Annotated in this window: 93 protein-coding genes, 1 tRNA gene and 4 pseudogenes (1 of these 98 running past the window's edge); 62 read left to right on the forward strand and 36 right to left on the reverse strand. The window is 72.9% G+C overall.

Features of this window, described 5'->3' with window-relative positions; genetic code table 11:
- The 6 genes from topA to ACFYOV_RS07240 all read left to right on the forward strand — a co-directional run.
- Positions 1 to 1,505 carry the 3' portion of a type I DNA topoisomerase gene (topA, locus tag ACFYOV_RS07215; RefSeq protein WP_389083813.1) on the forward strand. It extends 1,342 nt beyond the left edge of the window, so only the last 1,505 of its 2,847 coding nucleotides appear in the window; its start codon lies off the left edge, out of view; its stop codon occupies positions 1,503 to 1,505.
- A 188-nt stretch (positions 1,506 to 1,693) separates the two neighbouring features.
- Positions 1,694 to 5,005: a dTMP kinase gene (tmk, locus tag ACFYOV_RS07220; RefSeq protein ID WP_389083816.1), complete on the forward strand. Its 3,312-nt coding sequence runs from the start codon at positions 1,694 to 1,696 to the stop codon at positions 5,003 to 5,005.
- A gap of 158 nt (positions 5,006 to 5,163) precedes the next feature.
- Positions 5,164 to 6,369: a DNA polymerase III subunit delta' gene (locus ACFYOV_RS07225; protein ID WP_389083818.1), complete on the forward strand. Its 1,206-nt coding sequence runs from the start codon at positions 5,164 to 5,166 to the stop codon at positions 6,367 to 6,369.
- A 279-nt stretch (positions 6,370 to 6,648) separates the two neighbouring features.
- On the forward strand, positions 6,649 to 8,229 hold the full coding sequence (locus tag ACFYOV_RS07230) for an alpha/beta hydrolase (RefSeq protein ID WP_389083821.1): 1,581 nt from the start codon (positions 6,649 to 6,651) through the stop codon (positions 8,227 to 8,229).
- A 118-nt stretch (positions 8,230 to 8,347) separates the two neighbouring features.
- Positions 8,348 to 8,424, forward strand: a tRNA-Thr gene (locus ACFYOV_RS07235).
- Positions 8,425 to 8,952: 528 nt separating this feature from the next.
- Positions 8,953 to 12,198: a BTAD domain-containing putative transcriptional regulator gene (locus ACFYOV_RS07240; RefSeq protein ID WP_389083823.1), complete on the forward strand. Its 3,246-nt coding sequence runs from the start codon at positions 8,953 to 8,955 to the stop codon at positions 12,196 to 12,198.
- A gap of 70 nt (positions 12,199 to 12,268) precedes the next feature.
- Here ACFYOV_RS07240 and ACFYOV_RS07245 read toward each other — a convergent pair whose 3' ends face one another.
- Positions 12,269 to 13,957, reverse strand: a complete 1,689-nt coding sequence (locus ACFYOV_RS07245; RefSeq protein ID WP_389083825.1) for a bifunctional 3'-5' exonuclease/DNA polymerase — start codon at positions 13,955 to 13,957, stop codon at positions 12,269 to 12,271.
- Positions 13,958 to 14,191: 234 nt separating this feature from the next.
- A complete protein-coding gene (locus ACFYOV_RS07250) occupies positions 14,192 to 14,938 on the reverse strand; it encodes a Clp protease N-terminal domain-containing protein (RefSeq protein WP_389083827.1) in 747 nt (248 codons plus the stop codon).
- 98 nt (positions 14,939 to 15,036) lie between these two features.
- On the opposite strand from ACFYOV_RS07250, the gene ACFYOV_RS07255 reads away from it, so the two are divergent.
- A complete protein-coding gene (locus tag ACFYOV_RS07255) occupies positions 15,037 to 16,185 on the forward strand; it encodes a DUF2786 domain-containing protein (RefSeq protein ID WP_389083829.1) in 1,149 nt (382 codons plus the stop codon).
- A gap of 47 nt (positions 16,186 to 16,232) precedes the next feature.
- Here the strand turns inward: ACFYOV_RS07255 and ACFYOV_RS07260 are convergent, their stop codons facing one another.
- The 4 genes from ACFYOV_RS07260 to rpmB form a co-directional block, all read right to left on the reverse strand.
- On the reverse strand, positions 16,233 to 16,757 hold the full coding sequence (locus tag ACFYOV_RS07260; RefSeq protein WP_389083832.1) for a DUF4232 domain-containing protein: 525 nt from the start codon (positions 16,755 to 16,757) through the stop codon (positions 16,233 to 16,235).
- A 91-nt stretch (positions 16,758 to 16,848) separates the two neighbouring features.
- Entirely contained in the window at positions 16,849 to 17,388 is a 540-nt protein-coding gene (locus ACFYOV_RS07265) for a hypothetical protein (protein ID WP_389083834.1), read from the reverse strand.
- A gap of 1,124 nt (positions 17,389 to 18,512) precedes the next feature.
- Positions 18,513 to 18,818, reverse strand: a complete 306-nt coding sequence (gene rpsN, locus ACFYOV_RS07270) for a 30S ribosomal protein S14 (RefSeq protein WP_389083837.1) — start codon at positions 18,816 to 18,818, stop codon at positions 18,513 to 18,515.
- 47 nt (positions 18,819 to 18,865) lie between these two features.
- Positions 18,866 to 19,102 (reverse strand): 50S ribosomal protein L28, encoded by a 237-nt coding sequence (gene rpmB / locus ACFYOV_RS07275; RefSeq protein ID WP_389083839.1) that lies wholly within the window; start codon positions 19,100 to 19,102, stop codon positions 18,866 to 18,868.
- Between the two features lie 62 nt (positions 19,103 to 19,164).
- Here rpmB and rpmG point away from each other — a divergent pair, with 62 nt between their 5' ends.
- The 5 genes from rpmG (at position 19,165) to ACFYOV_RS07300 (ending at position 21,544) form a co-directional block, all read left to right on the forward strand.
- Positions 19,165 to 19,329, forward strand: a complete 165-nt coding sequence (gene rpmG, locus ACFYOV_RS07280; protein ID WP_044382365.1) for a 50S ribosomal protein L33 — start codon at positions 19,165 to 19,167, stop codon at positions 19,327 to 19,329.
- A gap of 8 nt (positions 19,330 to 19,337) precedes the next feature.
- Entirely contained in the window at positions 19,338 to 19,592 is a 255-nt protein-coding gene (locus ACFYOV_RS07285; RefSeq protein ID WP_389083842.1) for a type B 50S ribosomal protein L31, read from the forward strand.
- Positions 19,589 to 20,737, forward strand: coding sequence for a GTP-binding protein (locus ACFYOV_RS07290; RefSeq protein WP_389083845.1), 1,149 nt, complete (start codon positions 19,589 to 19,591; stop codon positions 20,735 to 20,737). The genes ACFYOV_RS07285 and ACFYOV_RS07290 overlap by 4 nt, the downstream gene beginning before the upstream one ends.
- A 5-nt stretch (positions 20,738 to 20,742) precedes the next feature.
- A complete protein-coding gene (gene rpsR, locus ACFYOV_RS07295) occupies positions 20,743 to 20,976 on the forward strand; it encodes a 30S ribosomal protein S18 (protein ID WP_389083846.1) in 234 nt (77 codons plus the stop codon).
- Between the two features lie 283 nt (positions 20,977 to 21,259).
- Positions 21,260 to 21,544: a DUF397 domain-containing protein gene (locus tag ACFYOV_RS07300; RefSeq protein ID WP_389083849.1), complete on the forward strand. Its 285-nt coding sequence runs from the start codon at positions 21,260 to 21,262 to the stop codon at positions 21,542 to 21,544.
- Positions 21,545 to 21,636: 92 nt separating this feature from the next.
- Here the strand turns inward: ACFYOV_RS07300 and ACFYOV_RS07305 are convergent, their stop codons facing one another.
- Complete coding sequence (locus ACFYOV_RS07305; protein WP_389083851.1) at positions 21,637 to 22,152, reverse strand: ATP-binding protein; 516 nt, start codon at positions 22,150 to 22,152, stop codon at positions 21,637 to 21,639.
- A gap of 364 nt (positions 22,153 to 22,516) precedes the next feature.
- On the opposite strand from ACFYOV_RS07305, the gene ACFYOV_RS07310 reads away from it, so the two are divergent.
- From ACFYOV_RS07310 to ACFYOV_RS07335, 6 genes and pseudogenes are all read left to right on the forward strand, one after another.
- A complete protein-coding gene (locus ACFYOV_RS07310) occupies positions 22,517 to 23,341 on the forward strand; it encodes a helix-turn-helix domain-containing protein (RefSeq protein WP_389083854.1) in 825 nt (274 codons plus the stop codon).
- A 79-nt stretch (positions 23,342 to 23,420) separates the two neighbouring features.
- A complete protein-coding gene (locus ACFYOV_RS07315) occupies positions 23,421 to 24,881 on the forward strand; it encodes an aldehyde dehydrogenase family protein (RefSeq protein ID WP_389083856.1) in 1,461 nt (486 codons plus the stop codon).
- Positions 24,882 to 25,016: 135 nt separating this feature from the next.
- Positions 25,017 to 25,562, forward strand: a pseudogene (locus tag ACFYOV_RS07320) (DinB family protein); the annotation flags it as partial.
- A 29-nt stretch (positions 25,563 to 25,591) separates the two neighbouring features.
- Entirely contained in the window at positions 25,592 to 26,233 is a 642-nt protein-coding gene (locus tag ACFYOV_RS07325) for a PadR family transcriptional regulator (protein ID WP_389083858.1), read from the forward strand.
- Between the two features lie 74 nt (positions 26,234 to 26,307).
- Positions 26,308 to 27,285 carry an ATP-binding cassette domain-containing protein gene (locus ACFYOV_RS07330; RefSeq protein WP_389083861.1) on the forward strand — a complete coding sequence of 326 codons (978 nt, stop codon included), beginning with the start codon at positions 26,308 to 26,310 and terminating at the stop codon, positions 27,283 to 27,285.
- A gap of 35 nt (positions 27,286 to 27,320) precedes the next feature.
- Positions 27,321 to 28,046, forward strand: a complete 726-nt coding sequence (locus tag ACFYOV_RS07335) for an ABC transporter permease (RefSeq protein WP_389084125.1) — start codon at positions 27,321 to 27,323, stop codon at positions 28,044 to 28,046.
- 64 nt (positions 28,047 to 28,110) lie between these two features.
- Here the strand turns inward: ACFYOV_RS07335 and ACFYOV_RS07340 are convergent, their stop codons facing one another.
- Positions 28,111 to 28,437: a hypothetical protein gene (locus ACFYOV_RS07340; protein WP_389083863.1), complete on the reverse strand. Its 327-nt coding sequence runs from the start codon at positions 28,435 to 28,437 to the stop codon at positions 28,111 to 28,113.
- 445 nt (positions 28,438 to 28,882) lie between these two features.
- On the opposite strand from ACFYOV_RS07340, the pseudogene ACFYOV_RS07345 reads away from it, so the two are divergent.
- From ACFYOV_RS07345 to ACFYOV_RS07355, 3 genes and pseudogenes are all read left to right on the forward strand, one after another.
- Positions 28,883 to 29,677, forward strand: a pseudogene (locus tag ACFYOV_RS07345) (Scr1 family TA system antitoxin-like transcriptional regulator).
- Positions 29,670 to 29,891: a DUF397 domain-containing protein gene (locus tag ACFYOV_RS07350; RefSeq protein WP_389083866.1), complete on the forward strand. Its 222-nt coding sequence runs from the start codon at positions 29,670 to 29,672 to the stop codon at positions 29,889 to 29,891. The pseudogene ACFYOV_RS07345 and the gene ACFYOV_RS07350 overlap by 8 nt, the downstream one beginning before the upstream one ends.
- 82 nt (positions 29,892 to 29,973) lie before the next feature.
- Positions 29,974 to 30,195, forward strand: coding sequence for a DUF397 domain-containing protein (locus ACFYOV_RS07355; RefSeq protein ID WP_389083868.1), 222 nt, complete (start codon positions 29,974 to 29,976; stop codon positions 30,193 to 30,195).
- 19 nt (positions 30,196 to 30,214) lie between these two features.
- Here the strand turns inward: ACFYOV_RS07355 and ACFYOV_RS07360 are convergent, their stop codons facing one another.
- Entirely contained in the window at positions 30,215 to 31,624 is a 1,410-nt protein-coding gene (locus tag ACFYOV_RS07360; RefSeq protein WP_389083871.1) for a glutamate decarboxylase, read from the reverse strand.
- 192 nt (positions 31,625 to 31,816) lie between these two features.
- On the opposite strand from ACFYOV_RS07360, the gene ACFYOV_RS07365 reads away from it, so the two are divergent.
- Positions 31,817 to 32,578, forward strand: coding sequence for a MerR family transcriptional regulator (locus ACFYOV_RS07365; protein WP_389083873.1), 762 nt, complete (start codon positions 31,817 to 31,819; stop codon positions 32,576 to 32,578).
- Positions 32,579 to 32,593: 15 nt separating this feature from the next.
- Here ACFYOV_RS07365 and ACFYOV_RS07370 read toward each other — a convergent pair whose 3' ends face one another.
- Positions 32,594 to 32,959 carry a YbjQ family protein gene (locus tag ACFYOV_RS07370; RefSeq protein WP_389083876.1) on the reverse strand — a complete coding sequence of 122 codons (366 nt, stop codon included), beginning with the start codon at positions 32,957 to 32,959 and terminating at the stop codon, positions 32,594 to 32,596.
- 133 nt (positions 32,960 to 33,092) lie between these two features.
- Between ACFYOV_RS07370 and ACFYOV_RS07375 the strand changes: the two genes are divergently transcribed.
- Complete coding sequence (locus tag ACFYOV_RS07375; RefSeq protein ID WP_389083879.1) at positions 33,093 to 33,977, forward strand: DedA family protein; 885 nt, start codon at positions 33,093 to 33,095, stop codon at positions 33,975 to 33,977.
- 32 nt (positions 33,978 to 34,009) lie between these two features.
- On the opposite strand, the gene ACFYOV_RS07380 is transcribed toward ACFYOV_RS07375, so the two are convergent.
- Together ACFYOV_RS07380 and ACFYOV_RS07385 are read right to left on the reverse strand one after the other, a co-directional pair.
- Positions 34,010 to 35,707, reverse strand: coding sequence for a threonine/serine exporter ThrE family protein (locus ACFYOV_RS07380; RefSeq protein ID WP_389083881.1), 1,698 nt, complete (start codon positions 35,705 to 35,707; stop codon positions 34,010 to 34,012).
- 127 nt (positions 35,708 to 35,834) lie between these two features.
- Positions 35,835 to 36,326 carry an inorganic diphosphatase gene (locus ACFYOV_RS07385; RefSeq protein ID WP_030236029.1) on the reverse strand — a complete coding sequence of 164 codons (492 nt, stop codon included), beginning with the start codon at positions 36,324 to 36,326 and terminating at the stop codon, positions 35,835 to 35,837.
- Positions 36,327 to 36,405: 79 nt separating this feature from the next.
- On the opposite strand from ACFYOV_RS07385, the gene dacB reads away from it, so the two are divergent.
- From dacB to folE, 6 genes are all read left to right on the forward strand, one after another.
- A complete protein-coding gene (dacB, locus tag ACFYOV_RS07390) occupies positions 36,406 to 38,034 on the forward strand; it encodes a D-alanyl-D-alanine carboxypeptidase/D-alanyl-D-alanine-endopeptidase (protein WP_389083884.1) in 1,629 nt (542 codons plus the stop codon).
- 58 nt (positions 38,035 to 38,092) lie between these two features.
- Positions 38,093 to 39,226 (forward strand): zinc-dependent metalloprotease, encoded by a 1,134-nt coding sequence (locus tag ACFYOV_RS07395; protein ID WP_389083886.1) that lies wholly within the window; start codon positions 38,093 to 38,095, stop codon positions 39,224 to 39,226.
- 192 nt (positions 39,227 to 39,418) lie between these two features.
- The gene (tilS, locus tag ACFYOV_RS07400; protein ID WP_389083889.1) at positions 39,419 to 40,468 is read left to right on the forward strand and encodes a tRNA lysidine(34) synthetase TilS; all 1,050 of its coding nucleotides are present in this window, start codon (positions 39,419 to 39,421) and stop codon (positions 40,466 to 40,468) included.
- Between the two features lie 61 nt (positions 40,469 to 40,529).
- On the forward strand, positions 40,530 to 41,090 hold the full coding sequence (hpt, locus tag ACFYOV_RS07405; RefSeq protein WP_389084128.1) for a hypoxanthine phosphoribosyltransferase: 561 nt from the start codon (positions 40,530 to 40,532) through the stop codon (positions 41,088 to 41,090).
- 187 nt (positions 41,091 to 41,277) lie between these two features.
- Complete coding sequence (gene ftsH, locus ACFYOV_RS07410; RefSeq protein ID WP_389084130.1) at positions 41,278 to 43,332, forward strand: ATP-dependent zinc metalloprotease FtsH; 2,055 nt, start codon at positions 41,278 to 41,280, stop codon at positions 43,330 to 43,332.
- A gap of 143 nt (positions 43,333 to 43,475) precedes the next feature.
- Entirely contained in the window at positions 43,476 to 44,081 is a 606-nt protein-coding gene (gene folE, locus ACFYOV_RS07415; protein WP_389083890.1) for a GTP cyclohydrolase I FolE, read from the forward strand.
- Positions 44,082 to 44,090: 9 nt separating this feature from the next.
- Here the strand turns inward: folE and ACFYOV_RS07420 are convergent, their stop codons facing one another.
- The 6 genes from ACFYOV_RS07420 to ACFYOV_RS07445 form a co-directional block, all read right to left on the reverse strand.
- The gene (locus ACFYOV_RS07420) at positions 44,091 to 44,579 is read right to left on the reverse strand and encodes a DUF3180 domain-containing protein (RefSeq protein ID WP_389083893.1); all 489 of its coding nucleotides are present in this window, start codon (positions 44,577 to 44,579) and stop codon (positions 44,091 to 44,093) included.
- A 55-nt stretch (positions 44,580 to 44,634) separates the two neighbouring features.
- Positions 44,635 to 45,246 (reverse strand): 2-amino-4-hydroxy-6-hydroxymethyldihydropteridine diphosphokinase, encoded by a 612-nt coding sequence (folK, locus tag ACFYOV_RS07425; protein ID WP_389083895.1) that lies wholly within the window; start codon positions 45,244 to 45,246, stop codon positions 44,635 to 44,637.
- On the reverse strand, positions 45,243 to 45,602 hold the full coding sequence (gene folB / locus ACFYOV_RS07430) for a dihydroneopterin aldolase (protein WP_389083898.1): 360 nt from the start codon (positions 45,600 to 45,602) through the stop codon (positions 45,243 to 45,245). The genes folK and folB overlap by 4 nt, the downstream gene beginning before the upstream one ends.
- Positions 45,603 to 45,859: 257 nt before the next feature.
- Positions 45,860 to 46,363 carry a nuclear transport factor 2 family protein gene (locus ACFYOV_RS07435; protein WP_389083900.1) on the reverse strand — a complete coding sequence of 168 codons (504 nt, stop codon included), beginning with the start codon at positions 46,361 to 46,363 and terminating at the stop codon, positions 45,860 to 45,862.
- Positions 46,360 to 47,274: a dihydropteroate synthase gene (gene folP, locus ACFYOV_RS07440; protein WP_389083903.1), complete on the reverse strand. Its 915-nt coding sequence runs from the start codon at positions 47,272 to 47,274 to the stop codon at positions 46,360 to 46,362. The genes ACFYOV_RS07435 and folP overlap by 4 nt, the downstream gene beginning before the upstream one ends.
- A gap of 687 nt (positions 47,275 to 47,961) precedes the next feature.
- Positions 47,962 to 49,842 carry a phosphatidylglycerol lysyltransferase domain-containing protein gene (locus ACFYOV_RS07445; protein WP_389083905.1) on the reverse strand — a complete coding sequence of 627 codons (1,881 nt, stop codon included), beginning with the start codon at positions 49,840 to 49,842 and terminating at the stop codon, positions 47,962 to 47,964.
- 220 nt (positions 49,843 to 50,062) lie between these two features.
- Between ACFYOV_RS07445 and ACFYOV_RS07450 the strand changes: the two genes are divergently transcribed.
- Positions 50,063 to 51,199, forward strand: a complete 1,137-nt coding sequence (locus ACFYOV_RS07450) for an alpha/beta hydrolase (protein WP_389083908.1) — start codon at positions 50,063 to 50,065, stop codon at positions 51,197 to 51,199.
- Between the two features lie 136 nt (positions 51,200 to 51,335).
- The gene (locus ACFYOV_RS07455) at positions 51,336 to 52,778 is read left to right on the forward strand and encodes a hypothetical protein (protein WP_389083910.1); all 1,443 of its coding nucleotides are present in this window, start codon (positions 51,336 to 51,338) and stop codon (positions 52,776 to 52,778) included.
- 327 nt (positions 52,779 to 53,105) lie between these two features.
- Here the strand turns inward: ACFYOV_RS07455 and ACFYOV_RS07460 are convergent, their stop codons facing one another.
- Together ACFYOV_RS07460 and ACFYOV_RS07465 are read right to left on the reverse strand one after the other, a co-directional pair.
- Positions 53,106 to 54,482: a PH domain-containing protein gene (locus ACFYOV_RS07460; protein WP_389084133.1), complete on the reverse strand. Its 1,377-nt coding sequence runs from the start codon at positions 54,480 to 54,482 to the stop codon at positions 53,106 to 53,108.
- Between the two features lie 35 nt (positions 54,483 to 54,517).
- Complete coding sequence (locus tag ACFYOV_RS07465; RefSeq protein WP_389083913.1) at positions 54,518 to 55,087, reverse strand: PH domain-containing protein; 570 nt, start codon at positions 55,085 to 55,087, stop codon at positions 54,518 to 54,520.
- A gap of 31 nt (positions 55,088 to 55,118) precedes the next feature.
- Between ACFYOV_RS07465 and ACFYOV_RS07470 the strand changes: the two genes are divergently transcribed.
- Entirely contained in the window at positions 55,119 to 56,270 is a 1,152-nt protein-coding gene (locus tag ACFYOV_RS07470) for an NADH-quinone oxidoreductase subunit D (protein ID WP_389083915.1), read from the forward strand.
- A gap of 42 nt (positions 56,271 to 56,312) precedes the next feature.
- Here the strand turns inward: ACFYOV_RS07470 and ACFYOV_RS07475 are convergent, their stop codons facing one another.
- Positions 56,313 to 57,569, reverse strand: a complete 1,257-nt coding sequence (locus ACFYOV_RS07475; protein WP_389083918.1) for an SAM-dependent methyltransferase — start codon at positions 57,567 to 57,569, stop codon at positions 56,313 to 56,315.
- 118 nt (positions 57,570 to 57,687) lie between these two features.
- Here ACFYOV_RS07475 and ACFYOV_RS07480 point away from each other — a divergent pair, with 118 nt between their 5' ends.
- The 3 genes from ACFYOV_RS07480 to ACFYOV_RS07490 all read left to right on the forward strand — a co-directional run bounded on the left by ACFYOV_RS07480 (position 57,688) and on the right by ACFYOV_RS07490 (position 60,409).
- Entirely contained in the window at positions 57,688 to 58,890 is a 1,203-nt protein-coding gene (locus ACFYOV_RS07480) for a sensor histidine kinase (RefSeq protein WP_389083921.1), read from the forward strand.
- Between the two features lie 49 nt (positions 58,891 to 58,939).
- Complete coding sequence (locus tag ACFYOV_RS07485; RefSeq protein ID WP_389083923.1) at positions 58,940 to 59,611, forward strand: response regulator; 672 nt, start codon at positions 58,940 to 58,942, stop codon at positions 59,609 to 59,611.
- Between the two features lie 162 nt (positions 59,612 to 59,773).
- Positions 59,774 to 60,409: an AAA family ATPase gene (locus tag ACFYOV_RS07490; protein WP_389083926.1), complete on the forward strand. Its 636-nt coding sequence runs from the start codon at positions 59,774 to 59,776 to the stop codon at positions 60,407 to 60,409.
- 51 nt (positions 60,410 to 60,460) lie between these two features.
- Here ACFYOV_RS07490 and ACFYOV_RS07495 read toward each other — a convergent pair whose 3' ends face one another.
- Together ACFYOV_RS07495 and ACFYOV_RS07500 are read right to left on the reverse strand one after the other, a co-directional pair.
- Entirely contained in the window at positions 60,461 to 61,567 is a 1,107-nt protein-coding gene (locus ACFYOV_RS07495) for a DUF5937 family protein (protein WP_389083928.1), read from the reverse strand.
- 85 nt (positions 61,568 to 61,652) lie between these two features.
- Positions 61,653 to 62,849: a threonine aldolase family protein gene (locus ACFYOV_RS07500; protein WP_389083930.1), complete on the reverse strand. Its 1,197-nt coding sequence runs from the start codon at positions 62,847 to 62,849 to the stop codon at positions 61,653 to 61,655.
- A gap of 184 nt (positions 62,850 to 63,033) precedes the next feature.
- On the opposite strand from ACFYOV_RS07500, the gene ACFYOV_RS07505 reads away from it, so the two are divergent.
- From ACFYOV_RS07505 to ACFYOV_RS07550, 10 genes are all read left to right on the forward strand, one after another.
- Positions 63,034 to 63,966, forward strand: a complete 933-nt coding sequence (locus tag ACFYOV_RS07505) for a Rossmann-like and DUF2520 domain-containing protein (RefSeq protein WP_389083932.1) — start codon at positions 63,034 to 63,036, stop codon at positions 63,964 to 63,966.
- Complete coding sequence (gene panC, locus ACFYOV_RS07510) at positions 63,963 to 64,979, forward strand: pantoate--beta-alanine ligase (protein ID WP_389083934.1); 1,017 nt, start codon at positions 63,963 to 63,965, stop codon at positions 64,977 to 64,979. The genes ACFYOV_RS07505 and panC overlap by 4 nt, the downstream gene beginning before the upstream one ends.
- Positions 64,976 to 66,685, forward strand: coding sequence for an L-aspartate oxidase (locus ACFYOV_RS07515; protein WP_389083937.1), 1,710 nt, complete (start codon positions 64,976 to 64,978; stop codon positions 66,683 to 66,685). Before panC ends, ACFYOV_RS07515 begins: the two co-directional genes overlap by 4 nt.
- A 5-nt stretch (positions 66,686 to 66,690) precedes the next feature.
- Positions 66,691 to 67,668 (forward strand): carboxylating nicotinate-nucleotide diphosphorylase, encoded by a 978-nt coding sequence (gene nadC / locus ACFYOV_RS07520; RefSeq protein WP_389083939.1) that lies wholly within the window; start codon positions 66,691 to 66,693, stop codon positions 67,666 to 67,668.
- 4 nt (positions 67,669 to 67,672) lie between these two features.
- The gene (locus ACFYOV_RS07525) at positions 67,673 to 68,470 is read left to right on the forward strand and encodes a type III pantothenate kinase (protein ID WP_389083941.1); all 798 of its coding nucleotides are present in this window, start codon (positions 67,673 to 67,675) and stop codon (positions 68,468 to 68,470) included.
- A 501-nt stretch (positions 68,471 to 68,971) separates the two neighbouring features.
- Positions 68,972 to 69,589 (forward strand): hypothetical protein, encoded by a 618-nt coding sequence (locus ACFYOV_RS07530; protein WP_389084135.1) that lies wholly within the window; start codon positions 68,972 to 68,974, stop codon positions 69,587 to 69,589.
- Between the two features lie 46 nt (positions 69,590 to 69,635).
- Positions 69,636 to 69,791: a hypothetical protein gene (locus ACFYOV_RS07535; RefSeq protein ID WP_389083943.1), complete on the forward strand. Its 156-nt coding sequence runs from the start codon at positions 69,636 to 69,638 to the stop codon at positions 69,789 to 69,791.
- Between the two features lie 194 nt (positions 69,792 to 69,985).
- The gene (locus ACFYOV_RS07540; protein WP_389084138.1) at positions 69,986 to 70,450 is read left to right on the forward strand and encodes a BlaI/MecI/CopY family transcriptional regulator; all 465 of its coding nucleotides are present in this window, start codon (positions 69,986 to 69,988) and stop codon (positions 70,448 to 70,450) included.
- 9 nt (positions 70,451 to 70,459) lie between these two features.
- A complete protein-coding gene (locus ACFYOV_RS07545) occupies positions 70,460 to 70,993 on the forward strand; it encodes an amino-acid N-acetyltransferase (RefSeq protein ID WP_389083945.1) in 534 nt (177 codons plus the stop codon).
- 242 nt (positions 70,994 to 71,235) lie between these two features.
- The gene (locus ACFYOV_RS07550) at positions 71,236 to 71,571 is read left to right on the forward strand and encodes an Lsr2 family protein (RefSeq protein WP_389083948.1); all 336 of its coding nucleotides are present in this window, start codon (positions 71,236 to 71,238) and stop codon (positions 71,569 to 71,571) included.
- Positions 71,572 to 71,699: 128 nt separating this feature from the next.
- On the opposite strand, the gene ACFYOV_RS07555 is transcribed toward ACFYOV_RS07550, so the two are convergent.
- Positions 71,700 to 72,407, reverse strand: a complete 708-nt coding sequence (locus ACFYOV_RS07555) for an SCO3374 family protein (protein WP_389084139.1) — start codon at positions 72,405 to 72,407, stop codon at positions 71,700 to 71,702.
- A 430-nt stretch (positions 72,408 to 72,837) separates the two neighbouring features.
- Here ACFYOV_RS07555 and ACFYOV_RS07560 point away from each other — a divergent pair, with 430 nt between their 5' ends.
- Positions 72,838 to 75,363 carry an ATP-dependent Clp protease ATP-binding subunit gene (locus tag ACFYOV_RS07560; RefSeq protein ID WP_389083951.1) on the forward strand — a complete coding sequence of 842 codons (2,526 nt, stop codon included), beginning with the start codon at positions 72,838 to 72,840 and terminating at the stop codon, positions 75,361 to 75,363.
- A 166-nt stretch (positions 75,364 to 75,529) separates the two neighbouring features.
- Here the strand turns inward: ACFYOV_RS07560 and ACFYOV_RS07565 are convergent, their stop codons facing one another.
- Positions 75,530 to 76,183, reverse strand: coding sequence for an HAD family acid phosphatase (locus ACFYOV_RS07565; protein WP_389083953.1), 654 nt, complete (start codon positions 76,181 to 76,183; stop codon positions 75,530 to 75,532).
- A gap of 442 nt (positions 76,184 to 76,625) precedes the next feature.
- Here ACFYOV_RS07565 and ACFYOV_RS07570 point away from each other — a divergent pair, with 442 nt between their 5' ends.
- The 3 genes from ACFYOV_RS07570 (at position 76,626) to ACFYOV_RS07580 (ending at position 78,666) form a co-directional block, all read left to right on the forward strand.
- Positions 76,626 to 77,354, forward strand: coding sequence for a M23 family metallopeptidase (locus ACFYOV_RS07570; RefSeq protein ID WP_389083956.1), 729 nt, complete (start codon positions 76,626 to 76,628; stop codon positions 77,352 to 77,354).
- 366 nt (positions 77,355 to 77,720) lie between these two features.
- Entirely contained in the window at positions 77,721 to 78,173 is a 453-nt protein-coding gene (locus tag ACFYOV_RS07575) for a helix-turn-helix transcriptional regulator (protein ID WP_389083959.1), read from the forward strand.
- Between the two features lie 49 nt (positions 78,174 to 78,222).
- Entirely contained in the window at positions 78,223 to 78,666 is a 444-nt protein-coding gene (locus tag ACFYOV_RS07580) for a VOC family protein (RefSeq protein ID WP_389083961.1), read from the forward strand.
- Between the two features lie 13 nt (positions 78,667 to 78,679).
- Here the strand turns inward: ACFYOV_RS07580 and cseC are convergent, their stop codons facing one another.
- From cseC to ACFYOV_RS07605, 5 genes are all read right to left on the reverse strand, one after another.
- Positions 78,680 to 80,026, reverse strand: coding sequence for a two-component system sensor histidine kinase CseC (cseC, locus tag ACFYOV_RS07585; protein WP_389083964.1), 1,347 nt, complete (start codon positions 80,024 to 80,026; stop codon positions 78,680 to 78,682).
- A 7-nt stretch (positions 80,027 to 80,033) separates the two neighbouring features.
- Positions 80,034 to 80,729 (reverse strand): two-component system response regulator CseB, encoded by a 696-nt coding sequence (gene cseB / locus ACFYOV_RS07590; RefSeq protein WP_389083967.1) that lies wholly within the window; start codon positions 80,727 to 80,729, stop codon positions 80,034 to 80,036.
- A 200-nt stretch (positions 80,730 to 80,929) separates the two neighbouring features.
- Entirely contained in the window at positions 80,930 to 81,583 is a 654-nt protein-coding gene (locus ACFYOV_RS07595) for a hypothetical protein (protein WP_389083969.1), read from the reverse strand.
- A complete protein-coding gene (locus tag ACFYOV_RS07600; protein WP_389083972.1) occupies positions 81,571 to 82,110 on the reverse strand; it encodes a SigE family RNA polymerase sigma factor in 540 nt (179 codons plus the stop codon). Before ACFYOV_RS07600 ends, ACFYOV_RS07595 begins: the two co-directional genes overlap by 13 nt.
- Before the next feature lie 303 nt (positions 82,111 to 82,413).
- Positions 82,414 to 83,349, reverse strand: coding sequence for an A/G-specific adenine glycosylase (locus ACFYOV_RS07605; protein WP_389083974.1), 936 nt, complete (start codon positions 83,347 to 83,349; stop codon positions 82,414 to 82,416).
- Here ACFYOV_RS07605 and ACFYOV_RS07610 point away from each other — a divergent pair.
- Together ACFYOV_RS07610 and ACFYOV_RS07615 are read left to right on the forward strand one after the other, a co-directional pair.
- On the forward strand, positions 83,323 to 84,984 hold the full coding sequence (locus ACFYOV_RS07610; protein WP_389083979.1) for a sensor histidine kinase: 1,662 nt from the start codon (positions 83,323 to 83,325) through the stop codon (positions 84,982 to 84,984). The two genes, ACFYOV_RS07605 and ACFYOV_RS07610, sit on opposite strands and share 27 nt — an antisense overlap.
- Before the next feature lie 70 nt (positions 84,985 to 85,054).
- Positions 85,055 to 85,720, forward strand: a pseudogene (locus ACFYOV_RS07615) (response regulator).
- 3 nt (positions 85,721 to 85,723) lie between these two features.
- Here the strand turns inward: ACFYOV_RS07615 and ACFYOV_RS07620 are convergent.
- A pseudogene (locus tag ACFYOV_RS07620) lies at positions 85,724 to 86,362 on the reverse strand (phosphatase PAP2 family protein).
- 174 nt (positions 86,363 to 86,536) lie between these two features.
- On the opposite strand from ACFYOV_RS07620, the gene ACFYOV_RS07625 reads away from it, so the two are divergent.
- Positions 86,537 to 87,385, forward strand: coding sequence for a hypothetical protein (locus tag ACFYOV_RS07625; protein WP_389083981.1), 849 nt, complete (start codon positions 86,537 to 86,539; stop codon positions 87,383 to 87,385).
- 198 nt (positions 87,386 to 87,583) lie between these two features.
- Here the strand turns inward: ACFYOV_RS07625 and disA are convergent, their stop codons facing one another.
- Together disA and radA are read right to left on the reverse strand one after the other, a co-directional pair.
- Positions 87,584 to 88,708, reverse strand: coding sequence for a DNA integrity scanning diadenylate cyclase DisA (gene disA / locus ACFYOV_RS07630; protein WP_389083984.1), 1,125 nt, complete (start codon positions 88,706 to 88,708; stop codon positions 87,584 to 87,586).
- 80 nt (positions 88,709 to 88,788) lie between these two features.
- The gene (radA, locus tag ACFYOV_RS07635; RefSeq protein ID WP_389083987.1) at positions 88,789 to 90,198 is read right to left on the reverse strand and encodes a DNA repair protein RadA; all 1,410 of its coding nucleotides are present in this window, start codon (positions 90,196 to 90,198) and stop codon (positions 88,789 to 88,791) included.
- Between the two features lie 539 nt (positions 90,199 to 90,737).
- Between radA and ACFYOV_RS07640 the strand changes: the two genes are divergently transcribed.
- On the forward strand, positions 90,738 to 92,579 hold the full coding sequence (locus ACFYOV_RS07640) for a hypothetical protein (protein ID WP_389083990.1): 1,842 nt from the start codon (positions 90,738 to 90,740) through the stop codon (positions 92,577 to 92,579).
- Positions 92,580 to 92,652: 73 nt separating this feature from the next.
- Here ACFYOV_RS07640 and ACFYOV_RS07645 read toward each other — a convergent pair whose 3' ends face one another.
- Positions 92,653 to 93,537 (reverse strand): hypothetical protein, encoded by an 885-nt coding sequence (locus tag ACFYOV_RS07645; protein WP_389083994.1) that lies wholly within the window; start codon positions 93,535 to 93,537, stop codon positions 92,653 to 92,655.
- 95 nt (positions 93,538 to 93,632) lie between these two features.
- Here ACFYOV_RS07645 and ACFYOV_RS07650 point away from each other — a divergent pair, with 95 nt between their 5' ends.
- The 4 genes from ACFYOV_RS07650 to ilvD all read left to right on the forward strand — a co-directional run bounded on the left by ACFYOV_RS07650 (position 93,633) and on the right by ilvD (position 98,325).
- Positions 93,633 to 94,565 (forward strand): Ppx/GppA family phosphatase, encoded by a 933-nt coding sequence (locus tag ACFYOV_RS07650; RefSeq protein WP_389083997.1) that lies wholly within the window; start codon positions 93,633 to 93,635, stop codon positions 94,563 to 94,565.
- 232 nt (positions 94,566 to 94,797) lie between these two features.
- On the forward strand, positions 94,798 to 95,640 hold the full coding sequence (locus ACFYOV_RS07655) for a sugar phosphate isomerase/epimerase family protein (protein WP_389083999.1): 843 nt from the start codon (positions 94,798 to 94,800) through the stop codon (positions 95,638 to 95,640).
- A complete protein-coding gene (locus ACFYOV_RS07660) occupies positions 95,637 to 96,338 on the forward strand; it encodes a TetR family transcriptional regulator (RefSeq protein ID WP_389084002.1) in 702 nt (233 codons plus the stop codon). The genes ACFYOV_RS07655 and ACFYOV_RS07660 overlap by 4 nt, the downstream gene beginning before the upstream one ends.
- 133 nt (positions 96,339 to 96,471) lie before the next feature.
- On the forward strand, positions 96,472 to 98,325 hold the full coding sequence (gene ilvD, locus ACFYOV_RS07665; protein ID WP_389084004.1) for a dihydroxy-acid dehydratase: 1,854 nt from the start codon (positions 96,472 to 96,474) through the stop codon (positions 98,323 to 98,325).
- A gap of 117 nt (positions 98,326 to 98,442) precedes the next feature.
- Here ilvD and ACFYOV_RS07670 read toward each other — a convergent pair whose 3' ends face one another.
- Positions 98,443 to 100,674 carry a PQQ-binding-like beta-propeller repeat protein gene (locus tag ACFYOV_RS07670; RefSeq protein ID WP_389084007.1) on the reverse strand — a complete coding sequence of 744 codons (2,232 nt, stop codon included), beginning with the start codon at positions 100,672 to 100,674 and terminating at the stop codon, positions 98,443 to 98,445.
- 183 nt (positions 100,675 to 100,857) lie between these two features.
- On the opposite strand from ACFYOV_RS07670, the gene ACFYOV_RS07675 reads away from it, so the two are divergent.
- The 5 genes from ACFYOV_RS07675 (at position 100,858) to proC (ending at position 104,662) form a co-directional block, all read left to right on the forward strand.
- Positions 100,858 to 101,172: an SH3 domain-containing protein gene (locus ACFYOV_RS07675; protein WP_389084009.1), complete on the forward strand. Its 315-nt coding sequence runs from the start codon at positions 100,858 to 100,860 to the stop codon at positions 101,170 to 101,172.
- Between the two features lie 43 nt (positions 101,173 to 101,215).
- Complete coding sequence (locus ACFYOV_RS07680) at positions 101,216 to 101,725, forward strand: EamA/RhaT family transporter (RefSeq protein WP_389084012.1); 510 nt, start codon at positions 101,216 to 101,218, stop codon at positions 101,723 to 101,725.
- A 283-nt stretch (positions 101,726 to 102,008) separates the two neighbouring features.
- Positions 102,009 to 102,866: an ABC transporter ATP-binding protein gene (locus tag ACFYOV_RS07685; protein WP_389084014.1), complete on the forward strand. Its 858-nt coding sequence runs from the start codon at positions 102,009 to 102,011 to the stop codon at positions 102,864 to 102,866.
- Positions 102,863 to 103,648 (forward strand): ABC transporter permease, encoded by a 786-nt coding sequence (locus ACFYOV_RS07690; protein WP_389084017.1) that lies wholly within the window; start codon positions 102,863 to 102,865, stop codon positions 103,646 to 103,648. Before ACFYOV_RS07685 ends, ACFYOV_RS07690 begins: the two co-directional genes overlap by 4 nt.
- A gap of 201 nt (positions 103,649 to 103,849) precedes the next feature.
- Positions 103,850 to 104,662: a pyrroline-5-carboxylate reductase gene (proC, locus tag ACFYOV_RS07695; protein ID WP_389084019.1), complete on the forward strand. Its 813-nt coding sequence runs from the start codon at positions 103,850 to 103,852 to the stop codon at positions 104,660 to 104,662.
- A gap of 34 nt (positions 104,663 to 104,696) precedes the next feature.
- Here the strand turns inward: proC and trpS are convergent, their stop codons facing one another.
- Entirely contained in the window at positions 104,697 to 105,707 is a 1,011-nt protein-coding gene (trpS, locus tag ACFYOV_RS07700) for a tryptophan--tRNA ligase (RefSeq protein WP_389084022.1), read from the reverse strand.
- Between the last annotated feature and the right edge of the window lie 813 nt (positions 105,708 to 106,520).

Genomic DNA, 106,520 nt, shown 5'->3' on the forward strand with positions numbered 1-106,520 from the left:
GCGCGTCCGGCAAGACGATCACCTTCCACGGCTTCCTCAAGGCGTACGTCGAGGGCGCCGACGACCCGAACGCGGAGCTGGACGACCGTGAGCGGCGGCTCCCGCAGGTCGCCGAGGGCGACGCGCTGACGGCCGAGGAGATCACGGTCGACGGGCACGCCACCAAGCCCCCGGCCCGCTACACCGAGGCGTCGCTGGTCAAGGAGCTGGAAGAGCGGGAGATCGGCCGCCCGTCGACGTACGCGTCGATCATCGGCACGATCCTCGACCGCGGCTACGTGTTCAAGAAGGGCACGGCCCTCGTGCCGTCCTTCCTGTCCTTCGCCGTGGTCAACCTGCTGGAGAAGCACTTCGGCCGGCTCGTCGACTACGACTTCACGGCCAAGATGGAGGACGACCTCGACCGCATCGCGCGCGGTGAGGCCCAGGCCGTGCCGTGGCTCAAGCGCTTCTACTTCGGCGAGGGCACGGGCCACGGCGGCGCGGCCGAGGCCGGCAACGGCGACGGGGACCACCTCGGCGGCCTCAAGGAGCTGGTGACCGACCTGGGCGCGATCGACGCACGCGAGGTGTCGTCGTTCCCGGTGGGCAACGACATCGTGCTGCGGGTCGGGCGCTACGGCCCGTACATCGAGCGCGGGGAGAAGGACGCCGAGAACCACCAGCGCGCCGACATCCCCGAGGACCTGGCGCCCGACGAGCTGACCGTGGAACTCGCGGAGGAACTGCTCGCCAAGCCGAGCGGCGACTTCGAGCTGGGCACCGATCCGGCGACCGGGCACACGATCGTCGCCAAGGACGGCCGCTACGGCCCGTACGTCACGGAGATCCTTCCCGAGGGCACCCCGAAGACCGGCAAGAACGCGGTCAAGCCGCGCACGGCCTCGCTGTTCAAGTCCATGTCCCTGGACACGGTGACCCTCGAGGACGCGCTGCGACTCATGTCGCTGCCGCGAGTCGTCGGCACCGACCCCGAGGGCCAGGAGATCACCGCGCAGAACGGCCGCTACGGCCCGTACCTGAAGAAGGGCACCGACTCGCGGTCGCTGCAGTCCGAGGACCAGATCTTCACGACCACGCTGGAGGAGGCGCTGGCGATCTACGCCCAGCCCAAGCAGCGTGGCCGGGCGGCCGCCAAGCCGCCGCTGAAGGAGCTGGGCGAGGACCCGGTCAGCGGCAAGCCGGTCGTGGTGAAGGACGGCCGCTTCGGCCCGTACGTCACCGACGGGGAGACCAACGCGACCCTGCGCTCCGGCGACAGCGTCGAGACGATCACTCCGGAGCGCGGCTTCGAGCTGCTCGCCGAGAAGCGCGCCAAGGGACCCGTCAAGAAGACCGCGAAGAAGGCTCCCGCCAAGAAGACGGCCGTCAAGAAGGCCCCGGCGAAGAAGGCGACCGCCGCCAAGAAGACCGCGGCGAAGAAGACCACGACCGCGAAGAAGACGGCGACGGCCAAGAAGACCGCCGCGAAGAAGGCGACCGTCTCCAACGCGCCGGAGGACTGAGAGCCGGTTTCCGGGGTAAGGACCGGGTCCATGAGATCTCGGAACCGGTCCCGGCGGGCGTTCGTCCCGGCCGTGGATCTTCGCCACGGGTTCGGACTGCGAACACCCCGGCAACACTTCGATGTCGAGGCGTGCGCATGTCAGGATGGGCGCCCCGGACTGCCGGTGCGGGCCGATAGGCTGACCGCATGACGCGAGCCGAGCAGCCAACGGCCCCTCAACCGGCCCCCGACGACGCGCTGGTCGCGGACTCCCGCGAGCGTGCCGTCCGCGCCCTGCTGCGCCGGCCGCAGCTGAAACGGCTGTGGAGCGCGCACCTCGTGGGCGGTGTCGGCGACACCCTTGCCCTTCTCGTCCTGGTTCTCCTCGCCCTCCAGGCCGCGATCGCCGCGGGCTCCTTCGGCGGCGGCTACCGCGGTGCCGCGTTCGCAGTGGCGACCGTTTTCGGCGTGCGCATCCTGGCGACGCTGCTGTTCGGCGCCGTCCTGCTGGGGCCGGTCACCGCGCTCACCTCGCCGGACGGCCCGCTGGACCGCCGCTGGACCATGATCGGCGCGGACGGGCTGCGCGCCGCGCTGCTGATCGTGGCGCCCCTGTGGATCGACTGGACGCCCGGCAACGCCCTGGCACTCCTGCTCGTCACCGTGTTCCTCGCCGGTGTCGCCGAGCGGTTCTGGACCGTGTGCCGGGAGAGCGCCGCCCCCGCGCTGCTGCCCGCCCCGCCCCCGGAGGGCGCGACGATACGGCCGCTGCCGGACCACATGGACGCGCTGCGCCGCCTGTCGCTGCGCACGGGCTTCGTGGCGATCCCCCTCGCGGCCGTCACCCTGGTCGTCGCGTCCCTGTTCAACAACCTGCTGGGCACCGGCATCGCCTGGTTCGGCGAACACCAGGCGGCCCTCGGCTCGTACGTCGCGGCCGGACTGTTCGCCGCGTCGCTGTCCGTGCTGACCTTCCTGGAGCTCCCCGAGACGCGCACCCCCCGCGCGCGGTCGCCACTGGAGGGGCTTCGCCGCCCGAAGAGCCCCGGCGGGGCCGACAAGGGCCGCACCGGCGCGATGCCGCTGCTGGTCCTGGCGTCCGCGTCCGTGGCCGCCGCGGTGTCGGCCGCGGTCGCCGTGGCGGTGCTGCACGCCAAGGACCTGGGCGGCGGCCCCGTGCTCTACGGCCTGCTGGTGGGCGCGCTCACCGGCGGTGTCGTCGTCGGCATCCGCACCGCGCCCGGACTGGTGCCGTCGCTGTCCCGGCGCCGTCTGCTCGCCCTGGCGCTGGCCCTCACCGGTGTCGCCCTGCTGGCCGCGGGACTGGTGCCGGACGTCACCAGCGTGCTGCTGATCGCCCTGCTGGCCGGCGCCGGCGCGGGCATCGCCGCCAACATCGGGCACACCCTGCTCGACCAGGAGACCGAGGAGCAGCGCCGGGCCCGTACGACGGAGCACCTGCACGCGGTGGTCCGGGTCTTCGTGGCACTCGGCGCGGTGATCGCCCCCGTGGTGGCCGCGGGCATCGGCCCGCACCGGCTGGAGAGCGGCCGGTTCGTCTTCGGCCACGGCGGCGCCGCCTTCACGCTGATGCTGGTCGGCGCGCTGCTGCTGCCGGTGGCCGCGCTCGTGCTGGCCAAGGCCGACGACCGGTCCGGCGTGCCACTGCGGCAGGACCTGCGCGACGCGCTGTTGCGCGGTGACGACCCCGAGCAGGCGCCCGCCGCGTCCGGTTTCTTCATCGCCCTGGAGGGCGGTGACGGCGCCGGGAAGTCCACCCAGGCCGATGCGCTCGCGGAGTGGATCCGGAGCAAGGGCCACGAGGTCGTGCTCACCCGGGAGCCCGGTGCGACACCGGTCGGCAAGCGGCTGCGGTCCATCCTCCTGGACGTCTCCAGCGCCGGACTGTCGCACCGCGCGGAGGCGCTGCTGTACGCCGCCGACCGGGCGGAGCACGTCGACACCGTCGTGCGGCCCGCCCTGGAGCGCGGCGCTGTGGTCATCTCCGACCGGTACATCGACTCCTCGGTGGCCTACCAGGGCGCGGGGCGGGACCTGTCGCCGACCGAGATCGCCCGGATCAACCGCTGGGCGACCGACGGCCTGGTCCCGCACCTGACGGTGCTGCTCGACGTGGCACCGGAGGCCGCACGCGAGCGGTTCACCGAGGCGCCGGACCGGCTGGAGTCGGAGCCCGCCGAGTTCCACGCGCGCGTGCGGGCCGGTTTCCTCACGCTGGCGGCGGCCGACCCCGGCCGGTACCTGGTGGTCGACGCCGGCCAGGAGCCGGAGGCGGTGACCACCGTGATCCGGCACCGGCTCGACCAGGTGCTGCCGCTGTCCCAGGCCGAGATCGAGGCCCGCGAGGAGGCACGCCGCAAGGCCGAGGAGGAGGCCCGCCGCAGGGCCGAGGAGGAGGCGCGGCGCAAGGCCGAGGAGGAGCGCCTGGAGCGCGAGCGCCAGGAGCAGCTCGCGCGGCTGCGTGCCGAGGAGGAGGAGCGCAAGCGGCGCGAGCTGGAGGAGGCGCAGCGCCGCGAGGCCGAACGGCAGGCGGAGGAGGCCCGGCAGCGTGCCGAGGAGGCGCACCGGCGTGCCGAGGAGGAGCGTCGGCGGCTCCTCGAGGAGGAGAAGGCACGCGCCGAGGAGGAGGCCCGCCGCAGGGCCGAGGAGGAACGCCTCCGCGCGGAGGCCGAGGCGCGGCGCCTGGAGAAGCAGCGCATGGCCGAGGAGGCCCTGCTGCGTGCCGAGCAGGCCCGGCGGCTCGCGGAGCAGGCGGCCGCCGCGGCGGAGGCGGGACCGAAGCCGGTTCCGGGGCCGCAGGACGCGGGTTCTGCGCCAGGCACCCGCCGCCCGACGGCGCAGCAGGACGCCGCGACCGTGCCGACGCCGGTGGCGACCCCGACGAATGCGTCCGGCGGGCCCGTGGACGAGACCGCGGTGCTGCCTCGGGTGCGGGAGAAGGACGCCGGCGCGGGCGGCCGTGCGGAGCGGGGCTCCGCGAAGGAGGCGGGCGGGTCCGGTTCCTCCGGCGCCCCGGCCTCCCGAGCCCCGGAGGTCCCGGAGGTCTCGGAGGCCGAGGTGACCGCCCAGCTGCCGAAGCCGCCGGTCCCGCCGGGGGCGGCGGAGGAGACGGCCGTGCTGCCTCCCGTGCCGCCCGGGGCGGCCGACGAGACGGCGGTGCTGCCACCGGTGGGCGCGGGGCCCGCGGGTGACCCGCGCGACTCCGAGGAGACGACCGTGCTGCCGCCGGTGCGCGAGGAAGGACCCGGGGACCGGGTCCCGCCGGGCTACTTCCGCGACGAGCGGCCGGCCGCGGCACCGGACGGCACCGAGGACCGTACGCGCGAGCTGCCCCAGGTCGACCCCGGGGCCGCCGCCCCGCGTCGGCGCCGGAAGCGCTCCGACTGGGCCGAGCAGACCCCGCTGGACGACCTGCCGACCCTGGCGGACGAGCTGCTGGGCCCCCGGGAGGACGACCACGGTGACGAGGGCGGCCGGGGACGCGGGGGGCGGCGCTGAGGCGGGCACCCGTCCGCCCCGCCGCACCCGTCCTCCGTGCCCGCCCCGCCGCACCCGTCCTCGGCGGTGCCCGCCCCGCCGCACCCGTCGTCCGCTGTCAGTGCCACCCCGCACAATGGAGGCCGCAAGCCGTACGTGAGCGAAAGGCGGTCTGACCCATGACCGTGTGGGACGACCTCGTCGGGCAGGAGCGGGTGAGCGAGCAGCTCGACGCCGCCGCCCGGGACGCCGACGCGCTCGTCACCGCCGCTGCGGCCGACGCCCCCCTGCCCGAGGCGTCGAAGATGACGCACGCCTGGCTGTTCACCGGGCCGCCCGGAGCCGGGCGCAACCAGGCCGCGCGGGCCTTCGCCGCCGCCCTGCAGTGCGTCGGCCCGGACCGCGCCCTCGGCGGCTCGCCCGGGTGCGGCTTCTGCGACGGCTGCCACACCGCCCTGGTCGGCACGCACGCCGACGTCACCACGGTCGCCGCGGTCGGCTCGGAGATCCTGGTGAAGGACATGCGCGACACCGTCCGCAAGTCGTTCACCGCGCCGGCGAACGGCCGCTGGCAGATCATCCTGGTCGAGGACGCCGAGCGGCTGAACGAGAAGTCGGCCAACGCCGTGCTCAAGGCCGTGGAGGAGCCCGCCCCCCGTACCGTCTGGCTGCTGTGTGCGCCCTCCCTCGAGGACGTGCTGCCGACCATCCGCTCCCGCTGCCGCCACCTGAACCTGAGCACGCCGTCCGTGGACGCCGTAGCCGACATGCTGGTCCGGCGCGAGGGCATCGAGCCGGACGTCGCCGCGGCGGTGGCCCGCGCCACCCAGGGCCACGTCGACCGGGCCCGCCGCCTGGCCACCGACCCCGCCGCGCGCGAGCGCCGGGCCGCCGTGCTGAAGCTGCCGCTGCGGGTCGCGGACGTCGGCGCCGCGCTCAGGGCCGCGCAGGAGCTCGTGGACGCCGCCGCCGAGGACGCCAAGCAGCTCGCCGAGGAGATGGACACCAGGGAGACCGATGAGCTCAAGGCCGCCCTCGGCGCCGCCCAGGGAGGGCGGCTGCCGCGCGGCACGGCGGGCGTGGTCAAGGAGCTGGAGGAGATGCAGAAGCGCCGCCGGACGCGTACGCAGCGCGACAGCCTCGACGTGGCCCTGACCGACCTGACGAGCTTCTACCGCGACGTCCTCGCTCTGCAGCTCGGCTCCCGCGTGGCCCTCGCCAACACGGACAACGAGGACGCGCTGGAGCGCCTGGCCCAGGGCAGCTCGCCCGAGTCCACGCTCCGCCGCATCGAGGCGGTCGCCGCCTGCCGCGACGCCCTCGACCGCAATGTGCCGCCGCTGCTGGCGGTGGAGGCGATGACGATGGCGCTGAGAGCCGGCTGAGTCCCCGGCGACCGTGTCCCACCGGGAGGCCGCCGACGGCTCCCGCGGACCGCGCGCCCGCGCGCCGACCGCGCGACCATCGGAGGGACGACGTAACCCGTCCGAGGCACGGCGTCCCGGGGGAGGGACGGCGTAACCCGTCCGAGGCACGGCGTCCCGGGGGAGGGACGGCGTAACCCGTCCGAGGCACGGCGTCCCAGAGGAGGGAGCGCGTAACTCGTCCGAGGCACGACGTGCGCGGAGCGCTCATGATCCGTCGCACAGAGTTACGCTCACTCAATGCACTCAAGGCGCTTCCTCCGCAGGACCCGTACCGGAGCCACCCTGCTGGCCGCGGCCGCTCTGCTGGTCTCCGGCTGCTCCACCCCCGCGAGCACGACGAGTACCGCCGGAGCGGCGGCGGAGGTGGCGCTGGCCGCGCTGCCCCGCTCCACGCCCGCGGCGCTCGCCCCGTACTACGCGCAGAAGCCGGCGTGGCGCGACTGCGGCGTGCCCGGATTCCAGTGCGCCACGCTGAAGGCTCCGCTCGACTACGCCGAGCCGTCCGCCGGTGACGTCCGCCTCGCCGTGGCCCGCAAGAAGGCCACGGGCCCGGGGAAGCGGCTGGGCTCCCTGCTGGTGAACCCGGGCGGTCCGGGCGGCTCCGCGATCGGTTATCTCCAGGCGTACGCCGGCGTCGGCTACCCGGCCGAGGTGCGGGCCCGCTACGACATGGTGGCCGTGGACCCGCGCGGCGTCGCCCGCAGCGAGCCCGTCGAATGCCTCGACGGACCCGGCATGGACGCCTACACGCGCACGGACGTGACGCCGGACGACGACAGGGAGACCGACGCGCTGGTCGCGGCGTACCGGAAGTTCGCCGAGGGCTGCGGGGCGGACGCGCCGAAGCTGCTGCGCCATGTGTCCACCGTGGAGGCGGCCCGGGACATGGACATCGTGCGGGCGGCCCTGGGCGACGAGAAGCTGAACTACGTCGGTGCCTCCTACGGGACGTTCCTGGGAGCGACGTACGCAGGCCTCTTCCCGAAGCGCAGCGGTCGGCTGGTGCTGGACGGGGCGATGGACCCGTCGCTGCCCGCCCGGCGGCTGAACCTGGAGCAGACGGAGGGCTTCGACACGGCGTTCACCTCCTTCGCGAAGGACTGCGTACGCCGCGCCGACTGCCCGCTGGGCGGCACGGGAACCGCCCCCGAGCGGGTCGGGGAGAACCTGAAGGAGTTCTTCGACAGGCTCGACGCCCGGCCGATCCCGACCGGTGACGCGGACGGCCGCACGCTCACCGAGTCGCTGGCGACCACCGGGGTGATCGCCGCCATGTACGACGAGGGCGCGTGGCCGCAACTGCGCCAGGCGCTGACGGCGGCCATGAGGCGGAACGACGGAGCGGGACTGCTCGGCCTGTCCGACAGTTACTACGAGCGTGACGCCGACGGCGGTTACAGCAACCTGATGTTCGCCAACGCGGCCGTGAACTGCCTGGACCTCCCGGCGGCGTTCGACACGCCGGACGAGGTGCGCGAGGAACTGCCCGCCTTCGAGAAGGCGTCTTCCGTGTTCGGCGAGGGTCTGGCGTGGGCGGCGCTGAACTGCGCTTACTGGCCGGTGCGGGCCACGGGGGAGCCGCAGCGCATCGAGGCGAGGGGCGCGGCGCCGATCGTCGTGGTCGGCACCACCCGTGACCCGGCGACCCCGTACCGCTGGGCCGAGGCCCTGGCCGGCCAGCTGTCCTCCGCGCGCCTCCTCACCTACGAGGGCGACGGCCACACCGCCTACGGCCGAGGCAGCGACTGCATCGACTCGGCGATCAACGCCTACCTCGTCCGAGGCACGCCGCCGATGGACGGAAAGCGCTGCTCATAGGGGCGTCGCGGCCTCCGGAGGCAGGCGTTCCGGTCTGCCTCCGGGGCAGGTACGAAGCACTCCCGGAAACTGTGTAGACTTACCGTCGTTGCTGATCGCACCATAGTGCGGACAGCGTGCCGCTTTAGCTCAGATGGCCAGAGCAACGCACTCGTAATGCGTAGGTCTCGGGTTCGAATCCCGAAAGCGGCTCCACCGGAACCCCAGGTCAGACACTTCTGATCTGGGGTTTCTGCGTGTGCGCCGATGGGTCGGCGAGAGCGTGACGCGCTGCGCGCCGACGCGGATGGATCTTCGAGGGGCGACCCGGCGGCGGCACGTGCCGTGGAGCGGGGCGGTTCGGGCGCTCGCGCGGCCGGGACGGGAGCCGGTGGTCCGGCCCACGGACGGGGAGCCGGTCGTCCGGCCCGGCCGTCGGCAAAGGCGAGGTGGGGACGAGGGTCCCGGTCGTGCACCTGTGTCGACCGGGGTTCCCTCGCGGCCGGATCGGGCCGCGGCAGCGACACTCCCCCGAGCTGCGCGTGTAACGCGCGCACCCCCGCGACGGATCCGGTGTAGTGATCACATCAGATCTTGCCAACGGATCGCTAACATATGGCCAATGGTTCCTTCGTCCGGCCTTCGGGGATCGGGAGTCATCCGGCGGCCGGTGCACGTCCGGAGCGGGGCCGGAGGGGTCCCGGCGCGCGTCCGGGCGGTGGGCGGGAAGGCAGTGGGGCGGCGATGGGGGTACAACCTCCCTGCTCGAACGAGGCCGGGAGCACCGGGGAGCGGCGCGGACAGCGGCGCGCCCTGCGGTTCGGGCTGCTGGGAGCCCCGGTCCTGTACGAGCGGGCCGAGGGGGACGGGCGCCGGTCGGGCGCCCCGGGGCACACCCCGGACCGTTCCGCATCTGGGGGGCCTGCCGGCCCATTCGGTTCCATCGGTTCCACCGGGTCCGTCGGCTCTCCTGGTTCCAAGGGTTCCACCGGCTCCCCCGGTTCCAGGGGTACCACCGGCTCCACGGGTTCCACCGGTCCCTCCGGGTACGTCGTCCGCCCGATCAGCAGCCCCAAACTGCGCACCCTGCTGGCGGCGTTGCTGCTCGACGCCGGGCACGCCGTGTCCGTCGAGGCGCTGAAGGACGTGCTGTGGGGCGGAATGCCGCCCGCCTCCGCGCACCCCTCGCTGCACAACCACGTGGCCCGGCTGCGCCGGATGCTCGACGACCCCGGGCGGCTGCGCACCGTACCGACCGGATACGTCCTGCGGGTGGCCGAGGGCGAGGTGGACGTCGACGTGTTCGACGCCCATGCCTCCGCCGCCCGGGCCGCGCACGCCGGGCGGGAGTGGGAACGGGTCGTGCGCGAATGCGCGGCGGCGCTCGCGCTCTGGCGCGGGACGCCGCTGGCCGGGCTGCCGCCCGAGGTGGGCGGGTTCGCCCTCGTGCAGCGGCTGCGGGAGGCACGGCTGCTGCTCCTGGAGTGGCGTCACGACGCCGAACTGGGCCTCGGCGGCGAGCGGGCGGCCCGGCTCGTACCGGAGCTGGCGGCACTGGCCGCCGAGCATCCGCTGCGGGAGGAGTTCCACCGCCAGCTCATGCTCGCCCTCCACCGCAGCGGCCGTCAGGCCGAGGCGCTGGCCGTTCACCGCGATCTGCGCGCCCGTCTGGTGGACGAACTCGGCGTCGAACCGGGGCCGGGCGTGCGGGAGGCCCACGTCGAGGTGTTGCGGGAGGCCCACGTGGAGGTGGTGCGGGGGGCCGGTGAGCCGGCCGCGCGGCGTGCGGCGCCACGGGAGGCGGGGGTCGGTGCCGGCTCCGTTCCTCCTCGCGGACCTGCCCAACTGCCCCCGGCTCCAGTGCACTTCGTCGGGCGGGCGGACGTGCGGGAGGAACTGCGCCGTCTGCTCGCCCCCGGCTCCGGACCCACCACCGCCGTCGTCACCGGTACCGCCGGCGTGGGCAAGAGCGCGCTCGCCCTGCATGTCGCGCATCAACTGACGGAACGTTTCACCGACGGTCAGCTCTACATCAATCTGCGCGGCGCCACCCCGGGCGTCGCTCCCCTCTCGCCCGCTCAGGCCCTCACCGCACTGCTTCGCGACCTCGGTGTGGAGGCGCGCGACATTCCCGAACACCCGGACGCGGCCGGCGCCCTGCTGCGGTCGCTGCTCGCCCCGACCCGCACCCTCCTCGTGCTGGACGACGCGGCGAACGCCGCACAGGTGCGGCCGCTGCTGCCCGCCGGGCCCGGCTGCGCGGTGCTCGTCACCAGCCGTTCGCCGCTCACCGCCCTCGACGGCGCGGCGCGCTTCCCGCTCGCCCCGCTGTCCGACGAGGACAGCGCCGCCCTGCTGCGCGCGGTCTCCGGCCGGGACGGTCCGGACGCGGCGCACCCACTCGTCGCGCTCACCGGTCGCCTCCCCCTGGCGCTGCGCGTCGTCGCCGCCCGGCTCGCCGCGCGCCGGGCCCTCACCCCCGACGTGCTGGCCGGGCAACTGGCCGCCGCCGACAGCCGGTTGTCGCACCTCGAGTACGACGACCTCAGCGTCCGCCGCTCCCTGGCGGTCGCGCACGACGCGCTCGCCGCCTCCGACCGGGAGGCCGACCGGGACGCGGCCCTCGCCCTGCGCCGCATCGGCGCCCTCGACCTGCCCGGCTACGGCGCGCCCCTGCTGGCGCGGCTCACGGGCACCGGCGAGCGCCGGGCCGAGGCCGCCCTCGACCGCCTAGTGGACGTGGCCCTGCTCGAGGAGACCACGTACGGGCGTTACGTCCCGCACGACCTGGTCCGCGACTTCGCCCGCGAACTCGCCGCCGCGGACGGCACGTCAGCGGCCACCGCCCGCACCGCCCTGCGCTGGTACGCCGCCGTCGCCGAACGTGCCCTCACCGCGATCGTCGGACCCGGGCTCGACCAGGACGACCGGCGCCACGCGACCCCCTCCCGGCCGCCCGGGCACGCGAACCGGGTCGGCACCGTCCCACCGTTCACGGGTGCCGAGGAGGCCTTCGCCTGGGGGGACCGGGAACTGGAGAACATCGTCGCCCTGGTCGAGCGGCACGCCGACGACCCGGTCACCGGCCGGGACAGCGCCCCCGCCCACATCTGCGTGCTGCTTCGGCTCCTCCATCCCTACCTCCTGCGCCGTGGCCGGGTCCGGGAGCTGGACCTGCTCGGGCGGACCGCCCTGCGGGTGGCTCGGCGGCTCGGCGACGAGGAGGCGGAGGCATACGCGCTGGGTGACCTGGCGGGTCCGCACTTCCTGGCCGGCCGGCTGGGCGAGGCCCTGGACCTCACGGACCGCGCGCTCGGGATCTGGCGGCGGCTCGGTGCCGTCTCCCGGATCCGGCGCTCCCTCAACAACCGCGGGCTGCTGCTCGAAGGGCTGGGCCGCCACGAGGAGTCGGGGGAGGCGCTCCGGGAGAGCCTCGGGTACTCACGGGAGCTCGACGACCTCTACGGCGAGGCCGTCACCTTGAGCCACCTCGGCAACCTCTACGAGCACACCGACCCGCGCGCGGCCATCGAGCAGCACCGGCGTTCGCTCGCCCTCGGGGACCGGATCGGCGCCGTCATCGTGCGGCACTCCGCGCACTGCAACATCGGCTACGCCCATCTGCGCCTGGGCGAACCCTCGGCCGCACTGCCGCACTTCGAGGAGAGCCTGCGCATCCTCGGCGAGCACGGCGACTGGCACGGCGAGTCCCAGACCCGGCTCGGACAGGTCCGCGCCCTGCGGCTGCTGGGCCACGGCGACCGGGCCGTCCGCGAGTGCGCCGAGCTGCTGCGCCGCGCCGACGCCCGCGCCGACCGCTACGCCGCCGCCCTCGCCCGTCACCAGTACGGGCTGCTGCTGCGCGAGCGGGGACGTGTCCGGGAGGCGTGCGAGCAGTGGCGGTGGGCTCTCGACGCACTGGACGGCACGGACGAGCACACGGTGCTCGACGATCTGCGGGAGCTGCTGACCGCCAACGGCTCCGGCTGACCGGGCGCGTCGGCCGCCCGCCCCCGGCCCGGGCCCGGGCCCGGGAGCGTGCCGATCCATCCGTCCGGGGTCACTTGGCCTCCGCATAGCACTCCACGACCGCCGTGGAGAACGGGAACCGCACCGGGGTCTCCCCGAAGGTCAGCCGGCCGGCCAGCTCCGCCGACGCGCGGATCGCCGCCACCACCGCCTCCGCCTCCTCCTCGGGGCAGTGCACGATCACCTCGTCGTGCTGGAAGAAGACCAGGTCCGCCGCCATCCGGGACAGCGCCTGCCGCAGCGCGGCGAGCAGCAGCAGGGCCCAGTCGGCGGCGCTGCCCTGGACGACGAAGTTGCGGGTGAAGCGGCCACGGGCGCGGGCGTTGGTGGACGCGTAACCCGGCACCCACGGGCCCCCTCCGTCGGTCTCCTCCTCCACCACCGGGATGCCCGCCTCCTCCGTCGCGTCGTCCGTCGTCCGGGCGGCCGGGGGACAGGTGCGGCCCAGCCAGGTCCGTACGAGCCGGCCCTCCTCGCCCGCGCGGGCGGCCTCGTCGACGTAGGCGACCGCCCTGGGGAAGCGGCGTCTGAGCGCGGCCAGGTTCTTCAGGCCGTCACCGGACGTCTGGCCGTAGACCGCGCCGAGCACGGCCAACTTGGCCTGGGCGCGGTCGCCGGAGAAGACCCGCTCGGACACGGCCTGGTAGAGGTCGGTCTCCCGGCCCGCCACCTCCATCAGCCCGGGATCGCGGGAGATCGCCGCCAGGACGCGCGGCTCCATCTGGGCGGCGTCGGCGACGACGAGCCGCCGGCCAGGGTCCGCGACCACCGCCCGGCGGATCACCCTGGGGATCTGGAGCCCGCCGCCGCCGTTGGTGACCCAGCGGCCGGTCACCGTCCCGCCGGCCTGGAACTCCGGCCGGAAGCGCCCGTCGTGCACCCAGTCCTGCAGCCAGGACCAGCCGTGGGCCACCCAGATGCGGTACAGCTTCTTGTACTCGATCAGGGGCTTCACCGCAGGGTGGTCGACGGACTCGAGCTCCCAGCGGCGGGTGGAGGAGATCTTGATCCCGGCCTGCGCGAACGCCTTGACCACGTCGGCCGCCAGGTCGGGCCGCACCCGGCGGCCGAAGGCGGCGGACACCTCGTCCGCGAGCTCGGCGAGCCGCCGCGGTTCGCCGCCGCCCGCGTAGCGCTCGCCGAGCAGGTCGTGGAGCACCGCGCGGTGGACGTCGGCCCGCCACGGCAGGCCCGCGCGGTTCATCTCGGCGGCCACCAGGGTCCCAGCCGACTCGGCCGCCACCAGCAGCCGCATCCGCTCCGGGTGCGTGCTCGCGTCGATCCGGCGCTGCTGCTCGGCGTAGACCGCGAGGAGGTCGGCCAGCGGTACGTGCGTGCCCTGGGGCTCGAACAGAGGCGACTGCGCGCCCGGTTCGGCCGCGCGCTGCGGCGGATCGGGCGGTACGGGGCTCCCGCGCAGCCGGGCCAGGGCGGCCGCGGCCGAACGGGGCTCCCCGTACCGCCCTTCGTGACCGAGCAGGAGCGTCTCGGCGTCCTCGATGTCATGACACCGCTCCACTCGCACCCCCGTGGCGAGCAGGCGCGGGTAGACCTCGGCGGTGGACCGCCACACCCACCGCGTGACGCCGGGACGGCTCCGCACGGCCTCGGCGGGAGACGCCTCCCGCCGCACCGGCCCGGCGGGCAGCCCGTCGGGGCCGAGGGGGGCGATGTCCACGCCACCGTCCTCGGTCGCCGCGAGAGCCCACCGGTCGGTCATGCCGCGAGTGTGACAGGGGGGTCTGACAATGGCCCCCGGTCAGGCGGGCTCCCGTTGCTGATCACCTGGATACCGGCCCGTGGCCGCAGTGCTCGGAGCCCGGTCACGGAAGCCCTGCGCCCGGCGGAAGCCCTGGGCCTGGTCAAGAGGGACGGTGACCGGTCAAGGGGGACGGTGACCGGTCAAGGCGGACGGCGCCGGGTCGCGGGGACGGCACGCCTCGTTCACGAGGGCTCAGCCCTCCTCCTGTTCGCCCCCCGCGGGCTGGATCCGGATCTGTGCCAGTACCTCGGCGATCCACTCCTCGGTCCTCGCCTTGGTGATGCCGAGGCCGCTGAGGACGCCCACGCCGTTCTCGTGCTCCAGGAGCGCGAGCAGGATGTGCTCGGTTCCGACGTAGTTGTGGCCGAGGCGCAGGGCCTCGCGGAAGGTGAGTTCCAGGACCTTCTTGGCCGCCGGGCCGTACGGCACCAGGTCGGGCGCCTCCTCGGCGGCCGGGGGGAGCGCGGCGGTCGCCGCCTCGCGGACGGCGTCGAGGGTGACGCCCTGGTCGGTGAGCGCCTTGGCGGCGAGGCCGTCCGCTTCGGCGAGCAGGCCGAGGACGAGGTGCTCGGGCAGGCCCTCGGCGTGGTGCGCGGCCTTGGCCTCGTTGTGTGCGGCCATCACCACGTTGCGGGCGCGCGGCGTGTAGCGGTTGAAGCCCTCGTTCGGGTCGAGCCCGGCCGGCTCCTTCGGCACGAAGCGCTTCTGCGCCGCCTGGCGGGTGACGCCCATGCTCCTGCCGATGTCGGTCCAGGAGGCGCCCGAACGCCGGGCCTGGTCCACGAAGTGGCCGATCAGGTGGTCGGCCACCTCGCCGAGGTGCTCGCCCGCGAGCACCGCGTCCTGGAGCTGTTCGAGGGGCTCTTCGTGGACCTTCTTGATGGCCGCGATGAGGTCGTCGAGACGCACGGATGACGTGACGTGGGGATTGGTCGTCATGTGTCAACCGTAAGTTGACAGTAGGGGGGTGTCAACCGCGAGTTGACACTCTCGGGTGGAACGAAGGCGTCCTGTGGCGGCATGGCACGATCGGCTCCGTGAGTACGTCCAGCACCGTCGACCGCGCCTTCCGGACCGCCCTGCACGACGCCGCCGACGCGGCCCTCGACACGGGAGCGTCCCTGCTCGCCTCCGATCCTGCGGCGGACGCCGAACTCGTAAGGCGGGGCGAGGAGTTCGTGGCGGCGGCCTGGCGGCGCGGCTGGCAGCCGGCCGATCTCGTCCGCATCGTCCGCCGCGAGCTGGACGATCTCCACGTCCACCTGGTCACGACCCTCGTCCGCGGGCAGGCACCGCGCGACGTCCCCCGTGGCCCTCGCTGGACGGCTCAGCTCGACGAGCTGACCGCCGGGCCCGCGCCGGGCGCCGACCGCGCCGACCCCGCGGACCGCTTCTCCCGCACGGACCGCTTCTCGCGCGCGACCGCGGTGCTGGAGCTGTACCGCCTGCTGGTGCGCCTGCCGGCCCTCGAGCCCCTCGACGACGCCGCCGCCCCGGACGAGCACGGCCGGCTCCCGGAGTCCCGCATGCTCGGCCGGATCCGCGCGCTGCTGGCCAAGGCCGAGGCGACCGGGTTCCCGGAGGAGGCGGAGGCGCTCAGCGCCAAGGCGCAGGAACTGATGGCGCGGCACAGCGTGGACGAGGCGCTGCTGGCGGCCCGTGTGCCCTCGGGCCGGACGCCGGACGCCTGCCGGATCGGGGTGGAACCGCCCTACGAGCAGACCAAGGCGGTGCTGCTGGACACGATCGCCACCGCGAACCACTGCCGCGCGGTGTGGAACGAACCCCTCGGCTTCTCCACCGTCGTCGGTTTCGCCTCCGACCTGGAGGCGGTCGAACTCCTCTACACCTCCCTGCTGGTGCAGGCCACGACCGCGATGACGAAGGCCGAGGCCGCCCAGCGGGCCGGCGGACGCAGGCGGACCAAGACCTTCCGGCAGTCCTTTCTCGCGGCCTACGCCCACCGCGTCGGCGCCCGGCTGGCGGCCACGGCCGAGGCCCAGGTGAGCGACGACCTGCTGCCGGTGCTCGCCTCCCGCGAGGCCGCGGTCACCGGCCGGCTGGACCGCATGTTCCCGGAGACGACCACCACACGGCTGCGCGGGGTGAGCGACGAGGCCGGCTGGGTGGAAGGCGCGCGGGCGGCGGACGACGCCCAGGTGGAAGGGCGCCGGCGGCTGCCCTGACGGGGCGGAGCCCGCGCGGCGCCGCCTGCTCGGGGTGCCGACCGGGGTCAGTCCCCCGCCTGCTGGAAGGCGCCCACCGAGGCGTCCGGGGTGGCCTTGTCCCCGCCCTTGCCCGCGACCGGCCCGTACGACCAGCGGAAGCTCTTGGTGGCCGCGTCACCGGGGAGCCCGATCTCCAGCGTCTCGGCGCCCAGGCTCTCGGCGCCCTCCGGCCCGCGGACGTAGGTGATCGTGAACGACGCGGAGTCGCCCTTGGCCAGGGTCAGCTTCTGCGCCTGGGCGCCCTCGGTGGGGGACAGGGCGACGGACTCGCCCCCCGCGACGAGGCGCACCTCGGGGAACGCGTCGAGGGTGCAGGCGGCGCCCTGGTTGGTGAGGCCGACCGGGACGTCACCGGTGTCACCGGCGGCCGGGGCGACACTCGCGGGGCCGACCTCGATGCCGACGTCGTCGAGGGTGCAGGCCGTGCTCTTCGGCTTGGTGTCGCTGTCCTGCCCCTCCTCTTCGGTGCAGGCGGTCAGCAGCACGAGAGCGGCGGCGAGGGCGGTGACGGTGATGGGCATGGCGCGCATGAGGTGTCCCCTGGGGTCGTGGAGGTGCCTGTCGATCATCACGCACGGCAGCCGCGTCACGCCGCCCGACCCCGCCGCGGGAACCGGGTCGTTACGAACCCAGGCCCTCCGTGGGCAGCCCGCTCGGCAGCTTGCCGCCCTCCGCCCTGGTGTACGTCTCGGTGCCGAGGCCGCTCTCCCAGGTGACCTTCAGGGTGGACCCGTTCACGGAGCCGACGGTGCCGCTCGCCCGGTCTCCGCTGCCGTCCGTGCACTTCAGCCGGATGGTGTGGGTCCCGCCCTCCTCCCGCGCGGTGCCGCTGCACACGGCGCCGCCCGTGGCGAAGAGACCGGCCTCCTCACCGGTGACCACGAGCGCCACGGCCTTGCCACCCGTGGTGGTGAGCCAACTGCCCTCCAGCTCACCGGCGGGGGCCGTGCTCGTGGCGGGACCGCCGGTGCCGCCCCCCGTGTCGGCGGTTGCCGTGGCCGGCGGCGTGGGCTTCGCCGAGTCGTCGCCGGACTCGCCGTCGCCGCACCCGGTCAGCGCGAGCGCGCCCGCCAGTCCCACCGCCGTGGCCGCGGCCCGCACGCTCCGGCGCGACACCGAGCGCCGGGAGCGCGAGGCACGCGAGAAGGTCACCGAAGTCACTGCAAGCCCCCAAGCTCTAGCGGGCCGGCTCTCGCGGAAGCGGCCGGCCCCGGAACGACGCGGCCAGCTAACAGGACCCACCCGGCCCTCCACCACCCCCAGTGACACACCTCGCACACCTCGCACCGCACATCGCAGGACATCGGGGTGGCCGCGCTCCAGGCACCGCCGCGCGGCCACACCCGCCGGGGAGCCACGCACCGCGCTCTGCGCCGGGACGTCGCGGTTGGCCTGGGCTGCCCGCCGCGCTACGGACGCCCGCCCGGTGCGACGCGCCCCGGGCCGGGAGGCGCATCGGTAGGGGTCCCGTGGAAGCGTCGGTGCGCGGCGGGGACGCCCGCCCGGTCGGCAAGCCACCTCACCGCGCAGGGCCGTCCCGGCCCTCCAGCGGCATACCCCTACGACTCGCTGAGCCCTCGCCCCGGCTCCGGCACGCCGCTCGCCGGTCGGTCAGGGCGCGGACCCGCGAGTCCGAGTTCGGCTGGGCGCTCGCCGTGTCGACGCAGGCGGGCGTGCACGTGGGCGCGTACGGCAGGGGCGGCTGCGCTCGATCGCGGGCAAGCTGGGGGGCCGTCAGCGCGTGGTCTCCGGCCCCGGGCGGCGCGAGGGCGTGCAAGAGCCCTATGGGCCCCCTATGGGCAAGGGGCCGGGCCTTCCAGGGCCTTCTGTGACATGCGCGCCGCGCGGTGACGCCGACCTCGGCTCAACACTCGCCGCCCACCGCGCGGGACCGGACCGCCCGCCGTCCAGCTGCCTCGCGGGCGGGCTGAACACCCGCCTTCGCTCAGCGCGCCGCGCGATACACACCCACCTCGGGCGGCACCCCGCCGCCCACCGTGCGCCGAAGCCCGCCCCGGCCCCCACGCCGCACTCGGCATCGGCGCGCCGAAGCCCGCCCCGGCCCCCACGCCGCACTCGGCATCGGCGCGCCGAAGCCCGCCCCCAGCCCCACGCCCCGCTCGGTATCGGCGGCCCCGCTCGGTATCCGTGCGCCGAAGCCCGCCCCGGCCCCCACGCCGCACTCGGCATCGGCGCGCCGAAGCCCGCCCCGGCCCCCACGCCCCGCTCGGTATCGGCGGCCCCGCTCGGTATCCGTGCGCCGAAGCCCGCCCCAGCCCCACCCCCTACCAGGAAGCCTTCCGCACCCCCGGCAGATACCCCGCGTGCGCCTGCCCCCGCAGGCTGACGCGGGAGAGGCCGAAGGCGCGGAAATAGCCCCGGGGCCGCCCGTCCACCTGGTCACGGTGGCGCACGCGCGTGGCGCTCGCGTCGCGCGGCTGCCGACGCAGCTCCCGCTGCGCGGCCAGCCGCTCCTCCTCCGTGGACGACGGCCGCCGGATGATCTCCTTGAGTTCGGCCCGCCGTGCGGCGTACCGCGCGACGACCTCCTGCCGCTTCTCGTTCTTCGCGATCTTGCTCTTCTTCGCCATGGTGCTCTCCAGCTCCTCGACTCGGTCCCGAACCCGCGGCGTCCCCGTCAGACCCTCACTCCCCGCGCCCGGATCCGAGCCACCGCCGCCTCGACGCCGATCGCGTCCACCGTCCTGATCGCCTTCACGCTCAACCGCAGTCGCACGTACCGCCCTTCGCTCGGCAGCCAGTAGCGCTTGGTCTGGATGTTCGGGTCGAAGCGGCGGGACGTGCGCCGGTGCGAGTGGGAGATCCGGTTGCCGAAGCCGGGCCGGGCGCCGGTCAGCATGCAGTGCGCGGACATCAGTGGTGCACCTCTCTCGGAGTCGATGTGTAAATGGGAATCATTTTCAGTAAGGTACCAGCATGGCACGCAACGAACTCCGGCCCGTCATCAAGCTCCGGTCCACCGCCGGGACCGGCTTCACCTATGTCACCCGCAAGAACCGCCGCAACGACCCGGACCGGCTGACCCTGCGCAAGTACGACCCGGTCGCCGGCCGCCACGTCGACTTCCGAGAGGAGCGCTGAGGCCCGCCATGCGCCAGGGAATCCACCCCGCCTACGGCCCCGTGGTCTTCCGCGACCGCGCCGCCGGGTACGCCTTCCTGACCCGTTCCACCCTGACGAGCGAGAAGACCGTCGTATGGGAGGACGGCAACACCTACCCCGTCGTGGACGTCGAGATCTCCCACGTCAGCCATCCCTTCTACACCGGCACCGCGCGCGTTCTCGACACCGCCGGCCGTGTGGAGCGCTTCGAGCGCAGGTACGGCAAGCGGGGTGCGGTGTGACTCTGCCGGTGGTCGTCGTCGGCGGCCTGCACGCCGACGCCCGCAGGGCCGCGGTCGAGCGCTTGCTCGCCGACGTGACGGGCAGCGTCGTCCTCCACCACGACCTGGAGACGGCCGCCGCCGGCACCGTCGTGCGCACCGTCCGGGACGCCGCCGGCGTCCGGTCGGCCGGCGAGGCGCCGCTCGTCAACGACTGCGCCTGCTGCGCCCTGCGCGAGGACCTCGTCCCCGAACTGCGACGGCTCGCCGAGGCCGGTGACACCCCGTTGGCGATCGTCGAACTGTGGGACTCCGTCGAGCCCAAGGCCATGGCCGAGGTGGTGACGGCCGGCGGGTTCACCGTCACCGGGGTCGTCACCGCCGTGGACCCGGCGCTGGTCCTGCCCTACCTGGGCAACGGCGACGACCTCGCCGAGGGCGGGCTCGCCGCCGCCGCGACCGACCAGCGCACCGTCGCGGACACCTTCGCACGGCAGCTGGAGTACGCCCCCGTCCTGGCCGTGGTCGACTCCCCGGAGGCCGACGAGCAGGACCACGAGCTGCTCGCCCAGCTGCACCCGACGGCCCGGCACGTGCGGGTCGGCCAGGACGCGCCGTCCGGCCGGCACTCGCTCCTCGCGGGCGCCGCGCTCGCCGGATTCGACGTCGAGGCCGCCGCCGCGGCCCAGCACCCGGCCTGCGCGCTGCTGCCCGCCGACGCCGACGACCACGGCGTCGGCACCCTGGTGTGGCGCCGGCACCGCCCGTTCCACCCGGAGCGGCTGTACGCCGCGCTGGAGGACCTGACCTGCGCCGCCGCCCGCAGCCGGGGCCGGTTCTGGCTCGCGGACAAGCCGGACACGCTGTTCCACTGGGACGCGGCCGGCGGTGCGCTGTGCGTGGAGGGCGCGGGGCCCTGGCTCGCCGCCCTGCCGGACGCGGCCTGGGAGATGGTGCCGCCGGTGCGCCGGGCCGCCGCCGCGCTGGACTGGCACCCCGAGCACGGGGACCGCTGCCAGCACCTGGTCTTCACGTCCCCCGCGCTCGACCGCGACGGACTCGAGGAGCTGCTGGAGTCCTGCCTGCTGACCGACGCCGAGTACGCCGCGGGGCCCGAGGCCTGGCAGCGGCTGCCGCACCCCTTCGACACCCTCCTGGAGGTCTGACCGCCATGCCCCGCAAGCCGGAGCGCAAGCCCGCCAAGTCCCGCCCCAATCCGCTGGACCAGGCCGGGATCACGTATGTCGACTACAAGGACACCGACCTGCTGCGGAGGTTCCTCTCCGACCGCGGCAAGATCCGCAGTCGCCGGATCACCCGCGTGAGCGCGCAGCAGCAGCGGCAACTGGCACGGGCGATCAAGAACGCCAGGGAGATGGCACTGCTGCCCTACGCCTCCCGCTAGCGGACGTCCGGGAGGGAGCGCCCGGCGGCCGCGGGTCGACCGGAAGGAGTGAGGAGGGCACACAAGGAAACACGAGGGAACAGAAAGTCCCCCGCATGCGTCTCATACAGGAGCGGGGGGCGGCTCGGCGTCCGACGTCGAGCGCGCGACGCTGTAACCGCAGGACCACCCCGCGTGCACGTGCATCTGCCTCTGCGTATGCACATGAACAGAGCTATGATCCGGGTCAGTTGACCAATGCATCAATGGCCACACCAGCCAGTGCACCACCGGGGAGCGACCTGTGGACCACGACGTGTACGACGGTGACGCGTACGAAGGTGCCGATGCGTCCGGCGTGTACAACGGCATGGCGGCCACCAGGCTGGACGGCGTGGCCTGGCAGAAGAGCCGGCACAGCAACTCGCAGGGTTCCTGCGTGGAGTTCGCGCGGCTGCCCGGCGGGGAGGTGGCGGTGCGCAACTCCCGCTTCCCCGACGGTCCCGCGCTCGTCTACACCCGTGCGGAGATCGAGGCCATGCTGCTGGGCGTCAAGGACGGCGAGTTCGACCACCTGGTCGCCGGCTGACGTGGTCGCCCATCGCTGCCACAGCACGGGACACTGAGACGACCGCGTGGTTTACGCGCGTAGAACGAGGGCGCGCAAAGCCACGCGGTCCGTCATCCGGCGGAGCAGGACGGGTCGGCGGGACAGGCCGGCCCGGCCGGGTGCCGGAGCCGGAACATGGCCCAGACCACCTTGCCCGGGAGCGTCCCCGCCATCGGGTGCCAGCCCCAGCCGTCGGCGAAGGAGTCGACCAGGAACAGCCCGCGGCCCGACTCGGCGGAGAAGTCGTCCGAGTCACGGGCGACCGGGCTGTCGTCGCTGGGGTCGCGCACCGCGCACACCAGGCGCTCGGTCCAGCGCAGCAGGTGCAGCCGCACCGGCGGTTCCCGCTCCATCAGCCGGGGGGTGTTCGCCGGCAGCGCGTGCCGCAGGGCGTTGGTGACCAGCTCGGAGACGACCAGGCACACATCGTCGAAACGGTCGCCCAGCTCCCACTGGTCCAGTGTTCTGCGGGTGAACTGCCGGGCGTCGCGCACCGCTTCGTAACGGGCGGGCAGGGCGCAGGAGGCGGCGTCGGACACGGCCGCGGGGTCCAGCGGCGGAAGGCCCTGCCGTAACGGCTCGAGCATGGTCGATCCATTCGTCCCCATGCGAGGCACTCCCGGGAATTCGCGGTCTAGCGAGGCGGCGGTGGTGCGGGGACCATGGTTTCGGATGCGTACAGCAGATGCAAGGGCAGATGCACGTGCAGCTGACCGAAATGCGCCTGCCCGTACCGCTTGTTGGTCAATTTTTCCGTCATCTTCGTGTCCCCTTCTCGCCGTCCCGTTGCCTCCTCCTTGCTCCTTCCTGAGCGAATTCCTCGTCCTGATTCCGTTTCCGTAACCGGGCGAGTACTGCTCGAAGTGTTTTGGTGGCAGACTGCGGTCCCTCAGGACGTTGGGGAGGCTGGCGAACGTGAGCGCGGGAGAGCCGGGATCGGTGGTGCGGCGCATGCTGCTCGGATCACAACTCAGGCGACTGCGTGAGGCACGGGGGATCACGCGTGAGGCGGCGGGCTACTCGATCCGCGCCTCCGAATCGAAGATCAGCCGGATGGAGCTGGGCCGGGTGAGCTTCAAGACCAGAGACGTGGAAGACCTGCTGACGCTGTACGGCATCACGGACGAACAGGAGCGCGCCTCGCTGCTCTCGCTCGCCAGGGAGGCCAACGTCGCGGGCTGGTGGCACAGTTACTCGGACGTGCTGCCGAGCTGGTTCCCCACCTACGTCGGCCTGGAGGGTGCGGCCTCTCTGATCCGCGCCTACGAGGTGCAGTTCGTGCACGGTCTGCTCCAGACCGAGGACTACGCCCGCGCGGTGGTCCGGCGGGGCATGAAGGGCGCCGGCGAGGAGGACGTCGAGCGGCGCGTGGCGCTGCGCCTGGAGCGGCAGAAGTACCTCGTCTCCGAGAACGCCCCCGAGTTCCACGTCGTCCTCGACGAGGCCGCCCTGCGCCGTCCCTACGGCGACCGCGCGGTGATGCGCGGCCAGCTCCAGCACCTGATCGACGTCTCGGAGCGGCCCAACGTCCGGCTCCAGGTCGTGCCGTTCAGCCTCGGCGGGCACGCCGGCGAGTCCGGCGCCTTCACCATCCTGAGCTTCCCCGAGTCCGACCTGTCGGACGTGGTGTACCTGGAGCAGCTCACCAGCGCCCTGTACCTCGACAAGGCCGAGGACGTCGCCCAGTACGAGAAGGCGCTCAAGGAGCTCCAGAGCGACAGCCCGGGTCCGTCGGAGAGCCGGGACCTTCTCCGGGGACTCCTCCAACTCTCTTGATACACAAGTACGATGACGTGTGATCAGACCACGAAGTCGATCTGGGCTCTGCTTCGGCAGCAAGGGATTGAGGGATCACATGTCGTCGTACTTCACCGACCTGGCTCAGCAGTACATCGACGGTGAGTGGCGCCCGGGCACCGGGTCCTGGGACATCATCGACTTCAACCCGTACGACGACGAGAAGCTCGCGTCGATCACCATAGCCACCGTCGACGAGGTCGATCAGGCGTACCGGGCCGCCGCCCGCGCCCAGAAGGAGTGGGCGGCGACCAATCCGTACGCCCGCCGCGCGGTCTTCGAGAAGGCGCTCCGACTGGTCGAGGAGCGCGAGGACGAGATATCCGAGGCGATCGTCGCCGAGCTCGGCGGCACCCGCCTCAAGGCCGCGTTCGAACTCCACCTCGCCAAGGAGTTCCTGCGCGAGGCGGTCCACCTGGCGCTGCGTCCCGAGGGCCGCATCATCCCCTCGCCGGTGGACGGCAAGGAGAACCGCGTCTACCGCGTGCCCGTCGGTGTCGTCGGCGTGATCAGTCCCTTCAACTTCCCCTTCCTGCTGTCGCTGAAGTCGGTCGCCCCCGCGCTCGCGCTCGGCAACGGCGTGGTCCTCAAGCCGCACCAGAACACCCCGATCGTCGGCGGCTCCCTGGTCGCGAAGATCTTCGAGGACGCGGGCCTGCCCGGCGGTCTGCTGAACGTCGTGATCACCGACATCGCGGAGATAGGCGACGCCTTCATCGAGCACCCGGTCCCCAAGCTCATCTCCTTCACCGGCTCCGACAAGGTCGGCCGCCACGTCGCCACGGTCTGCGCGGCCCACTTCAAGCGCTCGATCCTGGAACTGGGCGGCAACAGCGCCCTGGTGGTGCTCGACGACGCCGACATCGACTACGCCGTCGACGCGGCCGTCTTCAGCCGGTACGTCCACCAGGGCCAGGTCTGCATGGCCGCCAACCGCGTCCTGGTGGACCGCTCGGTCGCCGACGAGTTCACCGGGAAGTTCGTCGCCAAGGTGAAGTCCCTCCAGGTGGGCGACCCGCGCGACCCCGCCACGGTGATCGGCCCGGTGATCAACTCCCAGCAGGCGGACTCCGTCTCCGGCGTCGTCGACCAGGCGATCGCCGAGGGCGCGACCGCGTTGGTGCACGGCACCCGCACCGCCAACCTGGTCGAGCCGTCCGTGCTCACCGACGTCCCCGCGGACTCAGAGCTGCTGCGGCAGGAGGTCTTCGGCCCCGTCGTCTTCCTCGTGCCGTTCGACGGCGAGGAGGAGGCGGTCCGCATCGTCAACGACACGCCGTACGGCCTGAGCGGCGCCGTGCACACCGGGGACGTCGAGCGCGGTGTGCACTTCGCCAAGCAGATCGACACCGGCATGTTCCACGTGAACGACGGCACCGTGCACGACGAGCCGATCGTGCCCTTCGGCGGCGAGAAGCACTCGGGCGTCGGCCGCCTCAACGGCGACACCATGCTGGACGCGTTCACCACGGTGAAGTGGATCTCGGTCCAGCACGGCCGGAGCGGCTTCCCCTTCTAGGGCTGTTGCGGGACCGCTCCCGAGTTTCCCTCCCACGCCGGGTCATTGAGGACAGTATTTGTCCTCGATGACCCATAGCGTGACCGTTGTCAGGGCGAAGAGCCCTCGAAACGGCTTCGGCGAAAGGCGGCGGTCATGGTCACTCACGTTCCCGCGGAGGAGCAGGGCGACGAGCGGGGGGCGCTGCTGGCCTTCCTGGAGGAGCAGCGCGGCGGCATCCGGCGTGCGGTGCTGGGTCTCACTGAGGAGCAGGCGTCGAGCAGGCCCAGCGTGAGCGAGCTCAGCCTCGCCGGGCTGGTCAAGCATGTCGCCGAGGTGGAGCAGGGCTGGGTCGCGCGGGCCAGGGGCGAGGAGCCGGCCGTGCCGCGGGACGGGTCCACGTGGCAGGAGACCTTCCGGCTGACCGGTGAAGAGACGCTCCGGTCCCAGTTGGCGTACTGGGAGAAGGTCGCCGCCGAGACGGAGGCGTTCATCCGCTCGGTTCCCGGTCTCGACGACACCTTCGCCCTGCCGGACCAGCCCTGGTTCCCGCCGGAGGGGCGTGTGTCCATGCGCTGGCTGTGTCTGCACCTGATCCGCGAGACGGCGCGGCACGCCGGACACGCCGACATCATCCGCGAGTCCCTGGACGGCAAGACGGCCTTCGAACTGGTGGCGATGGAGCAGGGGGGGCTCCTGGGGCTGAGCCCCCGGGGCCCTACGCTGGGCCCATGTCAGCGATCCGTCTCCTCGTGCTGGGCGCCGTGCGCCAGCACGGGCGGGCCCACGGGTACCAGGTGCGCAACGACCTGGAGTACTGGGGCGCGCACGAGTGGTCCAACGCCAAGCCGGGCTCGATCTACCACGCCCTGAAACAGATGGCGAAGCAGGGACTGCTGCACGCGCACGAGATCGCCCCGTCCACGGCCGGCGGCCCGCCGCGCACCGAGTACGAGGTCACCGCGCGGGGGACCGAGGAGTACTTCCGCCTGCTGCGGGAGGCGCTCGTGGCACGCGAGCGCAGCGTCGACGTGCTCTCCGCGGCGATCGGCTTCATGGTCGACCTGGAACGCGCCGAGGTGCTGGAACTGCTCCGGCAACGGCTGCGCGGGCTGGCCGAGTGGCGGGACGCCGTCACGGAGCACTACGTACCCGAGGACGGCCCCGGGCAGCTCGGCCACATCGGCGAGATCATGAACATGTGGGTCCACGTGGCCGACGGCGAGGCCGCGTGGACCCGGGGCCTGATCGAGCGCGTCGAGGGCGGCGCCTACACCTTCGCCGGGGAGGGGGAGCCGTTCGTCGGCGTCCTGGCCGAGGGCGAGGAGAACCCGTACGCGACGGGGCAACGGCATCCGGAGGATGCGTACTAATCAAGTTTGACCAATCAAACTCCAGGGCATAGGCTCCGAGCAAGTAGTCAAGTTTGACTAAGTAGGGAGTCCCAGTGGCCGACGCGGCGATCACCGTCGAGGAAGCACGCAAGACCTACGGCGGAAAGAACGGCAGACCCGCCCTGGACGGGCTCGACCTCACGGTCGCCCGCGGCACCGTGCACGGGGTCCTCGGCCCGAACGGCGCCGGCAAGACCACCCTGGTCAGGATCCTGGCCACACTGCTGCGGCCCGACGCGGGACGGATCCAGGTCGCGGGGCACGACGTGGTGCGCGAGGCGTACGCCGTGCGCCTGCGCATCGGGCTGCTCGGCCAGCACGCGGCGCTCGACGAGGAACTCGGCGGCCGGCAGAACCTGGAGCTGTTCGGCCGCCTGCACCACTTGGGCGCACGGCGGGCACGCGCGCGTGCCGGCGAACTGCTGGAGCGGTTCGACCTCACCGACACCGGCCCCAAGCCGGTCCGCGCCTACAGCGGAGGCATGCGGCGCCGGCTCGACCTCGCCGCCTCCCTGATCACCGAGCCGGAGGTGCTCTTCCTGGACGAACCGACCACCGGCCTCGACCCCCGCGGCCGCGCCGAGGTGTGGGCATCGGTCCGCTCCCTGGTCGGCGGGGGCACCACGGTGCTGCTCACCACCCAGTACCTGGAGGAGGCCGACCAACTCGCCGACCGGATCTCCGTCGTGGACGCCGGCCGGGTCGTCGCCGACGGCACGGCGGACGAGCTCAAGGCGGCCACCGGCGGTGACCGCATCGACGTCGTCCTGCGCGACGCCGGACAGCTGGGCGCCGCCGTCGCCCTGCTGCCCGTGGCGAAGGACGAGGTCACCGTGGACGCCGACCGCCGGCTGCTGAGCGCCCCGGTCGCCGACCGCATGGCGGCCCTGGCCGGTGTCGTCCGCGCACTGGAGGAGGCCGGCATCCACGCCGAGGACGTCGCCCTGCGCAGGCCCACGCTCGACGAGGTGTTCCTGCGTCTGACCGGCCGCGACGACACAGCCGACGAGCGAGCGAAGGAGGTCGCGTGAGCACCCCCGCCTACGCACTGACCGACTCCTGGACCATGACCCGCCGCGAACTCGCCCGCTGGCGGCGCAACCCCGTCGGGGTGGTGGTCGGCCTGGTCTTCCCGGTGATGCTGCTGCTCATGTTCGGCTACCTGGTCGGCGGCGGAAGGGGGGTGTCCGGGAGCTACCTCGACTACCTGCTGCCCGGCATGCTCGCGCTCACCATGGCCTTCGGCCTGGAGGGCACGATGATCGCCGTCACCCGGGACCTCGACAAGGGCGTCATCGACCGCTTCCGTTCGATGCCCATGGCCGACGGCGCCGTCCTGGTCGGCCGTGCGGTCGCCGACATGCTCCAGTCGGTGCTCGGCCTGGCGGTCCTCCTGGCCGTCGCCGCGGCGCTGGGCTGGCGGGCCCACGGCGGCGCGGTCGGACTGCTGGGCGCCGTGGGACTGCTCCTGCTGCTCCGCTTCGCCATGCTGTGGATCGGCATCCACCTGGCGCTGGTCGCCGGGAAGCCCGAGATGGTGCAGGCCGTGCAGATCCTGGTCTGGCCGCTCGGCTTCCTGTCCAACGCCTTCGCCGCGCCCGAGTCCATGCCCGACTGGCTCGGCACGGCCGTCCAGTGGAACCCGATCTCCCAGACCGCCGCGGCCGCCCGCGACCTGCTCGGCCCCGCCGGCACCTCCGGTCACACCTGGGCCGCCGTCGCCTGGCCACTGGCCCTGCTCGCTGTGTTCTTCCCGCTCGCGGTGCGCAGGTTCGCGCGGATGAGCCGGTGAGGGCGGGGGCTTCAGCCGTCCGTGCGTGACGGAAGGACGGCTGAAGCCCCGGACCGGGAGGCGATCACGGTCCAGCGGCCGCCGCACCGGCTGTGACGTCGGTATCCACGCGCAGGCGGGCGCCCCTGCTCTCCGCGATGCGGCACACGTCGGTCAGGGCCTCGCTCGTGCGGGCGAGGAGGTAGCGCAGCTGGACGGCTGTCACCTGCTCGTCGTCGAGCATGTCGGCGAGGTGGGCGAGGAGGTCGCCGGCCATGCCGAGTTGGACGCTCTCGACGGTGTCGGCGACGCGGGAGAGGCGACCGCTGCCGTCGGTCAGGAGATAGCAGGGCTTGCCTTCGGGGCCGGCCCAGGGCAGGAGGCGGGCGGAGGTGAGGGCGTGGTGTGTCATGCGGTCAGCCCCAGGTGGTGCGTCGGGTGCGGGTGCGGAGGCACGTGGAGGTGGATGCCCTGGGGGGCGATCAGCAGGGACCGACGCCCGGCTTGCCGGCGTCGCTCCTGTGCACGGCGTTCGTGCGCGATGACGTAGGGGCGTACGAGGTCGTGGTCCTCGCTGCGGAGGGGGCGTGCGCCGAACTGGCGCGCGGGCGGTCCCTTCGGCGGGCGGGGGCGAGGAGCCGTCACAGCCGTCCCGTGCGTCGAGCCGACGTCGTCCGGTACCGGGGGCGACGAGGCATAGCAGGGGTTCGAAGAGGCGGGCGATGATTCCGAGCATGGGGTGACTCCATGATCAATGTCGCGTTCTGTAGCGATCGACGTACAGAGTGAAACGGCCCGTACTAGGCTCGCCAGGGGGTTCGAGGTGACAGATCATTTGTCACGGAGGAGTTGACCTCGTGGGCACCAACTACGGCGACTGGCTCAAGGAACAGCGCGAGGCGGCAGGGCTGACGCAACAGCAACTGGCCGAGGCGGCGGTGATGACTCGCACGCACATCGCGCACATCGAGGCGGGGCGCCGGGTGCCGTCGCGGGAGGACGCGCGGCGGCTGGACAACGCGCTGGGCTAGGGGAATGTGCTGAGCCGGTTTCTGCCGCAGGAGGATGTAGCGGTCGCCGACTACTTCGAGGCGGCCCGGCTGCTCGAACAGCAGGCGGTGATGATCCGGGAGTTCGCCCTGTCGTTCGTCCCGGGCATCCCGCAGACGGAAAGGTACGCACGTGCGGTGCTGAGCACGTCGTTCCCTCCGGTGAGTGAAGAGGAACGTGACAGGCTCGTTGTCACACGCCTTGAGCGGGCGAAGGTCCTGGACGATCCGGTCACGCCCGTGGTCTGGGCGCTGCTGGACGAGGCGGTTTTACGGCGGGTCGTGGGTGGCCGTGAAGTCATGGCGGAGCAGATCACACATCTGCTTCGGCTGGTCGAGCAGCGCCGTGTACGGGTGCATGTGGTCCCCTACGGGGTTGGTGCGTATCAGCTCCTACAGGGCTTGGTTACGCTGATGTCTTTTGAGGACCAACCGCCCTTGGCCTACTCGGAGGGCGTCCAGCTGGGCAAGGTGCACGACTCTCCGTCTGTGGTCACGCGCCTTGAGGGAGCCTACGATCTGGCACTGAGCGACGCGCTGTCGCTCAAGGAATCCGCAGCCATGATGCAGGGGATCGCGAAGGAGTACGGGCGTTGTGACTGATTCCCTCATAGCGGATGGTGCTCTGCTGAGCGGTTGGCGGAAGTCGTCGTACAGCGGCCCGGAGGGTGGCAGCTGCCTCGAAGTGCTGGATGGCCACTCTGCGGGCGTTCCCGTACGCGACTCGAAGAATCCCCACGGTCCGGCAGTGATCGTGCCCGCGTCCGCCTGGTCGGTGTTCGTCACGGCGGTCGGGAGTGGGGGCTTCCCCTCCTGACCGCCTGCTGACTCCGATCGCGTCCGGGTTCGGAAGGACTCCCTGGCTCTGCTCAGGGCGACAGCAAGGGACTGCGAACGCCATGACCGACCGAGTCATACCGAGCACGGCGGGGCTGGAGGGATGGCGTAAGTCCTCCTACAGCAACGACCAAGGCGGCAGCTGCCTCGAAGTCCTCGACGGCGACCGCCGGGGCGTTCCCGTACGCGACTCGAAGAATCCCCACGGTCCGGCAGTGATCGTGCCCGCGTCCGCCTGGTCGGTGTTCGTCATGGCCGTCAGAAGTGGGGGCTTCCCCGCCTGACCGCCTGGCAAGGCGGCCGTCAGTGGTGGAAGCCGGTGGCCGCGTTCCGGTCGTGGGTGAGGGGACGCGGCTGGCGGCGCAGGTCCGGCAGCAGCCGGGCCAGGTCCTCGGCGAACAGGTCGGCGAGGTCCGTCGAGAAGCCGTTGCGGCACACCACCCGCAGCACCGACAGGTCCTGCCGGTTGGCCGGGAAGGTGTACGCGGGCACCAGCCAGCCGTGCTCGCGCATCCGCCGCGACACGTCGAAGGCGTCGTACGCCGTCACCTCCGGCGTGGTCGTGAACGCGAACACCGGCAGCTGGTCGCCCCGGGTCAGCAGGCGGAAGTCACCGAGCTCCCCGATCCGGCCGGCGAGCCCCCGCGCCACGTCCCGCGCGGCCTGCTGCACGGCCCGGTAGCCCTCCCGGCCCAGCCGCAGGAACGTGTAGTACTGCGCCACGACCTGGGCGCCCGGCCGCGAGAAGTTCAGCGCGAACGTGGGCATCTCGCCACCCAGGTAGTTCACCCGGAACACCAGCTCCTCCGGCAGCGCGTCCCCGTCCCGCCACAGGGCCCAGCCGACGCCCGGGTACACCAGCCCGTACTTGTGCCCCGAGGTGTTGATCGACGCCACGCGCGGCAGGCGGAAGTCCCACACCAGGTCCTCGTCCAGGAACGGCGCGATCATCCCGCCGGACGCCGCGTCCACGTGCACCGGGATGTCCAGCCCCGTCCGCTCCTGGAGCGCGTCCAGTGCCGCGCATAGCTCGGCGACCGGCTCGTACGACCCGTCGAAGGTGGAGCCCAGGACACCGACGACCCCGATGGTGTTCTCGTCGCACAGCTCGGCCGCCGCCTGCGGATCCAGGTGGAACCGCTCGCCCTCCATGGGCACCTGACGGGCCTCCACCTCCCAGAAGGTGCAGAACTTCTCCCAGCACACCTGGACGTTGACCCCCATGACCAGGTTCGGCCGGACCTCGCGCGAGGGGTAGCGGCCGGGATTGCGCCGGGCCCAGCGCCGCTTGAGCGCCATCCCGGCGAGCATGCACGCCTCGCTCGACCCGGTCGTCGAACAGCCCACGGCCGTCGCGGGATCGGGCGCGTGCCACAGGTCGGCCAGCATCGCCACGCAACGCCGCTCCAGCTCGGCGGTGCGCGGGTACTCGTCCTTGTCGATCATGTTCTTGTCCCGGCACTCCGCCATCAGGACACCGGCCTGCGGCTCCATCCAGGTGGTGACGAAGGTGGCCAGGTTCAGCCGCGCGTTGCCGTCCAGCATCAACTCGTCGTGGACGATCTGATACGCCGTCGAGGGGGCCATCGGGCTGCCGGGCAGCCGGTGCCTGGGCGGGGCCTCGGTCATGTCGCCGACCGGGTTGGCGGCGCCCAGGAAGGGGTTGACCGACATGGGGCGCTCGTCGTGCTGCGGGCCTTCGTGGAGCGGCATGGCATGCCTTTCGGATCTCGGTGCGGAGACGGGAGGGACCACGGACAGCACGGCGAGCATAAGCGCGCAAACCGGGTCGAAGGTGGACGAAAACGCCCCCGGATGATGCCGCGCCCATGCACCCGGAAACGGGCTTGCACCTCACGCCGCGTGAGGGCTCAGGGTGGAGTGCGTACCGAGAAGGGAGCGGAAGTGAGCTACTCCGTGGGACAGGTCGCCGGATTCGCCGGGGTCACGGTGCGCACGCTGCACCACTACGACGACATCGGCCTGCTCGTGCCGAGCGAGCGCAGCCACGCGGGGCACCGGCGCTACAGCGACGCCGACCTCGACCGGCTGCAGCAGATCCTGTTCTACCGGGAGCTCGGCTTCCCGCTCGAGGAGGTCGCCGCCCTGCTGGACGACCCGGCCGCGGACCCGCGAGCGCATCTGCGCCGCCAGCACGAACTGCTGACCGACCGGATCGAGAAGCTCCAGAAGATGGCGGCGGCCGTGGAGCACGCCATGGAGGCACGCACGATGGGGATTCATCTCACGCCGGAGGAGAAGTTCGAGGTCTTCGGGGACTTCGACCCCGACCAGTACGAGGAGGAGGTCCGGGAACGCTGGGGCGACACCGACGCCTACCGCCAGTCGCAGCAGCGGGCGGCCTCCTACACCAAGGAGGACTGGCAGCGGATCCAGCGCGAGGCCGACGAGCTCACCCGGCGCTTCGTCGCCCTGATGGAGGCCGGTGAGCCGGCGGACTCCGAGGCGGCGATGGACGCCGCCGAGGAGCACCGCCGGGGCATCTCCCGCCACCACTACGACTGCGGACACGAGATGCACGCCTGCCTGGGCGAGATGTACGTCGACGACGAACGTTTCACGCGAAACATCGACAAGGCGAAGCCCGGTCTCGCCGCCTACATGCGCGACGCGATCGTCGCCAACGCCGCCCGGCACACCGCATGACCGCCTGGCCCGGGGTCACTCCCGGGCCAGGACCACCGCCGTGCCGTACGCGCACACCTCGGTGCCCACGTCCGCCGCGTCCGTCACATCGAAGCGGAACGCCAGCACCGCGTTGGCTCCCCGCGCGCGTGCCTGTTCCACGAGCCGCTCCATGGCCTGGTTGCGGGTCTGCACCAGCGTCTTGGTCAGCCCTTTCAGCTCGCCGCCGACCATCGACTTCAGGCCCGCGCCGATCTGGCTGCCAAGGTGCCGGGACCGCACGGTCAGCCCGAAGACCTCACCGATGACCTCCTGCACGCTATACCCGGGGACGTCGTTCGTGGTGACCACCAGAACGTCGGCCCGAGGCCCCTGTCCGCCGCCGTATTCTTCGATGCCCATGGCTCACAGCTTTGTCCGGGGCGGGCCGCAGTGCATCCTGGGTACCCCCATGGAACCTGGGCCATGACGGCTGCGTTGATATTTTGGGCAGCCAGCCCAGCCCCCGCCCCCAAGCAGCAGGAGCCACATCCCCGTGACCATGCTTGCGCTCGGCCCCGAGTGGCTGAGCCCGGACTACCTGATCGAGACCTTCAGCCTTCCCGGCATCCTGCTGATCGTCTTCGCCGAGTCCGGACTCTTCGCGTTCCTGCCCGGTGACTCCCTGCTGTTCACGGCGGGGCTGTTCGTGGCCGAGGGCAACTACATCAGCCAGCCGCTGTGGCTGGTGTGCACGCTGATCGTGCTGGCCGCCGTCATCGGCGACCAGGTGGGCTACACGATCGGCAAGTTCCTCGGCCCGCGCCTGTTCAACCGGCCCAACTCCCGGCTCTTCAAACAGGAGAACCTGGACAAGGCCCACGAATTCATGGAGAAGTACGGCCCCAAGGCGATCGTCCTGGCCCGCTTCGTCCCGATCGTGCGCACCTTCGCCCCGATCGTGGCCGGCGCCGGCACCATGAAGTACCGCACGTTCCTCACGTACAACGTCATCGGCGGCATCGCCTGGGGCACGGGTGTCACCGTCGCGGGCTATTGGCTGGGCCAGATCGACTTCATCAAGAAGAACGTCGAGGCGATCCTCATCCTGATCGTCTTCGTCTCCGTGGTCCCGATCCTCGTCGAGTACCTGCGCGAGCGCGGCAAGAAGAAGCGCGCCGCCGCCCAGCAGCCCCCGGCGGTCCCGCAGCACGCCCAGCACCCCCAGCCGCCCCTCATGGACGACGCGACGACCCAGCTGCGCCGCATCACCCCGACCCAGCAGCCGCCCTACCAGCAGGCCCAGCAGCCCCAGCCGCCCTACGGCACCCAGGGGCACCCCCAGCAGCCGTACGGCCCTCAGGGGCACCCCCGGCAGCCGTACGGCCACGACCAGAGCGGTTACCACGACCAGCAGCAGCCGTACAACCGCGGCTACTGACGCCGGCACCGAAGGGCGCGGGGGACCAGGGCCTAGAACCCCCGCGTCCGCTTGGCGGCCCTGCGCTTCTCCGCCGAGCCGATCCGCAGGAACATCCGGGAGATCTCCGACCCGAGATTCACCCCGATGGCGATGGCCATGGCCATCGCCACCGCCTGCGTGAGATGCACCAGCCCCGCGTCCACCTCGTTCTGGGCGATCGCCAGCAGACCGAAGTACGTCGCCGAACCCGGCAGCAGAGGCCCGATCGCCGCCGTGGTGTAGGGCAGCGCCGACGCGAACCGGTACCGGGACAGCAACTGCCCGAACAGGCCCACCACACCGGCCGCCACCGCCGTCGAGGCGACCGGCGAGATGCCGCCCGCGTAGTGCATCGCGCCGTACACCACCCAGGCGACCCCGCCGTTGAGCGTCACCATCAGCACGGTGTGCCGCTCCTGCTGGAGCAGCACCGCGAAGGTCAGCGACAGCAGCATCGACGCGCCGATCTGCCACAGCGGACGCTCGGTGAGGCCGAGCGCCGCGTCCGGGTTCAGCTCCGCGCCCAGCTGCACGCCGAAGTACAGCACCACCAGCACCCCGGCCACGATGCCCACGAAGAAGTACAGGACCTCCAGCAGCCGCGCCGAGGCGGTGATGTAGAAACCGGTCAGACCGTCCTGCACGCCCGCCACCAGCGCCCGCCCGGGCAGCAGCGCGAACAGCCCGCCGGTGATCACCGCGGACGCCTTCACGTCCACGTCCGCCAGCGTCAGCGCGACCCCTATCGCGGCCGGCGGCATCGCGGCCACCGTGAACTGGTAGAACTCCGGCAGCCCGCGCCCCGCGCACAACCACGCCAGCCGGTCGCCGAGCATCGCGCCGACCGCGGCGGCCACGAACACCAGGAAGCCGCCGCCCACCAGCACCGAGGCCGCCCCCGCGAGCAGTCCGCTCGCCCCGGTCAGCACCCAGCCGGGGTACGGGTGCCGGTTGCGGCGGATCTCCGCCAGCCTGCGGTACGCCTCCTCCAGGGACACCTGCGTCTCGTCGTCGCTGAGGTCGTCCACCAGCCGGTACACCGCCGACAGCCGGGTGTAGTCGGTGCCCCGGCGGCGCACCGTGCGCGACGCGCTCACCGGGTCGTCCACCAGGGAGGGCTGGTAGGAGATCGACAGCAGGGTGAAGGTGACGTTCGGCTCGCAGCGGTCCAGGCCGTAGGAGCGGCACACGGCGAACATCGCCGCCTCCACGTCCTCGGCACCCTCACCGCCCGCCAGCAACAGCTCCCCGATACGCAGCGTCAGGTCCAGCACACGCGGCACGGCCGGGCCCGCCTCGTCGTGCCGCTGCACCGGCTCGGGAGCCGGCCGCTCGGTCACCGGCATGCGCAGCATCGTGCGCATCCGGTCCTGCCAGGGCACGTCCTTGGTCAGGCTGACGACCGGAATCCCGTCCGGCGGGGTGAACGCCGGGAAGCCCTGCCTGGCGGTGCAGGTGCTGGGCGGGGTGAACGCCGACCCCTCCGCCTCGGCCGACTGCGGCGGCTGGACGTCCAGCCCCGTCGGCAGCGCGAACTCCGAGGTGGTCTCCGACTCCGTACCGGTCCTCGGCACGGCCAGCCCCTTCGGGACGGCGAACTCCGACGTCTGCGACGACTCGGGCTCCGCGGTCCCCGCGAGACCGGCGGGAGGGGTGAAGACACTCCTCGCCTCGTCCGACTGCGGCTTGCGGTCCTCCGCGTCCGTCACCTGTCCAGCGCTCCCTCCACGACACCGTCCGTAAGCCTGCCCCGCAGGGCCTCAGTATGCGCACGCACAGCACGACGGGCCGCACGCGTCTGCGTGCGGCCCGTCGTACGACGTGCGCGGCGGGGGATCAGTGACCGCCCTGCTCCTCGAAGCGCTTGTAGGACCGCTCGATCTCGGCCTCCGCGTCCGTGCGGCCCACCCAGTTGGCGCCCTCGACCGACTTGCCCGGCTCCAGGTCCTTGTAGACCTCGAAGAAGTGCTGGATCTCCAGGCGGTCGAACTCCGACACGTGGTGGATGTCCCGCAGGTGCTCCACGCGCGGGTCGTGCGCCGGGACGCACAGCAGCTTGTCGTCGCCGCCGGCCTCGTCCGTCATGCGGAACATGCCGATGGCGCGGCACTGGATCAGACAGCCGGGGAAGGTCGGCTCGTCCAGGATGACCAGGGCGTCCAGCGGGTCGCCGTCCTCGCCGAGGGTGTTCTCGACGAAGCCGTAGTCGGCCGGGTAGCTGGTCGAGGTGAAGAGTCGACGGTCCAGACGGATCCGACCCGTCTCGTGGTCCACCTCGTACTTGTTGCGCGAACCCTTCGGGATCTCGATCGTGACGTCGAACTCCACCGGTGGCTCCTCCATGATCAGCACATAGTTCTGGTGGTTAAGTGTCCCTCACGCAGGTGTGTGATCGCGAAAGGGGCTGGTGGTCGTGCCAGAGCTGAGGCCTTGGCGGACCGCGAGACCGCACGTCGTGCGGGTCGCGGACGCCGTACGACCGCGTCTCGCACGAGCCGCGGAGACCCTACGGCCCCGTCTGGCGCGCCTCGCCCCGGCCGCCCGGCCGCGGATCGCGCGGCCCGCTGGAACCGGGTCACCGCGGGTCCCGCGGGGGGCGCGGCCGAAGACCTGGCAGTTCACCGCCGGTGCCGCCACCGCCGGGCTGGCGCTGGCCGCCGGTGTGGTGACCGCCGCCGGTCCCTGGGACTCCACCGGTCAGCGTAAGGCCGAGCGGGACCGTGCCGTGACCCTGGAGGCCGCGCGTGGCACAGATCACGGCGGTGCGCGGGGAAACGCCGGCACACCGCCCCGCCCGCCCCGGATCGCGCCCAGCGCCGCCTCCGTGCTCACCGGGCTCGGCGGCAGCAGCACGGTCCGGCGGGCCCCGGACGCGAAGGTCCTCAAGGCCCTGCTCGGCCCGCTGCTGAAGGACCCGGCGCTCGGCCGCCGCTCCGCCGCGGTGGTCGACGTGGCCACCGGCACCCGGCTGTACGGCACCGGCGGCGCCGACGCGCTGACCCCCGCCTCCACCACGAAGATCGCCACCGCGGTCGCCGCGCTCTCCGCGCTGGGCCCGGACCACCGCCTCACCACCCGTGCCGCCTTCGAGCCCGACACCGGCGAGGTGGTCCTGGTCGGCGGCGGCGACCCCACGCTCACCGCCCGCGCCAAGGAGGCGGAGGCGGGCTGGGCGAGCCTGCGCGACCTCGCCGAGCGGACCGCCGCGGCCCTGGCGAAGCGCGGGGTGCGCGAGGTGACCCTGTCGTACGACACCACCCTGTACACCGGGCCCACCAGGCACCCCATCGGGGACAACCCGAACCTCGCCGAGGTCAGTCCCCTGATGGCCGACGCGGCCCGCACCGACGACTCCGTCAGCGGCCCCGCGCCCCGCGCCGCCGACCCGGCGGCCGAGGCGGCCCGCCGGTTCGGCGCGTTCCTCGAGGACCACGGCGTCAAGGCCACGCCGCCCGGCCCGTCCAAGTCCACCACCCGCGCGGACACCCTCGCCACGGTCTCCTCCCCGCCGCTGTCCACCCTGGTCGAGCGGATGCTGACGCACAGCGACAACGACATCGCCGAGGCCCTCGCCCGCCACACCGCCATCGCCTCAGGCGAGCGGGCCGACTTCGACGGCGCCGGCAAGGCGATCACCGGGCGGTTGAAGCGGCTCGGCGTCCCGGTCGAGGGAGCCCGCTTCGAGGACGGCAGCGGCCTGGACCGCGGCGACCGGCTGAGCGCCGACCTCCTCACCGCCCTGCTCGTCAAGGCAGCCGACCCCGCCCACCCCGGCCTGCGCCCCGTCCTCACCGGCCTGCCCGTCGCCGGCTTCACCGGCACCCTCACCGGCCGCTCCACCCACGCCTCCGCGGGCGTCGTCCGCGCCAAGACCGGCACCCTGACCGGTGTGAACGCCCTGGCCGGCACGGTCGTCGACACCGAGGGCCGCCTGCTGACCTTCGCCTTCCTGACGACGGACACCACCGATGCGACGGCCGCCCAGTCCACCCTGGACAAGGCGGCGACGGCGCTGGCCTCCTGCGGCTGCCGGTGACGGCCCCCGCCACATCGCCGCCCTGCCTCAACGCCGGGCACTCACGTACGGTTGACGCATGACGAGCATCGGTGGTGCTGCTTCTTCCGGGATGGTCGACTGGAATCTCGCGGTGGCGACCGCGACCCGGCTCATGCGGCCGGGCCCCGACGTGAGCCGCGAGGAGGCCCGGGCCGTGGTCGCGGAACTGCGCCGGCACGCGAAGTCCTCGGAGAAACACGTACGGGGCTTCACCCGTCTGGGCACCGAGGAGACCCACGACACCCCCGTCCTGGTCGTCGACCGTCCCGGCTGGGTCCGCGCCAACGTCGCCGGATTCCGCGAGATCCTCAAACCGCTGCTCGACAAGATGCAGCAGCGGCGCGGCAACGGCCCCGGCAACGCGGTCCTCGGCGCCGTCGGCGGCAAGGTCACCGGCGTCGAACTCGGCGTGCTGCTGTCCTTCCTGGCCTCCCGCGTCCTCGGCCAGTACGAGACCTTCGCCCCCGCCACGCGCGACCTCCCGGCCGGTGAGGACGGCGGCGGCCGGCTGCTGCTCGTCGCCCCCAACATCGTCCACGTCGAACGCGAACTCGACGTCGAGCCCCACGACTTCCGCCTCTGGGTGTGCCTGCACGAGGAGACCCACCGCACCCAGTTCACCGCCGTGCCCTGGCTGCGGGACCACCTGGAGGGTGAGATCCAGTCATTCCTGGGCGAGACCGACGTCGACCCCATGACCGTTCTCGAACGCCTCCGCGAGGCCGCCCAGTCCCTCGTCGGGGGCCGCCCCGAGGGCGAGGAGGACGACGGCGGACGCTCCCTCGTCGAGATCGTCCAGACCCCCGCCCAGCGCGAGATCCTCGGCCGGCTCACCGCCGTGATGTCCCTGCTCGAGGGCCACGCCGACTTCGTCATGGACGGAGTAGGCCCCGACGTCGTGCCGAGCGTCGCCGAGATCCGCGAGAAGTTCCAGCAGCGCCGCGCCAAGGGCGCCTCCCGTCTGGACCTCGCCCTGCGCAAACTCCTCGGCCTGGACGCCAAGCTCCGCCAGTACCGCGACGGTGAACGCTTCGTGCGCGCCGTGGTCGAGGAGGTCGGCATGGACGGCTTCAACCGCGTGTGGACCTCGCCCAACACGCTCCCCACCAAGGCCGAGATCGCCCGACCGGCGGACTGGGTCACGCGGGTGCACCGCAAACCGGAGGCGTGAGCACGAGGGGAGCGATCGTGGAACGGAACCGGCCGACGGCAGGCGGACGCCGCTCCAATCACCCGTCCGAGGGACCGTGAGCCATGCGTAGGCGTGCAATGCTCGGGGAACGGCCCGGTTCTGTCACCATCTACACACGCTGAGTGACCGACCCTCGGCCTCACCCCCGAACCTTCATGAAGGGAACCGGACATGGGTCCCCATCCTGCGGTCGCGGCGATACGCCTGGCGGTCCGCCGCGTCCTCCACGACATCCTCAACGAACTGCTGAACGACCGGCCCGCCGCACCCGGCCGGACGCCCGCCGAGACCTTCCCCGAGCGACCGCCGTCCCCGCTCGTGCTCGTGGCCTGCTCCGGCGGCGCCGACTCCATGGCGCTCGCCTCCGCCCTCGCCTTCGAAGCCCCCCGCCTCGGCGTCCGCGCCGGTGGCGTCACCGTCGATCACGGCCTCCAGGACGGCTCCGACCTGCGCGCCGCCGAGGTCGCCCTGCGCATGCGCGAGCTGGGCCTCGACCCGGTCGAGTCCGTCGCCGTCACCGTCGGCCGCGAGGGCGGGCCCGAGGCCGCCGCCCGCACCGCCCGCTACGCCGCCCTCGACGCCGCCGCCGAACGGCACGGCGCCGCCGCCGTCCTGCTCGGCCACACCCGCGACGACCAGGCCGAAACCGTCCTGCTGGGCCTCGCGCGCGGCTCCGGCATCCGCTCCCTGTCCGGAATGGCCGCGGTCTCGGGGGCCGGCGGCCGTTACCGGCGCCCCTTCCTCCGGCTCGACCGGCAGACCGTCCGCAGGGCCTGCATGGTCCAGTCCCTCCCCGTCTGGGACGACCCGCACAACACCGATCCGGCCTACACCCGCTCCCGCCTGCGCCACGAGGGCCTGCCCGCCCTGGAGAAGGCCCTCGGCAAGGGCGTCGTCGAGGCCCTCGCCCGCACCGCCCAGCTCTCCCGCGACGACGCCGACGCCCTCGACGCCTGGGCCTCCCGTGCCGAGGCCGGCGTCCGCGACGCCGACGGCCGCCTGGAGTGCGCCGGGCTCTACGCCCTGCCGCCCGCCGTGCGCCGGCGCGTGCTGCGCCGCGCCGCCATCGAGGCCGGTGCCCCGGCCGGTTCGCTGTTCGCCCGCCACATCGAGGAAGTCGACCGTTTGATCACCGGCTGGCGCGGCCAGGGGGCCATCAATCTCCCCGGCAAAGTCGTCGCCCGGCGGCAGGGTGGCAGACTGGTGATTCGGCAAGGCTGAATCCGTACCCCCGGCAGGGCCGTGAACGGTACGGGGACAGCCGGTGGGACGACCGAAAGTGATGCGGGTGGACGCGAAAGACATGGGTGCCGACCTCGAGAAGGTGCTCATCACCAAGGAAGAGATCGACGCGAAGCTGGTGGAGCTCGCGGCGAAGATCGACGCGGAGTACGCGGGCAAGGACCTGTTGATCGTCGGTGTGCTCAAGGGCGCGGTGATGGTCATGGCCGACCTCGCCCGGGCGCTGTCCACCCCCGTCACCATGGACTGGATGGCCGTATCCTCGTACGGGGCGGGCACCCAGTCCTCCGGTGTGGTGCGGATCCTCAAGGACCTCGACACCGACATCAAGGGCAAGCATGTCCTCGTCGTCGAGGACATCATCGACTCCGGCCTGACCCTGTCCTGGCTGATCTCCAACCTCGGCTCGCGCGAGCCCGCCTCCCTCAAGGTGTGCACGCTGCTGCGCAAGCCCGAGGCCGCCAAGGTCGCCATCGACGTGGAATGGGTCGGATTCGACATCCCCAACGAGTTCGTCGTCGGCTACGGCCTCGACTACGCCGAGAAGTACCGCAACCTCCCGTTCGTCGGTACGCTCGCGCCCCACGTCTACGGCGGCTGAGTCCCCGGGCCCGCCCGCCGTGCGGTGATCGGGAACCCGGGCGGGCTCCGCTCCGTTGGAGCATGCGTGGACGCGTTTGCCGGCTGTCCCACGCAGCTTCGGGGGACAATGCTGGGGTACCGTCCGAAGAACAGCCTTTATCAAACTCACTATGGCAGGAGGGACGGGGCGGCACCGCTCCGTATGGATGGACGTGAAGCGATACTTCCGTGGGCCGGTCATGTGGATCGTGCTGGCCGTCCTTGCCGTGGTCGTGTTGATGCAGGTCGTCGGCTCGTCCGGCGGCTACAAGACGGTGGACACGGGCCAGGTCGTCCAGGCGATCAACGAGAACAAGGTCGAGCAGGCCAAGCTGACCACCGGCGACGAGCAGATCATCAAGGTCCAGCTCAAGGACGGCCAGAAGGTCGAGGGCAGCTCGAAGATCCAGGCGAGCTACATCGGTGACCAGGGCGTCACCATCGCCAGCACGCTGCAGGACAAGTTCCAGAACAAGCAGATCCCGGACGGCTACACGGTTTCGCCGTCCAAGCAGAACGCCTTCGTCAGCATTCTGCTGTCCCTGCTGCCCTTCGTCCTCATCGTGGTCGTCTTCCTGTTCCTGATGAACCAGATGCAGGGCGGCGGCTCCCGCGTCATGAACTTCGGCAAGTCCAAGGCGAAGCTCATCACCAAGGACACGCCGAAGACGACCTTCGCCGACGTCGCGGGCTCCGACGAGGCCGTCGAGGAGCTCCACGAGATCAAGGAGTTCCTCCAGGAGCCGGCGAAGTTCCAGGCGGTCGGGGCGAAGATCCCCAAGGGCGTGCTGCTCTACGGCCCGCCCGGCACCGGCAAGACCCTGCTCGCGCGTGCCGTCGCGGGCGAGGCCGGCGTCCCGTTCTACTCGATCTCCGGTTCCGACTTCGTCGAGATGTTCGTCGGTGTCGGTGCCTCCCGGGTCCGTGACCTGTTCGAGCAGGCCAAGGCCAACGCCCCCGCGATCGTCTTCGTCGACGAGATCGACGCGGTCGGCCGCCACCGCGGCGCCGGCCTCGGCGGCGGTCACGACGAGCGCGAGCAGACCCTGAACCAGCTCCTCGTCGAGATGGACGGCTTCGACGTCAAGGGCGGCGTCATCCTCATCGCCGCGACGAACCGCCCCGACATCCTCGACCCGGCGCTCCTGCGCCCCGGCCGCTTCGACCGTCAGATCGCCGTCGACCGCCCGGACATGCAGGGCCGCCTGGAGATCCTCAAGGTCCACCAGAAGGGCAAGCCGGTCGCCCCGGACGTCGACCTGTCGGCCGTCGCCCGTCGCACCCCCGGCATGACCGGTGCCGATCTGGCCAACGTCCTGAACGAGGCCGCGCTCCTGACGGCCCGCAGCGACCAGAAGCTGATCGACAACAAGATGCTGGACGAGGCGATCGACCGCGTGGTCGCGGGCCCGCAGAAGCGGACCCGGATCATGTCGGACAAGGAGAAGAAGATCACCGCGTACCACGAGGGCGGTCACGCCCTGGTCGCGGCGGCCTCGCCGAACTCCGACCCCGTCCACAAGATCACCATCCTGTCCCGCGGGCGCGCCCTCGGCTACACGATGGTCCTGCCGGACGAGGACAAGTACTCGACCACGCGCAACGAGATGCTGGACCAGCTCGCCTACATGCTGGGCGGTCGCGCGGCCGAGGAACTGGTCTTCCACGACCCGACGACCGGTGCGGCCAACGACATCGAGAAGGCCACCAACCTGGCCCGCGCGATGGTCACCCAGTACGGCATGACCGAGCGTCTCGGCGCGATCAAGTTCGGCGGCGACAACACCGAGCCATTCCTCGGCCGGGAGATGGCGCACCAGCGCGACTACTCGGAAGAGGTCGCCGCGCTCGTCGACGAAGAGGTCAAGAAGCTCATCGAGACCGCGCACAACGAGGCGTGGGAGATCCTGGTCGAGAACCGCGACGTCCTCGACAACCTGGTCCTGGCCCTCCTCGAGAAGGAGACCCTGGGCAAGGAGGAGATCGCCGAGGTCTTCGCGCCGATCGTCAAGCGCCCGCCCAGGCCCGCCTGGACCGGCTCCTCGCGCCGCACGCCGTCCACCCGCCCACCGGTCCTCTCCCCCAAGGAGCTGGCCCTGACGAACGGGGCGAACGGCGCGACGCCGGCAATCACGACGGCGAAGAGCACGACGGCGGCGAGCACCGCGGCGGACCCCGCCCCGGCGCCCGAGCGCACCCCGGAGGACCGCCCCGAGAGCTGACCCGAGCCCTCCCGGCGGCCCCACCGGGCCCGGAATGGATGCCGCGTCCCCCTGGTTCTAGCCTGGGGGACGCGGCATTTCCGGTATCCGCAGTGAAAAGGCGCGTGCCCCTCACGCACGACGGCACAGGAACGAGGCACCACATGACCGACCCCGTGACGCTGGACGGCGAGGCCCCGATCGGCGAGTTCGACGAGAAGCGGGCCGAGAACGCCGTACGCGAACTGCTGATCGCGGTCGGCGAGGACCCCGACCGGGAGGGCCTGCGCGAGACACCGGGGCGGGTGGCGCGGGCGTACAAGGAGATATTCGCGGGGCTGTGGCAGCAGCCCGAGGAGGTGCTGACGACGACCTTCGACATCGGGCACGACGAGATGGTCCTCGTGAAGGACATCGAGGTGTACAGCACCTGCGAGCATCATCTGGTGCCGTTCAGGGGCGTGGCGCACGTGGGTTACATTCCGGCGACCAGCGGAAAGATCACGGGGCTGTCCAAGCTGGCCCGGCTCGTGGACGTCTACGCCCGGCGCCCGCAGGTGCAGGAGCGCCTCACCACGCAGATCGCCGACTCCCTGATGGAGATCCTCGAGCCGCGCGGAGTGATCGTGGTCGTGGAGTGCGAGCACATGTGCATGTCCATGCGGGGGATCCGCAAGCCCGGCGCGAAGACCCTCACGTCGGCCGTGCGCGGACAGCTGCGGGACGCGGCGACGCGCAACGAGGCGATGAGCCTCATCATGGCGCGCTGACGACCCGCCTCACGCTGCCGGGGCCGCGCCCGTGCCGTTGTTCTCGTCGTCCTCCGGGAGTTTGCAGACGCGCTCCAGGAAGATGGCCGCCGCTATGACGCCGATGCCCGCCAGGACCGAGAAGGCGGCGTAGATGGCCTGGTCGCGGCGGGCGGGGATGTCCAGGGACTCCAGGAGGAAGACGCCCGTGCCGCCGTACATGCCGGCGACGAGGGCGGCGACCAGGGCGCTGGCCTGGCCGAAGACGACCGCGCGGGCCGCCATCAGGGGGTCGACGCCCTTCGCCTCGGGCCGGCGTTCGCGCTGGGCCTTCAGGCGGGAACGGATCGAGAGCGCCGTGGCCGTGAGCACCACGGCGATCAGGGCGAGGACGACGGGCGCGGCCACGGGGACGCTCGGGAGGGTCCCGAGGGAGTTCCACAGGCGGGCGCCCGCCCAGGACAGGATCCCGGCGACGACGAACACGCCGGCCAGCATCCTGATGCGCAGCTCTCTCACGGTGTCCCTTCGAAGTCCCCGGTGCCCCGGAATGCGGTCGTCTTGACCTTAACGGCTATTCGGGCAGCCGAAGTTCCAGGTCGGTGCGGGGCGTGACGCCCTTGCGGGTCACCGCGTCGAGCAGGCCGCCGACCGGGCCGCGGCCGGGCAGCTGCGCCTCCGGGTCGATGTCGAGCCAGGGGGCGAGGACGAAGGCGCGTTCGTGGGCGCGGGGGTGGGGGAGGGTGAGCCGCGGATCGTCGGAGAGGACGTCCGCGTAGGCGACGATGTCGACGTCCAGCGTGCGGGCGCCCCAGCGCTCGTCCCGTACGCGGTGGAAGGCGTCCTCGACCGCGTGCGCCCGCTCCAGCAGGGAGGAGGGCGGCAGGGTGGTCTTGAGGACCACGACGGCGTTGAAGTACGACGGCTGGCTGCCGGGCTCGACGCCCCACGGCTCCGTCTCGTACACGGGTGAGACGGCCTTCACCCGCACGCCCGGCGTGTCCTCCAGGGCGTCGATGGCGCTCTGGAGGGTCTCCAGGCGGTTGCCGAGGTTGGCGCCGAGCGAGATCACGGCCCGCTTGGGGTCGTGCAGGGTGGTGTCGGCCGCGTCGACCTGTTCGACCACGGAGGTCGGGACGGGCTGGACGGTCGGGTCGCTGTGGCCCTTGGTGGTCGGCCTGGTCATACGCGGCTCCGGGTGATGGTGACGGTCACGTCGTCGAAGGGCACGGTGATCGGCGCGTCCGGCTTGTGGACGCAGACCTCGGCCTCCTGGACCCCCTCGTGCTTCAGACAGACCTGGGCGATGCGCTCGGCGAGCGTCTCGATGAGGTCGACGGGCTCGCCCTCGACGGCGGCCACGACCTCCTCCGCGACGATCCCGTAGTGCACGGTCTTCGCCAGGTCGTCGTCGGCCGCGGCCGGACGGGTGTCCAGGCCGAGGACGAGGTCCACGACGAAGGTCTGGCCCTCCTCGCGTTCCTTGGGGAACACACCGTGGTGCCCGCGGGCCCTGAGGCCACGCAGCGCGACACGATCCACGCGAATCACTCCTGCAGTCGTCGGTTGCGGCCGGGCGGTGCCGCGTGCGGGCGGCACACCGGCCTGACGTCGAATCTACCTGTGGGCACCGACGGGGCCGGGTGCCCGGGGTGCGGGGCGGGCCGGGTGCCTGGAGGTTTCACCGTGTGTTTCCCCCGGCGCGTCCGAGGTCTCACGGGTCGGTAGCCGCCCCTACCCGCGCCGTGCCGATGCGAACCAGGCATTGGTCCGGTTGGTCCTGTGGAACGCCTACCCCCTCACGCGGGGGTGTCGTCGCCTTCCTCCTCGTCGTTCTCGGCGAGGACCGGGGAGGCGTGGTGCGACCAGAGCTTCCAGCCGGCGGAGGTGCGCCGGAACACGTTGGTCGCGACCACCAGCTGGCCGACCAGCGGGCCGAGTTCCTCGCCGGCCTCGGGGGCCGGGCCGCCGCTGAGGATGTTCTCGCTGCAGGTGACGACGGCGGTGTCGCCGGTCACCGAGACGTGCACGTCGGTGAGGAAGAACTGGATGTAGTCGGTGTTCGCCATGATCAGGGCGTACGACCGCAGCACCTCCCCGCGTCCGGTGAGCACCGGCCAGCCGGGGTGTACGCAGGAGACCACGCCGGTGTCGGCCGGGTCGTGGTAGGTCTCGTCGACGCCCAGGTCGGCCGGGGCCAGCCAGAGCGACGCGACCTCCTCGAAGTCGCCGCGTTCGAGTGCCTCGTAGAAGGCGGTGTTGGCGGCTTCGACCTGCTCGACGTCGGTGTGGGGTGCGCTCACCGGGCTCCTTCTGCGCCGTTCGCGTCGTGGTCGGGGGGCGTGCCGTCCGGCGTGCGCGCCCGCTCTATGGCGTGGGCGACCCGTACGGCGTCCGCGGTCGCGCGCACCTCGTGCACGCGGACCGCCCACGCGCCGGCCCCGGCGGCGAGGGCGGAGACGGCGGCGGTGGCCGCGTCGCGTTCGCGGGCGGGCGGGGGCGCGGCCCCCGGGCCGGCCAGGACACGGCCGAGGAAGCGCTTGCGGGAGGCGGCGACGAGTACCGGGTGCCCGAGGCCCAGCACGCGGTCCAGGCGGGCGAGGAGGGCGAGGTCGTGGTCGGCGTCCTTGGAGAAGCCGAGGCCGGGATCGACGATCACGCGGTCGGCGGCGATGCCTCCCTCCAGCACGGCCTCCACGCGCGCGTGCAGCTCGTCGACGACCTCGGTGACGACGTCCTGGTACACGCCCCTGACGTTGCCGCCCTCCAGGAAGCCGCGCCAGTGCATGACGACGAAGGGGGCGCCCGCGGCGGCGACGACGCGGATCATGGCCGGGTCGGCCTGGCCGCCGCTGACGTCGTTGACGAGGGCGGCGCCGGCCGCGAGGGACTGCTCGGCGACGGAGGCGCGCATGGTGTCGACGGAGACGGTGACGCCCTCGGACGCGAGTCCGCGCACGACGGGGATGACCCGCCTGAGTTCCTCGGCCTGGTCGACTCGGGTGGCTCCGGGGCGGGTCGACTCGCCGCCGACGTCGATCAGGTCGGCGCCCTGGGCGACCAGGTCCAGGCCGTGCTTGACGGCGGTGGTCGTGTCGAACCAGCGGCCGCCGTCGGAGAAGGAGTCGGGGGTGACGTTCACGACTCCCATGACCGCGCAGCGGTCCCAGTGAGGAAGGCCCGCGACGTGGAGGCGTCCGCTGTGGTTGCTCATATGTTCAGCGTAGGCCCAGGGGGCGGGCGGGGAGCGCGGCGGCCCGGGTGCGACGCCCGGAGGTACGGCGGTCCGGGCGGGAGCCCGGAGCGGGGGAATGGCTCGGCTTCCACCAGGCGCCTGCTGAGGGGATGGGGCCGGGGTGCTGGGCTGCGGGGTGGGCGTCGCGCTGCGGCATGACCGTCGCGTCCGCGCGGGGGCGATGGCGCCGCACGGTGCCCCGGGAAAGTCCGCCGACCCCGGGCTCGTGGCACCGGCTCCGGGCTCTGGCGCCGGCTCCGGGCTCGTGGTGCCGACCCCGGATCCCCGGTGCCGGGTGGGAATCGCTGTGCCGCGCGGGGGAGTCGTCCGCTGTGGTGGCCCGCCGTGCCGTGGGGTGGGCGTCCCGCCGCTTGCGGCCCGGGGTCTGTTCCGGTGGTGGGCAGCCTTCCGTTGTCGGTGGGTGGCCCGCGGCGTGGGTATCACCGCGCCGCGCGGGGGAGTCGTCCGGCGCTGCGGGAGGCCGCGCTGCGGGGTGGGCGTCGCGCTGCCTTCCCGACGCGCTCCGCGGCGGCCGTGCGCCCGGCAGGCATGGCGCCGTCCGGCAGGCCAGGGGCGACCGTTCGCCGCCCCCGGTGCGGCCGTAGCCGCAGCCCCCGTCGCCCGTGGGCGCTCCGCGCGGCGCCCGTGGGCGCCCCGCGCGAATCCTCACGCGGCCCCGGCCGTGCTCTCCCGCGCGCGGACCGTGCCCTCCGGGGTGCCGTGGGAGTGTTCCGCCGCCCGGTGGGCGCAGGGGCGCCGGACGGACGGGCGGCGGCGCAGGAAGCGCGGCAGGGGCGGGGCGAGGGTGACGAAACCTTCCGCCTGCATCGCGGCGAAGCCGATGCGCGGGAGGTCGGCGGAGGCGCGGTAGACCACGAAGCGTGGCTCCCAACGCGGCCGGAACTTGGCGTTGAACTTGTACAACGACTCGATCTGGAACCACCGGGACAGGAAGATCAGCAACCCGCGCCAGGCCCGCAGCACGGGTCCCGCGCCGATCTTCTCGCCGCGTGCCAGCGCCGAGCGGAACATGGCGAAGTTCAGCGAGACCCGCGCGATGCCGAGCTGCGGAGCGGCCTGCAACGCGGCCACGATGAGCAGTTCGTTCATGCCGGGGTCGGCCGAGCGGTCGCGGCGCATCAGGTCGAGGGAGACGCCGTCCGCGCCCCAGGGGACGAAGTGCAGGATCGCCTTCAGGTCGCCGTGGGGACCTGCCTCGGCGTCGGCCTTGTGCGCGGTGGCGATCAGGCAGTCGCCGTCGGCCGGATCGCCGACCCGGCCCAGGGCCATGGAGAAGCCCCGCTCGGTGTCGGTGCCGCGCCAGTCCTCCGCGGCCCGGCGGATCCGCTCCAGCTCGGCCTCGCCGAGGTCACGGACCCGTCGTACCCGGGTCTGGTAACCGGCGCGCTCGATGCGCTTGACCATCTGGCGCACGTTGCGCATCGCGCGGCCGGTGAGCGAGAAATCCCCGACGTCCACCACCGCCTCGTCACCCAGTTCGAGCGCGTCGAGCCCGGTCTCCCGCGTCCACACCTCGCCGCCGGTCTCCGAGCAGCCCATGACGGCGGGGGTCCAGGAGTGCGCCCGGGCCTCGTCCATGAAGCGCTCGATGGCGCCGGGCCAGGCCTCGACGTCGCCGATCGGGTCGCCGCTGGCGAGCATCACCCCGGAGACCACGCGGTAGGTCACCGCCGCCTTGCCGCTGGGGGAGAAGACGACGGCCTTGTCGCGGCGCAGCGCGAAGTGCCCGAGGGAGTCACGGCCTCCGTGCCTGGCGAGCAGGGCGCGCAGCCGGGCCTCGTCGTCCTCGGTGAGGCGGGCGGCCGGGTGTTCGGGCCGGAGGGCGAGGTAGATGGTGGTGACGGCGGTGAGCAGGCCGAGGGCGCCGAGGGAGAAGGCGACCGTCCAGGAGTCGTTGCCCCGGTAGTCGATCGGGCCCTCGAAGCCGAACAGCCCGTAGACGACGTGGGTGAGACGGTCGGTAAGGCTCGGGTCGCCCACCAGGAGGTCGGGGCGGGCGTTGACCACGACCAGGCCCAGCAGCAGCGAACCGGCGCCCATCAGGACGAAGTTGGCGAGTGCCCGCCACCGGCCGCGCGGGTCAGGCAGCGCGGCGAACTGGTCCCGGTGCAGCAGCAGGGGCGCCAGCAGCGCCAGCGAGATCAGGACGCCCAGGACGGAGTGGCGGTAGACGAACTGGGCCACGGCACCGACCGGAAGCAGTGCCACCGCGGCCCGCCAGGCCCGGCGCTTGCCCCGCTTGAGCCCGTGGGCGAGCAGCAGCAACAGCACGCCGGCGCTGAGCGAGAGGGCCGCCGCGAACGGGCCGAGCGCGCCCGGCAGCACCTCGGCGACGGCGTGCATTCGGCTGTGCCGGAAGCGGGGGAAGACGCCCGCGGCGATGTCCAGCAGGCCCACCAGGGCGCAGGCCCGTCCGGCGAGGACGGGGACGGCCTCGGGACGCGGTCCGCGCAGCACCCGGCGTGCCACCCCGCGCGCGGCGCCCCGCGCGCGGCGGCCCGAGGGCTTCGGAACCCCGACCGACATTTCGTCATCTGTCCTGACAGACATCGCATCCCGTAGTTCTGCGAGAGACCTTGGATCCGGTGCCGATTCGGGCATCCGGCGACATTGCGCCCTCTAGGACGGTGTCTCGGGGGGAGAGGTTCACTCCGCCCGTCAAAGCCGTTGCGGAACCCCTTGCGAGGGTCTGTGCGACGGACGTTGCGCAGGCCCGGGCACGGGCCCCGGAGGGAACGGAACCACCATGGGACTCACGAGCGACACACTGCTGTGGTCGACGGTGCTCTGCGCCGTGCTGCTGTTCGCCGCCACGGTGTGGCTGTGGCCGCGGCTGGCGCGGCGGACCTGGCGGGCCGTCTGCGGACGGATCGCCCTGCTGTTCGCGACCCAGCTGGCCGTCTTCTCCGCGGTGGGCCTGGCGGCGAACCAGTCGTTCGGCTTCTACGCGGGCTGGGCCGATCTGTTCGGGCAGGAGAAGGACCAGGGCGTCGTCGTCGACCACGCGGCGCCGGGCCGTGCGGGCGGCCCGCTCCGGGTGGTGGACACCCTGCGGGTGCCCGGGACGGGCGGGGCCCGGCCGGAGGTGGCCGGTCGGGTCGAGCAGGTGGCGATCGTGGGCCGTACGACGCGTATCGCCACCCCCGCGTACGTCTATCTGCCCCCGGAGTACTTCCGCGCCGAGCACCGCACCCGCACGTTTCCCGCGGCCGTCGTCCTCACCGGTTATCCGGGCACCGCCAAGGCCCTCGTGGAAAAGCTGCGTTATCCGCGCACGGCCCTGGAACTGGCCGAAGCGGGAAGGATGCGGCCGATGATCCTGGTGATGCTGCGGCCGACGGTGGCGCCGCCCCGGGACACCGAGTGCGTGGACGTCCCCGGCGGGCCGCAGACGGAGACGTTCTTCGCGCGGGACCTGCCCGAGGCGGTCGGCGGACACTACCGGGTGGCCGGGAAGCGGGGCGGCTGGGGAGTCGTCGGCAACTCCACGGGCGGCTACTGCGCCCTGAAGCTCGCGATGCACCACCCGGACGTGTTCGGAGCCGGGGCCGGACTGTCCGCCTACTACGACGCGCCGAGCGACCCCACCACGGGAGATCTCTTCCAGGGCGACACGGAACGCAGGAACCTCGCCGACCTCTGGTGGTGCCTCAAGCACCGTCCCGCGCCCGACACTTCCCTCCTCGTCACGAGCAGCAAGGTGGGCGAGACCAACTACAAGGACACCCTGAAGTTCATCGAACGGGTGAAGGACAACCGGCGTACGCGGATCTCGTCGATCATCCTGGAAAGCGGCGGCCACAACTTCAACACCTGGCGGCGTGAGATTCCGGCGACGCTGGAGTGGGTCGGCGGGCGGCTGAGCGGGCCGCCGGCCAGTTAAATGATCTTGTGAAATTGGGGTCGCTCGTATTCACGGTCGGCCCGAGTTCCCCGATGTCCTGTGAACGCTTCGGCGTGGCTTTGTTTTTACGGGGCGGGGGCTCCATCATTTGCCCACGCGCGGTAAGTTTCTGGCCATGCCACGTGGACGTCATCGCCATTCCCCGCCCCTGCACAGGCTGCTGCCCCCGTCGGCGATCGCAGGCGTCTCCCTCGTCTGCGCCCTGGGGCCCTGGGTGTTCACGCAACCGATGGTGCTGCGCCTGCTGGCCGCCGCCGCGGCGGTCACGGCGGTCACCGGCGCGGTCGTCATGCGGCACTGGGACACCCAGGCGGGCAAGCGCGTCGCCGACCTCACACGCGCACGGGCGAGCGACGAGTGGCGTTTCGAGGAGCGGGTCGCCGAACTGGAGGCCGACCTGGAGGAGTCGCGCGAACTGCGGATGAAGCTGGAGCAGCGGCTGCGCGCCAAGCGCGCGGAGCTCGCCGGGCTGCGCAACGAGCACGCGGCACTGCTGCGCCGGTACGCCACGGCCGAGGCCGACCGGGCGAGCGTCCTGGAGGAGCGCCGGGTGCTCGAGATCGAGGCCACGACCCCCGCGCGGGCGCTGCCCGCCGGGGCGTCCGGGGCGTCCGGTCCGCAGGCCCTGGAGCCGGCGTCCGTGCCGGGAGCCCGGACGGACGGCGGGGCGGCGGCCGGGCGCATCGCGGGGGAGGCGGCCCGGGGCGGGACCGCCGGCGCCTCGCCCGAGGCCGTCCCCGCGGCCGACGCCACTGCCGGCACCGTCGACGGGGAACCCGAGGCTCCCAAGGTCTTCTCGCCGGAGGGCTCCCAGCTGTTCCTGCGGGCCGACGCCGCCCTGGTGCGGCTCGCCGGCGCACCCGAGGCCGACGCGCCCGCGGGCGGCGGGGCGGCCCCCGCCGGCGAGGCGGCTCCGCAGGGGAACGACGCCCCGCAGAGCGACGCCCCGCAGAGCGAGGTGCCGGAGAACGACACCGCGCCGAACGACGCCGTGAAGGGCGCACCCGCGTCCGAGGGCGGCGGCGCCCCCGAGGACGACGGCCCCGGCCCCGCGCGCCGACGGAAGCCGGAGCAGTCCCCGGAGGACGAGGCACAGGGGCAGCCCACGGCGGTCGCCGGCCACGAGGGCGCGGCCGCCTCACCCGCCCCCGCCCCCGCGTCCTCGCCCGACGCCCCCGCGCAGCCGGTGCCGCCCGGGCAGCCCTCCGCCCGGTCCACGCAGCCGCAGCGGCAGCCCTCCGGTCACTTCACCGTGCCGACCGCCGTGGCGGTCGTGCCGCCGACGGCGCCCGTACGGCGCCCGGCGCCCGACGACGGGTTCGACTTCTTCGGTACGAAGAAGAGCACGGAACGGGCCGCGCTCGAAGCCGTCCAGAACGAGGACCTCGCCGATGTCGTCGGCCAGGAGGCCCTCGCCCTGCACAAGGCGGAGGCCGAGGCGCGTTTCAAGGCCGCCGACGAGGACGCGCGGGCCGTCGGGGGCCAGGTGATCGACCTGACGGCGCACGACGAGACCGAGCAGATCGACGTCCAGGGGCTGCGCAGCGCGGTCTCCTGACACCACCGGCCGGCCGGCCGGTCGGCCGGACACCGGCGACGGGGCCCCGCGCGGAGGACGCGCCGGGCCCCGTCGCCGTACGCGAGCCGCGGCGACCAAGGACACCCGCCTCGTCGTCCCGGTTCCGCCCGCCGCGCCGTAGTGCTGCGGGTGCGCCTGTGCCGTCCCGTCCCGGCCCCGCCTGTGCCGTCCCGGCCCCGCCTGTGCCGTCCCGGACCCGCCTGTGCCGTTCCCGCCCCGCCTGTGCCGTCCTGTGCCGTCTTGTGCCGTCCTGTGCCGGACCCGCCTGTGCCGGCCCCGCCGCGCGTACGCCGTCGCGGGGTCCGCCTACGCCATCCACCGGTCCGGACGGGCGTCCCTGCGCCCCGTCCGGGACCGTTCCGCCTGGGCGTGCAGCAGGTCCGCCGCCTCGGCCGCGTCCCGCAGCCGGGCCGTCACCGACTTGTTCGCCCCGGTGTCCACGTGGACGTCGGCGACTCCCCGGGCCCGCATCCAGGGCCCCTGGGCCAGCCGTACGCTCTGCACCTTGGCGTGCGGCACCAGCGCCAGGACGCGCCGCAGCAGCCCGTACCGCACCGCGAACACCGTGTCGGTGACCGCGAGCCCGTAGCCGCGCCACCACAGCGGGACGCACCACCGCGCGCGCCGTGGCGGCCGGGACAGCGCCGACGGCGGTGGCACGCTCACCCCGGGCAGCACCCGGGCGACGACCGACTCGGCGATCTCCCGCGGAGCGACGGGCAGCAGCAGCGAGTTGGACGAGCCGGCCACGTCCAGTTCGACCCGTACCCAGCCTCCCCCACGTCCGGCTCCGCCCGTCCGGGGGGACCGCCACCGCCGCCAGAGCAGCGGCTCGACGATCCGCACGGTCTGCACCCGGCCGGGCGGCACCGTCTCGTGCGCGCGGTCCAGCAGCCCGTGGTCGATGCGCAGCCCGTCGGGTGACTCGCCCACGGTCCAGTCGTACTCGGTGACGAACCGGCCCACACTGCTCGCGCCCGCCGCGCCGAGCAGCGGAAGCGCCGCGGCGAGGACCGTCCACAGGCTGTGGGTGGCCACCCACAGCAGCGGCAGCACCACCACGGCGACGACCAGCCAGCCCCAGGTCGCCCCGGTCAGCAGCAGGGAGACGGCGAGGACGCCCGGTGGCACGCGCAGCATCTCCCGGGAGGGCGCCTCGCCGACCTCGTGCGCCGTCTCGGGAGCGAAGCCGGCCGCCCGCGCGAGCAGTTCCGCACGCAGCGCACGCGCCTCGCCGGCGCCGAGGAACGCGAGCTCGTCCTTCTTGTCGGTGCCTATGACGTCGAGTTTGAGCTTCGCCACGCCCGCGACCCGCGCGAGCAGCGGCTGGGTGACGTCGATCGCCTGGATCCGCTCCAGCCGGATGTGCGCGGTGCGCCGGAACAGCAGACCGGTGCGGATGCGCAGTTCGCTCTCGGTCACCGCGAAATGGGTGAACCACCAGGTCAGGAAGCCGTAGAGGGCTGCGGCCGGGAGCAGCACGGCGAGTCCGAGCAGCAGGGTGGTCGTCGTCAGCCGGGTCAGCTGGCGCTGCGCCTGGTCGGGGTCGTGCAGTGCCCAGCCGATGAGCACGGCGACGGGCGCCCAGGCCCTCCTGAGCGGCGTGACGGGGTGCAGCCGCCGCTCGGTGACGGGAGGGCGCCCGCGTACGTTCCCGGCGCCCCCGGGCGCCTCGGAGGGCACGTCCTGAGGCACGTCCTGGGGGACGTCCGGGGCGGTCACAGCCCCGCCGATCGGGCCTCGCCCAGCTCGGTGAGCCGGTCGCGCAGCCGTTCCGCCTCGGCCGGATCGAGGCCGGGGATGGTCGCGTCGGTCGCCGCGGCGGCGGTGTGCAGCTGCACGCTGGCCAGCCCGAAGTGCCGTTCGACGGGCCCGGAGGTGACCTCCACCAGCTGCATCCGTCCGTACGGCACGACCGTCTCCTGGCGCCACAGGACGCCCCGGCTGATCAGCAGGTCGTCGGCGCGCTCGGCGTAGCGCCAGGAGCGCCAGTTGCGCTCCACCAGCACCCATCCCCAGGCCGTCAGCGCCAGCGGCAGCACCGCGAAGCCGGCCCAGCCGGGCCCCGCCAGCAGCCCCGGCACCAGTGCGGTGGCCAGGGTCAGCGCCCCCAGCCAGACCACCAGCAGCAAGCGCCGCATCCGCAGCAGTCCGGGCGGCAGCGGGATCCACACCGGCTCGTCGCCGGTGGCCACCGGTGCCGCGGGCCCGGCCGCCCCCGGTGCCTCCCCGTCCGCCGGACGTCCCGTTCCCGCCGTTCCCGTGTCGTGCGGGCTCCCCGTCTCCATGGGGCCAGCGTACGTAGGGGAGACTGTGTTCATGACTCCTACGACGGAGACCATGGTCGGAATCGGCGGCGCCGCGGAGAGCACCGACATGGTGCTCAACATCGGGCCCCAGCACCCGTCCACGCACGGCGTGCTGCGGCTGAAACTCGTCCTGGACGGCGAGCGCATCGTCCACGCGGAGCCCGTGATCGGTTACATGCACCGGGGCGCGGAGAAGCTGTTCGAGGCGCGCGACTACCGCCAGATCATCATGCTGGCCAACCGGCACGACTGGCTGTCGGCGTTCTCCAACGAGCTGGGCGTGGTGCTCGCCGTGGAGCGGATGCTCGGCATGGAGGTGCCCCAGCGCGCGGTGTGGCTGCGCACCCTGCTCGCCGAGCTGAACCGGGTGCTCAACCACCTGATGTTCCTCGGCTCCTATCCGCTGGAACTCGGCGGCATCACCCCGATCTTCTACGCCTTCCGGGAGCGCGAGGAGCTCCAGCACGTCATGGAGGAGGTCTCCGGCGGGCGGATGCACTACATGTTCAACCGCGTGGGCGGCCTCAAGGAGGACCTCCCCGCGGGATGGACCGCACGCGCGCGTGCCGCGGTCGCCGACGTGCGCTCCCGCATGGACCGCTTCGACGACCTGGTGCTCGGCAACGAGATCTTCCGGGGCCGCACCCGCGACGTCGGCGTCCTCTCGCCGGAGGCCGTGCACGCGTACGGCGTCAGCGGGCCCATCGCGCGGGCCTCGGGCGTCGACTTCGACCTGCGCCGCGACGAGCCGTACCTGGCCTACGGCGAGCTCGGGGACGTCCTGAAGGTGGTCACCCGCGCGGAGGGCGACTGCCTGGCCCGCTTCGAGTGCCTCCTGGAGCAGACGCACAACTCCCTCGACCTGGCCGACGCCTGCCTCGACCGGCTCGCCGGGCTGCCGCCGGGCCCGGTCAACCAGCGGCTCCCGAAGGTCCTCAAGGCGCCCGAAGGACACACGTACGCCTGGACCGAGAACCCGCTCGGCATCAACGGCTACTACCTCGTCAGCAAGGGCGAGAAGACCCCGTACCGGCTGAAGCTTCGCTCGGCGTCGTACAACAACATCCAGGCGCTCACCGAGCTGCTGCCGGGGACGCTGGTCGCGGACATGGTGGCGATCCTGGGGTCGATGTTCTTCGTGGTCGGAGACATCGACAAGTAGCCCCTCCGCGGCGCCGGGCGGCCCCGCGTGACCCCGTGCGGGTCACTCCGCGAGCACGTCGGGGATGCCCACCGGCTGCACCAGCCATCCGAAGTCGCCGAGTCCGCCCGGCGCGGTGAGCTCGGCGGCCTCCCCGGCGCTCGCGAGGGCGCGCACGTACCCGGCCGGGTCGCTGGAGGCGAGCGCGAGCGGTGGGCGGGCGCCCGTGACACCCAGGGAACGCAGGGCATCGCGCTGCGGGAGCAGGCGGGCGCCGGGGAGCCCGCAGGCCGCGGCGCAGGCGTCCAGGGCAACGTGCGCGGTGATGTCGCAGGAGCCGTCCGGCACGGGCGCCGTCTCCCGCCCCCGCCGGAAGCCGGTGAGCGTCCCGAAGGGGGGCCGGGAGCCGGTTGCGTGCGCGTAGTCCACGGCGACGGCCAGCCCCCGCCCGACCGCGGCGACGGCCGCCGCCCACGCCTCGTCCCGGGGCGCCCCGATCTCGGCCCGCAGCCCTTCGGCCGCCGTGGAAGGCGCCCCGCCCTCCGAGTCAGCGGCCGTGGAAGGCGCCCTGCCCTTCGCGTCAGCGGCCGTGGAAGGCGCCCTGCCCTTCGCGTCAGCGGCCGCGGAAGCCGGCCTGTCCTTCGCGTCAGCGGCCGCGGAAGCCGGCCTGTCCTTCGCGTCAGCGGCGGTGGAAGGCGCCCCGCCCGTCGAGTCGTCCGTCGTAGGGGGCTCCCCGGCCGTTGCGGGTCCCGTCGCCCGCAGGGGCCACCACCGGGCCAGCCACTGCGCGTCCGCGCCGGTGACCGGGTCGCCCAACCGCTCCGTTCCGTCCCTGCGGACCTGCACCAGCCGGGGCACGCCCTCGGGGTCCACCTCGGCGACCTCCAGGGGAACGTTGTCCAGCCACTCGTTGGCGAACAGCAGGCCCGTGATCCGCTCCGGGGGCTCGGCCCGCCACCGGATCCGGTCGTCGAGGCCGTCGGGCCGGCCGGCCAGCTCGACGGCGTACGCACGCGTGCGTGCGGCCACCTCGGCGGGCAGCGCGGCCAGCACACCGGTGACCAGTTCCCCGCGTCCGGCGGCCATGTCGACGAAGTCGAGCGCCGCGGGCCGCCCGAGCGCCTCGTCGACCCGGCACAGCAGGCGGGCCACGGCCTCGGCGAACAGCGGCGAGGCGTGCACCGACGTACGGAAGTGCCCGGCCGGCCCCTCGGGCCCGCGGTAGAAGCCGCGGGGCCCGTACAGCGCGTCCCGGGACGCCGCCCGCCACCCGCGCCACTCGTCCGCCGTCCGTGCCGTCCCCGCCGTCTCCGTCGTCACCGGCCCAGGCTAAGGGCAGGATCGCGCCGGGCCTCCACCTTGCGGAGTACGCGTGCCGAGCGGGGATCGGTCCTTCGGTTGACCCTTGCACGCATCCGACTTCCCTACGCTGGGTTACGTGCAGCGCCTCTATGACTTCCTCCGCAGGCACCCGGCATGGGTCGACGGCTTCTGGGCCGTCGTCCTGTTCGGGATTTCGGTGCTGGGCGGAGCGGCCGGGGAACAGAGCCGGGGGACCGACCTGCCGGCCGTCACCGTGCCGGTCATGCTGCTGCTGTCCCTGGTCGTCGCGCTGCGGCGCCGGGTGCCGGAGCGCATGCTCGTCCTCGCCTTCGCCGTGGGCGTGGCGCAGCTGATCCTGGACGTGCCGACGCTGCCCGCCGACTTCGCCCTGCTGGTGATCGTCTACACGGTCGCTGCCATCGGCGCCCGCTGGGCCTCCCGGTTCGCCCTGACCGCCGGCCTGGTCGCGGCGCCGTTGGCCCAGCTGCGCTGGCCCAGCGAACACACGGGCACGGCGGGCAACATCGCCATAGTGATCTTCCAGACCGTGCCCTTCGCCCTCGCCTGGGTCCTCGGCGACTCCATCCGCACCCGCCGCGCCTACTTCGCGCAGCTGGAGGAACGCGCCGCCCGGCTGGAGAAGGAGCGGGAGGCGCAGGCCAAGGTCGCCGTCGCCGCCGAACGTGCCCGGATCGCGCGCGAGCTGCACGACGTCGTCGCGCACAACGTGTCCGTGATGGTGGTCCAGGCCGACGGCGCCGCCTACGTCCTGGACGCCGCGCCGGACCAGGCGAAGAAGGCACTGGAGACCATCTCCTCCACCGGCCGCCAGGCCCTCGCCGAGATGCGCCGCCTGCTCGGGGTGCTGCGCACCGGCGAGCACCAGGAGGCCGGTGAGTACGTGCCCCAGCCGGACGTGCAGCAGATCGAGGACCTGGTGGAGCAGTGCCGGGGCTCCGGACTGCCCGTGGACTTCAAGATCGAGGGGACCCCCCGCCCGCTGCCCAGCGGCGTCGAGCTCACCGCCTACCGCATCGTGCAGGAGGCGCTCACCAACACGCGCAAGCACGGCGGACCCAACGCGGGCGCCAGCGTGCGCCTGGTCTACTTCGACGACGGGCTCGGGCTGCTCGTCGAGGACGACGGCAAGGGCGCCCCGCACGAGCTGTACGAGGAGGGCGGCTTCGACGGCCGGGGCCACGGCCTGATCGGCATGCGGGAACGTGTCGGCATGGTCGGCGGGACCCTGGACGCCGGCCCCCGGCCCGGCGGAGGATTCCGCATCAGTGCCCTGCTGCCGCTCAAACCCGCGCACTGACGGCTCCGCACGCCCCCAGCTGACACCTGTAACAACGGAAGAGGACCCGATGACGATCCGCGTGATGCTCGTCGACGACCAGGTGCTGCTGCGCACCGGGTTCCGGATGGTGCTCGCCGCCCAGCCGGACATGGAGGTCGTGGCGGAGGCGGGCGACGGCGTCGAGGCCCTCGAGGTGCTGCGCTCCACCGCCGTCGACGTGGTGCTGATGGACGTCCGCATGCCCAAGCTCGACGGCGTGGAGACGACCCGCCGGATCTGCGCGGACACCGACCCGCCCAAGGTGCTGATCCTGACCACCTTCGACCTCGACGAGTACGCCTTCTCCGGGCTGAAGGCGGGCGCCTCCGGCTTCATGCTCAAGGACGTGCCGCCGGGCGAACTGCTCGCCGCGATCCGCGCGGTGCACAGCGGCGACGCCGTGGTCGCCCCCTCCACCACCCGCCGCCTCCTGGACCGCTTCGCGCCGATGCTGCCGGGCACCGGGAAACAGGCCGAGGTCAAGGAACTGGGGCGGCTGACCGAGCGGGAGCGGGAGGTGATGGTGCTGGTGGCGCAGGGCCTGTCCAACGGCGAGATCGCGGCCCGGCTGGTGCTGTCCGAGGCGACCGTGAAGACCCACGTCGGCCGCATCCTGACCAAGCTGGGCCTGCGGGACCGCGTCCAGGTGGTGGTGCTCGCCTACGAGACGGGGCTGGTCCGGGCCGGCGGGCACGGCTGAGGGGCCGGACGCCGGCCCTGCCGCCGCCGGAGCCGTGCCGTCGACACCTCGGAGCCGTGCCACCGATGACACCCGAGCCGTGCCGCCGGCTGTTCCACCGGTGGCTCCGACCGTCTTGCGGACCCGGCTGACCGAAGGGCCCGGCGTCGGTAGGGTCTGCGCATGCTCCTGTGGATCAACGGCCCTTTCGGGGGCGGCAAGACACAGACCGCACACGAGATACGGCGCCGCCTGCCCGGCAGTGTCATCTGCGACCCGGAGCACGCCGGTTTCGGCCTGCGCCGCATGCTCCCGCCCGAACTGCGCGACGACTTCCAGGACCTGGCCTCCTGGCGGCAGGGCGTCGTCGAGGTCCTCGACCTCGCCCTCACCCGGCACGACGGCGTGGTGATCGCGCCGATGACCGTCACGGACTCCGGCCATTTCGCCGAGACCGTCGGCCGGCTGCGCGCACTGGGCCACGACGTCCGGCACTTCACCCTCCTCGCCGAACGCGAGACCGTGCTGCGCCGGCTGCGCGAGCGCGGCTTCGGGCACCTGCTGCGGTACGTCGGCGGCGGGCGGGACGCGGGCCTGCGCCGGGAGAGCTGGGCGGTGCGGCGGCTCGACCACTGCCTGGAACGGCTCGCCGAGCCGGAGTTCGCCGAACACCTGTGGACGGACCGCACGACCGTGCCGAAGACGGCGGACCGCATCGCCGTACTGGCCGGACTGACCCTGCGCCCCCACCGCGAGGGCCGTCTGCGCACCCGGCTGCGGCAGGCGGGCGTCGGCATCCGGCACATCCGCTTCGACTGAGCTCGCCTCCGCCTCGCCCGGCGGGGAGCACGGCGGCGGCGCTGCCCACGCTCAGCGCAGGAGCCCCTCCAGGAAGTCGCTGCCCAGCCGGGCCACGACCGTCACGTCCAGTTGGTGCAGCACGTAGCGCCCCCGGCGGCGCGTGGTCACCAGCCCCGCCTTCTTCAGCACCCCCAGGTGCCGGGATATCTCCGGGGCCGTCATGCCGTGCACCTGCGCCAGCTCGCCGGTGGTGTACGCGCTGCGGGCGAGGTGACGGCACATGCGCATGCGGACGGGGTGGGACAGGGCGGTCATCCGCAGGCCCAGCTGCTCGACCGTCGGCGGGGCGGCGAGCCCGGGGGAGCCGACCGGGTAGTGCAGCACCGGCTGCCAGCCGTACCGGTGCAGGACCATCAGGTGCGGCCAGCCCAGGCTCGTGGGGATCAGCAGCAGGCCGCCGCCGCCCGTGGCCGTGCGGTCCTCGCCGAGCTTGTCCACGGTGACGCGGGCGGTGGTCTCGTCGAGTGTGACCGCGGGGGACACTGCGGCCAGGGCCCCGGCGAGCCCCTTGTGCCGCAGCACGTCCGTCTTGTGGCGGGCGTCCGCGGCGAGTTGGTGGCGCAGCCGGGACCACGCCTCCGCGAAGAACGCCTCGTCGCAGTCCCGCAGGAACTGCCGCAGCCAGGTGCGGATCCTGGGCGGGTCGGCCAGCAGCCGCTCGGTGAACCGCAGTTGCCCCGGCCCCCGCGCGGCCGCAAGTTCGAGCGAACGGCGGCGCAGTGCCTTGTCGGTGAGCGGACCGGGGCCCGGCGTGCCGTAGGGGAGGGCGCAGGTGAACTCCAGGGCGGCGTCCACGAACTGCTCGTCCGACAGCTTGTCCAGCAGGTCCAGGTCCTCGGCGAGGGTGCTGCCCGGGAGCGCGGCCCCGCCCGGGAGACCGGCGCACGGCAGGAACAGGTCCGAGAAGGTCGTCCGCCACAGGAAGTCGGCCTCGCACATCCGGTCCGCCAGATGCGGGTCGAGCCGCGCGGTCACCCCCGTCACCCAGCCCTGGAGTCCCGGGTGGTGCCCCGGCTCGGACAGCGCGTGCAACGCCATGCCGAGCTCGGCCAGGGGTGAGGGCACGGCGGCCACCCGCTCCGGCCGCAGCCCCGTGACGTCGATGCTCACGCTCATGCCCACATGGTGCACCCCGCCACTGACACCACGGCACCCTTCGCCCGAGCCGCCCGAGCCGCCGCGGACGGGCCCGTCGCACCGGTCAGCCGGCCAGTGCCCGCAGCCGGGTGACGAAGTCCGCGACCGCCGCCCGCACGTCCGCGACGGTCCACTCGAGGCCGGCCGCCCGCACCGAGACCTCGGTGCGGGCCAGGCCCGGGCCGGTGCGCTCCCAGGCGGCGGTGAAGGGCATGGTCCCCGTCTCCTCGCCCTGGAGCACCGCCGCCTCGGCGAGCAGGTCGGCGTCGTAGGGCAGCCAGAGCTGGAACTCGTGGGTGTGCGGCTCCTCGGGGTGCACGCGCGCCCAGGGCACCCCGGCCTCGGCGAACCCCTCGCGCAGCGCGGCGGCGACCACGCGCGCGTGGGCCACGTACCGCGGCAGCCGGGGCAGCTCGCGCTCCAGGCCGACGAGGGCCGACAGCACCGTGGGGAACTGCTGGAAGACCTGACCGCCGTACCGGTGGCGCCAGGCCCTCGCCTCCTCCACCAGCGCCCCGGGGCCCGCGAGCGCGGCACCGCCGAAGCCGTCGAGGGACTTGTAGAACGAGACGTAGACGCTGTCGGCGAGGCCCGCGATCTCGTCCAGGGGGCGGCCGAAGTGGGCGGTGCACTCCCACAGGCGCGCCCCGTCGAAGTGCACCACCGCGTCCCGTTCCCGCGCGGCGTCCACCACCCGGGTCAGCTCCTCCCACGCGGGCAGGACGAAACCGGCCTCCCGGAGCGGCAGTTCCAGCATCAGCGCCCCGAAGGGCTCGTCGAACCCGCGGATTTCCTCCGCCGTCGGCAACCGCGGCTCGGCGGTCACCCGCAGCGGGCGCAACCCGCTGACGGTGCTGAACGCGTGCCGCTCGTGCACCTCGGGGTGGGACAGTGCGTGCAGCGCGACCGCGGGGCTGCCGGTGCGCCCCGCCCAGCAGCGCAGCGCCACCTGCTGGGCCATCGTGCCGGTCGGGAAGAACACCGCTGCCTCCGTGCCCAGCAGCGCCGCGACCCGCTCCTCCAGGACCTCGACGACGCCGTTGCCGTACATGTCGGCCGGACTGTCCAGGTCGTACACCTCGGGCGCGGCCTCCTGGAGCAGCGCCAGCCGCTCCCGGATCGTGCTCCGGAAGCCGGGGCGGGAGAACACCCGCCCGGCGTGCCGGGCGGCGGCCGCGCGCCGCTCCGCCCTGCGCGCCCCGTCCGGCTCCGCCCCGCCCGGTTCCTCGTCCCCGCCGCCCCGTTCCGCCGCATCGCTCATGCCCGTGATCATCCCGCGCCCCCTCCGCGCGGTCACCCCACCATTTCCGCACGCGCGTGTGCGACGACGGCGCACGGAAACCCACAGCCTGTGGACAACGGAACGACCCCGGAACCGATCGCGTTAACATGACGAGAAATCGTCCGGTACCCCGAGCGGACTGGAACGGGAAGGCCGCCGTCGCGTGAACACAACCCCACAGCCCGATCCCAGGGACCGCCCCGCGCGGCTCACCGTCGGCGTCGTAGGCGCCGGACGCGTGGGTCCCGCCCTGGCCGCCTCCCTCCAGCTCGCCGGGCACCGCCCGGTGGCCGTCTCCGCCGTCTCCGCCGCCTCCCGCAGGCGGGCGGAGCAACTGCTCCCCGACGTGCCGGTGCTGCCGCCCGCCGAGGTCGTCCAGCGGTCCGAGCTGGTGCTGCTCACCGTCCCGGACGACGCCCTGCCCGGCCTGGTGTCCGGACTCGCCGACACCGGCGCGGTGCGCCCCGGACAGCTCCTGGTGCACACCTCCGGGCGGTACGGCGCCAAGGTGCTGGACCCCGCCCTGCGGGTCGGCGCGCTGCCCCTCGCGCTGCACCCGGCGATGACCTTCACCGGCACCCCCGTCGACGTGCAGCGGCTGGCCGGCTGCTCCTTCGGCGTCACCGCCCCCGAGGAGCTGCGGCTGGCCGCCGAGGCCCTGGTCATCGAGATGGGCGGCGAACCGGAGTGGATCGCCGAGGAGAACCGCCCGCTCTACCACGCGGCCCTCGCCCTGGGCGCCAACCATCTGGTGACTCTCGTCGCCCAGTCCATGGAACTGCTGCGCACCGCCGGCGTAGGCGCCCCCGACCGGATGCTCGGCCCGTTGCTGGGCGCCGCCCTCGACAACGCCCTGCGCTCCGGCGACGCGGCCCTGACCGGTCCCGTCGCGCGCGGTGACGCGGGCACGGTGGCGGCGCACGTCGCCGAACTGCGCCGGCACGCCCCGCAGACCGTCGCCGGCTATCTGGCGATGGCCCGCGCGACCGCCGATCGGGCGCTCGCCCACGGCCTGCTGAAGCCGGAACGTGCCGAAGACCTGCTGGGCGTGCTCGCCGAAGGAGCGGAGCTGCCCGAGAACCGGGGAGACCAATGAGCCGCGCCTTCGAACTCGTCCCGACCACCGAGGACCTGGGTTACGTCCTGGACCACTTCGCCGTGCCGGGCCGCACCGCCGTCGTGATGACGATGGGCGCCCTGCACGAGGGCCACGCGACGCTGATCCGCGCGGCGCGCGGGCACGTGGGCCGGGACGGCTTCGTGACTGTCACCGTCTTCGTCAACCCGCTGCAGTTCGGCGCCGGCGAGGACCTCGAACGCTACCCGCGCACCCTCGACGCCGACCTGAAGACCGCGGAGCAGGCGGGCGCCGACATCGTGTTCGCGCCGTCGGTCGACGACATGTACCCGGGCGGCAGGCCGGAGATCGGCCTGCGCGCGGGGGCCATGGGCGAACGCCTCGAGGGCGCCGCGCGCCCCGGCCACTTCGACGGCATGCTCACCGTCGTCGCCAAGCTGCTCCACCTGACCCGCCCCGACGTGGCGTTCTTCGGGCAGAAGGACGCCCAGCAGCTCGCCCTCATCCGGCGCATGGTGCGCGACCTGGACTTCCGCGTCGAGATCGTCGGCGTGCCCACCGTGCGCGAGGAGGACGGCCTCGCCCTGTCCAGCCGCAACCGCTACCTCTCCCCGCGGGAGCGGCGCACCGCCCTCACCCTGTCCCGTGCCCTGTTCGCGGGCCGTGACCGGCACGCCGCCCAGGAGGCGCTGCGGGCGCGGGCGCGGGAGGTGCCCTCCACGCGTGCGCGTGCCGAGGCGCTCAGCGCCATAGGGGAGTCCCGCGCGGCGGCCGACGCCCACGCGGTCGCCACCGCGGCGGGCGGCCCGGCGGCCGTCCGCGCCGCCGCCCGCCAGGTCCTCGACGAGGCCGCCCGACTGGACCCGCCCCTGACGCTGGACTACCTGGCGCTCGTCGACCCCGCCGACTTCACCGAGATCGGCGACGACTTCACCGGCGAGGCCGTCCTCGCGGTGGCCGGCCGGGTCGGCAGCACCCGGCTCATCGACAACATCCCGCTGACCTTCGGAACGTTCGGAGCCGCCTCGTGACCAGCACAGGCATACGACTGCACGCCCCCGCGCCCGGGTGGTCCATCGACGCGGACGTGGTGGTCGTCGGCTCCGGTGTCGCCGGCCTGACCGCCGCACTGCGCTGCGAGGCCGCCGGCCTGACCACCGTCGTGGTCACCAAGGCCCGCCTGGACGACGGCTCCACGCGCTGGGCGCAGGGCGGCATCGCCGCGGCGCTCGGCGAGGGCGACACCCCCGAGCAGCACCTGGACGACACCCTGGTCGCCGGCGCGGGCCTGTGCGACGAGGAGGCCGTGCGCATCCTCGTCACCGAGGGCCCCGACGCCGTCCGCCGGCTGATCGCCACCGGCGCGCAGTTCGACGAGTCCGCCGAGGGCCGCCTGGAACTGACCCGCGAGGGAGGCCACCACCGTCGCCGCATCGCCCACGCGGGCGGTGACGCCACCGGCGCGGAGATCTCCCGCGCCCTGGTCGAGGCGGTACGCGCGCGTGGGATGCGCACCATCGAGAACGCCCTGGTCCTGGACCTGCTGACGGACGAGAACGGCCGCACCGCGGGCGTGACCCTGCACGTCATGGGCGAGGGCCAGCACGACGGCGTGGGGGCGGTGCACGCCCCGGCGGTGGTCCTCGCCACCGGCGGCATGGGCCAGGTCTTCTCCGCCACCACCAACCCGTCCGTCTCCACCGGCGACGGCGTGGCACTCGCCCTGCGCGCGGGAGCCGAGGTCAGCGATCTGGAGTTCGTCCAGTTCCACCCCACGGTCCTCTTCCTCGGCCCGGACGCCGAGGGACAGCAGCCCCTGGTCTCGGAGGCGGTGCGCGGGGAGGGCGCCCACCTGGTGGACGCGGACGGCGTGCGCTTCATGCAGGGCCAGCACGAGCTGGCCGAGCTCGCCCCGCGCGACATCGTCGCCAAGGGCATCATGCGCCGCATGCAGGAGCAGGACGCCGAGCACATGTACCTCGACGCCCGCCACTTCGGCGCCGAGATGTGGGAGCACCGCTTTCCGACGATCCTCGCCGCCTGCCGCGCCCACGGCATCGACCCGGTCACCGAGCCCGTCCCCGTCGCCCCGGCCGCCCACTACGCCTCCGGCGGCGTGCGCACCGACTCCCACGGTCGGACCACCGTCCCCGGCCTGTACGCGTGCGGCGAGGTCGCCTGCACCGGCGTGCACGGCGCCAACCGCCTGGCCTCCAACTCCCTGCTGGAGGGCCTGGTCTACGCCGAGCGCATCGCCGCCGACATCGCCGGGAACACCCTGCACGCGCGCGTGCCGCAGCCGCTGCCCACCGTGGACCGTCCCGCGCACCCCCTCCTGCCCCCCGAGGCCCGCTTCGCCATCCAGCGGACCATGACCCGGGGCGCCGGCGTCCTGCGCTCGGCGGCCTCCCTCTCCCGCGCGGCCGACGAACTCCAGCGCCTGCACGCCGACGCCCGCGACGCCCTGGACGAGAACGGCAAGACCGCCGAGCCCGGCGTCGACACCTGGGAAGCCACCAACCTCATGTGCGTGGCCCGTGTCCTGGTCGCCGCCGCACAACGGCGCGAGGAGACCCGCGGCTGCCACTGGCGGGAGGACCACCCCGGCCGCGACGACACGGCCTGGCGCCGCCACATCGTCGTACGGCTCAATCCCGACCGCACGCTGGCGGTGCACGCCACCGACACCACAGACTTCCCACCGACCCTCCCTCCCCAGGCCCCCCAGGAGCAGTGACAGCAGTGACCACCCCCGACCTTCCCCTCGTCCCGTCCGGTGGCTGCGGCGACGGCTGCGGCTGCGGCGCGGACGCCGACGAGGCATACCTGGAGTGCGGCCTCGACCCCGCGCTCGCCCAGCTCCTGGCCGACGCGGGTCTCGACCCGGTGGAGGTCGAGGACATCGCCAACGTCGCCATCCAGGAGGACCTGGCCCACGGCGTGGACGTGACCACGGTCGCGACCATCCCGGAGGACGCCGTCGCCACCGCCGACTTCACCGCGCGGGAGGCGGGCACCGTGGCGGGCCTGCGGGTCGCCGAGGCGGTCATGTCGGTCGTCTGCGCGGAGGAGTTCGAGGTCGAACGCCACGTGGAGGACGGCGACCGCGTGGCGGCGGGCCAGAAGCTCCTCTCCGTCACCGCCCGCACCCGTGACCTGCTCACGGCCGAGCGCAGCGCGCTGAACCTCCTGTGCCGCCTCTCCGGCATCGCGACCGCCACGCGCGCGTGGGCGGACGTCCTGGAGGGCACGAAGGCCGAGGTCCGCGACACCCGCAAGACCACGCCCGGCCTGCGCAGCCTGGAGAAGTTCGCCGTGCGCTGCGGCGGCGGCGTCAACCACCGCATGTCCCTCTCGGACGCGGCGCTGGTCAAGGACAACCACGTGGTCGCGGCCGGCGGCGTCGCCCAGGCGTTCAAGGCGGTCCGTGAGCGCTTCCCCGACGTCCCCATCGAGGTCGAGGTCGACACCCTGCACCAGCTCCGCGAGGTCGTGGACGCCGGCGCCGACCTGATCCTGCTGGACAACTTCACGCCGGGCGAGTGCGAGGAGGCGGTGGCCCTCGTCGCCGGCCGTGCCGCCCTGGAGGCCTCCGGCCGCCTCACCCTCGCCAACGCCAGGGCGTACGCCGACACGGGCGTCGACTACCTGGCCGTGGGAGCCCTCACCCACTCCGCTCCCATCCTGGACATCGGCCTGGACCTGCGAGCGGCGGAGTAGGGCCATGCTGCTGACGATCGACGTGGGCAACACGCACACCGTCCTGGGCCTGTTCGACGGCGAGGACATCGTCGAGCACTGGCGCATCTCCACGGACGCGCGCCGCACCGCCGACGAACTCGCGGTCCTCCTCCAGGGCCTCATGGGCATGCACCCGCTCCTGGGCGACGAGCTGGGCGACGGCATCGACGGCATCGCCATCTGCGCGACCGTCCCCTCGGTCCTGCACGAGCTGCGCGAGGTGACCCGCCGCTACTACGGCGACGTGCCGGCGGTGCTGGTCGAGCCGGGCGTCAAGACGGGGGTGCCGATCCTCACCGACAACCCCAAGGAGGTGGGCGCGGACCGCATCATCAACGCGGTCGCCGCGGTGGACCTCTTCGGCGGCCCGGCGATCGTCGTGGACTTCGGCACGGCGACGACGTTCGACGCGGTCAGCGCGCGAGGCGAGTACGTCGGCGGCGTCATCGCCCCCGGCATCGAGATCTCCGTGGAGGCACTCGGCGTCCGGGGCGCCCAGCTCCGCAAGATCGAGGTGGCCCGCCCCCGCAGCGTCATCGGCAAGAACACGGTCGAGGCGATGCAGTCCGGCATCATCTACGGCTTCGCCGGCCAGGTCGACGGCGTGGTCAACCGCATGGCCCGCGAACTCGCCGACGACCCCGACGACGTCACGGTGATCGCGACGGGCGGACTGGCGCCGATGGTCCTGGGCGAATCCTCGGTCATCGACGAGCACGAGCCGTGGCTGACGCTGATCGGCCTGCGCCTGGTGTACGAGCGGAACGTGTCACGGCTGTAGCGCCCGGCGTCGGCGCGGGCCGAGGCGCGGGTCACCCGGCCTGGCCCTGCCGGGAGGCCCGAGGCGGGCGCGGACGCGGGCGCGGGTGGGTGGAGCGGCCCCGGCGGTACGGGATGCCGCCGCGCCCACCGTCCCCCGCTCTCGCCCCGCCTTCCCACCGGCCTCCACCCCGGCCCCCCGGCCACCCCCACCGGCCGCCTCCCCCACGGACCCTCGCAGCAGGCACCGTCGGCCGCGAGCGAGGCGAAGCCCGGTGCGGAGTCGGGTCCGGCTCACCCCCGCCCAGCGCGCCGCCGGGCGGCGGAGGCGGTCCTCACGTGGGAGATGCACCGGGCGGTCGGCGTCGGTCTCGACGCCGGCGCCTCGCCACCCCACCGGCCGCCTCCCCCCTCACCCCCACCCGAGTGGCACCCCCACGCCACACCCCGCCCGCTATGCCGTGTTTGTCTGATTAGCGCGTATCGTCACCGCATGCCCACGCCCTACGGATCCCGCGGCGGCATGGCGTTCGGCCCGGAGGAGCTGCGTGTGCTCCGCCGCGCCCTCGCCCTCGCCCTCCACCCCACCTCCGCCAAGGCCGACGACGTCCAGGACTGCCTACGCCTCGCCGAGTCCCTGGACGAGGCGGCGCGGGAGAGTGCCCGGCTGCGCGCCTTCCTCGTGGCCGACCTCGGCCGCTACCGGGCCGCCCTCCCCGGCACCGCCGCCGGCTACCTCACGCTCCTGGACGAGGCCCTGGGTGCCGGCTACCGCCCCCGCCCCGACGACCTCGCCGCGCTGCGCGCCCTGCGCGGCAACCCCACCGCCGCCGCCCTCCTGGACCGCTGCGCCCTGCTCGCCGAGCAGGACGTGCGCGCCCGGCTCTCGGCCCGGCTGTCCGTCCGCACGCCCCGCGCGGCCACCGTCCCCGCCTCCCGGACCCGTCTCCTCTCCCTCCCCGGCGGCGCCACCGAGGATCCCGACAAAAAGAAGCCCGCGCAGAAGCCGGCGAAGCCGGCCACCCCGGCCCCGGCCCCCGGCACCCCGAGGCCGAGCCGTCCCATCCCCACCCCGGGCGAGGTCTTCCCCCGCCGCAAACCGACCCCGCCCCCGGCGGACCACCGGCTGGCCGCCGGCTGACCCCACCCCGTCCACGCACCGCCGCCGCCCTGGCTACCCTGGATCCATGGACTACGTCTCCGCGCTCCTGCCCCCGGTCGTCATGGCCGCTCTCTTCATCGCCGTGATCAGGGTGATCGTGAAGACCCAGGGCGGTGCCAACAAGGCCAAGGAGGACGCGGTCGTGGACGCGGCCCAGCCCCCCGCCAAGGCCGAGGGCTGACACCCGCCACCGCACCCCGCCACCGGCGTACGACTCCCGCACGCGCTCGTCGCGCGCTTTCGAGTCGTACGCCCTTTTTGTGCTCTCTTGTGGTCATTCACTCCCGTACGCGCACGTCCGGCACGCCATGACCCACATCTCCCACTATTGTTCTGAGAGTGCCTCGCCCATTGGGAGAACTCGAAGACGCGGTCATGACGCGGGTGTGGAAGTGGAACCGCCCGGTGACCGTTCGAGAAGTCCTGGAAGATCTTCAGAAGGAACGGTCCATCGCCTACACCACGGTGATGACCGTTTTGGACAATCTCCATCAGAAGGGCTGGGTCCGTCGCGAGGCGGAAGGCCGGGCCTATCGATATGAGGCGGTCTCCACTCGCGCCGCCTACGCCGCCGCGCTGATGAACGAGGCGTGGTCGCAGAGCGACAACCCCGCCGCCGCTCTCGTCGCCTTCTTCGGCATGATGAGCGAGGAACAGCGCCGGGCTCTCACGGACGCGGTGCGCATCGCACAGCTCCCGGAAACCCCGGAACCTCCGCGGCCCCCCGAACAAGCACAACCCCGCGAACAAGCCGAACGCCCGGGACAAGCGCAACCCCCCGAACATGCCGAACCCGGCGAACGCAACCCCGCCTCCTCGCCGGACGGTCCCGAGCGATAGCGTCCGCTCATGTCAGCAGACTGCCCCGAAGTCACCGCAAAAGCCATCACCGTCCGGCGGGCCCGAACCGGCGATGTCCCGGCGGTGCGCCGTCTCCTCGACGCGTACGTCCGCGACCGCATCCTGCTCGACAAAGCCACGGTGACGCTTTACGAGGACATCCAGGAGTTCTGGGTCGCGGAACGGGACGACAACGCGGAGGTCGTCGGCTGCGGTGCCCTGCACGTGATGTGGGAGGACCTCGCGGAAGTCCGCACTCTCGCCGTGAAGCCCGGCCTGAAGGGCGCCGGCGTCGGACACCGACTGCTGGAGAAGTTGCTGGAGACCGCCCGCTGGCTCGGTGTTCGCCGCGTTTTCTGCCTGACCTTCGAAGTCGACTTCTTCGGCAAGCACGGCTTCGTGGAGATCGGCGAGACCCCCGTCGACGGGGATGTCTACGCGGAGCTGCTGCGTTCCTATGACGAGGGCGTCGCGGAGTTCCTCGGTCTCGAACGAGTGAAACCGAACACCTTGGGCAACAGCCGGATGCTTCTGCATCTGTGATCGACGGTGCTCCGCGCCTCCCGCCATGGATTCCGCCCCGCCCCCTTGCCCCGGTGCCCTATGTCCGAAACGCGCATGTTTCCGGACCGTGCCGGGCCGACCGGTCTCTCCCAGGGGTTTGTGTTTTTCCCGGAAAAGCGGTTTGCTTTCCGACGTACTGCAGTACTGCATATAACAGGGGACGGCGATACGGCGGACGCCGGCACACCCCGGCCCTGAAGTTATCGATGAAAGGAAATCCGGTGGCACAGAAGGTTCAGGTCCTTCTTGTCGACGACCTCGACGGCGGCGAGGCGGACGAGACCGTGACGTTCGCGCTGGACGGCAAGACGTACGAGATCGATCTCACCACCGCCAATGCGGACAAGCTCCGCGGCCTTCTCGATCCTTACGTGAAGGGCGGTCGTCGTACCGGAGGCCGTTCCTCGGGAGGGCGTGGAAAGGCTCGCGCTTCTTCCGGCGGCAGCCAGGACACCGCGGCGATCCGCGCCTGGGCGAAGGAGAACGGTTACGAGGTCAACGACCGCGGCCGTGTGCCCGCGTCCATCCGTGAGGCATACGAGAAGGCCAACGGCTGAGCATCCGGACCGGCCCACCCGGCCGATCCGGTTCCGACCGACCGGGAACTCCACCCGAAACACCACCCGGGAAACACGACCCAGTGCACACACCGGGTCGTCCCTTCCGGGTCGTCACCTCCGGGCCGTCAGCCGCGCACGGCGGCCCGCGGTGGGTCCCGCCGAACGGCCGGTGGACCGGCGACCGCGCGCCGCAGCCGAAGGCGGTGGCACTGCGTGGCCACCGTGTGCACCAGCCGCACGAGATCCGGGGCGCCCGCACGGCCCCCCGTCGCCGACAGCGCCGGCAGCGAGGTCCCGGCCTCGTCTCCCGGCTCGGGGGGCCGCAGCCACACGGCGGCCCCCTGCGTGCCGCCCCGGCCCAGGGGAAGCGGCCGGGCGGCGGTACGGACGGCCACGGCTCCGGGGGGCGGCGGAGCGTCCATGAGGGCGCCCGCGTCGAGCGCGGTGAGGTCGAGCGCCAGCGTGCCCCACTCCAGCCACTCCAGCAGCCCCGGCAGTTCCTCCGCGCCGCCCGCGGCCACGAGCAGCCGCATCCGCCCGCCCTGCACGGCCACGGGGAACCCGCGGTCCACGCCCCCCAGCCGCTCCAGGGCCACCTGCCCGGCCTCGAGCGGCACGTCGAGCACGTCGAAGCGCACCCCGACCACCAGGCGCACCGCGGACCCGGCCCCGGCGGCATCCCCGAGCACCGTCGGCCACCCCAGTTCGTTCTCGTACCAGTGCCGGACCGCCGCGCCCGGCACCGGCGGGCGGCGAGGTGCCGGCACCGCGAGGGCCGCGGCGCGGGCTGAGCCCCCGGCTGCCGGGGGGACGGAGGGGACGCTGCCGACCATGCCACGTGCAACCGCCGCGAGTCGGTTCAAGTTACGCTGGGTTCCTGGACGAATGCACACAGTGTCGAACAAGGGGGCGCGCTGGGGTGGGGCGAGGCGCAACGTTGTTCGCCCGTAGCGGAGGGAACCCGTGCACTCGGCATGGACCGTCCGTAGCAGCGGGTAAGACATCCCTAGTGGGAGGGGGCGACGAGCAGGGCAGGGAGTCTCACGTTCGCCATCGGCGTACTGGCGAAGGGGGTAACTGCCTGGCCTGCGGGAACATCGTCTCGCACCATCGGGTTGGAGCAGATGTCGGCGTTCGGGGTCAGGAGGCCATCGACGGTGTCGGCAGTTGGAATGAGCGGTCCCCGCTTGCGGGACTAAGCTGCGGAAGGACAGGGAGGGGAAGTTCCCCCCACTGCCTGACCGCTCTGAGGAGCGATTAACGATGTTCGAGAGGTTCACCGACCGCGCGCGGCGGGTTGTCGTCCTGGCTCAGGAAGAAGCCCGGATGCTCAACCACAACTACATCGGCACCGAGCACATCCTCCTGGGCCTGATCCACGAGGGTGAGGGTGTCGCCGCCAAGGCCCTTGAGAGCCTCGGGATTTCGCTCGAGGCGGTCCGCCAGCAGGTGGAGGAGATCATCGGCCAGGGGCAGCAGGCGCCGTCCGGCCACATCCCCTTCACCCCCCGTGCCAAGAAGGTCCTGGAGCTGTCCCTGCGCGAGGCGCTGCAGCTCGGCCACAACTACATCGGCACGGAGCACATCCTGCTCGGCCTGATCCGCGAGGGCGAGGGCGTCGCCGCCCAGGTCCTCGTCAAGCTGGGCGCCGATCTCAACCGCGTGCGGCAGCAGGTGATCCAGCTGCTCTCCGGTTACCAGGGCAAGGAGACCGCCACCGCCGGCGGTCCTGCCGAGGGCACCCCCTCCACGTCCCTGGTCCTCGACCAGTTCGGCCGGAACCTCACCCAGGCCGCTCGTGAGTCCAAGCTCGACCCGGTCATCGGGCGCGAGAAGGAGATCGAGCGGGTCATGCAGGTGCTGTCCCGCCGGACCAAGAACAACCCGGTGCTGATCGGTGAGCCCGGCGTCGGCAAGACCGCCGTCGTCGAGGGCCTCGCCCAGGCCATCGTCAAGGGCGAGGTGCCCGAGACCCTCAAGGACAAGCACCTCTACACCCTGGACCTCGGTGCCCTGGTCGCCGGCTCCCGCTACCGCGGTGACTTCGAGGAGCGCCTGAAGAAGGTGCTCAAGGAGATCCGCACCCGCGGCGACATCATCCTGTTCATCGACGAGCTGCACACGCTGGTCGGTGCGGGCGCCGCCGAGGGTGCCATCGACGCGGCGAGCATCCTCAAGCCGATGCTGGCCCGCGGTGAGCTCCAGACCATCGGTGCGACCACGCTGGACGAGTACCGCAAGCACCTGGAGAAGGACGCGGCGCTCGAGCGCCGCTTCCAGCCCATCCAGGTCGCCGAGCCGTCCCTGCCGCACACCATCGAGATCCTCAAGGGCCTGCGCGACCGGTACGAGGCGCACCACCGCGTCTCCATCACCGACGAGGCGCTGGTCCAGGCCGCCACCCTGGCCGACCGGTACATCTCCGACCGCTTCCTGCCGGACAAGGCGATCGACCTGATCGACGAGGCCGGCTCCCGGATGCGCATCCGCCGGATGACCGCGCCGCCGGACCTGCGCGAGTTCGACGAGAAGATCGCCGGTGTCCGCCGCGACAAGGAGTCCGCGATCGATTCGCAGGACTTCGAGAAGGCCGCCTCCCTGCGGGACAAGGAGAAGCAGCTCCTCGCCGCGAAGGCCAAGCGGGAGAAGGAGTGGAAGGCCGGCGACATGGACGTCGTCGCCGAGGTCGACGGCGAGCTGATCGCCGAGGTCCTCGCCACGGCCACGGGCATCCCCGTCTTCAAGCTCACGGAAGAGGAGTCGTCCCGCCTGCTCCGCATGGAGGACGAGCTCCACAAGCGGGTCATCGGCCAGGACGACGCGGTCAAGGCGCTGTCCAAGGCGATCCGCCGGACCCGTGCCGGTCTGAAGGACCCGAAGCGTCCGGGTGGCTCGTTCATCTTCGCCGGCCCGTCCGGTGTCGGTAAGACGGAGCTGTCCAAGGCGCTCGCGGAGTTCCTCTTCGGCGACGAGGACGCGCTGATCTCCCTCGACATGTCGGAGTTCAGCGAGAAGCACACGGTCTCGCGTCTCTTCGGTTCGCCCCCCGGCTACGTGGGCTACGAGGAGGGCGGTCAGCTGACGGAGAAGGTGCGCCGCAAGCCGTTCTCGGTCGTCCTCTTCGACGAGGTCGAGAAGGCCCACCCGGACATCTTCAACTCGCTGCTGCAGATCCTGGAGGACGGTCGTCTGACCGACTCCCAGGGCCGGGTCGTGGACTTCAAGAACACGGTCATCATCATGACGACCAACCTCGGCACCCGGGACATCTCCAAGGGCTTCAACCTGGGCTTCGCCGCCGCGGGCGACACGAAGACCAACTACGAGCGCATGAAGAACAAGGTGTCGGACGAGCTCAAGCAGCACTTCCGCCCCGAGTTCCTGAACCGTGTCGACGACGTGGTGGTCTTCCCGCAGCTGACCCAGGGCGACATCCTGCGGATCGTCGACCTGATGATCGACAAGGTGGACGAGCGCCTGAAGGACCGGGACATGGGCATCGAGCTCTCCCAGTCCGCCAAGGAACTGCTGGCCAAGAAGGGCTACGACCCGGTGCTGGGCGCGCGTCCGCTGCGTCGCACCATCCAGCGCGAGATCGAGGACTCGCTGTCGGAGAAGATCCTCTTCGGCGAGCTGCGCCCCGGTCACATCGTGGTCGTGGACACCGAGGGCGAGGGCGAGTCCCAGACCTTCACCTTCCGCGGCGAGGAGAAGTCGGCCCTGCCCGACGTCCCCCCGATCGAGCAGGCGGCCGGCGGGACGGGCCCGAACCTGAGCAAGGACGCGTAGGCGTCCTGACGCGCGAGGAGGGGCCGGTGCCTTGGGGCACCGGCCCCTTCGGCGTGTTCAGCACAGGGCGCCTCGCCACCTCCCGGGCGCCGTGCCCGACCGTCTCACCCCCGTCGACGCATCGCGGGGTGCACGGGGGTGAGACGACCCGGGTTCGGACGGACGATCAGGAGAGCTGTCCGTCGTAGTCCGGCAGCTTGTACGTCTTCTCGGCGTGGCCGCCCGACAGGTCGGTGGCGCTGTTGCCGATGTTGGCGATGATCGTGTAGCCCTTCGACTCGATGTTCACGCGCTGGGCCGTCTTGTAGTCGGCCACGTTCTTGAACAGGTCGAAGAAGCCGCGCACATGGAGGCCGGAGGACTCGTAGCCGGCGTGGTCGAGGTTGTACGCCGTGGGCGCGTAGATGATGCCGGGGCGGGCGGTGACGAAGAACAGGGCGACACCGCGCTCCTGGGCGTACTCGGCGGCCTCCAGGACCGGCGTGTTGGCGGGCTGGGGGTAGCTGAAGCCGAAGTCCGTCTCCAGCGCGGTGTTGTCGATGTCGAGGACGATCGCCTGCTTCTCGCCCGGGCGGGGGTTCGCGATCCGCTGCTTCAGGTAGGGCAGGGCCTGGTCCATGACCGCCCGGACGTCCTTCTGCCAGGTCTCGTAGTCGACGTCCGCGGCGGCGGCCGCCGTGGAGACGGAAGCGGCGGTCGTGGCGGTGGTGGAGGCGCCGGAGGGGGTGGCGGCGTCGGCCGGTGCGGCCAGGGCCACGAGGGCGGTCGCGGAGACGGCGGTCACCGATATGCGGCGCGACCAGGGGCGTCGGCTTCTCATGTCGTGGGGGTCCTCTCACGTACGTAACGCTGCCAACGTGTCGTGTGCATGCTCGTGTGCGAGGGTGACGCGAGGTGAACCGTAGGGTTACCGGACGGTAGGCGCCTAGAGGCGTGCGCCACATTTGTTGAATGGCCGATCTCGGCCCCCGGTGACATGCCGCACAGGCGTTATGTCCGGTACTAGCCGGAATAGTGGTGGAGTCGGTAGAAGCGAAACGGACATAAGCCGTAAATCTTTGATCGATCAGCCTCAAATGGGGCTTTCGTCCCGTACGGGGCCTCTGTCAAGAGACGCGCATCTCATGCCAGAAGTACGAACTTCTGTCGTAGATCACCGTTTTGGGTGTTTGCGGGGCGGGGGGTTACCAAGGGATGGCCACGTCGGCGACGTCCATGAACGCCGGGTGGTTTTCCTCTGCCCCCTCCCCCATGAGGTTTCGATGTCCCAGCGCGTCACGTCCCGTTCCTCCCGTACGTCCCTGATCCGCACCCGTGCGGCCGTGCTGGCCGCCGGCCTGGGCGCCTCGGTCGTGATGGGAGCCGGGGTCGCGGTCGCCGCCGACACCACGGCCGCCTCCGGCGTCGCCAGTGCCGTGGAGGCGCAGGCGGCCGCCCAGGCCAAGGCCGCGAAGGCCAAGGCCGCCGCCCAGGCCGCCCAGGCCAAGAAGGCCGCCGAGGCGAAGAAGGCGGCCGCCGCCAAGGCCGCCCAGGTCAAGAAGGCGGCCGCGGCCGCCGCCAAGAAGAAGGCCGCCTCCTGGGTCGACCCGGTGAAGAACTACAAGATCTCCGCGCGCTTCGCCCAGGCCGGCGGCATGTGGCAGTCCAGCCACAGCGGTCAGGACTACGCCGTGCCGAGCGGCACCCCGGTCATGGCCGCGCACGGCGGCACCGTCGTCAAGGCGGGCGGCAACGGCGCCGGTGACGGTCCCGCGTACGGCAACGCGATCGTCATCAAGCACGGCAACAAGACGTACTCCCAGTACGCGCACCTGTCGTCGATCAAGGTCAAGGTCGGCCAGGTCGTCAAGACGGGCCAGAAGATCGCCCTGTCCGGCAACACCGGCAATTCCAGCGGTCCCCACCTGCACTTCGAGATCCGCACGACCCCGAACTACGGCTCGGCGGTCGACCCGGTCAAGTTCCTGCGCGCCAAGGGCGTGCGGATCTGAGACCGCGCCCCGGCCCTGGCTGCCGGGGCCCCGGGAACCCGTGGCGCCCCGGTGCGCCCGGTGACCAGACCGACGACGACCCCGAGGAGCGGCCCCCCGCCGCTCCTCGGGGTCGATTCGTATGTCCTGCAGCAGGCCCGTCGCGGCGTGCAGGGTGAACAGCACGCCACGGTCGACCTGGTCGACCGGCTCCGCGTCCGGGGCGATCAGGATGTCCCGCAGGCCCCGCATGCGCGTTCCGAACATGCCGTCCGATCCGCAGCTCGCGCACGGTGGCCCGGTTCCCGTCCCGGGGCTGCGCGGTTCGGGGCCGGCCGCTCGTCGTGGCCGGCCCCGTTGTCGGACCCCCGTGCCACCATCGACGGCATGGACAAGGTGCGTAGGCTCCGGCTGGCCAAGGACGCGATGGACCGGGACTGGGCCGATCCGGACCTCGACCTGGACGCGGTCGCCGCGCACGCCGGGTACTCGCGCTACCACTTCATCCGGGCCTTCAAGGAGACCTACGGCGAGACCCCCGGCCAGTACCTGACGCACCGCCGCATCGAGCGGGCCGAGGACCTGCTGCGCACGGCCAACCTGACGGTCACGGAGATCTGCCTCCTCGTCGGCTTCAGCAGCCTGGGCACCTTCTCCGCGCGGTTCAAGACCTGGACCGGCCTCACCCCGAGCGAGTACCGCGCCCGGCACGTCGGCCGGGGCGCCGCCCTCATCCCCGGTTGCTACGCCATGCTCTGGGCCGGCGGCTTCCGGTCCCCGCCGGGCGGGACACGGAGCAATTCCGGAGAAGCGGACCGACAGCGGCGCCGCCTACCGTGAGAGGGCAGGCGAACGGAACCGACACGGCCGCGCAACCAGGGAGTACGTGATGATCAAGGGTCTCGCCATCTCGACGGTCTGGGTCCTCGACCAGGACCGGGCCAAGGAGTTCTACACCGAGAAGCTGGGCCTGGAGGTCCGCACCGACATGACGATGGGCGAGGGCGGCATGCGCTGGCTCACGGTCGGCTCGCCGAACCAGCCCGACGTCGAACTGACCCTGATGGTCCCCGGCGGCCCGGCCATGGATCCCGAGTCCGCCGAGATGATCCGGACGCTGGTGGCCAAGGGGGCGCTCGGCGCGGGCGTACTCACCACCGACGACGTCCACGGCGACTACAAGAAGCTCAAGGACCGCGGGGTGGAGTTCCTCCAGGAGCCGCAGGAGCGCCCGTACGGCACCGAGGCGCTGTTCCGCGACGACTCCGGCAACTGGTTCTCCTTCACCCAGCCCCGTGAGGGCGGCCTCGACCCGGACGCCGACTGGTCGTGAGGACCCGCCCCCGCTACTGGGGCAGCATCGGGTAGCTGCCCGTGTTCGTCGGCGCGTGCTCCGGCAGCCACAGCACCGCGACCGCGCCCTCGGCCGGCACCTCGTCCGGCGCCCCTGCGGGCCGTACGTTGCGGAAGGTCAGCCGCGCGCCCAGCACCCGGGCCTGCCCGGCTGCGATGGTCAGGCCCAGGCCGTGACCGCGGCCGGCGCGGTCCTTGCTGCCGGTGCGGAAGCGGCTCGGGCCCTCGGCGAGCAGGTCCTCGGGGAAGCCGGGCCCGTGGTCGCGGACCCGGACGACCCGGCCCTCGACGGTGACCTCGATGGGCGGCTTGCCGTGCCGGGCGGCGTTGGCGAGCAGGTTGAACAGCACCCGCTCCAGGCGCCGCGGGTCGGTGGTGACCTCCGACTCGTGCACCACGTGCACCGTGACGTGCGGGTCCTTGGCCGCCACCCGACGGGTGACGAACTCGCCCAGCATGAGGTCCTGCAACTCGGCCCGCTCCGAGGCACCGTCCAGCCGGGCCACCTCCAGCACGTCCTCCACGAGGGTCCGCATGGCCTTGGCCCGGTCCAGCACCAGCTCGGTCGGCCGGCCCGGCGGCAGCAGCTCGGCGGCGGTCAGCAGGCCGGTCACCGGGGTGCGCAGCTCGTGGGCGATGTCGGCGGTGACCCGGCGCTCGGCCTCCAGCCGCTGCCGCAGCGCGTCGGCCATCGCGTCCACCGCACTGGCCAGGTCGTCGGTCTCGTCCCGGACGACCCCGCCGATGGCATCGCGCACCCGCACGTCCGTCTCGCCCTTGGCGACCCGGTTGGCGGCGGCCGCCGCCTTGCGCAGCCTGCCCGAGAGGTGCCCGCCGATGAGCACACCGAGCGCACTGCCGCCGAGGACGACCGCGATCGATCCGATCACCAGGGCCTGGTCGAGATCCTTGAGGATGTCCGAGCTGCGGTCGGTGAAGCCCGAGTGCAGGGACATGACATGCCCGTTCTTCAGCGGGACCGCCGCCCAGATGTCGGGCGTGCCACCCGGCCGGTCGGCCACGAAGGTCGCCCGCCGTCCCGCCTCGGCCTTCTCCCGCAGCTCGGGCGGCAGCTCCGGGTCGTCGATCTTGGTGTTCGGGAAGTTCATCCGCCCGGACAGCTCGTAGTTGCGCTGGGCGATCATGATGCGTTCGTCGGCGAGGTCGCGTGCGTTGTCCAGCATCGACACCCGGGCCGCGTTGTGCACGACCAGGCTCAGTGCGACCGCCACCAGCGCTCCGACCAGCGCGATCGCCGCGCTGAGCTTCCATCTCAGACCCGTGCGGATGCCCGCGCGGTCGACGCACGCCGCCACCAGGCGCCGGAAGTGGCCCCCCACGGCCCGCTCAGGCCTTCAGCTTGTAGCCGAAGCCGCGGACCGTCTCGATGCGGTCCTGGCCGATCTTGGTGCGGAGCCGCTGCACGTGGACGTCCACCACCCGCGTGTCCCCGCCCCAGCCGTACTCCCACACGCGTTCCAGCAGCTTGTCCCGGGAGAGCACGGTGCCCGGCGCGGAGGAGAACTCCAGCAGCAGCCGCATCTCCGTCGGGGTCAGCGCCACCGGCTCACCGGCCCGGCGCACCTCCATGCCCTCCGTGTCGATCTCCAGCTCGCCGAAGGTCAGCACGCCCCCGTCGGCCGGCGAGGCGGGCTCCTCCCGGCCGCCCGCCCGGCCCAGGCGGCGCAGCACCGCCCGGATCCGGGCGACCAGCACGGCACCGTCGAACGGCTTGGTCACGTAGTCGTCGGCACCCGCCTCCAGGCCCAGCACCACGTCGATGGAGTCGGCCCGCGCCGACAGCATGATCACCGGCACCATCGACTCGTCGCGGATCCGCCGGCACAGGCTGACGCCGTCGAGGCCGGGGACCATGACGTCGAGGAGCGCGATGTCGGGCCGGTCCGCCCGGAACGCCTCCAGGCCGGACAGTCCGTCGGGCATCGCGGTGACCGCGAAGCCGTCCCGCTCCAGGGCGAGCTGGGTGGCCTCGCGGATGACGTCGTCGTCCTCGACGAACAGGACGTGGGTCTGGTCTGCCATCCCGGTGCTCTCAGTTCTCGTTTCGACTCGGGTCGGTGGGTCGGTGGGTCGGTGGGTCGGATCCGGCCGGTGTCACGCCGGCCGGGGCCGGTGTGGGCGCGGTGTTTTCCCGGTCCACTCAACTGACGCGGGAGCCGCACGGCGGGTTCATCTCTGTATCGGTCCGGACGGCCCGGACGGTTCCCACCGTGACCCATGTCTCAGCCCGCCGGCGCGGGTGTCGGCTCCGAACCGGCCATGCTGCCGTAGTCGTTGTGCGTCCGGTCCTCCTCGGTGAACCGGCCTGCTGCCCAGCGGTACGTGATCACGTTCTCGCCGGACGGGCTCGACACCGGGTCGCCCGGGTCGTACACCTGCTTGGTCACGACCAGATCCCCGCGGTCGATCTCCGCGTACACCGGAGGCTCCTCGGCCGTGAACACGTTCTCGTAGGCGCCACGGTCCTCCCGGTACACGTACGAGCCGACGCCCACCGCGTCACCGCAGGTCAGCACGTTGACGACGACGTCGTCCGCGGCCGAGCCGGTGAGGTTGCCGTAGCTCACGTCGACGGGGTACTCGTCGGCGACACACGGCTGGAGCTCCCGCTTGACCTCCGCCGAGACCGCCGGATCAGCCTTGATCAGCCGCACCGCGTCCACCCGGTCCGGGCTCCGCGTCGGCATGGGGGTGGGGGTGGCGGCAGCGCTCGTCATCGCGTCCACGTGCGCCGGGCCCTCGTCCCGCGCGCCGGTCCCGCCGGTGCCGCAGCCACAGGCCAAAAGGACGAGGGCGGCGAACACGGCCGTCGCCGCGATCACCGCCTGGGCTGCTCCCCGGGCCCGTGTGGGCCCCGCGCCGGTCAGGCCGCGCAACGCTCCCGCTCCTCACGCTCCAGCGCGCGTGCGTCCAGATCGCGGGCTTCCAGCTCCTCGCGGAGCCGGGCGAGCGCCCGGTGCAGCGTGCTCTTGACCGTACCGGCCGACATGCCGAGGGCGGCGGCCGTCTCCTCCGTGGACATCTGCTCCCAGTGTCGCAGCACCACCACGCTGCGCTGCTTCGGGGCGAGCACCTTCAGCACGTCCATCAGCAGGGCGCGGTCGGCGTGCTGCTCGGTGGCGTCGTCCACGCAGGCGTCCGGAAGCTGCTCGGTCGGCACCTCCTCCAGCTTGCGGGCGCGCCACCACTCGGTCCGCGTGTTGATCATGACGCGGCGCAGGTAGGCGTCGGCCAGCCGCTTGTCGGATATCCCGTCCCAGCGGCCGTAGGTGCGGGCCAGCGCGGTCTGGAGCAGGTCCTGCGCGTCCACCGGGTCCGGGACCAGCCGGCGGGCACTGCGCAGCAGCGCGTCCTGCCGGGTGCGGACGTACTCCTCGAACTCGAGCACCTCGCCCTGCGCCATGGTGAACCGCCTTCCGCTCCCCGTTTCCGGCACGCCCCGTGCGCGCCGGTCTCACTGCCTGTGGTCCGTGGTCGTCGTGTCCCTGTCGGGCACGCAACCGAAGGTACGGAGGCGTTGTCACGGCACTGTCCGAGGCAGCCTGCGGGCAGCCCTCGGCTGGCCGTCGGTTGTGTAACGGAAGGGAAATCCGAGCGGTACGCGGGCCCGGGCCGGGCCCGGAGCGGGCGACGGGGTGCGGTCCGGGTGGGGGTCACGGCCGGGCGGCGGTCACGGCCCTCCGCGAGCGTGCGGCACGGCGGCGCGTCAGCCCAGCGGGAGCCGGTACGACCCGCCCGGCAGCGGCTCCACCAGACCGTCGGCGACCAGACCGTCGAGGGCACGGGCGCGCTGCACCGGCTCGTGCCACACGCGGTCCAGAGCGGACTGCGGCACCGGGCCGTGCGCCTCCCGGAGCACCGCCAGCAGCCGGCCGCGCACCTGCCGGTCGGTGCCCGCGTACGTCTGGCCCCGGCGCGGAGGGCCGTCGTGCGCCGGCTTGCCCGCCAGCCGCCAGGCGCACTGCGCCGCGATCGGACAGCGGTGGCACGACTCGTTCTTCGCCGTGCACACCAGCGCCCCCAGCTCCATCGACGCGGCTGCCCACCGCGCGGCGGTCCCCTCGTCCTCGGGCAGCAGCGCGCGGGCGAGCCGGCGCTCGGCGGCCGTGGTGGCGTTCGGCGGGTACTGCACACCGGTGACCGCGCGGGCGAACACCCGGCGGACGTTGGTGTCCAGCACGGCATGCCGTTGCCCGTACGCGAACGAGGCCACGGCGGCGGCGGTGTACTCGCCGATCCCGGGCAGGGCCAGCAACTGGCCGTGGTCGGAGGGTACGTCGCCGCCGTGCCGCTCCGTTATGGCGACGGCCGCCCCGTGCAGCCGCAGCGCGCGGCGCGGATAGCCGAGCCGGCCCCAGGCGCGGACGGCCTCGCCGGGGGCCTCGGCGGCCAGGTCGGCGGGGCGCGGCCACCGGGCCAGCCACTGCTCGTAGACGGGCAGGACCCGGCTCACCGGAGTCTGCTGCAACATGAACTCACTGACCATCACCCCCCACGCGCCGGCCTCCGGCCGCCGCCACGGCAGGTCACGGGCGTGCTCGTCGAACCAGTCGATGACGGGGGCGTGCAGCCGCTCACCGGGGCCGCGCTCGGCGGCGGGCTCGGCGGGGCCGGGATGCGAAGGCGTGGTGGGAGCAGTCATGACCCGTCGATCCTGCCACGCCGGGCCACCGGTCCGGGGGGACCGCCACCCCGCAGGACGATCAGGTACCTGACGATCGGCAGCGGTGGCATCCCGTCCACCGCTTGTAGCGTCCGGGGGAATGCACCGTGTCGGTCCCGCCGTGCCGGTCAGGGGAGCCTGCTGTGGGCGGCCCTTGCCGCACCGGCGCTCACCGCGAACACGCTCGGGCTGAACGAGCCGCGCGACCCCTGGCAGCACCTGGCCGGCCTGGGCACCCTCGCCGCCGCCACCGCCGTCTCCCGGCGGCGGCCCCTGGCCGCCTTCGCGCCGGCGGCCGCCCTGGGCCTCGCCTCGGCCCCGGCCCTCTTCACCGTCTCCTACGGTCCGGCGCTCGGCGTGTTCGCGCTGCTGCTCAGGCTGCGGGGGGACCGTGTGCGCCCTGCCGCACTGTGCTTCGCCGCCGTGGGATGCGCCGGCACCGCGAGGATCGCGCTCGTCGGGGTGGACCCGGCGCCCGAGTGGCTCGTGATGACCGGCACCCTCCTCTTCGGCTGTGTCTTCCCCTGGCTCGTCGGACGCCACTGGCGCCAGAACCGCCGGCTCGCCGAGGCCGGCTGGCTCAGGGCTGCGCGGGTGGAGGAGGAGCAGCGGCTCACCGAGGAGCGCGCCCGGCTGCGTGAACGGGCCCGGATCGCGCAGGACATGCACGACTCCCTGGGCCACGAGCTCAGCCTGATCGCCCTGCGCGCGGGCGCCCTCCAGGTCGCCCCCGACCTCACGGACCGTCATCGCGCCGCCGCGGCCGACCTGCGCGCAGCGGCGGCCGACGCCACCGACCGGCTGCACCGCATCATCGGCGTCCTGCGCGAGGACGACGAAGCGCCCGTGCCGCTGACGCCGGTCGGCGAGAGCCTCGGGCAACTCGTGGCCCGTGCCGCCGAGTCCGGGTTGCCGGTGCGCTGGGAGCCCGGCGCACCGGACGCGGACGCGTGCGTGGATCCCGGCGGGGTCGCCGGGCGGCTGCTGCACCGGGTGGCCAGGGAGGCGATGACCAACGCGGCACGGCACGCACCGGGCGCGCCCGTCGTCGTGGCGGTGACGGGGGACGACGTACGGGGAGCGACGGTCACCGTCAGCAACGGCCCGGCCGTGCGGGAGGGTTCGCCCGTCCCGGGAGGCGGCTCGGGCCTGCTCGGTCTGCGCGCCGCGGTGACCGCCGTCGGCGGGACCTTCGAGGCGGGCCCGCACGGAGGGGGGTACCGGGTCCGGGCCTCCGCTCCCCCGCACACCCCCGTGGCGATGGTGCCGTCGCGCCCGCCGTCCGTCCCCTTCGCCCGCGCCCGCCGCCGGGCCGCCGTCGGCCTGGGCGCCGCCGCCGGCGCGGGCGTGGTCCTGGTCGGCGCGGCCTTCGGCTGGTACGCGTACACCGAGACCCACTCGGTGCTGGACCCGGCCGCCTACGCGGACCTGCGCCCGGGCACTCCGGCCGGCGAGGTCGCGCGGGTGCTGCCCGACCGGGACGTCCACGACCCGCCCGCGGACCGCGCGCCCGCACCGCCCGAGGGCGCCGACTGCCGCTACTACCGCGCGAGCGGCGAACTGTTCGTCTCCGTCGACCACTTCAGGCGGTGCTTCGACGCCGGGGGCGGATGATCGCCAAGCACGTGATCCCGCGCGTCGGCCTGTCCGGCGAAGGCCGGGAGGAATACGAGGAGTTCGCACCGTGATCCGGGTCCTGCCGGCCGACGACGAGGCGATGGTGCGGGCCGGGGTCCGCGCCATCCTGGAAGCAGCGGCGAGACGGACGTCGTCGCCGAGGCGGGCGACGGGCGCGAGGCCGTCGAGCTGGCCCGGGCCCACCGCCCCGACGTGGCCCTGCTCGACATCCGCATGCCGCGCCTGGACGGCCTCGTGGCGGCCGAGGAGATCGTCCGCACCGTCCCCGGCACGGCCGTCGCGATGCTCACCACGTTCTCCGAGCGTGCCTACGTGGCCCGTGCGTTGGGCGGCGGTGCCACCGGGTTCCTGCTCAAGTCCGGCGATCCGTACGAACTCATCGCGGGGGGTGCGGGCGGTGGCGGGCGGAGCCGCCTTCCTCTCGCCCAAGGTGGCCCGGTACGTCATCGAAGGACTCGGCGGCGCGGGCGGCACCGGCCGGCTCGCCCGGGAGGCCGAGGCCCGCGCGCGTACGGCGGGGCTGACCCCGCGCGAGCGCGAGGTGCTCGGCCTGGTCGGGGCCGGGCTGTCCAATCCGGAGATCGCCGCCCGGCTGCACCTCGTCGAGGGCACGGTCAAGGCGTACGTCAGCGCCGTCCTCGACCGGCTCGGTGTGCGCAACCGCGTACAGGCGGCGATCGTCGCCTACGAGGCGGGGCTGGTGGGGGAGTGAGGCTCAGCGGCGCCGCTGCGGGGCGCACGCCCCGGCGTGCACCGGTCCGGGCCCGGTGAGCCACCGCGCGGTGGGCACCGTCGAGGCGCGCATCGACTCCGCGAGCCGGACCGCCGGGCGGGTGGCCGACCGTACGGTCACGAAGGCGACCAGCGCGCCGAGGAGCAGCCCCGCGGCCACGTCGCGCGGATGGTGCACGCCGACGAAGACCCGCGAGAACGCCGCCAGCAGGGCCAGCGGAGCGGTCAGTCGCACGAGCGTGCGCCGGACCAGGACGAGGGGGAGCGCCGAGGCGCCCGCGATCGTGGCGTGGTTGCTCGGGAAGGACCAGCGCCGTGCGGCGGGCACGGGACGAGCGGTGGCGCCGCGCCGGTGACCGCCCGGCACGGACGCTCCTGCGCCACCACGGATTTGAGCACCTCGGCACACGTACGCCACACCCGTGGCCAGAGGTGCAAGGGCGGCGATCGCGAACGCGTGTGCGCTGCCCCGCCGGGCGCGCCACCAGGCGGCGGCGAACAGCACGAGGAAGACGAGCAGCCCGGCCTCCGTCCCGATCTCGGCCGTGTGCCGCACCCACGGCGGGGTGTCGTGCGCGAAGTCGGTGATGTCGCGGTAGAGACCGCCGTCCATGAACTCCATGGTCACGGACCGTAGGCGAAGGGCGGATCCCGTCACACCGCGCGATCGTCGGGTGCCGTACCCGACGAAAGACAGGGGTGGGGAGGGATTTCCGGGATGATGATCCGGAAAAGTTGTGGCTGTCAGCGGCGGGTGCGACAAGCGAACGCGCCGATCTCTCGTACAGTTTGCGCCGTGGGATCTCTGCGCAATCCGGTCGGGCCGCTTCCCTCCTCCATCTACTGGCGACGGAGGGCCGTACTGCTGTCCGTACTGGCCCTGTTGGCGCTGCTGATCACCTGGGTGGTCGCCTCGGGCGGCGGGGGCGGCGGCGACCGAGACAACGGCGCCAACGGCAAGAATCCCGCGCCCTCCATCACGCCCGGACCCTCCGGCTCCGGTCCGGCCATCAGTCAGGCACCGGGCGGACGCGACGAGTCGGAGGACGAGGGCGGCTCCGGCGGCACCGGGGGGTCCGACGGTTCGTCCGGCGACGGCGACGACGGTGCCAACGGCGACCCGGGGGACGTGGGCGGCGCCGACGGGTCCGGCAGCGGTGCCGACGGCAGTGCGGGCGGCGGCATCGGGGGCGGTACGGCTGGGGTCGGCGCGGGTGACGCGCTGCCCGCCGGTACCTCACTGCCCAACTGCACCGCGAGCGCCGTGAAGTTCAGCCTGCGCAGCGCCCGCAACACCTACGAGCCGGGCCGCACACCCACCTTCCTGCTGACCGCCCGGAACGTCTCCGGGAGCGACTGCAAGGTCGATCTCGGGCCGAAGAGCGCGGTGCTGACGATCACTCCGGCGACCGGCGACGACCCGTACTGGGCGTCGGACGACTGCCCCAAGGGCCCGGGGAGCCTGGTCTTCCGGGTGCCGGCCGACGACAGCATCACGTACACCGTGAAGTGGAACCGTAAGCCGAGCACCGAGCGGTGCGAGACGCCCCCGGCGGGTTCGGCCGGCGCGGGCACCTACCTGGTCGAGGCGAAGGCCCCGGGCTTCGCGAAGGTGCAGACGTCCTTCGTGCTGGAACGGGACTGAGCGCAGCGGGCCGGTCCCGGACCACCGGACGGTGGTGAGTGGACCGGTCCCGGACCACCGGACGGTGCGGCCCTCCCAGGGACCCTGCGCAGGCGTGGCCGATCTCGCTCTCGACCTCCGGGTGGATGACCGCTCCCCGACCTGCCGAGGAGGGGGCCGCTCCAGGCCCCTCCGCACGACGGGCCCCGGACGCCGCCCTCAGACGTACCGCTCCAGGATCGAGCTCTCCGCGAGCCGGGACAGGCCCTCGCGGACGCTGCGGGCGCGGGCCTCGCCGACGCCGTCCACCGTCTGGAGGTCGTCCACGCTGGCCGCCAGGAGCTTCTGGAGGCCGCCGAAGTGCTCCACCAGGCGGTCGATGATCGCGCCGGGCAGCCTCGGGACCTTCGCCAGCAGACGGAAACCGCGCGGGGACACCGCCGAGTCGAGCGTCTCCGGGGAGCCGGTGTAACCGAGGGCCCGGGCCACCGTCGGCAGCTCGAGCAGCTCCGCGTGGGTGAGCGCGTCCAGCTCGTACAGCGCCTCGTCGACCGTGCGGGAGCGCTTGGCGGTGGGCTCGGGGACGTAGTCCCGCACCACCAGCTCGCGCTCCGGCTCCACGCCCGCGATCAACTCGTCCAGCTGGAGGGCGAGGAGACGACCGTCGGTGCCCAGTTCGACCACGTATTCGGCGATTTCGGTGGCGATACGGCGCACCATCTCCAACCGCTGTGCGACCGCCGAGACGTCCCGGACGGTCACCAGGTCCTCGATCTCCAGCGCCGACAGTGTGCCCGCGACCTCGTCGAGGCGGAGCTTGTAGCGCTCCAGCGTGGCCAGTGCCTGGTTCGCCCGGGACAGGATCGCCGCCGAGTCCTCCAGGACACGGCGGTGGCCGTCGACGTACAGCGCGATCAGGCGCATCGACTGGGAGACCGATACCACGGGGAAGCGGACCTGCTTGGAGACCCGGTCGGCGGTGCGGTGCCGGGTGCCGGTCTCCTCGGTCGGGATCGTCGGGTCCGGCACCAGCTGCACGCCCGCACGGAGGATCTTCGACAGGTCCGAGGACAGGACGATGCCGCCGTCCAGCTTGCACAGCTCGCGCAGCCGGGTCGCCGTGAACTCCACGTCCAGGACGAATCCGCCGGTGCACAGCGCCTCGACCGTCTTGTCGGAACCGAGCACGATGAGACCGCCGGTGTTGCCGCGGAGCACGCGTTCCAGGCCGTCGCGCAGGGCGGTGCCGGGTGCCACGGCGCTCAGCGAGGCGCGCATCAGGCCATCGGAACCGGCACTCCCACCGGACTTTCCGGGAGCTGCTGCCCGGTCGTTGGCTGCCACTGCACTCCTCCGGTCGCAGGTTCTGGGCGCCCCCGTTTCGCGCACTCGGTTCGTACGGACGGGCGAGACCTGGGCAAAGTCTACCGGCGCTCCTCCTCGTCCCGTGGGGCCTCTCGCCGACGGGAGCGCGGAAGGACCCGCAGGGCGTCCCCTATGTCCGCCACTTCCAGCACCTTCATCCCCGTGGGGATCTTGCCCGGATCGCCCGGTACCAGGGCGTGCGTGAAGCCCAGGCGGTGCGCCTCGGCGAGCCTGCGCTGCACGCCCGTGACCCGCCTCACCTCGCCCGCGAGTCCGACCTCGCCGATCGCCACCAGGTTCTTCGGCAGGGGGGTGTCGCTCGCCGCGGACGCGAGCGCCAGGGCCACGGCGAGGTCGGCGGCCGGTTCCGAGAGCTTCACCCCGCCGACCGTCGCGGAATAGATGTCCCGTTTGCCCAAGGCGCTGATCCTGCCGCGCTGTTCCAGCACCGCGAGCATCATCGACACGCGCGAGGTCTCCAGGCCGGACGTGGTGCGCCGGGGGGAGGGGATCTGCGAGTCGACCGTGAGCGCCTGGACTTCGGCGACCAGGGGGCGGCGGCCCTCCAGGGTGACCGTCAGGCAGGTGCCGGGGACCGGTTCGTCACGACGGGTCAGGAAAAGTCCGCTCGGGTCCGCGAGGCCCGTGATGCCCTCGTCGTGCAGTTCGAAGCAGCCGACCTCGTCGGTGGTGCCGTAGCGGTTCTTCACCCCCCGGACCAGGCGCAGGCGGGCGTGCCGGTCGCCCTCGAAGTGCAGGACGACGTCGACCAGGTGCTCCAGCAGGCGCGGACCGGCGATCGCGCCGTCCTTCGTGACATGCCCCACAAGGAGGGTGGACATCCCGCGCTCCTTGGAGGCCCGGATCAGGGCGCCGGCCACCTCGCGGACCTGGGCCATGCCGCCTGGAGCCCCGTCGATCTCCGGGGACGCCACCGTCTGCACCGAGTCGAGGATCAGCAGGGACGGCTTGACCGCGTCGAGATGGCCGAGCACGGCGGCCAGATCCGTCTCCGCGGCGAGGTACAGGTGGTCGTCGATGGCGTGGATGCGGTCGGCGCGCAGCCGCACCTGGCTCGCCGACTCCTCGCCGGTGACGTAGAGCGTGGGGTGCTCGTCGCTCGCCGACTTCGCCGCGACGTCGAGCAGCAGCGTGGACTTGCCGACGCCCGGCTCGCCGGCCACCAGCACCACCGCCCCGGGGACCAGCCCGCCGCCGAGCACCCGGTCCAGCTCCGGCACGCCGGTGGAGCGGGCGGCGGCCTGGCGGCCGTCGACCTGGCCGATGGGCAGGGCGGAGGTGGTGACCCGGCCGGGGGCGGTCGTGCGGACCGCGGGCGCGCCGTACTCCTCGACCGTCCCCCATGCCTGGCACTCGGGGCAGCGGCCGAGCCACTTGGCCGTCTGCCAGCCGCACTCGGTGCAGCGGTAGGACGGTCGGTCCTTGGTGGTCTTGGTACGGGCAGCCATGCGCAAAAGGTAGCGGGCCCCACTGACACCGCCCCCGCCCGCCTGTCGCCCCCGGCCCGCCCAGCGCCGTTCGGCCCGTCTCCGCCCCCTGCTCGTCGGACGGCCCTGCGCGCCCTCGCCCGGCTGCCCGCCCCACCGTCGCCCCGTCCGGTCGCTCGGCTCCGGGCCGCGCGTCGGCGTCCGGCCCGCCTCTCGCTCCTGGGCCGCATGTCGCCCGCGGCCCGCCCAGCGCCGTTCGGCCCGTCTCCGCCCCCTGCTCGTCGGACGGCCCTGCGCGCCCTCGCCCGGCTGCCCGCCGTGCCCCGCCGGCCCGGCTGCCCGCCGTGCCTGTCGGCCGGCGCCCGCGTGCCCGTGCGCTCCGCCGGACAGCCGACAACGCGCGCCGGTGCTGAGCCGGCGCCCCGCGCCTCCCCGCTCGGAAGGCGCTCCCCACGGAAGCGAAAGGTTCCTGTCCCCTATTGAGGGATCGTTTCACCCGTACGGATTAAAAGTGCGCCGGGCTCGCTGAGCGCCCGCCCCGGTCCCCCTACGGTCGCCGAATGATGAGCAGTGGCCCGCAGACCCCGACCCGCACGACCGGCACTCACCGGGCGCACCGGGAGGTGCGTGACCGCGGGGCCGCGCGCACGCTGGCGCAGCGGCCGTCGGCGCCCCATGAGCCGTACGTGGACGGCCTGTTCACCTACTGCCTGTCCGTGCTGTGCGACCACGACGCGGCGACGGCCGCCCTCGCCGACGTCCTGGTGCTCGCCGAGCGCCGCGGCCGGCACGTCCCCGAGGCGTCCGGGGATCGCCGCGCCTGGCTGTACGCGCTGGCCCGCTGGGCGTGTCTGCGCAAGCTGACCGAGGCCAAGCAGAAACGTCAGGCCACCCACGCGGCGGGCCGCACCGACCGCCGGCGCGCGGCGCGCACCACCGCCGGCCCCGCCGTCTCCGAGGAGGCGCAGGAGCAGCGGCGCCGCGAACTGGCCCTGCTCGCCTGGCCGGAGGCCGCCGGTACCACCCCCGAGCAGCGCGAGGCGCTGGAGCTTGCCGTGCGCCACCACCTCTCCGCCCAGGAGGTCGCCGCCGTCCTGGGCCTGAAACCCGCCGCCGCCCGGGAACTGCTCGCCTCCGCCGCCTGCGAGGTCGAGCGCACGCGCGCGGCCCTCGCCGTCGTCGAGACCCGCGCCTGCCCCGGCGTGGCGCATCTCACCGGCGACCACCGGCTCGTGCTCAGCACCACCCTGCGCCGCGAGCTGGTGCGGCACGTCGACGACTGTCCGCGCTGCCGCCGCACCGCAGAGCGGGCCATCCCCGGCCGCTGGCCCGGCACCAGCGTCACGCCGGACGCCCTGCCCGTCCTGCCGGCGCCCCGCACGGCGCTGCACACCGCCCTCGCGCACCACCCACGCGCGCGTGCCGCCGCGCCCCGCTTCGACCGGCGCGGCTTCCCGATGGAACCCAAGGACCGCGCCGCCCGCAGGGACCGGCTGCGGTCCCGCGCCGTCACCACGACCGTCGTCGCCACCGTCGTGGCCGCACCCGTGCTCGCGCTGTGGGCCGCCTACCGGGGCACCCCGGTCGGCGAGGCCGAGGACGGCCGCTCGGCCTCCGCACGGGAGGCCGACGGCCAGGTCGACCTCGACGGCGGGGACGCGGGCGGCTACGAGAACACCGGCAACGCCGGCAGCCGGCCCGGCGCCCGCTTCGGCGAGGACGGCAAGGCCGACGTGTCCGTGGAGGTCGTCGGCGTCGCCGGTGCGGGCCGCAAGGGCGCCGCCGCCATGGACGTCACAGCGGGCCACAGCGGCGACACCACGCTGATCACGCTGACCGCCACGGGCTCCCACCCGGTGCGCTGGTCCGCGACCACGGGTGCGTCCTGGCTCTACCTCAGCCAGTCCTCGGGAACCCTCCGGCCGGGCCAGTCCCTGACGATCAAGGTGTACGTCGACCAGCTGCGCGAGCCGTCCGGCCCGTGGAGCGCGCGGGTGGCGATCGCACCCGCCGGCGTCGTGGTGACCATCGACGGCCTCGGCACCGCGCCCGCCCCCTCCGACCCGGCTCCCTCGCCGCCCGGTCCCTCCGACCCCGCGGGCCCGCCCCCCGGCACGGGCACGCCCAGCGCCCCGCCCTCTTCGTCCGGCCCGGACCCGACCCCCACGACACCCCCGCCCTCGGAGCCCGCACCGAGCGACCCGGGCCCGTCGCCCGACCCGGCCCCGACGTCCTCGGAGCCGGCGAGCGCCGAACCGATGGCCGCAGCCGAGCCCGGGTCCGAGCACCGGTCCGAGCCCCGGTCCGAGTTCGGTTCCGAGTCCAGGTACACCGAGCCCGGGTCCCCGGAGCCGACGGACTCCGGGCCGATGGGCGATGGCGGCCCGAGCCCGTCCGCGTAGTGCGTAGTAGGGGATTACGCACTAGGGGATACGGCCAGTGCGGCGGCGCGGAGCCGGGGGAGCGGGCGTGGGATCAGCCGGCCGGGTCCGCCGGGTCCGCCGGGTCCGCCGGGTGCGCCGCCAGCAGGGGCAGCTGCGCGGCCAGCCGTTCCTCGCACAGCTCGACCAGGCGGTCGTAGCCGGCCTTGCCCATCAGCTCGGTCAGCTCCGCCCGGTAGGACACGTACACCGGCTCGCCCGCGCCGTGCGCCGAGGTCGCCGACGTACACCACCAGTGCAGGTCGTGGCCGCCCGGTCCCCAGCCCCGGCGGTCGTACTCGCCGATCGACACCTGGAGCACGCGCGTGTCGTCGGGCCGGTCGATCCAGTCGTACGTCCGCCGGATCGGCAGCTGCCAGCACACGTCCGGCTTGGTCTCCAGCGGCTCGCGGCCCTCCCGGAGAGCCAGGATGTGCAGCGAGCAGCCCATGCCGCCCGCGAAGCCCGGCCGGTTCTGGAAGATGCACGAGCCCTGGAAGGGACGGGTCTGGCGGTCGCCGTCCTCGTCCTCCGACACCCAGCCGCCCCGGGTCCCCTCCGCGTGGTGCTGCCAGATGTCGGGAGTGAGCCTGGCCACGTGCCCGGCGACCCGCTTCTCGTCGTCCTCGTCCGAGAAGTGGGCACCCAGGGTGCAGCACCCGTCGTCCGCGCGGCCCGCCTGGATGCCCTGGCAGCCGCTGCCGAAGATGCAGTTCCAGCGCGAGGTCAGCCATGTCAGATCGCAGCGGAAGACCTGCTCGTCGTCCGCCGGATCAGGAAACTCCACCCACGCACGGGCGAAGTCGAGGCCCTTTTCGTCGTCCACCGGCGCCTTCCCCGACTCCCGCGGTGCTTTCACCCGCGAAGGACCGCCGACCGGTTCGGCCTTCTTGGCCCGCTTGTCCGTCTTTTCATCCTTCGCCTTTTTCGTCTTTGGCACCCGTCCAGGGTAAGTGGCCCACACCCCCGGCCGGCACCGACTCGGACACTGCCGAGGGGGCATCGCACCGCACGGCGGGCAGTAGCGTTCCGTCCATGAGACTCGGTGTCCTCGACGTGGGTTCGAACACGGTGCATCTGCTGGTGGTGGACGCACACCCCGGCGCGTGCCCCCAGCCCGCGCACTCGCACAAGGCCGAACTGCGCCTCGCCCAGCTCCTCGACGACGGCGGGGCGATCGGCCCGGACGGGGTGGACCGGCTCGTCTCGGTCGTCAAGGACGCCCTCCAGGCCGCCGAGGACAAGGGCGTCGAGGAACTGCTGCCCTTCGCCACCTCCGCGGTGCGCGACGCGGACAACGCCGACGAGGTCCTCGCCCGCGTGCGCGAGGAGACCGGGGTCGAGCTCCAGGTCCTCAGTGGTGAGGAGGAGGCCCGGCTCACCTTCCTCGCCGCCCGCCGCTGGTTCGGCTGGTCCGCCGGGAAGCTGCTCGTCATCGACATCGGCGGCGGCTCCCTGGAGATCGCCTACGGCATGGACGAGGAGCCCGACGCCGCGGTGTCCCTGCCGCTGGGTGCGGGCCGCCTCACCGTCGGCTGGCTGCCCGGCGACCCGCCCGACGCGGACGACGTCCGCGGGCTGCGCCGTCATGTGCGCACCGAGATCGCCCGCAGGGTCGGCGACTTCAGCCGCCTCGGGGCGCCGGACCACGTGGTGGCCACCTCCAAGACGTTCAAGCAGCTCGCCCGGATCGCGGGCGCCGCACGCTCCGCGGAGGGCCTGTACGTCCAGCGGGAGCTGAAGCGGGAGTCGCTGGAGGCCTGGGTGCCCCGGCTGGCCGGCATGACCGCCGCCGAGCGCGCCGAGCTCCCCGGCGTCTCCGAGGCCCGCGCGAGCCAGCTCCTCGCCGGCGCCCTGGTCGCGGAGGGCGCGATGGACCTGTTCAGGGTGGAACGGCTGGAGATCTGCCCGTGGGCGCTGCGCGAGGGCGTGATCCTGCGTCGGCTGGACCACATGGGACCCGTGTGATGGCGTAGGGCCGGACGCCCGTCGCTACGCCCGAGGGCGGTCGGCCGTCGGGTGCACGAGCGGGCCGGGGCCGGTTAGCTGAATCACACATGTGTCCGAACCGCCGGTCCGCGCGGGGTCCGGCGGGTGCCCCCTGCCCTGCGGACATGCGGTTTCTCCGGCCACCGACCCCCCTGGCCGAAGCCCGCCGTCCCCGGCCCGCGCGTCGAACACACCCCGTACCCTGTCCCTCGTGGCAGAACCAGCGGTGCGCATCCCGGATGCGAAGGTCGCTCTGTCGACGGCCTCCGTCTATCCGGAGTCGACGGCGACGGCCTTCGAGACAGCCGCGCGCCTCGGCTACGACGGTGTCGAGGTCATGGTGTGGACCGACCCGGTCAGCCAGGACATCGAGGCGCTGCGCCGGCTCAGCGACTACCACCGCATCCCCGTCCTCGCCGTGCACGCGCCCTGTCTGCTCATCACGCAGCGCGTGTGGTCCACCGACCCGTGGACCAAGCTCCAGCGGGCCCGGGCCGCCGCGGAGAAGCTCGGCGCCGGCACGGTCGTCGTCCATCCCCCCTTCCGCTGGCAGCGGCAGTACGCCCGCGACTTCGTGGACGGAATCTGGCGGATGGCGAACGAGACGGACGTGCGCTTCGCCGTCGAGAACATGTACCCCTGGCGCTACCGCGACCGCGAGATGCTCGCCTACGCACCCGACTGGGACGTCACCAACGACGACTACCGCCACTTCACGATCGATCTCAGCCACGCCGCCACCGCCCGCGCCGACGCCCTGGACATGCTCGACCGCATGGGCGACCGGCTCGGTCACGTGCACCTCGCCGACGGCCGGGGCTCCGCCAAGGACGAGCACCTCGTGCCCGGGCGCGGCACCCAGCCCTGCGCCGAGGTGCTCCAGCGGCTCGCGCTGAACGGCTTCGACGGCCATGTCGTCATCGAGGTCAACACCCGCCGGGCGATGTCCGCCGCGGAGCGCGAGGCGGACCTCGCCGAGGCGCTGGCCTTCACCCGGCGGCACCTGGCCTCGGCGCCCGCGCCGAACTCCCGGCTGAAGGTGGACCGACGATGACCGGAGCCGCCGCACCCGGCGGCACCTCCGCGCGCGGCGACGGCACGGCCGGCCCGGGCGGCGCACCCGCGGGCGACCCCCCCGGCCCGGGCCCCGGCAACGGCACCGCGCGGCGCCGCGGCCGGCCCCGGCGCACCGAATCCGCCGGCACCCGCGACCGCATCCTGCACGCGGCCCGCGAGGAGTTCTCCGAGCGCGGCTACGACAAGACGTCCGTGCGCGGCATCGCCAAGGCGGCCGGGGTCGACTCGGCGCTGGTGCACCACTACTTCGGCACCAAGGAACAGGTCTTCGAGGCGGCCGTCGAGGTCGCCCTCGCGCCCGTGCTCAGGGCCCGGGACGCGATGATCGAGGGCCCGGTCGAGGACGTGGGCGAGCGGCTGGCCCGCATGTTCTTCGGGCTCTGGGAGAACCCGGTGACCCGGACCCCGATGCTCGCGATCGTCCGCTCCGCCGTCAACAACGAGACGGCCGCCGCCGTCTTCCGCCGCCTGGTCGCCACCCAGCTGCTGCGCCGCATCGCCGTCCAGCTCGGCCTGCCGGACGGGGAACTGCGTGCCGAACTGGCGGCCGCCCAGCTGGTCGGCGTCGCGATGATCCGGTACGTGATCAAGGTGGAACCGCTGGCCTCGGCCGACGCGGAGCAGATCATCACGCGGGTGGCGCCGGTGGTGCAGGGGCATCTCACCGGCAGGTGAACCCGTACGGGAACTGAGACACGCGTCCCGCATGGCGGACACCTCGTCCCGCCCTCTGGAGCACCGGCGTACGCTCGACCTCAGTCAGAACTCTCTGGCCGGCACCCTCGAAGGTCTGAAGGAGCGAGCGACGATGCCCGAGCTGAGGTCCCGCACAGTCACCCACGGCCGCAACATGGCGGGCGCCCGCGCCCTGATGCGCGCCTCCGGTGTACCGAGCGCGGACATCGGCCGCAAGCCGATCATCGCCGTCGCCAACAGCTTCACCGAGTTCGTCCCCGGCCACACCCACCTCGCCCCCGTCGGCCGGATCGTCAGCGAGGCGGTCGTGGCGGCCGGCGGCATCCCGCGCGAGTTCAACACGATCGCCGTCGACGACGGCATCGCCATGGGCCACGGCGGCATGCTGTACAGCCTCCCCTCCCGCGACCTGATCGCGGACAGCGTGGAGTACATGGTCGAGGCCCACCGCGCGGACGCCCTGATCTGCATCTCCAACTGCGACAAGATCACCCCGGGCATGCTCAACGCCGCCCTGCGCCTGAACATCCCGACGGTCTTCGTCTCCGGCGGCCCCATGGAGGCCGGCCGTGCCACGCTGGTCGACGGCACGGTCCGCACGCTCGACCTGATCGACGCGATGGTGGAGGCGGCCAACGACAAGGTCTCCGACGCGGACGTGCTCCGCATCGAGGAGAACGCCTGCCCGACCTGCGGCTCCTGCTCCGGCATGTTCACCGCCAACTCGATGAACTGCCTGACCGAGGCCATCGGCCTCTCCCTCCCCGGCAACGGCTCGGTCCTGGCGACCCACACCGCCCGCAAGGACCTGTACGTCCGCGCGGCCCACACGGTCATGGACCTGACCCGCCGCTACTACGAGCAGGACGACGACACCGTCCTGCCCCGCAGCATCGCCACGGTCGCCGCGTTCGAGAACGCCATGGCCCTGGACATCGCCATGGGCGGCTCGACCAACACGATCCTGCACCTGCTCGCCGCCGCCCAGGAGGCGGAGGTCCCCTTCGGGCTCACCGAGATCGACGCCCTCTCCCGCCGCGTGCCCTGCCTGGCGAAGGTCGCGCCCAACGTGGCCAAGACCCGCACGTACTACATGGAGGACGTGCACCGCGCGGGCGGCATCCCGGCCCTGCTGGGCGAGCTGCACCGCGCGGGGCTGCTCAACGAGGACGTCCACTCGGTCCACAGCCCGACGCTGGCCGACTGGCTGAAGACATGGGACATTCGCGGCGGATCGCCCTCCCCCGACGCGGTGGAACTCTGGCACGCGGCCCCCGGCTGCGTCCGGTCCGCCGAGGCATTCTCCCAGTCCGAACGCTGGGACACCCTGGACGAGGACGCCGAGGGCGGCTGCATCCGCTCCGCCGAGCACGCCTACTCCAAGGACGGCGGCCTCGCGGTGCTGCGCGGCAACCTCGCCGTGGACGGCTGCGTGGTCAAGACGGCCGGCGTCGACGAGTCGATCTGGACCTTCGAGGGCCCGGCGGTCGTCTGCGAGTCGCAGGAGGAGGCCGTCGAGAAGATCCTCACCAAGCAGGTCAAGGAGGGCGATGTCGTCGTCATCCGCTACGAGGGCCCCAAGGGCGGCCCCGGCATGCAGGAGATGCTCTACCCGACCTCGTACCTGAAGAGCCGCGGCCTCGGCAAGGCGTGCGCCCTGATCACCGACGGCCGCTTCTCCGGCGGCACCTCCGGCCTCTCCATCGGCCACGCCTCCCCCGAGGCGGCCTCGGGCGGCACGATCGCCCTGGTCCAGGACGGCGACCGGATCCGCATCGACATCCCCGGCCGCTCGGTCGAGCTGCTGGTCGACGACGCGGAACTGTCCCGCCGCGAACAGGCCCTGAACGGCCGGTACGCCCCGAAGAACCGCGACCGCAAGGTCTCCGCGGCGCTCAGGGCCTACGCGGCGATGGCGACCAGCGCGGACAAGGGCGCCGTCCGCGACGTCACCAAGCTGGGCTGACGCACCCACCCGCGTCCCACTCGCACGGGGCCGCTCCCGAGAACCGGGGCGGCCCTGCCCGGGTCCCGGGGCCGGCCGATCCGACGGGACGGGGCGATGCAGGCCCCCCGGGTCGCCTCACCAGCCCTCCGGATCACTCCCGTCCACACCGAAGACGCTCCCGTCGGGCGCGGAACCGTAGACCCGGCCGCCCACGAGCACCGGCCGCGGAAGCGTGGCGGCGACCCGGTCACCGGCCGCCGCCATCCGCGGAGCCGTCTGCCCCACCAGCCGCCCCACCCGCGCGTCCACGGCGAGCAGCCGCCCGTCCGGCGCGGTGAGGTAGACGTGCCGATCGTCGGCCACGGGGGCGGATCCGCGGGTGATGCCGGTCTCCAGGCTCCACCGCAGCCGCAGCGCCCCCATGTCGACGGCCACGAGCCTTCCGCCCGTCCCGGTGAGATAGGCGACGCCCCCGCGCACGGCGCCGTGAGGCTGCGCCAGCCGGACGGGCAGCGGCACGCTCCGGGTCCTTCGGGTGTCCGGCGTGTAGCGGACCACGGCCCGCGCCTCCCGGTAGACCGCGTCGACCGAGATCAGCACCAGGGATCCGTCCGCCGTACCGACCGGGGTCAGTGCTCCTGGCAGCCGGGCGTCCCAGGCGACCTCGCCCGTCGCCGGATCGATCGCCGTGACCAGAGTGCTCGAACTGTCGCCGGACGTGCTCGCCGCGTACGCCAGCGGGTCCCCCGGGAACGACGCGAACGACGGCGTCCGGTGCCCCGGTACGGCATGACTCCAGGCCGTGTCCCCGGAGGCGCCGTCCACGCCGGTGATCGTGCCGTCGGTCCCCGTGAGAAGCAGCGTGTCTCCGGCGTGCGCGATGCTGCGGTACTCGGCGACGTCCCGCCGCCACACCGGACTTCCCGACGCGGGATCGAGGGCCTCCAGGCCACGGCTCTGTACGAGCGAGGGCTGAACGAGGCTCCCCGACACGACGGGCGGACCGCTCAGGGCCGTCCGCGCCACGTGGTGCTCCCACAGCAGACGGCCGTTGTCCGGATCCAGGGCGAAGACCCGTCCGGGCCGCGTACACAGGAGCCGCCCGGCCGCGTGCGAGCAGTGCACGGAACCGAAGGCGGCCGTGGGCGCCGTCGCCCACGGCGCGAAACCGGCCGGCGTGGTGTGCGACACGGTGTTGTCGGGCGCCGGATCCTCGACGCCGGACCACTGCACCGCGACGAGCGTGCCGACCAGGGCGAGCGCGAGGGCGCCGGCACCGAACATCGCCCGCCTGCCCGGCCTCCGCGCGCGGCGCTCGTCGGCGGTCCCCACGGTGCGGGGCGCCTTCCCGCGCTCCTGGTCGGCCTCGTCTTCCTGGTCGGCCCCGCGCTCCTGGTCGGCCCCGTGTTCCGCATCGCGCTCCGGCTCCGCTTCGGGCTCCGGTCCGGTTTCGACTCCCGTCCCGGGTTCGGCCTCGGGCTCCGGTCGGTCGTCGGTCCGCGTGCGCTGTGCCGGTACGAACGCCTGGGTGTCGTAGATGGCCGCGGCGGCCCGCAGCTCCCGCATCAACTCGTCGGGCGAGGGCCGTTCTTCCGGCTCCTTGGCCAGACAGCGCTGGACCAGGGGAGCGAGGCCGTCCGGGACACCGGTCAGGTCGGGCTCGTCGTGCACCACTTGGTAGGCGACGACGTACGGACTGTCGGAGTCGAACGGCCCGCGCCCCGTCGCCGCGTGCACGAGGACCGAGCCGAGCGCGAAGACGTCGGCGGCAGGTCCCACCTCACGCGGGCGGCGGAACTGCTCGGGTGCCATGAAGGGCGGCGTACCGATCAACTTGCCGGTTTCCGTGCGCAGTTCACTGTCCGTTGGCCGGGATATGCCGAAGTCGATGACCTTCGGCCCGTCGTCGGCGAGGAGCACGTTGCTGGGTTTCAGATCGCGGTGAACGACTCCGACCCGATGGATGTCGCGCAGCGCCTCGGCGAGTCCGGCCATCAGCCGACGCAACTGGGTCGAGTCCATGGGGCCATTCCGCTTCACATGCTCGGCAAGGGTTGGTCCGGCGATGAACAACGTGGCCATCCACGGTCGTTCGGTCTCCGGGTCGGCGTCGACGACCGGCGCCGTGAAGGCACCGCTCACTCTGCGCGCCGCCGCCACCTCCTGCCGGAAGCGGCCCCTGAACTCGGGATCACGGGCGAATTCGGCGTGCACCACCTTCACCGCGAGCTTCATCCCGGACGCGCTGCGGGCCAGGTGCACCACACCCATCCCACCGGAGCCGAGACGCGACTCGAGACGGTAGTGACCGGCATATTCCGGAAGTTCCGCTTCCGCGCTCGCTCCGGCATTCCGCTGTGGCGCCATGGGACCACCCCCGTGCTCTACGTCCGCGTGCGCGACGCACGGAGCCTAGTCGATGACTCGTTCGGGACCGAGGCGGCTTGCTAGCGTCCGTGTTGCACAGACGCGCAGGTGTGCGTGGCGCGTTCTCGGGGCATCAACGGCACCCCATGACAGGCGTGGGGTGCACAACGGGGGAGGTTTTCCATGTCCGTCGACCGTGTCGAAGAGACAGCGGGCACCAACGCGGCGGAGTCCGTCACCACGACGGCCCTGCGCTACTACTCGGTCGCCCCGGGCGTCCGCCTGAACGTGCGCAGCGGCCCGGGCACCGGCTACGGCATCGTGCGGGTCCTGCCCGAGGGCGCGAAGGTCCCCATCTTCTGCCAGACGCCGGGAACGTGGGTCACGGGCCCGTACGGCACGTCGAACATCTGGGACAACATCGACAGTGGCGAGTACGTCGCGGACGCCTTCGTGCAGACCGGCAGCGACGGATACGTCGCCCCCCGCTGCGGCTGAACCCACCCGGAGCCCGTGGAGCATCCGGCGCCATAATCGATGCGTGAGCGCAGAGAACGGCACCCCGGACAGCACCGCGGGCTCCCTGGAATCCGCGGGCCCCCGGCCCGAGCCCATCCGGTTCTTCGGCACGACCTGGGTCGACCACGACAGCGGCTACACCGCCCGCCGCATCGGCGTCGCCGCCGGCTCGCTCGCCGCGGCCGCCGCCGCCTGCCTCGTGCTGCGCGTCGCCTACCAGGGCCTCCAGATCGCCGCCGTCGGCGGTTTCGTCACGGGCCTCATGGTCGTGATGTTCGCGATCTGCAGCGCGCTCGCCTTCGGCCACACCTGGGGAAGCTTCACCCGCCGCCCCGACCCCGAGCGCCAGGCATCCCTCCGCGGCCTCCTGGCCATCGGCTTCGTCGGCACCCTCCTCGCGTACTTCTTCCGTACATTGACCGAGGCCCCGGGCGAAAAGCTCCACCGCCAGGAGTACGAAGCGGCCCGCGCCCAGCACGAGAAGCGCACCTCCCGGCGCTCCGGCAACCCGAAGAAGCGCCGCCGCTCCTGACCGGCCGACCCGGCATCGAAACCGCTCGCGGCTTCGACAACCCCCGGTATCGACACCGACGCCGGCACGGGCAACAACACCCGCTCCCGCGTCGACACCACCCCGTAACCAGGCCGGCCCGAACCAGGTCCCAGCCCCCTCAGATACAGCCCCCTCAGATACAGCCCCCTTCGGACAGGGCCCCCCTTTCAGCGCCTCAGGCCCCGTGAACCCCACGGCGGCCCGCTCCGCGCTGCCCACGTTCCGCTTGACGCACGCCACCCCCAGGAGGACTATTCATCACATGATGAATTATCCGTCCGAGCAACCCCACCCGCTGCCCGGGACCGACACCGGAACCCCGCCCCCCGCCCACAGCCCCACCCCCGCAGCCGACGACCCCCCGGCCATCCGCGGCCGGAACCTCAGCGTCGTCCGAGGCCCCCGCACCGTCCTGCGCGACCTGGACTTCGCCGTGCCGCCCGGACAGATCACCGGCCTCCTCGGCCCCTCCGGCTGCGGCAAGACGACGCTGATGCGGGCCATCGTGGGGACGCAGGCCAAGGTCACCGGCACACTGGAGGTCCTCGGCCGGCCAGCCGGACACCCCCACCTGCGCACCCGCATCGGCTACGTCACCCAGGCCCCGTCGGTCTACGACGACCTCACCGTCCGCCAGAACCTCGACTACTTCGCCGCGATCCTCGACCCCGGACACGCGGAGGCCGACCGCCGCCACGCGAACGTCACCCGAGCCATCGCCGACGTGGACCTCACCACCCACGCCGACGCCCTGGCCGGCAACCTCTCCGGCGGCCAGCGCAGCCGCGTCTCCCTGGCCGTCGCCCTCCTCGGCGCCCCCGAACTGCTGGTGCTGGACGAGCCCACGGTCGGCCTGGACCCCGTCCTGCGCCGCGACCTCTGGCAGCTCTTCCACACCATCGCCGCCGACCGTGGCGCGACCCTGCTGATCTCCTCCCACGTCATGGACGAGGCCGAGCGCTGCCACCGCCTGCTCCTCATGCGTGAGGGCGAGATCCTCGCCGACGACACTCCCGACGCCCTCCGCGACCGCACCGGCGCCGAGACCGTCGAGGCCGCCTTCCTGCACCTGGTGGACGCGGCCGTCGCAGCCGCCCGCACGAGGGAGACCACCCGATGAGCACCAGCCCCGCGCCGACCCTCGCCCCCGCGCCGACCAGCCCCCTCAACCTCTCCCGCACCACCGCCACCGCGGCCCGGGTGCTGCGCCAGCTGCGCCACGACCCGCGCACCATCGCGCTGATGCTGCTCGTCCCCTGCCTGATGCTGTTCCTGCTGCGTTACGTCTTCGACGGCAGCCCGCGCACCTTCGACAACATCGGCGCATCGCTCCTCGGCATCTTCCCGATGATCACGATGTTCCTGGTGACCTCCATCGCCACCCTGCGCGAACGCACCTCCGGCACCCTCGAACGCCTCCTCGCCATGCCCCTCGGCAGGGGCGACCTCATCGCCGGGTACGCCCTCGCCTTCGGTGCCGTCGCGATCATCCAGTCCGCCCTGGCCACCGGCCTCGCCCTCTGGTTCCTGGGCCTCGACGTCACGGGCAGCCCCTGGCTGCTGCTCCTGGTGGCGCTGCTCGACGCGCTCCTCGGCACAGCCCTCGGCCTCTTCGTCTCGGCCTTCGCGGCATCCGAGTTCCAGGCGGTCCAGTTCATGCCGGCGGTGATCTTCCCCCAGCTCCTCCTCTGCGGCCTCTTCACCCCGCGCGACAGGATGCACCCGGTCCTGGAGGCCATCTCCGACGTCCTCCCCATGTCCTACGCCGTCGACGCGATGAACGAGGTCCTCCGGCACACCGACATGACCACCGCCTTCGTTCGCGACATCCTGATCGTCGCCGGCTGCGCCCTGCTGGTCCTCGGCCTCGGCGCGGCGACCCTGCGACGCAGGACGGCATGACGCAGGACGGCATGAAGCAGGACGGTGTGACGCAGGACGGCATGACGCGAGCCGGCGTGCGGACGGCGTGCGGACGGTGGGACAGGACGACGCGGCAACGACCTGCGTCACCGTCCCGCCCACCGGACACGCCCCCGCCTCCGAGCCCCCGGGTGCGAGGATGAACCAGGACGACGCACACCCCGGAGGGCACCCGCAGCCATGACGCAGAAAGTCGCAGTCCTCGGCACCGGAAAGATCGGCGAAGCCCTGCTCAGCGGAATGATCCGAGCCGGCTGGGCCCCCGCCGACCTCCTGGTCACCGCCCGCCGCCAGGAGCGAGCCGACGAACTCCGCACCCGCTACGGAGTCACCGCGGTCTCCAACCAGGAGGCCGCCAAGACCGCCGACACCTTGATCCTCACGGTCAAGCCGCAGGACATGGGAAGCCTCCTCGACGAACTCGCCCCCCACGTCCCCGCCGACCGCCTGGTCATCAGCGGCGCCGCCGGCATCCCCACCTCCTTCTTCGAGGACCGCCTGGCCCCGGGCACCCCCGTGGTCCGCGTCATGACGAACACCCCCGCCCTCGTCGACGAGGCCATGTCCGTCATCTCCGCCGGCAGCCACGCCACCGCCGAGCACCTCGCCCACGCCGAGGAGATCTTCGGCGCCGTCGGCAAGACGCTGCGTGTCCCCGAGTCCCAGCAGGACGCCTGCACCGCCCTCTCCGGCTCCGGCCCGGCGTACATCTTCTACCTGGTCGAAGCCATGACCGACGCCGGCATCCTGCTCGGTCTGCCCCGCGACAAGGCCCACGACCTGATCGTCCAGTCCGCGATCGGCGCCGCCACCATGCTCCGCGACAGCGGCGAACACCCCGTGAAGCTGCGCGAGAACGTGACCTCCCCCGCCGGAACCACCATCAGTGCCATCCGGGAACTCGAGAACCACGGCGTACGGGCCGCGCTCATCGCCGCCCTGGAGGCCGCCCGCGACCGCAGCCGCGAACTGGCCTCCGGCACCAAGGACTGACAGTGATGATTGCTGTGGCTCCGCCCGGGGGCGGTCACCCGCCGTCGGACCCCGTAGGCAGCAACCCGATCGCCCGATAGGCCGCCTCCACGGTCGGCCGGGCCATGCCCCGTGCCCGCGCCGCACCGTCCCGCAGCACGCCCTCCACGTAGCCCGGATCCGCGCACAGCTCCTTGTGCCTCTGTTGCACGGGTCCGAGGACTTCCACCACGGCCTCCGCGGTGTCCTTCTTCAGAGTGCCGTACGAGTCGTACCGACCGGCCAGCTCCGCGGGGTTCCCACCCGAGCACGCCGCGAGGATCTCCAGCAGGTTCGCCGGCCCCGGACTGGACTCCCGGTCGTACAGGACCTCCCGCCCGCTGTCGGTCACCGCCCGCATGACCTTCCTGCGTACCACGTCGGGCTCGTCCAGGAGGTAGACGATCCCCGGCCCGGTGTCGTCGCTCTTGCCCATCTTCGACGCCGGTTCCTGGAGGTTCATCACCCGCGCCGCCACCGTCGGATGCGTGGCCCGCGGCACCACGAAGGTGTGCCCGTAGCGCTGGTTGAACCGCACCGCCAGGTCCCGGGTCAGCTCCACGTGCTGGGCCTGGTCGTCCCCGACCGGCACTTCGTGGGCTCCGTACGCCAGGATGTCCGCGGCCATCAGCACCGGATACGTCAGCAGCGACAGCCGCACGCTCCCGCCCCGACGAGACTCGAGTGCGGCCTTCTCCTTGTACTGGATCATCCGCCGCATCTCGCCGTCGGTGGCCACGCACTCCAGCAGGTACGACAGCCGCGCGTGCTCGTCCACATGGCTCTGCACGAACACCGTGCACAGCGCCGGGTCGAGCCCCGCCGCCAGCAGCAGGGTCGCCGCCTGCCGACTGAGCCTGCGCACCCGCGCCGGATCGTGGTGCACGGTCAGCGCGTGCAGATCGACGATGCAGAACAGCGCGTCCGCCCGGTGCTGGTCCACCGCGGCCCACTGCCGCATGGCCCCCAGATAGTTCCCCAGCGTCAGATGCCCGGTCGGCTTGACTCCGCTGAACACCCGTGTCATCTCGTCTCCCTCTCCCGGTCGAGGCCGCCCGCCCCCGGCCGGCCGCCCCTCGGAGCTCTGAAGGGAGAAACAAGAACGGCCGCCGAGGCGGCGGCCGTGAGTGCATACGTAAGGACGGCCGCCGTCAGGCGGCCCACCAGAACTGGCGGTACGTACGCGTCGTCATGCGGACAAGAGTACGCCGCACGGGAGGGGTGAGGACGCGAGTTGACACGTCCCGGGGGCATCCGTAGTGTTCTCCGAGTTGTCCGACGTGAGCGCCGACTCCGGTCGGTCCCCGGACAGCCACTCCGCTAGTACCACCTCTACTCGACGGCAGTCGTATGTCTTCTGCCTGGCGCCGTGTATTGGTATGCGTATGAGCGGAATGAGGAATCCGCGCCCGAAAGGGCGCAGGCCCCCGATTAGCTCGGGAGCCGGGAATCCGCTAAAGTCTCACTCGTCGGAACGGCCCAGCGGCCGGGAAGACAAACCCCGCTGACTGGGGGTCAGGTCGAGAAAAGGATCTGATAGAGTCGGAAACGCAAGACCGAAGGGAAGCGCCCGGAGGAAAGCCCGAGAGGGTGAGTACGAAGGAAGCGTCCGTTCCTTGAGAACTCAACAGCGTGCCAAAAGTCAACGCCAGATATGTTGATACCCCGTCTCCGGCATCAGCTGGGACGAGGTTCCTTTGAAAAAACACAGCGAGGACGCTGTGAACGGTCGGGCCTATTCCGCCCGACTGTTCCGCTCTCGTGATGTGTTTCGCCGGATCACCGGCAAGCATTCACGGAGAGTTTGATCCTGGCTCAGGACGAACGCTGGCGGCGTGCT

It is taken from the genome of Streptomyces sp. NPDC005931 (assembly GCF_042871235.1).
In the GTDB taxonomy this organism is placed as follows: domain Bacteria; phylum Actinomycetota; class Actinomycetes; order Streptomycetales; family Streptomycetaceae; genus Streptomyces.

Bases quoted from the DNA above. Each gene is read 5' to 3' on its own strand.
- ACFYOV_RS07465 (WP_389083913.1), bottom strand. From the start codon at position 55,087: ATGGAGACGGGGAGCCCGCACGACACGGGAACGGCGGGAACGGGACGT.
- ACFYOV_RS07310 (WP_389083854.1), top strand. From the start codon at position 22,517: ATGCTGCTCGGATCACAACTCAGGCGACTGCGTGAGGCACGGGGGATC.
- ACFYOV_RS07305 (WP_389083851.1), bottom strand. From the start codon at position 22,152: ATGCTCGAGCCGTTACGGCAGGGCCTTCCGCCGCTGGACCCCGCGGCC.
- tilS (WP_389083889.1), top strand. From the start codon at position 39,419: ATGGGTCCCCATCCTGCGGTCGCGGCGATACGCCTGGCGGTCCGCCGC.
- ACFYOV_RS07260 (WP_389083832.1), bottom strand. From the start codon at position 16,757: ATGCGCGCCATGCCCATCACCGTCACCGCCCTCGCCGCCGCTCTCGTG.
- ACFYOV_RS07470 (WP_389083915.1), top strand. From the start codon at position 55,119: ATGACTCCTACGACGGAGACCATGGTCGGAATCGGCGGCGCCGCGGAG.
- ACFYOV_RS07555 (WP_389084139.1), bottom strand. From the start codon at position 72,407: ATGGTCGGCAGCGTCCCCTCCGTCCCCCCGGCAGCCGGGGGCTCAGCC.
- ftsH (WP_389084130.1), top strand. From the start codon at position 41,278: ATGGACGTGAAGCGATACTTCCGTGGGCCGGTCATGTGGATCGTGCTG.
- ACFYOV_RS07560 (WP_389083951.1), top strand. From the start codon at position 72,838: ATGTTCGAGAGGTTCACCGACCGCGCGCGGCGGGTTGTCGTCCTGGCT.
- ACFYOV_RS07525 (WP_389083941.1), top strand. From the start codon at position 67,673: ATGCTGCTGACGATCGACGTGGGCAACACGCACACCGTCCTGGGCCTG.
- ACFYOV_RS07490 (WP_389083926.1), top strand. From the start codon at position 59,774: ATGCTCCTGTGGATCAACGGCCCTTTCGGGGGCGGCAAGACACAGACC.
- ACFYOV_RS07485 (WP_389083923.1), top strand. From the start codon at position 58,940: ATGACGATCCGCGTGATGCTCGTCGACGACCAGGTGCTGCTGCGCACC.
- rpsN (WP_389083837.1), bottom strand. From the start codon at position 18,818: ATGGCGAAGAAGAGCAAGATCGCGAAGAACGAGAAGCGGCAGGAGGTC.
- ACFYOV_RS07600 (WP_389083972.1), bottom strand. From the start codon at position 82,110: ATGGCGCAGGGCGAGGTGCTCGAGTTCGAGGAGTACGTCCGCACCCGG.
- ACFYOV_RS07335 (WP_389084125.1), top strand. From the start codon at position 27,321: ATGACCCGCCGCGAACTCGCCCGCTGGCGGCGCAACCCCGTCGGGGTG.
- panC (WP_389083934.1), top strand. From the start codon at position 63,963: ATGAGCCGCGCCTTCGAACTCGTCCCGACCACCGAGGACCTGGGTTAC.
- ACFYOV_RS07250 (WP_389083827.1), bottom strand. From the start codon at position 14,938: ATGACGACCAATCCCCACGTCACGTCATCCGTGCGTCTCGACGACCTC.
- ACFYOV_RS07575 (WP_389083959.1), top strand. From the start codon at position 77,721: ATGGACAAGGTGCGTAGGCTCCGGCTGGCCAAGGACGCGATGGACCGG.
- rpsR (WP_389083846.1), top strand. From the start codon at position 20,743: ATGCCCCGCAAGCCGGAGCGCAAGCCCGCCAAGTCCCGCCCCAATCCG.
- ACFYOV_RS07650 (WP_389083997.1), top strand. From the start codon at position 93,633: ATGAGACTCGGTGTCCTCGACGTGGGTTCGAACACGGTGCATCTGCTG.
- ACFYOV_RS07325 (WP_389083858.1), top strand. From the start codon at position 25,592: ATGTCAGCGATCCGTCTCCTCGTGCTGGGCGCCGTGCGCCAGCACGGG.
- trpS (WP_389084022.1), bottom strand. From the start codon at position 105,707: ATGACACGGGTGTTCAGCGGAGTCAAGCCGACCGGGCATCTGACGCTG.
- folE (WP_389083890.1), top strand. From the start codon at position 43,476: ATGACCGACCCCGTGACGCTGGACGGCGAGGCCCCGATCGGCGAGTTC.
- ACFYOV_RS07530 (WP_389084135.1), top strand. From the start codon at position 68,972: ATGGCGTTCGGCCCGGAGGAGCTGCGTGTGCTCCGCCGCGCCCTCGCC.
- ACFYOV_RS07455 (WP_389083910.1), top strand. From the start codon at position 51,336: ATGCCACGTGGACGTCATCGCCATTCCCCGCCCCTGCACAGGCTGCTG.
- ACFYOV_RS07445 (WP_389083905.1), bottom strand. From the start codon at position 49,842: ATGTCGGTCGGGGTTCCGAAGCCCTCGGGCCGCCGCGCGCGGGGCGCC.
- ACFYOV_RS07640 (WP_389083990.1), top strand. From the start codon at position 90,738: ATGATGAGCAGTGGCCCGCAGACCCCGACCCGCACGACCGGCACTCAC.
- ACFYOV_RS07540 (WP_389084138.1), top strand. From the start codon at position 69,986: ATGACGCGGGTGTGGAAGTGGAACCGCCCGGTGACCGTTCGAGAAGTC.
- ACFYOV_RS07580 (WP_389083961.1), top strand. From the start codon at position 78,223: ATGATCAAGGGTCTCGCCATCTCGACGGTCTGGGTCCTCGACCAGGAC.
- ACFYOV_RS07240 (WP_389083823.1), top strand. From the start codon at position 8,953: ATGGGGGTACAACCTCCCTGCTCGAACGAGGCCGGGAGCACCGGGGAG.
- ACFYOV_RS07565 (WP_389083953.1), bottom strand. From the start codon at position 76,183: ATGAGAAGCCGACGCCCCTGGTCGCGCCGCATATCGGTGACCGCCGTC.
- ilvD (WP_389084004.1), top strand. From the start codon at position 96,472: ATGCCCGAGCTGAGGTCCCGCACAGTCACCCACGGCCGCAACATGGCG.
- ACFYOV_RS07315 (WP_389083856.1), top strand. From the start codon at position 23,421: ATGTCGTCGTACTTCACCGACCTGGCTCAGCAGTACATCGACGGTGAG.
- ACFYOV_RS07535 (WP_389083943.1), top strand. From the start codon at position 69,636: ATGGACTACGTCTCCGCGCTCCTGCCCCCGGTCGTCATGGCCGCTCTC.
- ACFYOV_RS07660 (WP_389084002.1), top strand. From the start codon at position 95,637: ATGACCGGAGCCGCCGCACCCGGCGGCACCTCCGCGCGCGGCGACGGC.
- ACFYOV_RS07245 (WP_389083825.1), bottom strand. From the start codon at position 13,957: ATGACCGACCGGTGGGCTCTCGCGGCGACCGAGGACGGTGGCGTGGAC.
- ACFYOV_RS07690 (WP_389084017.1), top strand. From the start codon at position 102,863: ATGAGCACCAGCCCCGCGCCGACCCTCGCCCCCGCGCCGACCAGCCCC.
- ACFYOV_RS07610 (WP_389083979.1), top strand. From the start codon at position 83,323: ATGCGAAGGCGTGGTGGGAGCAGTCATGACCCGTCGATCCTGCCACGC.
- ACFYOV_RS07675 (WP_389084009.1), top strand. From the start codon at position 100,858: ATGTCCGTCGACCGTGTCGAAGAGACAGCGGGCACCAACGCGGCGGAG.
- hpt (WP_389084128.1), top strand. From the start codon at position 40,530: ATGCGGGTGGACGCGAAAGACATGGGTGCCGACCTCGAGAAGGTGCTC.
- cseB (WP_389083967.1), bottom strand. From the start codon at position 80,729: ATGGCAGACCAGACCCACGTCCTGTTCGTCGAGGACGACGACGTCATC.
- ACFYOV_RS07605 (WP_389083974.1), bottom strand. From the start codon at position 83,349: ATGACTGCTCCCACCACGCCTTCGCATCCCGGCCCCGCCGAGCCCGCC.
- ACFYOV_RS07450 (WP_389083908.1), top strand. From the start codon at position 50,063: ATGGGACTCACGAGCGACACACTGCTGTGGTCGACGGTGCTCTGCGCC.
- ACFYOV_RS07355 (WP_389083868.1), top strand. From the start codon at position 29,974: ATGACCGACCGAGTCATACCGAGCACGGCGGGGCTGGAGGGATGGCGT.
- rpmB (WP_389083839.1), bottom strand. From the start codon at position 19,102: ATGTCCGCGCACTGCATGCTGACCGGCGCCCGGCCCGGCTTCGGCAAC.
- ACFYOV_RS07370 (WP_389083876.1), bottom strand. From the start codon at position 32,959: ATGGGCATCGAAGAATACGGCGGCGGACAGGGGCCTCGGGCCGACGTT.
- ACFYOV_RS07360 (WP_389083871.1), bottom strand. From the start codon at position 31,624: ATGCCGCTCCACGAAGGCCCGCAGCACGACGAGCGCCCCATGTCGGTC.
- ACFYOV_RS07230 (WP_389083821.1), top strand. From the start codon at position 6,649: ATGCACTCAAGGCGCTTCCTCCGCAGGACCCGTACCGGAGCCACCCTG.
- ACFYOV_RS07685 (WP_389084014.1), top strand. From the start codon at position 102,009: ATGATGAATTATCCGTCCGAGCAACCCCACCCGCTGCCCGGGACCGAC.
- ACFYOV_RS07340 (WP_389083863.1), bottom strand. From the start codon at position 28,437: ATGACACACCACGCCCTCACCTCCGCCCGCCTCCTGCCCTGGGCCGGC.
- ACFYOV_RS07495 (WP_389083928.1), bottom strand. From the start codon at position 61,567: ATGAGCGTGAGCATCGACGTCACGGGGCTGCGGCCGGAGCGGGTGGCC.
- ACFYOV_RS07500 (WP_389083930.1), bottom strand. From the start codon at position 62,849: ATGAGCGATGCGGCGGAACGGGGCGGCGGGGACGAGGAACCGGGCGGG.
- ACFYOV_RS07395 (WP_389083886.1), top strand. From the start codon at position 38,093: ATGACGAGCATCGGTGGTGCTGCTTCTTCCGGGATGGTCGACTGGAAT.
- tmk (WP_389083816.1), top strand. From the start codon at position 1,694: ATGACGCGAGCCGAGCAGCCAACGGCCCCTCAACCGGCCCCCGACGAC.
- radA (WP_389083987.1), bottom strand. From the start codon at position 90,198: ATGGCTGCCCGTACCAAGACCACCAAGGACCGACCGTCCTACCGCTGC.
- folP (WP_389083903.1), bottom strand. From the start codon at position 47,274: ATGAGCAACCACAGCGGACGCCTCCACGTCGCGGGCCTTCCTCACTGG.
- rpmG (WP_044382365.1), top strand. From the start codon at position 19,165: ATGGCACGCAACGAACTCCGGCCCGTCATCAAGCTCCGGTCCACCGCC.
- folK (WP_389083895.1), bottom strand. From the start codon at position 45,246: ATGACCAGGCCGACCACCAAGGGCCACAGCGACCCGACCGTCCAGCCC.
- ACFYOV_RS07670 (WP_389084007.1), bottom strand. From the start codon at position 100,674: ATGGCGCCACAGCGGAATGCCGGAGCGAGCGCGGAAGCGGAACTTCCG.
- ACFYOV_RS07545 (WP_389083945.1), top strand. From the start codon at position 70,460: ATGTCAGCAGACTGCCCCGAAGTCACCGCAAAAGCCATCACCGTCCGG.
- proC (WP_389084019.1), top strand. From the start codon at position 103,850: ATGACGCAGAAAGTCGCAGTCCTCGGCACCGGAAAGATCGGCGAAGCC.
- ACFYOV_RS07570 (WP_389083956.1), top strand. From the start codon at position 76,626: ATGTCCCAGCGCGTCACGTCCCGTTCCTCCCGTACGTCCCTGATCCGC.
- ACFYOV_RS07225 (WP_389083818.1), top strand. From the start codon at position 5,164: ATGACCGTGTGGGACGACCTCGTCGGGCAGGAGCGGGTGAGCGAGCAG.
- ACFYOV_RS07285 (WP_389083842.1), top strand. From the start codon at position 19,338: ATGCGCCAGGGAATCCACCCCGCCTACGGCCCCGTGGTCTTCCGCGAC.